Here is an 84,564-nt window from a genome sequence, read left to right on the forward strand (position 1 = left end):
GCTCTGCGTCCTCAGAGTGAGTGCCGGTGTGAAGGAGAGCGTCGGGACCGGGCTGCGCGGTGCCGGCTGTGTCGGCACCCTCGTCGTCTTCTTCATCATCATCGGAGGTCAATGTGACCTCGTCTTCTTCGTCATCCTCTTCGTCATCAAACTCGTTTGAGTTTAGCGACTCGTCGTTCGTCTCATCGTCATGAGCGGCTGCAGCCTGCAGCCTGATCGTCTCATCCAGTTCCATTATTTGTTCCCCTCACTGCCTGGCCGCGAAGCAACTTAGATCTTCGATGCGCTTGCTTGCTTCATGATTGCATGTAAATCATTCGTTCGATGTTGTTATCGGTACGGATTCTAAGCAACAGGATGCATGCAAGAGCCAACGATGGCAAGCACTCTTTTATAAGAGGTGCTCTATCTGCCAGACCTGCGTTTCGTTTTGGCTGATGGAGTGCTCGCACGTGCGTGCGATGTCTTCGAAGAAGAGGCATGCGATGCTGCTTTGGAAGAGTGCGCGGAGGTCGCCCCAGCGCTTCGCGAGGCTCGTGACGAAGATCGTCCGGAACTCTTCGATGTGCGTGAAAGCCTTGATCCACGCGGGTTTCCACGACCACGAGCATTGCCGCGACGACCGGCGTACGATGCGCGTCGAATGGGCTCCGCCACGTTGAGCGTACGTCCAGGCTTTATGGCTCTCGATGAGAGTGTGTTCCAACGACGAAGGTCTTCGGTCGATATGTTGAAGCGATCGGCGATGGTGACGAGAGTATCTCCACGACGCGCGACGTACCTTTGCTGGTTCGTCGAACTTGCTGGACCAGCGATGGGGATGACGAGTTTATCGCCTGCGGCAAGGGAATCGCTGAGGCTGAGTCCGTTGGCTTCGGCTATCTCGCTGGCGTGCGAGTGCAGATCGGTGGCCAAGCTCTCGATGCTCTCACCTGCCTTGACCTCGTGGAAGCGCCAGTTGGCGCGCTTGTCTTCGGGGACGTTCTTGAGGCGTTCTGTGTAGAGATCCTTCGTTCCGGGCGGGATGTGAAGGTCGAAGGAGATGTCGCTTGCGGTGCGAAGACGAAGGAGTGCGGGGTTGAGCGCGACAAGTTCCGCGACGGAGCTGTTAGTGACATCGGCCACGAGGCGGAGGTCGATGGCATAGGAGACGTTGACGGTGTCGTAGATGATGGCGGGGCTTGGAACAAGCTTGTTGAGGCCATACCTCTCGGGGTTCTTGGCCATGATGACGGCTGCGAGGATCTGCGGGACGTAGGCACGCGTCTCCTTGGGCATGACGTTGCGGCGATAGAGCTCCCAGTAGTCGGCATACCCGGTGCGCATGACGGCTTTCTGGATATTGCCTGGACCCCAGTCGTAGGCGGCCATGGCGAGATACCAGTCGCCGAACTGCTTATAGAGGGACTTGATGTAGCGGGCGTAGGCGCGGGAAGATTTCTCGGGATCGAAGCGGTAGTCGAAGTAGCCGTTGCGGGTGAGGCCGTACTCCGGCGCGGTGTAGGTCATGAACTGCCACATGCCTCCGGCTCCGGAGCCTGCGTTCACGACCTGGGGCTGGAAGCCGGACTCGGCCACGGCTAGATAGATGAGGTCCTGTGGGACACCTTCTTCCTTGAGGACATTCTGAATGAGGCCACGATACTTGCCGACACGCTGGAGGGATGCGGCCATGTGGCGGCGGAAGCTCTCGGAGTTGGAGAAGACGTTGATGTAGCCGGCGACCTGATCATTGATGACGAGGGGGAGATCGGATGTGATGTTGAGTTCGGAGTTGAGGCGGGCGACGAGCTCGGGGTTGGGTGCGAAGGTGAGCTCTTCGGCGGTGGCGAGGGGAGCTTCTTCGAGTGGAGGCGAGAAGCCGTTGCCTTGCTTGAGCGCCGCGAGCTCGAGCGCATTGACGGCATTGAGAAGGTGCTCGATCTCGTCGGAGAGGAGAGGTTCGGTCTTGACGTCGATGCCGCTGGTGAGGAGCATGTCGACGGCGAAGTCGAAGTCAGTGCGGGCGGCTTCGAGGCGGCCGTTCTGGTAGTTGGTGACGCCGCTCTTATAGGAGCGTTCGGCGTTGGCGATCAGTTGCTGAACCTTGTAGCTGTTATTGCTCGATTGCGCGGTGTCGGCTGTGGATGGCGTCTGTTGTTGCGGCTTAGCAGGGGTGAGGGTGGGCGCGGTGGCCGTCGAGGCGGTCTTGCCCGGTGCGGCCGATGTCGTGGCGGGATCACCGGGGCATCCGGTAAGGAGGAGCAGCGGGGCGCAGGCCGCTACGAGCGACCAACGCAAGAACAGCTTACTTACCGTCATGCGCGTACCTCTGGAATCCCTGGGGCAACTGTGTCTCCTGATGCGGCGCGAACGAGCTTCGCAGTCCGCACCTGATTGTAAGACGTTCGGCGTGGATGGAGGGCAGAGGCGAGTGAAGGAAGGGTGGTGTCAGGCCCAGAGAAATATTCGTGTGGCGATCGGGAAACCCGCATCCAACGGCTTAGATTAGCCCGGGATCTAATTTCACGATCAAGTTGTACCAAGGAGAAACATATGATGGGACACGGCATCATCATGACGATCATCATCGGCTTCATCGTCGGCATCATTGCGAAGATGATCATGCCCGGTAAAGACCCTGCGGGATTCATCATGACCGCGCTTATCGGGATCGTGGGAAGCTTCCTAGGAACGTTCATTGGCCGGGCCATCGGGCACTATGGGCCAGATCAGGGTGCGGGCTGGCTGATGTCCATCTTTGGCGCGCTGATTCTACTCGGGATCTATCACCTGATGACGCGACGGTCTTCGGTGGTTTAGCTGCGGCCTAGCAGGGCGGGGTCCGTGGGGTGCCGGTGATATCCTTGAAGATCGAGGCATTTCACACCGCATGGACCCGAGTCACATCCGCAATTTCGCGATCATCGCGCATATCGATCATGGCAAGTCCACCCTTTCGGACCGTCTCCTTGAGTTGACGGGCTCGCTGACGACCCGCGAGATGCAGGCGCAGGTTCTCGACGCGATGGACCTCGAGCGCGAGCGCGGGATCACGATCAAGGCTCACACCGTCCGGATGATGTACAAGGCCGACGACGGCGACATGTACCAACTCAACCTGATCGATACGCCTGGACACGTGGACTTTTCCTACGAGGTGTCGCGTTCGTTAGCTTCGTGCGAAGGCGCGCTTCTTGTGGTGGATGCTTCGCAGGGCGTAGAGGCGCAAACGCTGGCCAACGCGTACCTGGCGATCTCGAACGGCCTGGAAATTCTGCCGATCATTAACAAGATCGATCTGCCATCAGCCGATATCGAGCGGACGAAGGCGATGATCGAGAAGTCGGTCGGGCTCCCGGCGGATGATGCGATCGCGGTGTCGGCGAAGACTGGGCTGAACGTGGCCTCGATTCTCGAGGCCGTGGTGACGCTTCTGCCTCCGCCGAAGGGGAATGCGGATGCTCCGCTGCAGGCCCTGATCTTCGACTCGTGGTTCGATGCGTATCGCGGCGTGATCGTGCTGGCGAGGATCATCAATGGGAAGCTGCGCAAGGGGATGAAAATCCGGCTGATGTCGAACGGGAAGACGTTCGAGGTCGAGAGCATGGGCGTCATGACGCCGAAGCCGGTCGTTCTGGAAGAGTTGAGCGCGGGTGAGGTCGGTTTCTTCGTCGCGACGATCAAGAATGTAGCGGATACGAAGGTGGGCGACACTATTACAGAGGACGCTCGACCCTGCGCGGACATGTTGCCGGGGTTCGAAGACATCAAGTCGATGGTGTTCGCTGGACTTTATACCGTCGACTCGCATGAGCATGCGCTACTGCGGGATGCGTTGGAGAAGTTGCGGCTGAACGATGCGAGCTTCTCATTTGAGCCGGAGTCCTCGGCGGCGCTTGGTTTTGGGTTCCGCTGTGGGTTTCTTGGGCTTCTGCATCTGGAGATCATTCAGGAGCGGCTGGAGCGAGAGTACTCGCTCGACCTGATCACGACGGCTCCGGGCGTGCGGTACAAGATCACGATGACGGATGGCAGCGAGTTGGAGGTCGACAACCCTTCGCGGTGGCCTGACCCGACGGAGATTGAGACAGTCGAAGAGCCGGTGATCGTTGCGAAGATCCTGACGAACGAAGAGTATGTCGGGAACATTCTGAAGCTGGTTGAAGATAAGCGCGGGCGGCAGAAGAATATTGAGTACGTTTCCGAGACGCGGGTGATGCTGACCTACGAGCTTCCGCTGAACGAGATCGTGTTGGACTTCTACGACAAGCTGAAGAGCGTCTCGCGTGGGTACGCGTCGCTCGACTACAACCTCGCCGGGACGTGGATCTCGCCGATGGTGAAGATGGATATCCTGATCGGCGGGGAGCCGGTCGATGCGCTCTCGATCATCGTGCATCGCGACTTTGCGTACGACCGGGGCAAGGCCCTCGTGTCGAAGATGCGGGAGCTGATTCCGCGGCAGATGTTTGAAGTGGCGATCCAGGCGGCGATCGGGGCGAAGGTGATTGCGCGCGAGACGGTGACGGCGATTCGGAAGAACGTGATCGCGAAGTGCTACGGCGGGGATATCAGCCGTAAGCGCAAGCTGCTCGATAAGCAGAAGGAAGGCAAGAAGAGGATGAAGCGGATCGGCAAGGTCGACATTCCGCAGGAGGCCTTCCTTGCCGTGTTGAAGGTTGGAGAGGACTGATGACGCTGGAGCTTCCGGAAGGGCCGTTCGCCGCCTACCTGTTCGACTGCGATGGGACGATCGTGGACTCGATGCCTCTGCACTACATTGCGTGGAAGAAGGCTCTTGGCGAGTGGAACTGCGAGTTTGAAGAGCAGACGTTCTACTCGTGGGGCGGGATGCCGGTGGTGGAGATCATCCGGTCGCTGAACGAGATGAATGGGCTAGCGATGCCGGTGGAGGAACTGCATCATCGGAAAGAAGGCCTGTACTACGAGATGCTCGGCGACCTACACGGCGTGCCCGAGGTGATTGAGCATGTACACGCGAGTCATGGGAAGATTCCGTTCGCGGTGGTGTCGGGGAGTACGCGGCAGAGCGTGGTGAAGTCGCTCGAAGTGCTCGGGATTCTCGATAAGTTCGATGTGCTTGTGTGCGCGGGGGAGTACTCGAAGGGCAAGCCGGATCCGGAGCCGTTCTTGCTGGCGGCGGAGAAGCTTGGGGTTTCTGCCAAGGACTGCCTGGTGTTTGAGGATACGGACATGGGAATCCAGTCGGCTACGGCGGCGGGGATGAAGTCGGTGAAGGTGATGCAACCGTGGGAGCGGGGAGCTCGATAGTTACGCTTCTTTATGCCTCCCTGATGGCTCGTGCCGGACGATGAGGCATGAGCGTATTACGGACAGGGCGTAGGACGAGTGGCGAGGAAGAAGCGGTTGCTGGGGCGTCCGGCTTTCTGAAGACGGGGCGAGGCAAGCAGATCTTTCTTATCTTCGTAAAAAAGCGCGCGGACTCAGGTGGCTCGCGGGCATCGGTTGAGGAGTCCTTCCTGAAAGAGGCGGTGCTTCCCTGGATGCTCAGCTTCGGGGCGTTCGTGATCCTTGTGCTGGTCTTTGCGTTCTTCTTCCAACGCGCCTGATAATTTTGCCGGTCTCGTCGATCCGCTGTCTTGACAATCCATTTGGCGAACAGTGTAGTGGGACGCATGAACTTCGCGTTGATGATCGTGCTTGCGCTTCAGATGGTGGCTGGCGGTAGCCCGTCGGCTGCGAACTCTTCCGTGGTCCAGCCACAGGGGTCGCATGGGGTGCGGAATGAGCAGTATGGATTGATGCTGCGGCCCCGCGATGCGAGTAATAAGGATGGGGAGCCGATCGTGCTCTATCCCTATGAGACGTGGAAGTGCATGGCGTGGAAGTTCGAGAGCGCGCAGGATGGGGTGCGTCTGGTGAACTACTTCACGAGCAAGTCGTTTGAGGTGCAGGCTGTGGGCGGTACTTCGGTGGTCGCGCAGAAGCCTGCGACTCCAGAGGCACGGGAGAAGGAGACGATGCACTTCGTCGCGGTCGAGGCTGGGTTGTACAAGATCGAGGTGCAGGGCGGAGCGGGTGTGTTGACGGCGGTGGACAGTGATGGCCGTGGGGATATCCGTGTGGTAGTGCAGCCGTGGAAGCAGACGGCGGCGCAGAAGTGGCAGCTGGTGGATCTTCCGGATCACTTCACGGCTTAGTCAGCGGCGCTTGCCTTTGCCCTTTTTCGCCTTGTTCCGTTCGCGAGTCTTTGACTTGGCGGACTTCTTTGGCTTGCCAGTGCGGGTGGGGCTCAAATGCTTTGTTGGTTCGATGGCTGGGGTCGCGCGTTCCATGCCAATGAGGGCGAACTGGAGGCGGCGCTGCTGGCGGTCGATGCGGTCTAGCAGGACGCGGACTCGCATGCCCATCTTGAAGATGCTGCCGGAGCGGGTGCCGACGATCTGGCGGTCGGTGTCGCGGAAGATGAAGCGGTCTTCTTCGGTGCGGCGGCCTCTTTGGCCTTCTAAATTGCCTAAAGAGGCGAGGGGAACGAGGCCTTCGATGAAAAGGTCGTCCAGCTCGACGAAGAAGCCGTATTTCGTGCAGGAGAGGATGACGGCGGAGAAGTCTTCGCCGACGCGGTCCTGCATGAAGCGCATCTTCTTCCATTCCATGAGTTCGCGTTCGGCGTCGTCAGCGCGGCGTTCGGATTGACTGGACTCGGTGGAGATGGCGGCTAGTTCGGGCTCGGGGATGGGTTCGAACTCGTAGGTCGGGCGTGGGTTGTGTTTGGTCTTCCTGCCGGATGCGGCGGCGGCTTTGGTAGCCCAGGGTTGCGGATCGTCCGAGCGGATGGGGCCGCCGTTGCGGTCGGCTCCCTCGTCCATGAGGGCGCGGAGGAGGCGGTGGACGATAAGGTCTGGGTAGCGGCGGATGGGGGAGGTGAAGTGGGTGTAGCTCGGGCTGGCGAGGGCGAAGTGGCCTACGTTCTGTTCGGAGTAGCGGGCCTGCTTCAATGACCGGAGCATGAGGAAAGCGAGGATGCGCTCTTCGGGGGTTCCTGCGATCCTTGCGGTCAGTCGCTGGTACATCTGCGGAGTGACGGGGATCTCTTCGGTGGTGACCTCGTGGGTGCGGGCCTGCTTGCCGGAGCCTCGTGCGTCGCGGCGGTCGGCCTTCATCTGGACGCGCTGGACGGGGAGGCTGGTAAGGCCGAGCGAGTAGCCGAAGGTTCCGGCAGTCTCCTCGAAGTCGACGATGCGCTTGGGGTCGGGCATCTCGTGGATGCGGTAGATGCTTGGGGCGAGGGCTTCGAGCCAGGTGGCGACGCACTCGTTGGCGGAGAGCATGAACTCTTCGATGAGGCGGTGCGACCAGCCGCGCTCGGAGCGGACGATGGAGGCCATGTTGCCGTTGGGGTCGAAGTGGATGACCGGCTCGGGGAGGTCGAAGTCGATCGAGCCCCGGCGGCGGCGCTTGGCGTTGAGGATCAAGGCGAGGGTGTGCATCTGTTCGAAGACGCCGGCGAGGTCGGGGCGGGTGAGGAGAACCTCTTCGGCCATGGCGCGGGCTTCGGGTGTGGGTTGGGCCTCGGTGTTGGCGCAGTCGAGGATGGCCTGGACCTGGGTGTAGGTCATGCGGCGGGCGGAGCGGATGATGCCTTCGGTGACGCGGTAGGAAAGGATCTCGCCGCGTGCGTCGATGTGCATGATGCAGGAGAGGACAAGGCGGTCTTCGTCCGGGCGGAGCGAACACATGCCGGAGGAGAGCTGTGGGGGGAGCATGGGGACGGCGCGGTCGGGGAAGTAGACGCTCGTGCCGCGGAGGCGGGCTTCGAGGTCGAGGTCGGTGCCGGGGCGGACGTAGTGACTGACGTCGGCGATGTGAACTTGCAACTGCCAAGTTCCGTCGGGGTGGTGGGTGACGTGGACGGCGTCGTCGAAGTCTCGGGCGGTTTCGCCGTCGATGGTGACGATCTTGAGGTCGCGGAAATCTTCCCGTTTTACCAGCTCAGCTTCATCGAGGGTATCGACCGTTTGGGATGAGGAGGCGGTGGCTTCGGCTAAAACGTTCGTCGGGAAGACGTGGGGAATATGGTGCTTACGGATGACGATTTCGACGTCGACACCAAAGGCGTCGGGTGGTCCGAGGACTTCGATGACACGGCCTTTTGCGGGGCGGCCCGGGAGGGGAAAGTCGGTGATCTCTACGTCTACGGCGAGGCCTTCCAACGGCTCACGGAGTTCGGGGTCGTGCCAGTCGAAGGCTGCGGCGCGGGCTTCTTCGCCGAGGACGCGGTGGGGGGTATTGGCTTCGTCGGCCAGGGGGAGTTCGAGGCCTTCGGGGATGAGGATGGGCTGAGAGATGCGCTCGTCGAGGGGGGTGACGTAGTTGCCGTTGATGAGGGGGGCGTTCTCCCATGTGCTGCGGCGGCGGGTGCGGGCGTAGTGGAAGATGCCGACGACCGTCGGGTTGCGGCGGGTGAGCACGCGGGCGATGCGTCCGGAGCGGCGGCCGTCGCGGCCTCGGGGAGCTTCGTCGACGAGGACGATATCGCCCTGCATGGCTCCGTTGATCTCGTTCGGCGGGATGAAGAGGTCGTCGTCGCGGTTGGAGCTGCCTTCGGGGCGGACGAAGCCGAAGCCGTCGCGGTGGAGGTCGAGTCGGCCTGTGAGGAGGTTGTCGCGGGTGGCTCGGTGTTCTTTTGGGAGGTCCGTGGAGGCAGCTTTCGCGGCGCGGGCGGTCTTTTCGGGGGTGGCGGCGGGGAGGGACCACTGCTCGGCGTCTATCTTGACGAGCTCGCCACGGGCGGTGATGCGGGCCAACTGTTCGAGGAGGAGGCGGCGCTCTCGCCCCCCGCCGAGGCCGAGTTCGCGAACGAGTTGCTTGTAGCCGGCGCGGTGGTTCGGGGAGCGCTCGATGCGGCGGATGAGGTCGCGGTCGGTCTGGGGGTAAGGGGTGGACGGCATTTGAGTTCAGGATAGCTGTGACGGGGATGATTCCGTGTATCCCACATCTCAGAATCGCGATGCAGGGCACCCGTGTTTGTTCCGGATCGATGAACAGCTACTTGGCAGAAAGGATTTTGGCGGCTTCGGCGAGGGTGGTGCCGGGTGGGATGGGTTGGAAGTTGGTTTTGACTTCGTCGGTTTCCTCGCCGATGGTCTTGAACAGAAGAGCGCGGCCGTCGATGTGGACATGAGTTTCGATGATTTGCCAGACGCCGGGGGATAGTTCGCGACGTTCGACATTGAAGGTCCCACCCTGCTTGAGTCTGCCAAAAAGTCCGTAGCCGAAGTCGACCTCGTGAGCGAGGGTTCCGCGGATGGTGGCGATGCGGTGCTGCTTCTTGTCGACGATGAGGTCGCCCATCATGGCAGAGAGGACACGCGATTCGTAGTCAGGGGCCTTGAAGTTGGGGTCGGGGTCGAAATGGAGGTCGATAGACTCAGCGTTCTCGTTGACGACCTTCCAGAGGAAGGCCTTGGGGAGAAGGTTGAGGAGTTTCTCAGCGGATTCGTCGTCGTGTACGCTGTCACGTTTTTTCTTGGCCTGGGCGTGGGCGTCGGTGATGTAGTCCTGGATGCGGGCTGTTTCGGCTCGCTGCTCGTCGGCGGTAAGAGGGCGGCCGGAGAGTTGGATCTTGCGCTTGAGGTCGCCCTGGGTGGTGTCGACAACGTCGTAGACGCTGTCGTTGTCCTGCTTCTCGGACATGCGGTAGTGCCAGAGAGAATGGTCGTCGCGATCGGCGGCGATCTCGACTTCGACGGCGCGCTGGACGAGGGATTGCGCTTCGGGGCTTTGCTGGGCTCTGAGGATCGGGAATGCGCAGGCGCAGAGGGCGAGGATCAGGGTGACGCGACGCATCCGCATACGGTTGATGAGACGCGCATGATGGCTGGAGGTTTGCGTGGAGGCGCTCGTTTGGGCCACTAGGCGGTGTGCTCCGCCGGTTTGAAGGAGAGGCGGACCTGGCGTTTGCCGAGGCGGAGGACAGGAGCATCGCCGAGGGCTTCGCGGGTGATGGTGCGGGTCGTGAGCTTCTCGCCATTGAGACTGACGGCGTTTTCGGTGATCTTGCGTGTGGCTTCTCCTGCGGACGTGGCTAGTCCGGAGAGGACGAGAAGCTTGGGGACTCGGACTTCGTTCGTCGTCGGGTCGGAGAGGCCTTCGGTCGTGAGGGCGACGGAGACGGTGGGGATATCTTCAGCGATGCCACGCTGCTGGAACTGCTTGGACCAGTTTTCGGCTGCTGCGTCGGCTTCTTCGAAAGAATGAAAGGTGGTGACGAGGAAGTGGGCCAGGTTTTTCTTGGCCTGCATGGGATGCAGGGCGCCGGTAGCGATCTCCGACTCCATGTTTTCAATCTGGCTCGTCGAGAGGTCGGTGAGAAGGGTGTAGAAGCGCCACATGAGTTCGTCGGAGATGCTCATGACCTTGCCGTACATCTCGGGGGCGGGTTCGTGAATGCCTATGGCGTTGCCATAGGACTTCGACATCTTCTGAACGCCGTCGAGGCCTTCGAGGATGGGGACCATGAGGATGCTCTGCTGCGGCTGGCCGAAGTGCTTCTGGAGGTCACGACCGCGCATGAGGTTGAACTTCTGGTCGGTGCCTCCGAGTTCGACGTCGCACTCGAGGGCGACGGAGTCGTAGCCCTGGGCGATGGGGTAGATGAGCTCGTGGAGTGCGATGGGCTGCTCGGCGTGGAAGCGCTTGGTGAAGTCCTCGCGCTCGAGCATCTGCGAGACGGTGAACTGTGCCATGAGCTTGACCATGTCGTAGTAGCTGAGCTTGTCGAGCCACTCGGAGTTGTAGCGGACCTCGGTCTTTTCGGGGTCAAGGATCTTGAAGACCTGCTGCTTGTAGGTTTCGGCGTTGGCGGCGATCTGCTCGCGGGTGAGGGGCTTGCGGGTGACGTTGCGGCCGGTAGGGTCGCCGATGAGGGCGGTGCCGTCGCCGATGAGGAAGATGACGGTGTGGCCGAGGAGTTGGAAGTGGCGGAGCTTGCGGATGAGGACGGTGTGGCCGAGGTGGAGGTCGGGTGCGGTGGGATCGAAGCCGGCCTTGATGCGGAGGGGCTTGCCAGACGCGAGAGACTGGGCGAGGCGCTCCTTGAGGGCCTCGAGCGGGAGGATCTCGGCGGCGCCCTTGGTGATGAGGTCGAGCTGGTCTTCGATGGGGCGGAAGGCGTGCGTGGCGGGCAGATCGGACATGGTTACCTTTGTTCCGGTTGGCAGCCAGCAGGGGCCGCCGCGTGGGCGTTATTTCAAGTATATGCGGCGATGTGGGGCCGACTTAGGTATCGGAACCAATGCGTGGTGCGGAAACAGGCGTTGAGGGTTGCATAAGCGGCCTATAATAGCCTATGGCAATCGATCGTCCCGGCTCCCCGAAGGCTGGGGGAGAGATGTTCGATGTGACAGGCGGCGCCGGGGTGGCGACCGTGCCGGATGCTGCTGGTGGCAGCTCAACTGTCGTGAGTTCCGAAGCGGGAATTGAGATGGAAGCGGCGCTGCCGGCGGTTGCGCCGATGCAGCCCGTTGGGTCGCCCGAGGCGATTGCGATTCGGGATCTGGATGAGCCGAGTGGAAGCTTCACTGGGGCTGTGCCGCAGGCGGAGATATCTCTGCGGGAGGGTGAGTCCGCAGCGAAGAATCTTTCGGGATTCTCGGAATCCGACGTTCGCGAGGTCGATGAAAACTTTGTAAGGCTTCTGCGCACGGTGCGCGAGAACCGTCCGCACGATGACCTTGAGATTATTCGCAAGGCGTGGTCGTTCTGTCTGCAGCAGCACGAGGGGCAGAAGAGACGGAGCGGCGAAGCGTATGTGATTCATCCGCTGGAAGTGGGGCAGTTGCTGGCGGAGTTGAAGATGGACTCGACAGCGATTGCGGCGGGGCTTCTGCATGACGCGGTCGAGGATACGGATGTGACTTCGCCGGAGATCGCGGTGAAGTTCGGCGAGCAGGTGGCGCACATCGTCGAGGGAGTGACGAAGCTCGACAAGATCAAGTTCGCAAACCGTGAGGATCACCAGGCAGAGAACATCCGCAAGATGCTTCTGGCGATGGTCACGGATGTCCGGGTGGTCATCATCAAGCTGGCGGATCGGCTGCATAACATGCGGACGCTGAAGCATCTACCGGTCGAGAAGCAGCAGAAGATCGCGCGGGAGACGCTGGACATCTATGCTCCGCTGGCGCATCGGCTTGGTATGGGCAAGCTGCGCGGAGAGCTTGAGGATCTTGCGTTCCGGTATACCGACCCGTATGCGTACGAGCAGGTTTCGACGGAGGTCGATGCGCTGCGGGGCGAGGGTGAGACATTCCTGCATAAGGTGGTGAAGGAGCTTGAGGAGAAGCTTCGGGAGCATGGGATCAAGGGGCGGGTCGAGTCGCGGATCAAGAGGCTTTACTCGATCCAGCAGAAGCTCTCGACGCAGAAGATTCCGGTGGACCAGGTGTACGACCTGTTCGCGCTGCGGGTGATTTGTAACTCGGTGCAGGACTGCTACGCGCTGCTTGGGTTGCTGCACTCGATCTGGCGACCAGTTCCGGGGCGGATCAAGGACTTCATCGCGATGCCGCGGTCGAATGGGTACCAATCGCTCCATACGACGCTGATTGCGCCGGGTGGACACCAGTTCGAGGTGCAGATTCGCACGGAGGATATGCACCGTATCGCCGAGGAGGGGATCGCGGCGCACTGGAAGTACAAGGCGAGCGATAACGTCACGGCGAAGGACGAGCAGAGGCTGGTTTGGGTAAGGCAGATGCTCGACTGGCAGAGGGAGATGAGCGATCCGAACGAGTTCATGTCCACGCTGAAGATGGATATGTATCCGGAGGAGGTTTACACGTTTACGCCGAAGGGCAAGGTTGTCGTGCTGCCGAAGGATGCGAGCCCGATCGACTTCGCGTATGCGATTCATACCGAGGTTGGGAATACGACTACAGGTGCGAAGGTGAATGGACGCATCGTTCCGCTGCGGACTCGGCTTCGGAATGGCGACATTGTCGAGATCTCGACGCAGGCTGGACATGCTCCGAGTAGAGATTGGCTGAGCTTTACGAAGAGCTCGCGCGCTCGGAACAAGATCAAGCACTGGCTCAATGAGCACCAGCGGGAACGCGCGATCGAGATCGGCAGGAAGCTGCTGGAGCGCGAGGCGCGGAAGTACAAGATGGTGCTGAGCAAATACCACGAGGCGGACTATGACAAGGTCGCGAGTGAGTATGGGCTTGGGACGCAGGCGGAGCTTCTCGCGGGAATCGGGTTTGGGAAATACTCTTCGCGGCAGGTTTTGAATAAGCTGGAGCCGGGTTCGACGCTGGCCGCGGAGCCTGTGGCGCCGGAGGGTGGGGTTGGGAACGCGATCGGGCAGATGTCCGATGCGGTGAAGCGGGTTTTCTTTGGCAAGGGATCGGACTCGCTGCAGGTGGAGGGGCAGGATGATCTGCTCGTTTATCGGGCTCGATGTTGCAATCCGATTCGGGGAGAAGAGATCGTCGGTTATGTGACGCGAGGCAAGGGTGTCGCGGTGCATGCGCGGTCGTGTCCGAATGTGCAGAACCTGCTATACGAGTCGGATCGGCGGATCCAGGTGGAGTGGTCTTCGCCTCCGGCTGAAGCAGGTGCGGTGAAGGCGCAGACGTATCCAGTGAAGCTGACCGTTCTTTGCGACGATCGGACAGGCATGCTGAAGGAGTTTACCGCCATCATTTCAGATGATGGAACGAATATCCGGAGCGTGGATTCGAAGCCTACGGCCGATGGGAATGCGATCGTCGACTTCGTGGTGGAGACAGTGGATGTGCGGCATTTGAATCGGCTGGTGCTGAACCTGCGTAAGGTGCCCGGGGTGAGGGACGTGCATCGGGTTACGAAGATCTAGGGTACCCCCCCCTCCCCATTGCCTGGGCGCAAGCCCTTTCGTTTGAATGGCTTACCGGGAGTGATCTGGTGTAAACCATTGCAAAGACAGGCACTTAGCCGCAAAAATTAGCAAACAAAGGACTTAGCCCCGCTTCGGCCGGTGTCCGACGAATCATTTTCGTCTTTGATCTCCTTTCGGTCCTTCATTTCTACTATTTATTTTATGGAATCGACCATAACTAAAAGGACATCTCCATCTTATTTAGAATGTGTGAGTTAGGTCGATTCAGGGCTTGACATGCGAATTTGCCTGTAATTTCGCATGCTTTTCTCCAAATTTATTTTGGCGTCATACGAAAATCGCGGAGCTCATTGGGCGCTTTTGGGGGTGCGGGAGGCGTTGCTCCCATGCCCGTCAGGGGTATAGGAGGTGCACGGGCTTTTGAATCAGCTGGTTCTTAAATTGCGGAAGGTGCCTGTTGCCCAAGTTGAAAGACGTGCGCGGGTGATGAGGATCCAGTTGTTGAATTCAATTACGGCTACTGGCGGGCCGCATGGGAATCCCGGCGCTGGACGGTCCAGACTTTTACCTGAAACCACTCATCATAAGAAGTTACCGGCTGCAGGGATAGCGACGGCTCAGACAGGCGATCTTTCAGCCAGATATCGCGGCTCGGATCGGTCAGAAGCGTGAAGTTGTTGTCAGCGGAGAGAATGTCTTCGAAGGATAGAATGTCGTCCTTTGCCAAGCCTGCGTTCTTCCAATTCTCCATCAGATGCTGAAGAGAGTGATCTTCCATGGATGCGCGAGGGGAACGGTCATATGTTCGATCCAGCAGGTAAACATAGTGATGCGTGGGATCATATGCCCTTAGTAGCAGGAACGTCGGCATGAAGGTGACGACAATCGTCTTCTCAGGTGGGAGATGGTTGAGAAGCCTCTCCGGATAGCCAACGCGAGGATATACGAAATCGTAAGGTATTTTTCTTATCGATCGGCTCGAGAAAGCAACGAGGAGAATGGCGGCGACAGCGGCGGAACGCCATGCCGATGACCTCTTCGCGAAGAAAGAATCTCTGAAAAATGGGCTCAACCCCTCTGCGATCAATAAAACCAGTGCCAAGCCGATCGGTAGCAGATACCGGTCGGCAAAGACCGATATGCCAAAACGTGACTTCGCAAACAGCACCACTTCCGCCAGGAAGATCGCCCCGACCACGGTGAAGACTGCGGGATGGTATGACTTGGTAAAACCGGTTCCAGTAGGGTGCCCATCTGCTCTTCCACGCATGAGGTAGCCAACGTTGAAAAGAGCGATGGCGAAGAGGAGTTGGTGGATCATCCACTGATCGAAGAGCGTGGCCCCATAGGTCAGGTCGATGAGCCTTGGTTTGGTTGTCCAGAAGGTCTTCTCTGCGATCGATGTGCTGGCAAGGATCGCGTGCGCTGAGATGGGCAGCATGATCCATCCCCCGAGCGCGGACGCGTAGAGCTTCCAACGGATGCGGCGTCGACTAAGATCGAGCACTGCAAGAGCGACGATCAGCGACGCGCTGTAGACCAAGCCAAGAATATGGCTGCCGATGAGCAAAGCATGAGCGGCGGCTGTGCCTATCAGCTCAACTGTCGTCAGCCTATCTTTTTCCGCTGTCAGGAGCGTCATGGTGACAGCCAGCGCAGCGGCGAACATGAAGAAGCCGTAAAAGCGCCCGTTCACCTCCTGCCACATCACTACGTCCGGGGTCAGATAAACGAAGAAGACCCCAATTGCAACTGGCGCGAATGCGTAGAAGCGCCGTGCGACCCACCAGATCAAGCCAATGGAACCGATAAAGCTGAAGGTGGAGTAGAGCCGCACCGAGAGCGCCGAGGGGTGGAATACCTCCATCCATATGCGCCCGAACAGATAGAAGAAGATCCCGCCACCATCGGCTCCCTGATACCACCCAGCAAGCGTATCCCGGAGGGAGGGTGCAGTTAGAACGCCGTAGCCGAGTAGCTCGTCGGACCACATCAGCCTCGTGCGCGATCGGACCAGGCAAAGAACTACGAGACTGGCAGATGTCAGAAGAAAGAAGAGAAGATCGAGCGGTCCGACGCGACCAACAAGATGCCCACCGCCGATTCCGGACTCGGTAGCTTCCGGCGACGAATGAGATTCTCGGATCTCGCCGGCAAACGATTCTCTTGTATGCATATCCTCACGATCCTACCGTAGGGAGGTGTCCATGCCACTCACTAACCGGCCGTAACATCAGGTACAGCTTCGGTCTTTCGATTCGGCGTGTTCATGCAGATCTTCCTACTGGATTGCGCTGATTCCAATTATCGCAGTCCAGTTTCCAGCTCCAGGATTTAGGAAGATGAAAAGTGGCGTCACTGATCATCGGTTCGGGTGCTGTCACCACCGTGAATCCGTCTTAGACCGTGTAGGATCCAGAGCCTTGTCCTGATGTTGTGCTTGGGCAGCCTCTATCTGGTAAGAGGAGTCAGTAGCACATCTCCAAGGTGCGGGTGAGGAAGGCATACTGGTCGGCGGTTAGCTCTACGCGCTTGCTGAGGGGCATGCCGGCTCCGTGGCCGGCGCGGGTTTCGATGCGGATGAGGAGCGGGTTGGCTTCGGAATGGGGTGGGGCGGCGGCTTGCAGGGCGGCGGCGTACTTGAAGCTGTGGGCGGGGAAGACGCGGTCGTCGTGGTCGGCGGTGGTGATGAGGGTGGCGGGGTACTTTCTGCCGGGGACGATGTTGTGCAGGGGGGAGTAACGGTAGATGGCTCGGAATTCTTCTTCGTTCTCGGAGGGGGAGCCGTAGTCGGCCTTCCAGGCCCAGCCGATGGTGAACTTGTCGAAGCGGAGCATGTCCATGACGGCGACTTGGGCGATGGCGGCTGCGAAGAGGTCGGGACGCTGGAGTTCGCAGGCTCCGACGAGGAGGCCGCCGTTGCTTCCGCCGGAGATGGCCAGTTTGGCGGGGCTGGTGTAGCGCTCGGCGATGAGGTACTCGGCGGCGGCGATGAAGTCGTCGAAGACGTTCTGCTTTTTGAGCTTTGTGCCGGCTTCGTGCCAGGCTTCGCCGTACTCGCCGCCGCCGCGGAGGCCGGCCTGGGCGTAGATGCCGCCCATCTCCATCCAGAGGACGTAGGCGGGCGCGAAAGCGGGTGGCAGGGCTATGTTGAAGCCGCCATAGCCGTAGAGGAGGGTAGGGTTCTGGCCGTCGAGCGTGATGCCCTTGCGGTGGGTGAGGAAGAGGGGGATGCGGGTGCCGTCCTTGCTTGGGTAGAAGACCTGTCTGGTTTCGAAGAGCGACGGGTCGAAGGCTACGTTGGGGCGGCGGTAGGGGGTGGTTTCGAGGGTGGTGAGGTCGAGGCGATAGACGGTGGCCGGAGTGGTGAAGTTAGTGAAGGTGAAGAAGGTCTCGGTGTCGGTGCGCTTGCCGTCGAAGCCGTCGGCGGTGCCGATGGCGGGGAGGGCGAAGGTGTGGAGGAGCTCGCCGGTGGGGGCGTGGAGCTGGATGTGGCTCTGGGCGTCCTTGAGGTACTGGGCGATGAGGGTGTTGTGGACCATGGAGACGGAGTCGAGGGGGTTGGTGGACTCGGGGATGAGGGTCTGCCAGTGGTCGCGGGATGGGTTGGTGAGGTCCTGTTGCGCTAAGTCGATGCCGATGACTTTGGAGTTGGGGGCGTCGAGGGTGGTGCGGAACCAGAAGTAGGAGCCGTCGTTGTCGATGGGGTCGAAGGCGGCTTCTTCGGTGGTGACGAGGAGGATGGGCGAGGAGTCGGGCTGGGTGAGGTCCTTGATGGTCACCTGGTTGTTGGGGCTGGTGCCTCGGGACTGGCTGATGATGAGGTAGCGGCCGTCGTCGGTGATGGCGCAGCCCATGTTGAGCTCGCGGTCGTCGGGACGGTCGAAGATGAGGAGGTCTTCGGACTGTGGAGTGCCGAGCTTGTGGAAGTAGATCTTGTGGAAGTAGTTGGCGGACTTGAGGGCGTCTTCGGGGGTGATGTCGGCGGGGCGCTCGTAGCCCTGGTAGAAGAAGCCGGAGTTGTCCTTGAGCCAGGTGGCACTCGAGAATTTGGACCACTCGACGATGTCGGGGAGGTCCTGCCCGGTGGCGATGTCGCGGACGCGCCACTTGACCCAGTCGGAGCCGGCGTCGGAGATGGCGTAGTCCATGAGGGTGCCGTCGTCGGTGATGCTGATGCCGTTGAGGGCTACGGTGCCGTCGGTGGAGAGGGTGTTCGGGTCGATGAGGACGTGGGGGGTGCCGTCGAGGCCCTCCTGCCAGAAGAGGATGGCCTGATTCTGGAGGCCGGTGTTGTGGCTGTAGAAGTAGCGGGTGCCGTGGCGGGTGGGGGCGGAGTAGCGCTCGTAGTTGGTGAGGGCCATGAGGCGGGTGCGGAGGGATTCGCGCTGGGGGACCTCGTCGAGCCAGGACTGGGTGAGGGCGTTTTCGGCGTCGACCCACTGCTTGAGCTCGGGAGCGTCGACGTCTTCCATCCAGCGGTAGGGGTCGGAGATTTCGGTGCCGAAGTAGGTGTCGGTCTGGTCGACTTTGCGGGCGGGTGGGTAGGTCAGGTCGGGCATGGGAGATTGGATGCGCGGGTACCCCCGGTTTGGGCAAAAAGTGTCAAGGTGGGCAAAGCACTCATAAGATTGCGCTTGATCTCACCGTGGATGCGGGACGAAACGGATGCCGGATTCAAAGCACGATGTTAGGGCGGGATTCTGGCGGTCGCATGCCGGGGCGATGTTAAGCTGTTGCCAATCACCCCGCAGAACTGAGGAATTGGAAACGATGGCGACGATGGTACGACCCAGGGCCAATGTGCGTGCTGACGACATCTTCTTTCCGGCGATGACTCTTGTGATTCTGGCGGTCGTCGTCTATGGCTTTGCCGAGAGCTACTTTCTGGCGGGCATGGTGCGGGCGAAGCTGCCGAATGCGCTGGTTCATATTCATGGCGCGCTCTTTGTCTCATGGATTCTGCTTCTGTTGGTGCAGACGGGGTTGGTCGCGGCGCGGCGGGTGCGATGGCACATGACGCTTGGGATTCTGGGGCTGATTCTGCCGCCGTTGATGATTGTGTTTGGCACGCTGACGGTGTTCGATTCGATCCGGCGCTCCGGGACTCCGGTGCCACCGCAGATCCTGCTGGTGGGGGATCTTGAACCGCTGATCCTGTTCGCGGGGTTGATTACGTGGGGGTTGCTGGACAGGAGGAAACCGGCTTCGCACAAGAGACTGATGGTGATGAGCACGCTGGCGATCATTGCGCCGGCGATCGACCGGTGGCCTATTCTGCATCATGAGGTGCTCGGAACGCTTGCGGTGTACCTTGCGCTTCCCTTGCTGCTTTTTGCTTATGACGTGTGGTCACTGCGGCGGATTCACCGGTCGACGTGGGTTCCGTACGCGATCATGATCGCGCTTGGGTTTACGCTGCTGCCGTTGTCCCAGACGGCGCTTGTGCAACGCTGCGTCGCCTGGGTGCTGCGGGGATAGGGCGTTGCCGGTGGTGGTTGCCTTCGGGGCGGGGTGGGGCGAAAATGCCTGTATGACGACGCAGACGACTACCGATAAGAACGTGATTGCAACGACAGATGCTCCGGCCGCGATTGGCCCCTACTCCCAGGCTATCCGGGTGGGCGATATGTTGTTCAGCTCGGGGCAGGTGGGGCTGGATCCGAAGACCGGGGAGATGGTTGCGGGTGGGATCACGGAACAGACGACGCGGGTGCTCGAGAATTTGAAGGCGGTGCTGGCGAAGGCTGGATTTGGGCTGGAGCACGTGGTGAAGACGACGGTGTTTCTGAAGCAGATGAGCGATTTTGCGGCGATGAATGCGGTGTACGCGACTTATCTTGCGCCTGAGGGCGTGGTGGCTCCGGCGCGGTCGACGGTGCAGGTGGCGGGTCTGCCGAAGGATGCGCTGGTAGAGATCGAGGTCATCGCAAAGGGCTAGCGGGCGGAAACGGAGTGCGGGTTACCGCATCCAACAGGGACGAGGTTTCGAGCTATGGCTGAAGCGGTGAAGAAGGTTGAGAAGACGGATGAGGAGTGGCGGCAGTTGCTGACTCCGGAGCAGTACTACATCATGCGGGAAAAAGGCACGGAGCGGGCGTTTACGGGCGCGCTGGTGAATAACCATGAGGATGGGATTTACCGGTGCGGTGCCTGTGGAGCAGAGCTGTTTACTTCGGATACGAAGTTCGAGTCGGGGAGTGGATGGCCCAGTTTCTGGACGACGGTGACGCCGGATGCGGTGGAGTTGCATGAGGACCGGTCGCATGGGATGCGGCGGGTCGAGGCTACGTGCTCGACCTGTGGGGCGCATCTTGGGCATGTGTTTCCGGATGGACCCCGGCCTACAGGGCAGAGGTTTTGTATCAATAGTGCTTCTTTGAGTTTTGAGAAGAAGAAGTAGAGGCAAAGGCTCGGTGATTGAGCGTTGCGGATCTCCCACCTTAGCCGACGATAAGGCTGTCGGCGAAGATGGGGCACCCGGGGTTCCAGGCAAACGCAACTACAAACGCAGATTCCCTTCGGAAATGACAACCAGAGAGACAAGTGCAAGAGCAACGGCGATGGTGGCTCCGTAACGCGGTCTTTCTTTGTCTCTTTTTGACGACATGGCTCCGAAGACGAGGTAGGATTTTCGGCGAGTCTTGAAATCTCCTTTCGCGGGTGCTGCATGCATAAGATCACGCCGTTTCTCTGGTTCAACACCGATGCCGAGGATGCCGCCGATTTCTATCTTTCGGTGTTTGCTTCGGGGCGCAAGGTAAGCGAGTTGCGGGCTCCAGCAGGTGCGCCTGCGCCAGCGGGGTCGCTGATGGTGATCACGCTTGAGCTTGAGGGGCAGCAGATGACGTTTCTCAACGGTGGGCCTGGCCATCCTTTGACGGAGGCGTTTTCCTTCTCGGTGGTGTGTGAGACGCAGGAGGAGATCGACGGGTACTGGGACAAGCTGGTGGAGGGGGGATCTCCGATGGCCTGCGGGTGGTTGAAGGATAAGTACGGGCTCTGCTGGCAGATTGTGCCAGCACGGCTTCAGAAGCTGGTTTCTACGCCGGGCGGGATGAAGGCGATGATGTCGATGGTGAAGTTCGATATCGCGGCGCTGGAGAAGGCTGCGGCTGGTTGAGGCTGGGCGATTGGAAGGATGTGGGTCCCACATCTCAGAGGCGAGATGTGGGGCACCCGGGTTGTCGGCTGGTTAGCGTGGGACGGGGGCTTGTTCGGCCTGGTGGATGAGCTTTTCGGCGTCGTCGGGTAGAAGTAAGCGCTGCTTTACGAGCGCTTCGGCGGCGGTGCGGACGCGGGTGACGTAGGCGGCGTGGGTGGGGTAGCGTTCTTCAAGTGACGGGCGAGGGTCATGGGTGGCGGAGCGCTCGGCGGCGGTGGCGGGGAAGGGGATGTAACCGCCGGTGAGGGAGCAGAACTGGCCCTTGCGGAAGCCGCCGTTGACCGGGTTCCAGCCGGTGTAGGTGCCGAGGGGGGCGTCCTGGAGGGGGCTGTGGATGCCGCCGATCTCGTTGCCGTCGGGGTCGAGGGTGGGTAGGACGGCGGGAGTGGCTCCGAGGATGGTGAGGGGTTGCGCGGGGGCTATGCCGGAGAGGTCGTTGGCGCGGAATTCGGGGCCGAGGGCGTAGATGAGGTTGGGGTTGAAGACATCGTGGGGGAGAGGCGCGCCGGGGATGCGGGGGAAGGTGGAGAGGACCTGTGCGGCGGGGGCGAGGGTTTTGGCCTGGAGGGTGGGGTAGATGTTGTCGGGCGGGGCGGTGTCGTCGACGACCCACTGCCTGAGGGCGAGGATGAGGGCGCGGCGGGTGGGGGTTTCGGGGTTTGGGTTTGCCGGGAGGGTGCAGTTGGCGAGGGGGTGCGGGGTGATCGAGAAGCCGCCGGGACCTCCGCCGTGGGTGGTACCGGCGAAGTAGAAGCGGCGGACGTTGGCGGGGAGGGGCAGATCGGCTGCGGCGGTGGTTCCTACAAAGCCCATGGAGGCGCGGAGGGAGTAGAACTCGGCTGAGCCGAGAAGTTCGATGATTTTGGGGCAGGTGTGGGTGGCGGTGCAGCGGTCGAGCTCTCCGGCGGTGGGGTTGTGGCGGATGGGGTCGGGTGTGGGGGCGTACCAGTTGGCTCCGTCGGTGCCGATCTCGAAGAGCATGCTGGTTCCGCCGGGGACGCCGAAGCGGACGTTGAGTGGTACCTGGCGGGCCGAGATGATGGGCATAAGGCCGGCGAAGACGATGTGGCCGGATTCGTCTTCATTGAAGCCCAGGTTGAGGAAGCTGCGGAGGAAATTTCCCGATTGCGAGACGCCGGCAGCGATGGCGGCTCGGGCGTGTCCGGCCACAGGGTTTTCGAAGCCTTCTCCGCCTGGGCTTGTCATGAGGAAGGCGTTCAGGTCGCGAACGGCGGCGAAGCCGAGGCCCATCACGAGAGGGTCTTTAGCGGTGTATCGCAGTTCGTAGAGGAGGGCGGGGTCGGCTCCTTGCTTGAGGCAGATCTTTGCGGGATCGGGTGTGCCGGTTTCGCAGTCGGCCCAGGACCAGTCGGTTGGGGGGATTTCAGATTGGCCGGCGACTGCTCCGTCGATGTCTTCGTACTTCCTGGTGATGAGGTGGGCGTGGGTGGTGTCGAGGTCGACTGGGGTGGGCGGGAGGTCGTTCGCACCGTAGGTGATGGAGTGGGCGAGGGCGAGGGTCTCACGGCCGGCGGGTTCGTCCATGAAGCGGGCGAAGACGGAGCCGGTGATAGGGGAGCCATCGGGATTACGCGCGATGGGGACGCGGATGGTTTCGGCGTGGCCTCCGCCACTGGTGCGGCCTTCGAAGGGGATGTCGCCCTGCCAGCCGGAGACCAGGAAGAAGTCTCCGTTGGCGTATTCGCGGGGCAGGGCGGGGCTGCCGCGGTTGACGACATCGTAGAAGAGGACGGCCTTGGGGGATGGGTGGAGCGGGGCGTAGAGGGTGAAAGTTGCGGTGTATTCGACCATGCCCCGGGGGTTCAGGGGGGTGTGGTCGATGTCCTGAATGATGCGGTTGTGGGGGTCGTGCGGGTCGACTTCACCGTAGGCGTAGCCGGAGAGGACGCGGTAGGTGGCGGGGACGTCCCTGGTGACTTCAGCTGGGGCGGGTTTGAGCTCGACGCGGACGATGCGGGCCTGGGCGGCGACGGTCAGGGTGAAGAGGGCGAGGGTTGTGAGGCGTTTGAGCAATGCGGCTCCTCGGAATCGCGATGATGCCTGCATGATATCCGGCGGCGAGTGGGGAGGATTGCAGGCAGCGATCACCTGCTCGTCGGCGGTATGGGCTCCCCACCTTAGCCGACGATGTTGCTGTCGGCGAAGGTGGGGCACCCGGCTAAGGTGGGGTACCCGGCTGTTGTGATTGTCTGGCGGAAGGCGACCGCAGATTCCCTTCGCGAAGGACAGCCAGAAAGGCGGATGCGGCTAGGTAGTGGGGAAGATTCTTGCGAAGGCTTGCTCGAAGTCGGCGATGAGGTCCTGCGGGGCTTCGAGGCCTACGGAGAGGCGGATGAGATGGTCGGAGATGCCGAGGCGCTGGCGGGTTTCGAGAGGGATGTCGCAGTGGGAGGCGGTCGCCGGATTGGTGATGAGGGTTTCGACGCTTCCGAGGCTCTCGGCGCAGGTGCAGAGCTTGAGGGCTTCGATGAAGTGAAGGGAGTCCTCGGTAGAGGCTTTGAGCTCGAAGGAGAGCATGCCGCCGAAGGCCTTCTGCTGCTTTTCGGCGAGGGCCTTCTGGGGGAAGGAGTCAAGGCCGGGATAGTAGACGCGGGCGACGCGGGGATGGTCTTCGAGCCACTTGGCGATCTGGCCGGCGTGGCTGCAGTGCATGGCGAGACGGGCCGGGAGGGTCTTGACGCCCTGGAGAGTGAGCCAGGCGTCGAAAGGGGACGCGATGCTGCCTATGATCTTGCGGACGAAGCGGAGGCGCTCGGTGTGCTCCGCGTTGTTGGTCGCGAGGGAGCCGCCGATGGTGGCGTTGTGGCCGTCGATGTACTTGGTGGTGGAGAGCATGGAGATGTCCGCGCCGAGCGAGAGGCAGTTCTGCAGGAGCGGGGTGAGGAAGGTGTTGTCGACGGCGAGGAGGATGTTCTCGTGGGAGTGGGCGAGGTCGGCGATGGCGCGGACATCGGAGAGCTTGAGGGTGGGGTTGGCGGGGGTTTCGATGAAGATGAGGCGGGTGTTGGGGCGGATGGCCTGCTCGGTGGCCTCGACGCTGGAGGTGTCGGCGTAGGTGTACTCGACGGCGAAGTTTTCGAGGACCTGATGGAAGAGGCGGGCGGTTCCGCCATAGATGACGTCGGAGAGGATGACGTGGTCGCCGGCTTTGAGGAGGGCAAGGCAGAGGGTGGTGATGGCGGACATGCCGGAACGGAAGCAGAGGGCGTACTCGGTGCCTTCGATGGCGGCGATGGCCTGTTCGAGGGCGTTGACGGTGGGGTTCGCACCGCGCGAGTAGCCGTAGCCCTTGGTGACGCCGACGCTCTCATGGATATAGGTGGCGGTCTGGTGGATGGGGAAGAGGATGGAGTTCGACTGCTTCTCGTAGCTGCGATTGGAATGGATGACGAGGGTGGACGGCTGGAAATCGGGACGATCGGACAAGGAACCTCCTGGGTTGCTGAGCGAGAACGGGCCATGGGACGGGATCGGGGGAGTTGGCCCCAGACGGCTGCTCAGAGAGGCGGGGGTCGCTGCGGAAGCGGGGTCCTGCGTCTACGCTGGCTTCGTGCCGCCTGGGGCTGGCATGGCCATGGGCATTCGAACTCCGCTACAGGTGTACAGCATGTTTTGCCTCGGACGCTACTGACTCATTGAATCATAGATGGCTGGGCATGGGCTGCGGACTCAGCCCATCCATTCGTCCATCCAAAGGTGGAGTGGGATTCATCCCGTGGGGGCGTGACCGGAGGGTGAACCGGACCTAATGTTGAGGAAGCAAAGATCTCATCAACACTCCTCCAGCGCCCCGGAAACGGGGTGCTTTTTTTGCGCGCATCGCTATGGCTCGAGAGTGTAGGGGAGGAGGAAGCGGCCGATCTGGATGGTGGGGCGATCGGCGGGGGGCCAGATCTTGAAGGACTCGATGCGGATGGGCTGCTTCGAGGCGTGCGCGGCTACGTTGCCGCGTTCGGCTCCGGTGGCGGCGTCGAAGATGTGGACGAGGAGGCCGTCGGGGCCGCGGCTCCAGCCTAGGACGTAGGCCCCTGCGGGGAGGGTGATCTCGGTGCCGAGGTGCAGGGGGCTTTGGGTGAGGAGATAGTGCGAGTACTTGCCGTCGGCGGCGTATCCGGCGGTGATGAGGACGACGGCGGCGATGGTGTGGCCGTGGTCGTCGGTGATGCCGGTGGCGGTGCGGAGTTCGGTCTCGATGCGTTCTTTTTCGACGGGGGCGCGAGCGGGGAGGAAGGCTTCGAGCTCGGCGGGGGTGGCGGCGCGCCATGTGGGTTTGGGCTGGGCGCTCAGGGCCAGATGAGGCAGGCAGAATGCGAGGAGACAGATAATCCAGAGTCGCAAAGGGGTCACCCGAGATGCACGAAGCCGCGTTGGAGGGCTACGGTTGCGGCCTGGGTGCGGTCGACGACTCCCAGTTTGCCGAGCAGGCTGTTGACGTGGGTCTTCACCGTGGCTTCGGAGATGAAGAGGTCGGCGGCGATCTCCTTGTTGGCACGACCGGCGACGATGCGTTCGAGGACACTGAGCTCGCGGGCGGTGAGCTGCTGGCCGCTGACGCGCTCGGCGAGCTTTTCGGCCACGGGCGAGGTGATGCGGGATTTGCCGGCGTGGACGGCCTGGATGGTCTTGAGGAGCTCGTCGAAGGGCATGCCTTTAAGCATGTAGCCCCTGGCCCCGGCCTGGAGGGCGCGGAAGATGTCTTCGTCGCCATCGTAGGTGGTCAGGACGACGACGCGGGCTTCGGGGAACTCGGCACGGATTTGCTTGATGGCTTCGACGCCGCCCATTTTGGGGAGTTGGAGGTCCATGAGGGTGACGTCGGGTTTGAGGGTGCGGAACATGGCGACTGCTTCGACTCCGTCTCCGACAGATCCGACGACTTCGAGTTCGTCGATGGAGGAGAGCAGGGCGACGAGTCCCTGGCGCACGACCTGGTGGTCTTCGACCAGCATGATGCGGATTGGATCGGACACGGTGTTACTCCTTTGCTCCGGCGATGGGGGTGGAGAGGGTGATCTTCGTTCCCTTGCCGAGGCTGCTTACGATGTCAAGACTGGCTCCGAGAACTTTGGCCCGTTCGTTCATGCCGCTTAGTCCGAAGTGACCCTGAGCCTTTGCGGCTTCGTCCATGGCGAAGCCCTGGCCCTTGTCCTCGACGATGAGGACAAGCATATCGCTTTCGTAGAAGAGGTCGATAGAGGCCTCGGCGGCGCGGGCGTGGCGCTGGATGTTCGAGAGGGATTCCTGGGCGATGCGGAGGACTTCATTCTCGATGCGGTTGTCGAGTTGGCGGTAGGCTCCGCTGATCTTCAGGTGAATCTTGAGGGTGTCGCCGGAGTAGCGTTCTACGACCTTGGCGAGGCGGGTGGGAAGGCTGTCCTGGGACAGGTTGGCGCGGAGCTCCCAGATGCTTTGACGGGCATCGGCGAGGCCGTCGGTGACGAGCTTGCGGGTCTGCTGGACCTGCTTGATGGCGGCTTCGACCTTGGTGAGCTGGAGGAGTTGGGAGACGATGTCGAGCTGGATGGAGACGCCGACGAAGTCCTGGGCGAGGGTGTCGTGGATCTCGCGGGCCATGCGGTTGCGCTCGTTGAGGACGAGATCGAAGCGGGCCTGGAGGCGGCGGAGGCGGAGGCGGTAAAGGGCGATCGAGATGGCCGCGATGGCCAGGATTACGAGGGTGGCGAACCACCATCTGCGATAGAAGGGCGGGATGACGCGGAAGGGGAGGGTGGCTCCGGCTTCGTTCCAGAGGCCGTCGTTGTTCATGGCCTGGACGCGGAAGGTGTAGCCGCCGGGGGGCAGATTGGTGTACGTGGCGGTGCGGCGGGTGCCGGCGTCGGTCCAGGCGCGGTCGAAGCCTTCGAGGAGGAAGCGGTAGCGGATCTCGGAAGGCGCGGTGAAGCTGAGGGCGGCGTAGTCGATCGTGAAGCGGGTGTGGCCGAAGGGGATCTGGATGGGATTGGCGGTGGTGTCGATGGGGAGTTCGTCGACGGAGAACTGCTCGATGGCGACGGGCGGTGGGATGGGATTGATGGGGAGGTGGGCTGGGTCAAGGATGGCTACGCCGCGGCGGGTGGAGAACCAGAGCTCGCCGTTGGCCATGGACCAGAGGACGGGGGAGCCGGCGGCTACCTTCTCTTCGCTGGGCATGCCGTCGGCGAGGCCGTAGTGGTTACTGTTGGGCGTGCAGGGGGTGTTGGTTTCGGCGCACTTGTCGAGGCCGGCGATGAGGATGCGGTCGATGCCCCGGTCGCGGCGGAGCCAGAGGTAGCCCTGGGGGCCGGCGGAGATGCCGTTGATGGGGCTGCTCAGCGCTTCGACGTCGATTGAATGGAAGGTGTTTTGGATGAGGCGGCTTAGGCCGACGCCCTTGGTGGCGACCCAGAGTTCTCCTTCGCGGTCTTCGGTGATGGCCGTGACGATGCCTTCAGGGAGGCCGTTGCGGGTGGTGAAGGTGTCGATCTTGCCGTCGGGAGCGAGGGTGGAGAGACCGGTGGAGGTGCCTATCCACAGCGTACCGTTCTGGGCGCGGAAGAGGGTTCCGATGAGGTCTCCGCCGAGGCCCTGGGCGCGGGTGAGTATCTCCATTTTATCGCCGGTGAGGTGGACGAGGCCGTGGCGGGTTCCGATCCAGACGGAGCCGTCGGGGTCTGCGAGCAGGGATTGAATGTAGTCGTCGGGGAGGCCCTCGGCGGAAGTGATGTGCTGGACATTTCCGTTGGCGGCGACGTGGTTGAGGCCGTCGGGGGTGCCAGCCCAGACGCTTCCTTGAAGGCCGGGGGCGAGCGAAAGGATTACGGGGCTGGTGAGGGTTTCGGGGTGGGGAGTGACTCCAGGGCCCAGGCCACGGAGTCCGTCTTCTCGGGTCCCGATCCAGATGGTGTGGTTGCCGGTCTCCGTGATGGCGGTGACGGCCTGGTTCTCGAGGGAGGGCTCGGTACGGAACTTCTGGGGGCGAAGGATGTGGAGGCCGGAGGATTCGGTGCCGATCCAGTAGTTTCCTTCGGTGTCCTCGAAGACCTGGAGGACGGGGTTGCCGTTGAGGGCGGGGACTGGGGTCGCGGTGGAGGCGTCTTTTGTGAGGATAGAGAGGCCGTCGTTGGTGCCGATCCATGCGGTTCCGGCGCGATCAACGAAGAGGGTTTCGACCCGGGTTCCCGGGAGGGTGGCGCCTACCTTCCACTGCTTCGACGAAGTGCTTGAGTGGCGGCTGACTTCAGTGTTGGTGTAGGTCCAGATGCTGCCGTCCGGAGCATTGATGCCCGGGCTGGAGGGCTGAGTTGGAGCGGTGATGAAGTGGTCTGGTATCCACTGGGCGGAGCCGTTGTCTGTGGTGATGAAGAGGGAGCCGTCACGGGAGGGTTGCAGGGCGCGGACGGTGCGGGACGGGAGGCCGTTCTTTTCGTCGAAGCGTTTGAAGTGCTGGTTGCGGTAGAGGATGAGGCCGTCGGGGGTGCCAATCCAGAGGTCGCCGTTGGTGCTGGAGGCGAGGCAGCAGGCGTCGTCGCTGAGGAAGGCGGGGTCGTTGGTATGGCTGAAGGTCTTGAAGGCGATGCCGTCGAAGCGGGCTATGCCGGCTTCGGTTGAGAGCCAGAGGAAACCGTCTGGGGTTTGGAGGATCTGGTGGACGCTGTTCTGGGGGAGGCCGTCTTCGGTGGACCAGGATTGGTGGTGGAGGTAGCGGAGGTCCTGGGCGTGGGTGGGCTGAGTTAGGAGGGCCAGGGCGATGGCAAGGACCAAATACAGGGGGCCCTCGCGGTGCTCAGGATGACGGCGTAGAACAGGCAGCGGCAAGTGCGAGACGCAGATTCCCTTCGGGAATGACAACCAAGAAGACAAAGGCAAGAGCGAAAGCCATAGCGACGGCGAGAGCAAAAGTGGATTCCCTCCTTCAGCTCTTGCTCAGGACGCGGGCGAGGCAGGTCGTGACGCGGGTGGTGAGTTGGGGGATGGTGAAGGGCTTGGTGAGGTAGTCGGTGGCACCGGCTTCGAAGGCGGCACGGGTGCTTCCTTCGTCGCCGGCGGCGGTGAGGACGAGGACGGGGAGGGCGTCGGTGGCGGTATCGGCGCGGAGGCGCTTGAGGACGGTGAGGCCGTCCATGTTTGGCATGTTGAGGTCGAGGACGAGGAGGTCGGGTGTGCTTTCGAGGATGGCGGCGAGGCACTGTTCGCCGTCGTCGGCGACGGAAAGATCGAAGTCGCGGGCGAGGGCGGATTCGGCGAGGAGGTGGATGTTGGAGTCGTCGTCGGCGACGAGAACCTTGAGTCGGCTCTGGGGGCGGACGCTGGGGGCTTGCTGGGTGGGTTCGGGCTGGTAGGTGGCGGCGGAGGGGATGACAACGATCTCGCCGCCTTCGCAGGCGCAGAAGACGCGCGGGCCGTTGGAATGTTCAGCGGCGAACTGGATGGCCTGCTGCTCAATTTCGGCCATCATCTCGTCGTCGTGGAGGGGATCGTGGTGGATGAGCGCGAGCTGTTTGACCCCGGCTACCGTAGCGAGTTCGACGGCGTACTCGTAGGTGCTGTGGCCCCAGTTCTTCTTGGAGGGGTATTCGCGTGGGGTGTACTGGCTGTCGTGAATGACGAGGTCGGCTCCGGCCATGAACTCGGCGTGGCGGCGGTCGCCGGGGTGGAGGATGGATTCGAGCTTGCCGGGTTCGGCGTCGGCGCGCCAGAGGGTGTCGGAGAAAGGCTCGTGGTCCGTGAGGTAGACGACTGCGACGCCGTCGGCCTCGATGCGATAGCCGAGGCAGATGGCGGGGTGGTTGAGGTACTGGGTGAGGACGCGGACTCCGTTGATGTCGTGGGCACCTTCGCTGAGGTCGCGGTAGGTGATCTTGCCGGGGAGTTCGTCGAGCTTGACGGGGAAGTAGGTGAACTCCATCTGGCCGGCGAGTACGTTGGCGAGCGAGTTTCCGAGGCCCTCGGCGGCGCAGATGGTGAACTCGTTGCCGGGGATGAAGACGGGAGCGAAGAAGGGGAAGCCCTGGATGTGGTCCCAGTGGGTGTGGCCGATGAGGATGGTGGCGCGGTGTGGGCGCGGGGTCTTCATCATGTCCATGCCGAGGAGGCGGACGCCGGTGCCGCAGTCGAGGATGATGCGCTGGCCTGCGTCGGTGACGACTTCAACGCAGAGGGTGTTGCCGCCGAATTTCACCGTGGATGGGCCGGGTGTGGCGATCGATCCTCGGGTTCCCCAGAAACGTACGCGCATGATGTTGCCCTCTAGGTTATGCCTGTCAGCAGTTGCTCGAGATAGCTTCCGAAGTCCGCGATCGCGGTGCGGATTTGTTCGATCGCGTGGTCCCTGGCGGCGAGCTCGATGGTGGTGCCTACTTCGGTGATGTAGGGAAAGCCAAAGCTCTTTCCGGTGCCGTGAAGATTGTGCCCGATCCGTTGGATCGTAGTGTAGTCTTCGGCAGCTTCGGCAAGACGAAGAGCTTTCAGTTCCTTTTCGACATTCCTGAGATAGCGGGGTGCGAGGGCGGAGATGGACTGCTCGACGGGGGCGGTTGCAGAGGCGGGCACGGGCGCGTTTTGAGCCGGTCGCTGGCTACAGGGGAGGGCGTGGCGGCGGATGGCGGCGACGAGGGTTGTCTTGCTGATGGGCTTGGTGAGGTGGGCGTTGCAACCGGCGGACATGCTTTGGGTGAGTGCTTCCTTGAAGGCGTCGGCTGTGAGGGCGATGATGGGGAGGGGTTGGGCTCCCTGTTTGCTCTCCCACTCGCGCATTTTCGTTGTGGCGGTGTAGCCGTCCATGACGGGCATGTGGGCGTCCATGAGGACGAGGTCGTAGTGGCGGAACTTCATCTTGCCGAGAGCGATTTCGCCGTTTTCGGCCAGCTCGAGGATGCAGGGGGAGCGCTTGAGGTACTCCTGGAGGAGGAAGCGGTTGTCTTCGGAGTCGTCGGCGAGGAGGATGTGGGCGGCGGGGAGGTCGAGGGAGTTGGGCGCGGTGGTTTCGGGTGTGCGGGGTGAGAGTTCGGTGCGGCCTGAGACTCCGAGCTTGACGGTGAAGAGGAAGGTGCTGCCCTGGCCGACGATGCTCTCGACCCAGATGCGGCCGCCCATCATCTCAACGAGGCGCCTGGAGATGGCGAGGCCGAGGCCGGTGCCTCCGTATTTGCGGGTGGTGGAGGAGTCGGCCTGGGAGAAGTTCTCGAAGATGGAGCCGAGCTTTTCGGGGGGGATGCCGATGCCGGTATCGCGGACACGGAAGAGGAGCGAGCCGGGGGTGGGGTCGCCGGGATCCTGGCTGACCAGGACTTCGAGTCTGCCGGTGTCGGTGAACTTCATGGCGTTGCCGAGGAGGTTGATGAGGATCTGGCGGAGGCGGAGGGGGTCGCCGATAAGAACGGGTGGGAGATCGGCGGCTAGCGTGGAACCGACTTCGAGGCCCTTGGCGGAGGCCTTGACGCGGGTGAGGTCGAGGACGCGGGCGATGACCTCGGCGGGCTCGAAGTCGACGGACTCGAGCTCGAGGTGGCCGGACTCGACCTTGGAGAGATCGAGGATGTCGTTGATGAGGCCGAGGAGGTTTGCTCCGGCGCGCTGAAAGACGTCGACGTAGCGGCGCTGCTCTGTGTCCAGGTGAGTTTCGGCGAGGAGATCGGCCATGCCGAGGATGGCGTTGAGCGGGGTGCGGATCTCGTGGCTCATGGTGGCGAGGAACTCGCTCTTGGCCTGGGTGGCGCGCTCGACTTCGCGGTTAAGCCGGGTGATGGTCTCGTACTGGATGACCATTTCGTGGGCGTAGAGCTGGAGTTGCTGGTGGTTGATGTAGGTGGCGTCGGCGCGCTCGATGGCGAGGAAGTGGCGTGAGCCGGAGGTCACGGCGATGGCGAGTAGGTGGTACTCGTTGCCCTCGAGGTCGGATTCGGTCCAGAAGTCGGATTGAAGGCGTGGGGTGGATGAGGCTTGCCAGAACTCTTCGGCTACGGGGAGAAAGCCTTCGAGCGCGGGGAAGTGGCTGGTGAGGGACTCGGGGTTTTCCGCGTATCCGCGCGCGATGAGGGTTTCGAACCATTCTGGTGGGGTGATGATGGGTGTGAAGTGGCCGGTGTCGTCTCGCTCGAAGACAGCGAACTGCATGCCGTTGAGCAGAACGGCAGCGGCATTGGATGAGGCGGCGGCGACGGGGTCAGGCATCGGCTTTTTTCTCACGCACCATGCGTTCGGCGAGGGTCTGGAAGAGCTCCTGGACGCCCTCGCCGCTCCTGGCGCTGGTCAGGAGGAAGGTCCAGCCGAGGTCCGCGAGGCGTGTTAACGCTGCTTCGTCGATCTCCCAGGTTTCGCGCAGGTCGAGCTTGTTGACGACACAGGTGAACGGGACGGGGCCGAGTTCTGCCTGGACGCGGGATTGGAGGTCGATCGCGGCCTCGAGGGTGCTGGCTCGGGTGCCGTCGGCGACGAGGATGTAGCCGGAGGAGCCGCGAAGCTGCATGGGCTTGATCTGGGTGAGGGCGTCTTCCCCGGCGAGATCCCAGAGCATCAGGTTGACCTCCTGATCGTCGACGATGAGGGCTTTCTTGTCGATTTTGACGCCGAGCGTGGTGAGGTACTTGTCGGAGAAGATACTTCGGACGTAGCGGGCGACAAGGCTGGTCTTGCCGACGCCGAAGGAGCCGATCATGCAGATCTTTTTCTGGATCATCGCGGGGTGTCCTTCGAGTGTGCGGCAGGCATGATGAGTTTGAAGGTGACGCGCCGGTCGAGTTCCTGCGGATACGTTTCCATGGCGGCGTGCTCGGGGTTGCTATCGGCTACGCCGGAGGGCGAGAGGATGTAGGCAGGGATGCCGCGCTCGAGAAGGGCGTTCGAGACGGTTCTGGCTCTCGCCTGGCTGAGTTCGACGTTGTGATCCTCTTTGCCGGTGCGGTCGGTGTGTCCGTAGATCTCGATCTGGATGGGCAGCCCGTCGGCGAGGGCGATACGGCCGATGATCTTGATCTCCTCTTCGGTCGCTTCGAGTTCCTCGAACTGGTTCATGGGGAGCTGGGCGGAGTTGAGGTCGAAGTGGAGCACCTCGCGTTCGAGGATGGCCTTTTCGGTTTCCATGCGGCGCTTGCCGTCGAACTTTGGATCGAGGGATTGATAGGGCTCCCAGCGCTGCGAGACTTTGTTTTCGGGGATGTTCGAGTCGGCGAGGAAGGAGCGTGGGTCGACTGCGAGGGGATCGCGCAGGCCGGCGATGGAGTAACGGAACCAGAGGCGGCGATCCTGAATGACGACGATGCCGGGCTCGTTGCGGAGACGATCGACGTAATCGGCCCAGCGCTGGTTGTCGCGGACGCGCAGCGCGATGAGAGCCGCGATGGCGAGCAGGATGACTGCGAAGGCGAGCCAGACGGCCTTATAGGACTTCTTGACGCGGGCTTTCTGACCTCCGAGAAGGCAACGTTGCAGGTTGACCTTTGCGCCTTCGACGGTCGAGGAGTCTCCGTCGAAGGTTTGGAGGGCAGAGGAAAACTCGGCATGGATGGCTTCGAGTTCGCGTTCAAAGACCTGGCGGAGCTCTGGCGGGGGTTGGCCACTGACGACAGCGGCAAGGAGGGCGAGAGGGCCGTGGGCTAGCCAGAGCTTGAATTCGCCGACCTGCATGTCTTCGAGCTCGTCGGACTTGGCGCGGCCGAAGGAGTCGCGGACGAAGTCCTGGATGGCGGTGAGCATGCCGGAGATGAGGTCGGCATCCTGCACGACGCCATCGCTGACGGCGACGTGGCCGAGGAGCAGGCCGGTTTCGCGGTGGATGAGGAAGACCTGCTCGACACGGTAGCTGAGGCTATGGGTGAGGGCGACTTCGCCGAAGGAGCGGCCGGTGCGCCACGCCTCGAAGCGCCAGCGCCAGCTCTCGAAGGACAGGCCGCGGTCGAGCATGAGGTTGAGGGAATCGAACATGCCCTGGAGGGCGTGGGCCACGGCCTTGCGAACGGCGTCACCGATGATGGGGAAGAGCGAGGTCGCGAGCATGGCGGGATCGCGCGCGACGGAGATGCGGAGGGCTTCTTCAATGAGGGGCTGGAGGGTGGTCTGGAGTTTGTGATCTTGTTTGGCGCGGAGGGCTATGGCTTCAGCGATGCTTGTGCTGAGCTCTTCGGAGCGAAGGCGCGGGTCGTCGAGACGGCGGCGCAGGGCTGCGATCTGCTCGACCTCGGGGCCGAGCAGGAGAGAGCGAAGCTGACGCAGTCGGTCTTCCGTGTCGTCCGGGTCAGCCGCGCCGTCGCCGCTGTTTGGTTGATTGGTTAGGAGGTCATCGGCCATTGGCTATCGTCCCGGCGGCTTGCTGGCCAGTCGTCTGGCGCTAATGACCTTCGTTGGAGTCCTGTCCGGGCTGACCGTCCTCGCTGATCTGAGTCGCCATTCCGATGAGAAGCTCCGAGAGCAGAGCGCGATCGGTCTTGGTGTGGCGCAGTTCGCCGACGCGACGCTCGAGGAGGGCGCGGAGACTGTCGTGGCGCTCGGCGATCTCGTCGAGGAGCTTGCGCGACTCGGCCATGAGCTCCTTGCGCAGGGTGCTCTGTCCCTCGGCGGTGGAGGCATCGAGATCGTGGATCTTGCGATTCATCTCGTCGTGGATGGACTTGAGATCGCGGTCGAGGGAGTGGAAGTTGTTCGTCCGCTCTTCGCGTTCGGCCTTGATGCGGGCGGCCAGAGCCTCGGTTTCGCTGCGGAAGAAGCCTTCGAGGGAGTCGAAGCGCTTGCGCATCGTCTCCTTCAACTCGACGGTCTCGCGGACGAGGTTTTCTTCGAGCCTGGCGAAGCGTGCTTCATAGTTTTTGATCTGCGATCCGAAGAGAATGTCACGGATCTTATCGACGCTCGCGCCTGCTTCCGGTCCCGCGACTTCTGCTCCCGGCATATCCTTTTGTTCCACTTCGCTCATGGGTTTGCCCTTTTTCGACATTAAGACCGACCTCTTTGGGGAGACGGGGCCATTCTACAGAAGGGATGAGGATTGTGAGGAACAAACGTTCCGGTGTGGCAGATCGGACGAAGTGCCACCCATTATTGCTTCGAGTGCGATTGCAGGAAGTGAAGTATAGGGACCTTGGGAGCTAACCACTCCCAGAGCGGGTAGAGCCAGGTTCCGATCTGGATAAGCGCTATGAGCAGGAACAGAACTCCAATGAAGACTAAGGCCGTTTTCCAGCGGGTGTCTTTCTCCCCGCGGATATAAGCCGCGAGAAGGGCTCGAAGGGTGACCAGGAGGAGGGAGAAGCCGAGGAGAGACCAGCCGAGTCCCAGGACCGCCGGCGCGAAGACGATGCCGCAGCCGATCAGGAAGAGTGCGATGAGCAGGATGAGCTGCTGCCAGTAGTTCGCAAGATCCCAGAAGACTGTCCTGGGGACGGAGATCTCGACGACGCCCCAGAAGGCTCTTCCGAAGTTGGTGATCCAGCCTGCCTGGGTGAAGAAGTTTCTCTCACGAGAGATCGTCTCCATCATTTTGCCGAAGATGGTGGTGGCACGCGCGATCACTTTCAGCTCGGTTTCGCGCTCCATGCCCTTGGGGACGAGATCCTGCCAGACTTTCATGAGTCTGCGGTGTTCTTCGGTGTCGCACGGTACGGGGTCTGGAGCGACGACGTTCAGGAGGTCCGCTACCTTCGCGTCGCTGAGTTGATTGGCCGGGCCTTGCGCGGCAAGCTGCCGGGCGGTCATCTCCTTGAGCTTGGACTGGACCTGGAAGTCGACGAAGATGGCGTTGTGCGCCTCTTCGATGAGCTGATCCCTTACGGGTTGATTTTCGTCGTAGGGGAGCAGGGACGTGATGAGCCGCTCGGCGGCGTCGAGGCGTCCCCAGAGCAGATCGCTTACCCGCCAGTCGCGATCGAGAAACGCTCCAAAATGCGCGACGGCAAGACCCTTGAGCTTTTGCCGCCGCTCGGTGACGTCGGGGATGAGGCCTCCGGCGTCTTCGGGTGCAATTCGGAGGATGTCGATGGTGTCGGAGGAGATAACGTCGGTGCCGAACATCATGGGGAACTGGATGGCGTCGAAGAGATCGAAGTTGGCGAAGAGCCTGCCGGCGATGCGGCCTGCATCGCTTGCGTTGAAGGCAGCGTCCAGTTCGTGGTGCGTGGCCTGAAGGAAGTTGTCCAGACCGGCTGACAAGGTCCCTCCAAGTTGATGGAGGACGGGATAAATCTGCGGTTTTTGTTGCCGCATGTCGTCCGCCAGCAGGTCGTTCGCGCGTGCGTCGCGTAGCTTTTCGATATCCGTGGGGTCGGATGAGCTTCGCTTCGTTTCACGTGTGGCGAACCGGACCGCCCCGGCGGGTTCCGCAGCCTGGTTCGGGCCGCCGATGATTCGGTTGAGAACGTCGATGATGTCCTGCCGGTCGGGGAGGATGGAGCTGACGTACTCGCGGGCATCCATCGGCTTTTTTGCCGCGGCCTTTGCTCTCGCGCTCTCGACCTGCTCCTGGAGGTCCGCCTCACGCATGAGTTCGTCTTCAATCTTCTTGAGCTGCTTATAGAGCGTGCCTACGAGCTGGCGCATGTCCTTGAGGCCGTCCGGCAGGCGGGGTGGAGCGTCGAGGCTGCTCATGCCGAACCTCAGGGTCGCCATGGCCTCCTGTTTCGCGGGACTCTTCTCGTTTGTGGAGCGCACGCTGTAGAGGACGTCGAGTTTTCTGGCGATGAAGCGGAGGCGCCGCAGGCGGTATGGGAGGTCGAATCCCGCGAGGTAGCGGGTGAGTCCATCGAGGGCACGCGCAAGTGCCTCGGGTTCTCCGGAGCGGGGAGTGGTGCCGAAGTCCTGCTCTCGCCATGCGCGGATGAGGGAACGCAGCGCGTAGAAGTAGGCTGAGTCCTCGTCGATGGAGCGGGCCTTCGCAACCACGATCGCAAGCTGGTCGGTGACCTCCGACGATCGCATGCGGTAGTAGGCGCGGAGGCAGACGTCCTTCGAGAACCAGATCTCCCGCCTGCTCTCCTCCGATCCGGGTTCGATCGCCGTTCCATTCTTGATCTGCTGCTCGATCTCGGCTTCGACTTCGGAGAGGGTCTTATTGATCCGGGTTACGGCGCGGTTTCTGTCGAGCACGCGCGTCAGGTCGTTGCGGATCGTCTGGTAGCCAGGGATGGTGATGAGGGCATCGATGCTGTTTTCGATGGCGTTCGGCGGGGGCTTTGGCGGAGCTGTCTCTACGTGGTCCGGACTCGGCTCGACGTAGATCAACTTGCGCGTGATGGGGACGAAAGACTGGCGCTTCAGGAGGGCATCGACGGCATAGCTGAACGGTGCGTTGTTGAGGTAGCCGCCATCTCCGAAGGCACGTTTTGGGAATGGTGTGCTTCCCGGGTTCACTCCGGAGAGATAGTTGGCGTAATACCTCTGCCAACGTGGTGAATCGGAGAAGCAGTCCATCCTGGTGGCGTAGATCTTGTGCCGCTGAAGGATTTCGTCGATGCTGCAAAGCCGCATGGGCTCGAACGCAAAGGGGAAGGAGGAGGTGCTGCGCGAGGCGAAGGCGAGGAACGGATTGTTATCGGGCTGGAAGTCGTTGCGAATGCCCTTGCGGTACTGGAGGTGATACGCGTTGCGATAGCGCCGCTCGTAGACGACGTTATCGAAGAGCTGAATGGGAATGGGGATGCCTTCGATGTCGGTCGTGGTGGCGAAGAGGTCGATTTCATCGCCGAGGGAGGTGGCTGGAGCGTCGGTGTCGGTGGACTTCTCGGGACGGGAGGAGCCGTCCATGCCGTCGAAGGCATCGAGAAGCTTGAGGTACATGCGGCGGCTGTTGAGAAGCGATTCGGTCTCGTCCGGGCGAGCGAGGTTCGTGTTCTCGTCGGACTTCTTATCGTTGAGGAGGCTCTCGATCGCACCCTCGTTGAACCAGAGATCCTGCAGGCTGGTCATGGGCACATTGTTGGCGAGGGATTTGGCGAGGAAGATTCCGTTGATGCCTCCCGCGGAGGTTCCGGAGATGACGTCGACCAGGAATTTGGTTTCGGTCGACGTGATGACGTCGCTCTTGTGAGGTAGAGTTCGCGGAGCCTGTCCGCGCCGCAGGATATAGGCAAGCCGCTGGTAGACGGGAGCGGTTCCCCTGGCTTCGTCGTCGGTGAATGGCTCGCCGGATGTCGCGCGCACCAGGTTTCTCATCTCCTGGGCTACACCATTGATATAGATCGCGAGAGATACCCCGCCGTAGAGGACGACGGCAAAACGGATTTCCTGTTGGTTCTGCGGCTCGTTGAGCATCGAGCGGACCCCGGTTGAAGAATGCAAACGTCCAGGAACTCTGGCCCGAGAAACTGGTTGAGCGTAATCCCGGCTGGGAGAAAGTGTGCAAACTTCAAAACCGCAAGGGACAGGTCGGCGTTCGAGAGGGAAGTGTAAAGCTCCTCGGGAAGAGATGCACCTACTTTTTGAAGCAAGATTTTTGAAGCAAGTTCCTCGCTTGCAGTGACTTAGCGGGAGGCATCCAAAGGTAGTGCCTCAAAAGACTCTATCTTCGCCACGCCTCAACTTGCTGCAGGGCTTGTTTGAGTGTTGCTACCACGGCATCGGGCCTTGCGTTTCCAAAGCGTCCGATGATTTCTTCGCCATCCTCGGGAGAGTTCCAGAGCGCTACCGCAATACGGTTCTTGGGTAGGTGGCTTCTTAGCTTTATGCAAAGAGCACGCGCCTGGGCGAACGCGAATGGGGGAAGAGCGGAGATGAAGACGACGGTCTGCGTCTCCGTCGCGAGCCCTGCGAGGATCTCCTCAGAGAGTGCTTCCGCTGAGAGTTTGAGGGTCTGGTGGCCATCGCGCTCAAGCAACTGGGTGAGCATGCTTGTGGTGAGGTCGTCGGCCTGGTCATTGGCCGAGAGGCAGACGATGGCGAACTCTTTCGAGACACGGACGTGCATCTTCTCGATGAGCAGCGCACGCTCCGACTTTGGCTCGGCCGGTGGCCCCTCCTGAACGTACGACGTCATTTTGGCTACGAGTTCTCCCAGGCTGAGGAGCACGAACTTCGAACGGATGTCGTCGAGAGCGCCTTTGTGCCGATCCTCTTCGGCGAGGCTCAGCACTGGAATCACCACGGAATCGTAGAGTTTCACAAGGGGTCTTCCCTTGAGATAGCGCTCGGCGATCGAGGAGGCTTCGACTTGATCGAGCGCGAGCAGACGCTCGTACATGTGGGCTGCCGGAGAGAGCTTTGCGGTGGTTCCTAGGAGGCTGTTGAGGAACGCGAACTGGGGTACGTGTCTTCCGACGACCACGAGGCAGACCGTGAGCGGAGTGGAGAGAACAAGGCCGGGCCAGCCCCAGAGCATCGACCAGAAGATGGCGCTTGCCAGGAGGGCGAGCGACGAGATGCCAGTTCGCTCGCTGAAGAGCCAGGGCTCGACTACATTGGCTGTCAGCATCTCGAGCGTAAAGAAAAGAGCAGCTACCAACATTGGCGGCCACCAGCTCGATGAGACTGCAATGGACAGGATGAGCGGAAAGGCCATTCCCATGAGGGTTCCGACGAAGGGCACGATGCGCAGGGCGCCAGCGATGACTCCCCATAGGGTGGCCTCGGGGATGTGCAGAAAGAAGAGCCCCGTTCCAAAGAGAACGCCGTAACAGGCGTTGATCTGGAACTGCATGACGAGATACTGGCTGATTCGGTCGGTTGCATCCTGAAGGGCGTGGGTCATGACGTTCAGGTTGCCCATGCCGGCGAGCAGGAGAAGCCTGTGCCGTAGCTCCTCGCGGTGGAGCAGCATGTAGATAGTGAAGATGACGACGACGCCAAGCTCCCCGATCGGCTGGAGTGTTCTCATGAGCAGTTCGGCCGTCGATCGAAGCTGGTCGGACCGCTCGCCGACTACCCGCACGGGAGTTACTTTCTCAGGCGACGACAGTTTTGTGTTCGCCAGGTCGCCGCTCATGTCCTCGATGAGATCTGCCGCTGCTTCGAGTGAGACTTCGGTCTTGGAATGGAGGGACTCGATCTTCTTTTGGATGTTTGCCCGGTAGCTGGGCAGCGTCTCCGCGACGTTCAGAATCTGGTTCGAGAGGACGTATGCGCCCCCAAGCAGAGCGGCGCACAGGAGGCAGCACGCGATGCCCACGGAGATGATTCGCGGGACACCTTTCTTTTCCAGCCGGGAAACTCCGGGAACCAGAACGAAGGAAAGTGTCAGGGCGAAGGCCAATGGAACGAGGAGCACCTTCGCAAAAATGAGGACGAGGACAGCGCCTGCGAGCAGAAGCAGGGAACTAGCTACCCGTGACTCGGGCAGCCTTGCTAAGGGCATGATCACTCCCAGGAGTCCTGCAGAAATGTTTCGGCAAGCATACAGGAGAGGCTTTCGACCCTCTCGAGGAATGAACGACAGAGGGGCCGAACATCTCTAAGCTTTTAACTTGCTGTGGGTTAACCCGGCCGAAGCTTTTTTCGCAAAAAGTACGCAGAGAATACTCTTGACATCCTACATGTTCTCTTTGGGAACCGACCGCGCGAGACTGGCTTGATGCCGTCTCCCCCCGGTCTAAAAAATTACTCCGCTATTGACGAGAACCCTGAACCGAGGGGTCTGACGCTTTGCTGCCTTGCGCGCAAACAACCTCCACGCAGCGTACTTTTCGAGGAGAAATCATGTCAGATAACGTCATCGTCTTCGGTCTTTATGGCAGCATCGTCAATCCACCGCCAGATGCTCCCAATCGAGCACAAACTCTTACCGGATCGATGACAGTGGATGTGACGACGGGAGCGATCATCACACTGGGCTACGATGCAATCGGAAGCGGCACGTTCACTCCAGACACCACGAGTTTCGTGATAGCAGAGAAAACAGGCTATTCGGAAGCTTGCCCGAATAGCCTGCCTTCCCGTCGTGTGCGTTCAATTCAGGGATGATCGTTACTGCTCGATCAGCGCGTTAACCTTCTGCGTTCCCGAGTCATCCCCGATGCTCACCGTGACAGTGACCGGGTTGGTAAGCCCCGTTAGAATCGCACCGCGACCGGTTGCCGCCAGGATGTACTTTCCTTTCGAGCAGCCACCGGTAGCGGCGACAGGAGTAGGTGTCGATCCATTGCTCGGAATGGTGTACGGCCCCGCTCCTGTGATGGCAGTCACGATGCTCACTCCATTGATCGTCCCATGGTAGCTGTAGCCTGCACCATCCTTCACAAAGGAGTTCTTCGGGATTATGACCGAAGAGGGCCCGACGGTGATGGTGACGGATTCGTTGATCGGATCGATGGTGCCGCCGGCGCCCGGCGAGAAGTTCGCCGCGAGGACAAAGCTGTCCTCTGTACTGCGGTTCACCGCGGCTTCCACAACCGGGGCGAAGCTGCAAAACGGTATGCCAAAGGAGAATTTGCTTATGGTCATGGCTCCGAGCTCATAAGCCTCCCCCTCCGGGGTCGGGCGATAAGAATTCGGCCAGGTGGTCTGGTAGGCACCCGGAGTCGTCGGGTAGTTTTTCGGCGTATGATCGACGTCCGCTTGGACCGACCTGCCCTGCATGTAGGCATTTCCTGAGGAATCTAAGGCAACAAAACGATTCATATCGTAACCGTTTCCCCCGATGCGGGTGGAATAGACCAGTCCGGTGCCCGTTGCGTTCAGCCTGGTAAGAAAATCATCCGAAATGTCGGTGTTAAGACTGTGATCGTCTGTGGTGACCTTCTGAAATGCCTCCGCCGTCACGGGAAACTTCGGGTCGCTGGTCTCACCCGAGATGTAGGCCTCCCCTGCTGAGTTCACGACGATCGCCTCGCCAGTACTAAGAAAGCGGCTTCCCCCGGCGAGTAAGGTGCTGTAGACGAGGGCCGTACCCGTGGGATTGAACTTGGTGACGAATGCGGGATAGCAAAGTAGGTTGCAACCTGTTGTTGTCTCGAACGCTCCTGGTGTAGTTGGGACCATGCTGTAAGAGGATGTGCTTCCTGTGACGTAGGCAGACCCTGCGGAATCAGCGGCAATCGCCTGCGGAAGCCCTTGGAAGAAGGTGGAGTACACCACCGCGCTCGCCGTCGGATTGATCTTCATGATGAACGGGACGAGACCGTTATGTGGAGGTACCGTCAGATACGCTCCCGGCGTGACTGGAAAGTCGGGATAGTTCTCAGTGAATCCCGTGAGATAGATGTTGTGCGAGGCATCGATCGCCATGCCCTGGAGGACTACGCCTCCGCCCGCCACCAGCGCCGAATACACCAGGTCCGATCCCTGAGGGTTCAGCTTCGTAATGAAGGCAACATCCTGGTTGTTGTTGATGGGGCCCGTTCGAAAGACTCCCGGGGTCACCGGAAAGCCGTTCGCGTAGGTGGTGCCGGCGACATACGCATTCCCCGCTTCATCGAGCGCGATCACATTGCCTGGTGTCTGAAACTGTTCGCCACTATCCGATAGGAAAGTGGAGTAGACAAGGCCTGTACCCGAGGTATTGAGCTCCGTCACAAACCGAGCCGATGGGTCGCTAAACTTGCGCTGGTAAGCACCCGGTGTTGTGGGGAAGGTGGAACTGTACGCCCCGGCCATGTTGTACGCCTGGCCCGGGATATAAGCATTCCCTGCCTTGCTGACCGCAATGGAGCCCGGCTGCGCGTAGCCCTGGGAGTCTGTGAGGTATGTGCTGTAAACGAGAGCGGAACCATCCTGGTTGAACTTCGTGACAAAGAGACCATAACCGGGAGTCTTCGTCTTCGTCTCGTAGGCCCCAGGCGTCGTCGGCACACCCGACTGGCCGAAATCGCAATAGCCGAGAACGTACGCATTCCCCTGGGCATCGACCCCGATGCCATAAGCGCTCTCATCTCCGGGACCACCAAAGTAGGTCGAGTAGGCGAGCGTTGGATCGATGGTAAGTTGCCTGCTGCGGTCGTACTCCCCAATACGGAACCGGACCTCGTTCGTCCCCGCGAGAACGAAACTGCCATCCACCAGATGCCGCTTCTGCCCGGCGTCCGTCTGGTAGAGGACGGGTTTGTGAAGGAGAATTCCCTTGCCATCCGCAGTAAGATCACCCGCCTCATTAATCCCCAACCGCACGTCCCCGCCCTTCGAGGTCCCATCGACCTTGAACCCGATGGCACTCGTATCGGCACCTGGCTGCACAACAAAATCGAACTCGAGTTGCTTCTGATTCCCGTAGTAGATAAGATCCACCCCCGGGTAAACCTTGCCGTACTCTACTTTCCCGAAGCTTGGCACGCTCGTATGCCACTTCGAGGGATCATTACCGACAAGGTAATTGCTTGTGCCCGGAAGAGGCTCGAGGCCGGAGGCGTTCTTGAGTGTGTTGGCGGCCCCGAGCAGGCTCACATGAAGGATCCTCTCCACCGCAGGTGGCAGGACTCCCTTGGAAGCGTCTCGATCCCCATCGTGGAGCCTCGCGCCAACCAGCGTGAACTCGGCCTTGTCCTGGGAGAAGAAAATCGAATATCCGCCTGCCTTGAGCCATGAAACCGAAGCGCGGATCGGCTTGGCCCTGGTTCGCGGTAAAGCTCAAGGGCAACCTGCCGTAGGCTGCGACTACATTGGGCGAAGCGATGGGTGCCGAGGAATGGTCGGAAGCAAGGGCAGGCGAGAGCATGGACGCAAAGCCGCAGAGAACGGCCAGAAGTTTGGGGGTAAGTTTCATGCGAAGCGCTCCAGCGGGATCATGACGGTTTGCACTCTGGTGAGGGAATGACAGTCATGCGCGGAAACGACTGGCATAGTGGTCGGCTGACGTAGACGATCTTATATGGAGCATAAGGCCGACTGTATGAAGTCCTCGCACACTAAACTCAGCGGCTGAAATGATCGGGCGTCAAGAGCGAACTCTACTTTCAGAGACTCGCCAATTGGGGATATTAGGGATATTGGACATGTTTCGTCGTGAAGGCAACGACACCCCGTGCGTGGAGTGACGAACCGCCTGAAAGTCTGTGATTTCGGCAACGTCGGGGGATTTGGCTGCCCAGGCGGGCGAGGTTCCCGAGTATCAACAGATTGCATGTTGAGTGGGGCCTTCGGATAAACTTCGGGGCATATGGATCTCCAGACCGACATCGACGAAATCAGGGCAAAAATCGCTGCGCTCGAGGTCGATCGAGATCGGTGCACATCCCCCGACGTAAAGGCAAATATCCAGTCGGAAATTGAACGATGGATACGAATTCATGCTCACGTCTTGCTGTCTACGCGATTTGCTAATCCCGACGTAGAAGGAGCGGATCTTGCGCCTGAGGAACCCGTCAGGGAGCCACGCAGCGGCGTTGTGCGTGACCTCGTCACCGCAAGACGGCGGTTCGTCATTGTGTTCGCTCTCGGCTTGATGGTCGGAGCTGCTGTTCTCTGGCTTTTTCTGCGAGCGAGGTAATGGGGGCTTCTGCCAAGCAGCGAACGTCCTTGGAAGTCGCGTTGTCGGCAACTTCGACCCACGCCGAAGCCAATCGGAATCGAAGTTGGTCAAAACGCCGTTTCGCTAGCCGACGATCCCAAGAAAACTCTCTAAAGCGGTTATGGTTACAGGCAAGCGCGCGTTGCTGATGGGGACCCATGCGAGCCACAACCCCTCGACCTGCCCTCGGCCCCCCTTTTGTCCTCCGAGTGACATCGAGACATCGTGCGGCACTAGCCCAGATCAGTCTCGCAGGTGGTGCTCGTTGAAGCCGCGGCTTCGCACCAAATCAGTTGGCACCAAGGCCAGCGAGGACGAGTTCGCGGTTTGCAGACTCGCGCCCGGGCGCGAAAGCTGACGTTCTCGGAGGGGATTCGGGCGTAGCTTTTGGAGCCGAAGAAGTGGGCGATGACGAGGCTGGTCGTGGTAGGTGCGCAAAGTTGGCGCATTCTTGTGTCAGATCAGACACGCAGTCCAGCCGCTTTGAGGATGATGGCACCGAGACGCTTGTGGTCGTCCAACGTTTGGAAGCAATGCGCGCTGAAAAAAGCAGATTTGCCGCAGCCGTAGAGTTGCTGAGTCAGGTGAACAGGAACGGACGCGCAGACACTATGACCATGCTGAGGGCGATTCACGATCTAAGGATCGTTGATCCTGGGACACTCGGTTTGATCTACCAGACTCATGAACTTCTAAACAGGAACTCGACCAGAAATGCTCAGGCAGCAGCCTTTCTTCCCTATGCGCACATCACCTTCTGTGGACTGCTGAATGAGTTTCCGCTGCGCCTCTTTCCCGTCGGTGTGGAGGCTGTCAGTCTGCCTGATGTGCGAAGCGAAGGCATACTGCATGCGATCTATTACCAACTTCGTCTAGACTTTCTGGGACAGCGAGAGATTGAAACGTGTCTCAACTGCGGCGGGCATTTTCCTGTTTATAGACGAGGAACGCGTGGTTGCAAACCTAGATGTCGAACCGCAATAAGCAACCGAAGTTACTGGGCAGACAACGCAGGGAAAATCAACACTACAAGACGCACGATAGCTTTGAGTCAAAAGCAAGAATGCGAGGAGGACGATGGCACTGACAAAGCGCGGTACAACATGGCACACGCAATTCTTCGTGGACGGACACGTTTCGAGGAAGATGCTGGAGCATTACAGCCACGTGAGGCAGGAAGCGAAGTGCGAAGCCGTGAACACACTCTCGGCTAAGCGTCCCAGTAAAGCAACAATCGGAGGTTACGACACGAAGAACGACACAACCAGCCTAGCTGCTGTCGAGGTTCCTTCGGATGTTGTTGATTTGGTGGTAGGCACGAGCGGATTCGAACCGCTGACCTCTACCGTGTCAAGGTAGCGCTCTAACCAACTGAGCTACGCGCCTGCTATGTTTTCAACCAGTTGTCCTAACTCATTGATTCTACTGGTCAACCTGAATTTCCATACTTTCTCCAGATTCCACACTTTCCATTGAATATGACCAATTTCCGGGGGAAACATCCAGTAAACATCCAGTAAGAGACACCAGAGTTGCTGTGGAGGAGACCTGAATCTCGCGGCACTGTCACTGCCTCTTATGATTGTAGCAAAAGTGGTCTCTCTTTTGACGATCTCGATCTCTTCGGCGGAGAAACTTAACAGCCGAACAGCGATTTGCTGCCAACATTCCTTCTCTTGAAGCGTCCCGCACTTGAGTGGTGCTCCCAATCGACCACAGTGTCCGATAAAAAGCTCCTCCTCTAGCCATAAAACAGTCGCCGAGGGCTCTATGCGCCTTTCTCGACTGTTATTGCCCGCTATCCATACTGCCTTTGTCGTCTATCGAGCGCATATCCAGCGGTGATCTAAACTCAGGGACAACGATCTCGTCCGTTCCGTTGTAGGCGTCTCCTACGTCTTTGCCCTACTGGCCTGGGAACCCCGGGGCGCGCCGCATCGTCGACTCTTATCACAGCCGCTTTAAGGCTCTGTTGCATTAACCCTGTTGCGCACAGTTAGCGCTAACGCTGTTCGCGTAGGCAGCGATCGTGAAGACCTCGAACAGCTTGTTTACAAAACGCACCTCGTCTTGGACGTTCGGCTTGCAGGTAAGGCAATGAGCTCTGCGGATCATCCGCATAACTTCGAAGGCTTTGATGGTAGCGGCTGCCGTCTTCATCCTTTGAAAGCCCCGTGTCGGGCGAATGGCTCGCTTGATTGCTGCATGATCCGCCTCAATGATGTTGTTCAATTACTTGCACGTGTGATGCTTGGTCGACCCTGACAACTTGCCCTCTTGCTGCAGCCTGCTGATAGCTTGAGGATACGATCCATGGGCTGTCGTAATCGGGGAGGGTGGCAGTGGCGCATGATCATTAATGCTTTTCCGAGGAAACGATAGGCTGCCCGGGTGTTCCGCCGGTCCGTCAACATGAAGTCGATTAGCAGGCCATGCTTGTCGACAGCCCGGAACAGGTACTTCCACTTGCCGCCAACCTTCACATATGTCTCGTCCACGCGGCGCGAGGTCGCTCGGTAGCTTTGATAGCATCGAACCTCGCTTTTCGAGTTCAGGTGCATAGCGATGGACCCAGCGCTTGATCGTGGACGGATCTACTTCCACGCCGCGCTCCTGCATCATCTCGGCCAGATCGCGATAGGAGATCCCGTAGTTGCAGTACCAGCGAACACACACCAGGATGATCTCAATAGGAAAACGTCGACGCTTGAACATGAGCCATCCCAACGTCTCTACGCCGCCCAAGCTCCTGGCACCGTTCTAAAGCAACAGTGCCCTTTTCCCGGGGCCGCGGACATTCAGTCGCCAACTCCCGGGTCCAAAGCTATCGTTCAGTGTCTCGAGTCTGACGGTACACGCCCATTCTTCGCTAACCATCCCCTTCCGCTGGCGTTTACGGAGTAACTGCCGCGTGCGCTCCGCTATGGCTCCCACAACGCTCACTGATTATGGTCACGAGAATGGTGTTTGCTTCTAGCCGATTGCAGAACATCACCCTCGTGACGCGCATCATAAGGGACAGAAAGATGGGCCCAAACGGTTCTACGCGGCGTAGCTTCCCATGGCATTCAGCTGGGTCAACATCTCGGCTGATAGCTCAAGGTCAACAGCCTCTAAATTCTCTTTTAGATGTAGCAGTGACGAGGTTCCGGGAATGAGCAGAATATTGGGCGACCGTTTCAATAGCCAATGAAGCGCCACCTGCAATGAGGTGGCGTTTACCGAGGCAGCTGCAACGTCCAACTCAGCAGACTGAAGCGGTGTCATTCCGCCAAGCGGGAAATACGGTACGTAGGCGACGCCTTCTTTATCAAGTTGGTCTATGAAGGCATCGTCCCGGCGTTGGGCCACGTTGTAAAAGTTCTGAACGCAGACAATCTGCGCAATCTTCTTTGCTTCCGCATACTGCTGGGGAGACACGTTGCTCACGCCCAAATGGCGAATAAGGCCTTGCCGCTGCAATTCGGCAAGCGCAGTCATTGGCTCCTCAATCGATCCCTCTGTGGGCCACAACTCGCCGCCTACCCGTAGGTTTACAATTTCCAGCGCATCGAGACCAAGGTTACGCAGGTTCTCATGTGCGCCAGCGGTGATATCACTGGCGGAGACCGCAGGGATCCAAGAGCCACTGTCCCCACGGCGCCAACCCAGCTTCGTAACAATAACGAGGTCGTCGCGATAAGGATGAAGCGTCTGTCTAATGATCTGATTGACCGAGTGTGGACCGTAGTAGTCGCTTGTGTCGATATGATTAACGCCCGCCGCAATTACCTCGTTTAGGACCGCGGAACCCCCGTCACGAGCCTTTGATGGTCCGTATGCGTGTGGCCCTGCCAACTGCATCGCGCCAAAACCCATGCGGCGAACCTGCAGCTGTGTACCGGGAAAGGTGAACATGCCACCGAGATCAGCTTGGTTTGTCATTATTTAGAACTCTCCTAATGTTAGATTCGTAAGCCTTCGCTTCATGTATTGAAGCTGAAGCCGGCAGTCGTGGGTCGGCCGGCTTCGCGTTCATGACACATTCAATCGGATGCGATTGGAACGTCATTCACACCATGCAAACGGTTCCCGCCAACTATGCTTGCTACTCATACGGCGGACCGAGCGGCTTTGCGTTCCACAATGTCCGCCTCGCCGAGGCGCGTGCCTGTCCGCTCAAATCGGTCATAGCGATCGCCGGGACGTATGGGATAGCGTTGGTCCATCAAGAATCAACTCACCGGCCTGAGCGAGATATTCCTGCTTAGCGTCGACATTATGCCAGGCCCTTGGACCTGTCGCATCAACAACCCGGGCACAGCTTGTCTGTCTCGACACCTAATCAGGTCGAGACAAACAAGATGTCGAAGGGATTAATCAATCATTCTCACACGCTGCTTACAGGTGAGGCGATGCCCCCGCCAGGTAACGCGTAGTACTTCAAAGTACTCGATCGAAGCGGCCGCGTGCTCATCGCCTGAGCCTCTCAGGGGGGCCAATGACTCGCGTGGGTGCGCCATGGTCGACTTCAATGATGTTGTGCAGGTATTTGCAGGTACGCTATTTGTCGCGGCAGATAGCCCATCCTCCCGTTGCAGGTCGCGGCTCGTTTCGGATACGAACCGAGTTGGTACGAGGTGAGCGGGGGCAGCCAATGGTCATGATCGCCAGTGCTCTTCCCGGATAGCAATGGGTTGCCGGAGTATCGCCGCTGCCGCCTACCTCCTTCACATACGTCTCATCCAAACGCCACAAAGCAGTTCGCTAGCCCTGGTACCAGCGCACCCGCTTGTCCAACTCCGGCGCATTCAACGCGTGATGGTTAAACCGTCTACCCAACGGCGCTCCTGCATCATCTCCATGAGATCCAAGTAGCTAACGTCGTACTGACAGTAACGATAAACCTACAGCAGGATGATTTCTGCAGGGAGCGCCGGCGCTTGAAGATAATTTATTCAATGCCCCCGTCCTGATGTGAACTTCCAGTCGTGACTGATGAAACAGAGCCGAAGATCCCATGATCTGGCACCAACGTGGGGTGCTCCGAGTTAACGTTCTGCTTTCAATGCTGCGTCATAGCACGCGCGCGCAATCGCCGCTATTGTGTGCTCCACAGCAGCTTCGTCAGCATGTGCATCTCTTACTAAGATCGCCAGTGCTAGGCGCCGCCCGTCGGAAGCGTGATCAATGCGACATCGTTTGTTGCTGCTGCCATGTTGTTGTTATATCCTGCCGTGCCCGTCTTATAAGCGACAATCGTTCCAGCGGGTAGCAGCCCGCATATCCTGTTCGGAAAAGATGGGGAGGAACTCATAATGCTGAGCAGGTACTTTGTGTTCCCGTGAGTGAGGAGGGAGTTCTCCGCGAGCATGCAAAGGAGCTTTACAAACGTGGCAGGTTCACCGGTGTTACGGTACTGTCGCCGTTCATCATCATGCATGCTTGCTTCCGAGTCTCGTATCTGAATACCCTGAAGGCCGAGTGAATCGAGATACTGCTGAACCGGTGCCGTTCCGCCCATCTGCCGCAGCAGTATGTCATTGGCGGTATTATCCGGATGCCCAACCCAGAGTTCCGGTAACTGACGCAGAGGCACATCGACGTTCGCAGCGGTGTACATATCCTGCAATGGGCTGAAAGTATCCTTATAGGTGTCTGAAGGTAAAGAGTGCACTGACTGGTCTAAGGAGAGCTTTCCTTGCCCGACTGCGTGTAGAACTGCGACATTAAGTAGAAACTTGAAAGCAGATTGCATCGGCTCTTGACCATGCGGGTTGAGGTCGCAATTCAGGTTCTGCCACGCAGCGAACAAGCCACTGAGACGATGCCATGAGCCTCTTTGGCGAGATCGTGAATCTGTTGCTGAAGAGGTAACTGGGCTTGAGTGAAGGCGGGAAGGAGTGTGAGCAGTGTGGGCAGTGCGACACGAAGCATTGAGTGTGGTTCCGTTGTTCACTTTGTCGACGCTTTAAACTTGATCTAGCCGTTTATCTGCTGCTGACGGCGGTCCTGTTTCGACGAAGAACTGAAGCGGATCCACGTCGGACACGCATGCTTCAAAACTCTCAACGTTTCAAGATCCCCATTGGTGCCGGTCATCTCGACTTGAAGACCGTTCCGGGTAAGCTTCCCGCCTTCGATCTGGAGCTGAAACAGCGCCCGTCGAAGCGACTTTATATATCGTCATGCAACATGTCCAATGCGGCCACGCGGCGCGCGTTTGCGGCAGGCCCGCCGGTACTTGGCCGGTGAGGCGCCCATAATATTCCGAAATACCTTTCCGAAGGCATTCTCTGACTCGTAGCCGAACGAGGAGGCGATCCGCGACACCGGTTCACTGGACGAGGTTAATCTCGCGCCTGCCAAGATCATCCGCCATCGCGTTAGGTATTCCATCGGAGTCACGCCGACAATGTTCTTGAACCTCTTTGCGAACGTGGACCGCGACAGCCCGGCGTGCCGCGCCAACTCTTGCAGGCTCCAACGATGACCTGGAGCCTCATGGATCCGGGTCATCGCGACTGCCATTGCATCATCGGCAAGCGCGAACAACCAACCGACACTGGTTATTGCAAACTCTTCGACGTGACACCGGAGAATTTGCATGAGGATTATGGTCGCGAGACATTGCGTCATCAATGCACTGCCAGGTTGTGGATGCTTTACTTCATTGATTAGACGGCTCAGAGTCATCGTGAGACCATGATGAACTTCTCTACTGCGACGGTGAATGAGAGGCGGAAGTACGGACCGAAACATCGCCTCGGCGTGACTACTCATAAGCAGGAGCTCTCCACTCACAAGGAAGCAGCCAGCATGATCGTTGCTCCCCTCCGGATAGCTGATCACCGACTTGTCGACGCACCTACAGGTTAGGGAGTGCGCTGTCCCGCGAGGCAGCACCACACAGTCGCCTGCCTCAAGTGTGATTACCGATGGCACACCGCCTACGATGAGGCTACCCTGGCCCGAGACTACCACAAGAAACTTGATAGATCCTTTATCAGGGAACCTTAAGCTCGTACTTCCGGCGAGGCTCACGCTACCTACTTGTTGAACGACGAGGTCGAGGGCCGACATGACTTCCGAAAATGGATCGATAATCTGCTTCATCACCTATTGAAGTAGCGACAGTGGTTAGTAAGCTCTCTGCGACGGCAAGCAAGTCCATGAATGAGCGACGATGTGCTGAGCTCGATGCCGCTTGACGTCATCTGCGGTGCGTTATGTCACAACTGACACACGTTCGAGGAGAAGACATCGTGAGGGTCAAACTTATTTTTGACTGCCCTCAGTCGTGTTCGAGAAGGCTCGTAGAAGTCGTAGGTTCGTTTTTGTTCTGCAGGACCGAGCACATTGGGATAGCCACCAGACAGGGAGAGCTGGGATAGCTCCTCCAACACTTGGTCGAACCATTCTCCCGCCGCAACTCCGTCCTCAACGCTGTCCCAACCTGCGATAACTTCAACGAGGTAGTGGTTTTTTCGAAGCGGATAGGCAGAGCTTTCGAGCTGGATCCGACTTGCTTGTCCATGAAAGTCGTGCAGAAGGAGAACACAGCCTGGAGTGGGTGCGCGCTCTGCGCCTCGCGTGAGAACGTCGACTACTGCGCCGTTCAATACTTCGCAAAAGCGTGCGCTGACTCGATAGTTCTCGTTTGCCGACCATGCTTTCTCGGCTTCACGATCAAAGATTTGGTTGTACGGCGACCATCGCCGGGCGACAACCTTCGAATTGGGCAAGTTGCATAGCTTTTCGAATAGCCGCTCGCCGATTTCAGACTTTTCGCTGAGAAGAGGCTGAAGGAAGAGGCCCTTCTGACCACTATGCAGAGTCACCAGTCCCGAAAGCACGCTTAACCCATCGGGAGATGCTTCGGTGATCTCCTGCAGATGCGACAGCGTCGTGGCCGCCGACGACAGCGGGAAGAGGATCGTCGCGGACTGTACTGTCGGTACCGAAAACAATTCTAGTTCCATCGAAGTTACCACGCCGTAGTTGCCGCCTCCTCCGCGGAGCGCCCAAAAGAGATCGGGATTATCCTGTGCACTGGCAGTGACCACATTGCCGTCTGCGAGCACGACTTGTGCACTTCGCATGGTGTCGCACGCAAGTCCGAAGCGACTGTTCAGCGGGCCGTAACCGCCCCCGAGTGTTAGCCCGGTGTATCCGACGCTTGATACCGCCCCCGTCACGGAGGCCAGATCGTCCGGGAGTTCCAGTAAAACATCGTTGATCAGACTGCCGCCTCCCAGGGTCACCGTACGGCTTTCTCGATCGACATGAACCCGCGACATCGGGCGAAGATTGAGAACGACGCCCCCTTGCACGACCGCAAATCCAGCCCAATGCCGCCCCCCCCCAAGCACCGAAATGGGTACCCCGTATTCTGTTGCCAACTTGACGACCTGCTGCACATTGTCGACAGTCAGGCAATCGACGAGAGCGCGAGGTCTATTGCGGCAAGCTTTATTCCAAAGTGCGGTGTGGACCGCTTGGGCAGCCCGCTCTCCGGTTGAAATCTGAGATCCCAGCGCATCGGTCAAAGCGGTCAAAAACGATTCTTGCTCCATCTATATTCTCCTGTTGTGTTGGTTGGACGCTATGCGACATCCATGCACCGGGCGTGATGCGCCCCTGGTAGCCGCGGAAACCTCGCAGCGCAAGGCAGAGTCTCTCGCCGGAGCCATCAGCAAGGACCAAACAAACACAGTCGTCTGTTTGCACGAACTGTCGCCTTGCGGCTCCTTGCATTCTCTCTACTATCGGATGCGACCAAGAACCATCTGCACCATGCAAAGCAGTAGGCCCGCGCATGATTGAAATTCATGGCTAACTTACGGATACTTCTCTTATGACAATGCGCTTAGATCGGCTTCGGAATGCCGACCTCAACCTCTCGATTTGTTTCGTCATTCTAGCGGAGGAGAAGAATGTAACAAGGGCAGCTATGCGCCTTCGGTTAGCGCAATCCGCTCTCAGCCGATTTCTCCAACGCTTGAGAATGCTTTCTAAGGACGAGCTGCTGGTTCGCGCGAATGGCCAACCGTGAAAACTCTTGATGAGACAAATGACTTCGGCGCTCCGGCTTACCAATGTTGGGATGGACCATCAATGAGGAGTGGTCTTCACGGCTGAGCATGGATTGGTATCGCAAACCAGCAACACCTCCGTTTCCTCAATTTGTTCAATCTTCAGGCAATCTACAGGTTATCTCTCTACGCTGTTTTTCAGAACAACTCACGGGCGCATCACTCATGCCCCGGACTTATTGCTGGAGTCTGCGATCAAACTCTCGAAAACTGTCTTTTTATTGCCCCTCTTATGCCCGCTTCAGTTGTTTGCGCAAATTGGCCCTTTCATCACCGGAACTGTGCAGGATTCTTCCGGCGCAGTAATACGAGGCGCCGTCGTTAGGCTGCTCTCGCAAAAGGGCAGGCCAATCGCTCAACAAGTCACTGATGGAGGAGGAGGATTTCGCTTCTCCTCCGCCACGACCGGCTCGTATGTACTCGACGTGACGGAATCCGGTTTTCGTGAGGCGAGGGTGCTGACCTCGGTGTCGGCTGGGGAGTCTGCCCCAACCCTAATTGTGATGGCCGTCAAGGGGGAAGACGATTCGATATCCGTCGATGGGTCCGCTTTACCCGCTCAGGTGGACACAGCGATCGAAGCTAATCAGAACGCGAATAGCGTGGACCGAAGCGCGCTGGATCGGTTGCCAGTCTTCGATAACGACTATGTCACCACGCTGTCTCGGTTCCTGGATCCAGATTCGATCGGAACCAACGGTGTGACGCTAGTCGTAAACGGGGTAGAGGCAAACGGGCCAGGTGTTACACCATCCGCGGTTGCCAGTGTCAAGATCAACCATGACCCCTATTCCGTTCTATTCTCTAGACCGGGTCGTGCGCGCCTTGAGCTTGAGACGGAGGGCGGAACTCCTCAGTTCCACGGGTCTGCCACGTTTCTCTACCGCGACTCCCTCTTTGATGCGCAGCCCGCGTTCGCTGCTGTGAAACCGGCTGAACAACGGACCTATTATGAAGGTTCGCTCACTGGTCCACTTTCTCGGGACAAGAAGACCACCTTCCTCGTGTCGTTTGAACGCGATAACGACAATCTGCAGTCGATCGTGGATGCAGCGCTACCGACAGGTGAGATCCATGAGAATGTACCCAGTCCGATCCACCACTACATTCTATCGGAGCGTGTTTTCCACGACTACGGGCAAGCCAACCACTTCTGGATTGGCTACTCATATGAGCACGGGACGGATGCCAACGTGGGCGTAGGCGGCACCGTATTGCCGGAAGCTGGCACGGATACAGTCGGGTTCGAGCATGAGATCAACGTCCAGGACACGTATGTCGCGTCCCCAAAGCTCGTAAACTTAGTGCACTTTCTCGTCGGTCACAACGATAGCCGAATCCGGAGCACAACCGACGCTGCGCAAATCGCAGTGTCGGGATCTTTCACTGGTGGTGGGGCGCAGGCCGACACATTCAGGACGGAATCGCACTTCGACGGTGTTGACATCGTGACCTACAGCAGCGGGAAGCAGGTCATCAAGTTCGGGATCGATGTCCCAGACATTAGCCGGCGGGGGAACGACGACTTTACGAACCAGCTTGGCACATATTCTTTCGATAGCTTACAGAGCTACCAGGCCAGTCAGCCATTTCAATACATCGTGCAGACTGGTTCAGGGCACGTAGCATTTGTCGAAAAAGTGGTCTCTGGCCTATTCGCAGATGACGTACGTGTTTCGCCGAAACTCTCGATTTCGGCAGGCGTGCGCTACTACTTTCAGAACTACTTCCATGATGTCCCGCACAACGTGGCCCCGCGCTTGAGCTTAGCCTATGCACCCTTCCGCAAGGGTTCCACCGTGGTGCGGGGGGGAGCAGGCTTTTTCTTTGACCGCACGGGTCCTTCTCCGATCGCCGACCTGGTGCACTACAACGGCGCGAACCTACTACGATTGATTCTCATCGATCCTACTTATCCCGCCACTCCCATAGAGGTCTCCGCTGTACCGACGAGTCTTGTCACGCTGGACCCTCGAGCGCGAATTCCTTACACACTTCAATATGGTCTTGGTGTCGAGCAGCAGGTCACGGCTAAGAGCACAGCCGCAATCAACTACATAGGCGCAAGAGGCATTGACCTTTTTCGATCGATCAACACGAACGCCCCGCAAACACCCGGCTTTTCAGCAAATCCCAATCGCTCTCTAGGACAAGTTCGAGAGATCCAGTCGAAAGGGTACCTGAAAAGCAACTCTCTGGAATTCACTTTCCGAGGTTCCCCGACTCCATACTTCACGGGCCAGGTCCAGTATGTGCTAGCAAAGACATACAACAATACCGGCGGAATCCGATACTTTCCTGCCGACAGCTACGATCCAAACGCAGACTGGTCTCGGTCAGATAACGACAGGCGCCATAAACTTAATCTTCTCGGAACTGTTCACGCGAGAAGATGGTTTGATCTAGGCACAGCATTATCGGTAAACTCGGGCATGCCAACCAATGTGACCACCGGCGACGATAACAATAGCGACGGTGTCATAAATGACAGACCTGCTGGAATACCCCGCAACTCTTTGCATGGCCCGGATTATCTTGACCTGGATCTCGACCTATCACGTGAATTCGCAGTGACGAAGGATACGAAGGGGCCGACATTTACGTTATCGTTGAATTCGTTCAACACGCTTAATCATCAAAACGATGTCACGTATGTTGGCATCGTCAGCTCGCCCTTCTTTGATAAAGCGGTAGCAGCCCAACCTTCGCGGCGCTTGCAACTCAACCTACAGATTAAGTTTTAGGAGCATACAGAGAGAAGAGTCTCGTATGCGAACGGACTGTCGATCTGCCAACTATCACGAGGAGAATGCTCTCTCTGATTATCGTGAACCAACACGTAGGCCTCTTGGGATTGGATAAATGCGGACTATGGCAATTTACACCGTCGCTGCAGACCGTTCCCTGCAAAAGGAGAGCCGTTTTGGTTTGGATGGACCAACTCATACGAAAACTGAGAAGTCCTCAGTGATAGATAGCTTTCCAGAAGCAGTCGCGGCTAAAGAGCGCAACGCACCTCCTTTCCTGAGTACTGGATCGTTCATTTTGCACATTCGGGGGAATCATCTTGCACGCAGGCTCGAGCACGCTTTGAAGTCACCCGTTGCCGCGAGCGCCGGGTATTCGCGGAGCCGGCACCCTTTTCATCGCCCGGTCCTTCTGCCGACCAGACGCCATACAAAGGTAAAGTCGAAGCTCGAGATAGTCCGATCAAGCCGATCCCCCGCAACTTGTCCCCAGTGTGTCTTCTTCCGAATCCCCAGCCACACAAAGTAGGCGACGTGGAAAGCGCATAGCCATTCCAGCGCAGCTGTGACGAATACATGTGAATTGATCGCACCGTTGAGAGAAGAGCGATCAGTCAATCCTCTTGTGTGAGGGATGACCCGGGCCCCCGGACGCAGGTACGCGATGAGGAGTCCGGATATGACAGAGGCTGCCACGCCGAGGTATATCCCCAAGTTCATCAGCAGTCTGAGGTTCGAAGACAATGTCGGAGCGAATGCAATTGTCCAGCGGCCGCCGGCGGAATGCCGACGGCTCGCCCACATAAATCGTACGAAAAAAATCAGCCCCACAACAACGCCTACCTTCACTTCTCCTTTCATCGCAACCGAACTATTCATAGCTCGGTTCGATTCACCATTGCTGATAAAGGCGTAGAGCAGCACGACAGCACTGATCCAGTGAATACTTCCGTTGAACAGCCTCAAAGAACGAGAAGAGGCTTGTTGCGGAACAGCGGTTTCAGGTTGCCGCGGTGGTCTAAGAAAACTGGATTTTTCCATGTCACAAACCTCTGTTCGAAGCAAGACGCAATGACCTTTCAGGGCACCCGATGGAGTCGGCAGTGACGTCACTCTCTGCCCGAACTCAGCAATCGAGTAAAGATGGACACTGTAGAGTTTTCTAAATAGACCGGTGACAAGGCCGGACTCTCGCGTATTTGATTCCGAGAACCGTTTGGGTCGCTCTCTTTCCAGTCTGAGTTACTCAACGATTGATGATCACGGCGTATGAATACGAGAATATTGACCGGACAAATGGTGACGCTCAGACGCCTCGGGACGTCACTTCGAGGGGGACGCAATGCGCGAGCCCGTATCTTCCGCTCTCCAGGACTCACTTTTCCAGAAGAGCAGAACTGACAAGAAGGCAACTCCTGTGATGAGGGTGCTGATCGATAACCCGAAATACAATGTGTGGTTCTCAGCGAGCCAGTCTCCCATCGACGTTCCGGCCGTACGGGCAATCGCTACGGTGACCCAGTACACGACAGGCATCTTCGCTGTGCTTTGTCGCCCGAAGAACAGCACAATCAGGAGAATTGCGCCAAGACCAAGCGATGAGGAGCCTTCCCCCAAAATGTCCGAGCATAGATCACCTCCCAATGTTCCGAACACACCTGCGGCCAGCATCGCGATCCAGTAAGCAATGTTTGTGTTAGGCAGGGTATTCGATGAACTGACAGTGCCGCGTTTGGTGAAGGAGCTGATCCAAGCAAAGAAGCAAAGGATCACGGTGACGCCGAGACCGAGCAACACCGGCGGAACTTTGGCGATGTAGGCGAGGTAATCTGCAATGTTGGTCGCGCCTGTGCGAATGATTATGATGATCAGCCAGTAGTAGACTTGATGGCGTCGGTTCTCGAAGCGCTCAGTCGCGAACACGAGAGCAGCAAGAAGGGACAGTACGCCGACCCCTTGAATAAGACCAAGACCGCTCTTGTGCGCATAGAGGTCTCCAAGATTTGTGCCGAATATGCTGGAAAGTGTGATTGCTGTCCAATATCTGATGTCGATCGGCGGCATGTGTAAACGCTTCATTTCAACCTCCTAAGCTTTAGAGAATACGGCACCTTAGATCATCGGGCGTCGATGTTGACGGTCCTCATGTCTGCGGATGTGGGCTTCTCTGGCCTCCGCAGACATGGAGGCGAGCAATTGCGCCACGAACACCGCACTCAAGAAGAGGCTATGACCCCTTGCTGAAGATCTCCTGAAGATCATTCACTTGGCCCGCGTTCAGAATGTTCCGGCCGTAATAATCTGAACGTAGAGGTAGAGCTGTGCATGTGCTCATTGTCGAAGACAAGAAACAAGTAGCTCGAATGCTTAAGAAGACTTTAGAGGAGAAGGGTCATTCTGCCGTCATCTGCTTCGATGGACCGAGCGGTCTTGCTCACGCGGGGAGCGGGTACTTCGATGTCGTTGTCCTTGACATGATGCTACCTCACATGGATGGTAGTGAGGTCGTCCGACGTCTAAGGGCCTCAAACAATCGCATACCGGTGCTCGTCCTCACCGCACGAGACACAATCTCCGATATGGTCTCGACTCTTGACCTGGGCGTTGATGACTACCTGACTAAGCCGTTTGCCGTTGCTGAGTTCATGGCGCGCCTGCGGGCAGTTGCCAGGCGCGGTCCCGCTATCCTCGGCGTGCGTCTTGAAGTTGCGGATCTCGTCCTCGACCCTACAGCTGGCGATGTCACTAGAGGAGGAAGGCTCGTCGCGCTAACACGCAAGGAGTATCTACTGCTTGAGTTTTTGATGCGCCGTCCAAACCAAGTACTAAGCCGCGCGTCGATAATAGAGCGCGTATGGGGTCTCGCCGATGACACAGCAGAAAACACTTTAGAAGTGTTCATTCGCAACCTAAGAGGAAAGATTGACATTAATCGCGAATCGAAGTTGATACAAACTGTGCGGGGAGTGGGCTATCGGCTCATGTCTGGAGCTCCCGATTGAAACCACTCCCCATTCGTGTCCGCCTCACCGTTTGGTACCTTGGCGTTGTTTGCCTTACGTACCTGCTCTTGTCCGTCGGTATGTACTTTGGAATGCGAAGCGCAATCCAGCGCTCCGTCGATCACGATCTCCGGGCGCGCATGGAAGAAATGCAGCAGTTTCTCCTCCTTCATGAGGCGTCCAGCGAATCAAGCATGCCCAACGAATTTCGCAAAGCTTCAGGCGTTCAACCTGGCGAAGATTTCTATCAGCTCACAAACGCTAGCGGATCATGGCTCTACCAGACACCGTCGATGGTTGCGCTTCGCGTCCCTGCTGAAGCTCCGGACCTGAGTTGCGCGCCTCATTTCTACACCATTCAGCGCCCCCGGCGAACCAGCATCCGGGTTTTGGCAGCAACGATCCGACAAAGCGATCGACTTTACCTCGTCCAAGTAGCCGAAGTCGTAAGTTCTCTGAATAAAGTTCTGTTATGGTTCCGCTTTATCGCATTCTGGACACTTCCTGCGGTACTCATTCTGGCAGGTGCGGGGGGGTATTGGCTTAGTGGGCGTGCGATGAAGCCCGTCCGCGCCATCACGCAGGCAGCCCAGGTGATTTCCGGACAAAGTCTTTCAAAGCGACTTGTCTTGCCAGTTGCTCAAGATGAGCTATACCACCTTACGAGTACCTTGAACGGAATGCTCCTCCGACTTGAAAAAGCGTTTACGAGAGTCGCGCAATTTACGGCGGATGCTTCCCACGAACTTCGAACACCGATCGCAGCGATACGGACTACGTCCGAGGTCATATTGGAACGACCCAGGTCCGTCGCCGAATATGAAGAGATGGTTGGACAGATACTCACGGAAGCGGAGTACACAAGCGATTTGGTTGAAAACCTTTTGACGCTGGCAAGGGCTGATGCCAATCCAGCGTCGTTGGATATGTCTGTTCTTGACGTCGGCCAGATCGTTGAAGAAGTGGTTACAACGAGCCGGGCACTCGCTGCGCGTAAAGAGCTTACGTTGAGTGCCGAGATTCCCGCAACACCCGTGGCTGTCTTGGCAGAACGGCAAGCTTTGAAAAGGGTCCTGCTGATCTTCTTAGATAATGCAATTCGATACACACCTGTCGGTGGACGGGTTGGTGTTCTGCTAGTTATTCGCCAAGAGAGAGTCGTCATCGAGGTGTCCGACAATGGAATCGGCATCGCTGAGGCCGAACTGCCCCGCGTTTTTGAGCGTTTCTATCGTGCCACCAGTGCTCGCGACGCAGACATTGAAGGTTCAGGCCTGGGTCTATCTATAGCAAAGTGGATTGTGGATGCTCATCATGGCGCCATTGAGGTCCAAAGCGAGATAGACAACGGAACAGTCTTTCGACTGCAGTTGACAACGCTAGAGACTGCGTACGCACGAGGCAAATAAGACTTAACCGTATTGAGTTGTCCGCCACAGATCAGCAGAGACGTCGCTCTCGTGCCCGAACTCTGCAATCAGAGTGAAGGATCGCCAGCTCGAAGGCGTGAAGGTAGACCGCCGTTTCGTGGATCACGTATCAGAAAAGGACGTGAAGCGGCGGCAGCTCACGGCCCTGCTGTCGTTCGTTCGCGAGGGAGACGCTGGGTGTGTCACTCGATGGACCGGCTCGGCCGCAACCTGGACGACCTCCGCAAGTTGGTACTTGGTCTGACAGAGCGCGGCGTGCGCGTGGAGTTTCGCAAGGAAAACCTCATCTTCGCCGGCAAGGATCCACCGATGGCGAATCTGCTTCTGAGCGTGATGGGTGCCATCGAGGAGTTTGAGAGGCAGTTGATTCGGGAGCGCCAGCGAGAGGGAATTGCAATAGCGAAAAACGGGGCCTGTATAACGGCAGGCCAGCAACCGCAATGCGGATGCTGTTGTCTCGCTCGTGCAGAGGCTGGAGGCCGGGGAGGAACCCTCGGTGCTTGCGCGAGCGTTTGGGATCTCGCGGATGACGCTGACCGCTATCGAACGAAAGCGGTGGGCGCGGACGGGTGAATCATGCAGCGCATCGTGGCAGAGTTGTACGCGGAGACTCTTGAGGGGCGTGGTGGACGATGGAATTCCTAGTGCGCCTACCTGCTGACTGGCTTGAGATTGCCATGGTCCGAGCTGGTTTCGAAGCAAAAGGGGGTAAGCTGGAAGGCTGGTTCGTCTCACAGGGCAAAAACCACATGCGCCATAGCAAACTCTCGCGTTGCGGAAACGTTCTGTTTGCGCAATCCGGAAAGACTGCCTTTTCGGTCCCCTCGGCCCCAACATCCGAGAATGCGACTTGCACTAAGACTTGCCGGTAGCAAACTGAGGCGTGCGCCGACGATGCTTGGGAGATCTCCCGGTTCCCGAACAAGGGGCGTCTCTGCACGCCAGGGTCTAAGACCACGCAGGGGCAGTGCAGGCACTCGCAAGATCGTGCACATCCGTATTGCCATCCACCACCCTAACGGCGTCGGCAAACTCGGCGTCTCTGTCCCTAAACTCTACCGGTGGATCCCGGACTCCTCACACCTTGGCGTGCTCGATCGTCCGTTTCCTGACGGGACCCCAGGCTTAGCTGTAGGACTCCACACTTGAGATTACTGCGGCAGGTTGGATGCGGGTTGCTTTCCTAGAACCTGTCTCAGCGCATCTGCAAGGTTGCTCGAGTGATGCGAGCTGTTCGCTTTCTGTCGCCAAGCGATATAGCCGTCTGGGCGTACGAGCAATCATCCATCATCGTCAATCTCGCGTCGAGATTGCCACTCAAACAGCAGGTCGGTCACCACACAACCTGGTCCGATCGCAACCGCCGTGATCTCGACGCCAGATTCTGCACCGACTTCTTCCGCTGCCGTGACCCACGCATCCCCTCCCACACCCGTCAAGAGTGTAAAACGCCCTGCTCCGACTAAATCTAGGGTCGAGACCTGCACACCATTTCGCTGAACCCAGGCGTGAGGAAGGTGTGCTCCAGGAGGAGTTGTAACGAACGGTATCAGGTCGCGTTGTGATGGTTTGTCCTTCGGCTCTTCATCTGCAATAGTCGCGGACGACCGGTAAAATTAGTTCAATTCCAGACCCCGAGTTTGGAATTCGTACACCATGTTTTCAACTGCTGAACGAATCTGTGCGCGGCGCGTTTTCCCGGCTTCCGATGGCGCGTTAATCTCCGCCCACATTGATGCCAATTCATTGCTTGATGACGCCGCTGGAATGCCGATTGCCTCTAAAAGAGCAGGATAAAGCGCTAAGGCACCCGTTGCGTGTTCGACAACTTCTTTGCCGACGGGCATCCGTTCCTCGGTGTAGGTGTCGAGCAGGTGAGGTTCCGCCAATCCTTTCAGCACAAACGCCAACTTCCACGAAAGATTGTAGGCATCTTGAACGGCGGTGTTCGAGCCGAGACCGTTCAGCGGAACGTGTCTGTGCACCGCATCTCCGATGCAAAACACCCGCCTATTTTGACACTTTGTCGCATAGAGCGAGTTCATCGTCCAAGGGTCGACCCCAGTCACCTCAGGTTGAAGGTCTGGAAGACCGAGATAGTCGCGGATCGTGGCGATCGCCCTTTCTATAGGCAGGTCGGGCACTTCCTTACCGGCCGCGAAACCCTTGATGAGCAACCATCTCGTCCATGGCTTGATGCATCGCAAAACGCCAATGCCGATGCCATCATCATCTTCAGCCGTTCTCACAAGGTAAAACAACGGCCCCGGCCGTTCAGCCACATACTCTGTCAGATCGCAATCGAAGAGAATGTTGAGACTCCGACCAATCTCACCCGCTCCCTCAAGGGGGAGATTCAACAGCTTAGCTACTCGGCTATTCCCACCATCTGCACCGACCATGTAGCTCGCAGCGATGGTGTACGTGTCTCCGGAAAGCCGGTCCACGATCTTCGCTGTAACCTGCTGATCGTCCTGTTCAAAGGATGTCAGCTCAGTGCTGAAACGTACATTTGCTCCAAAGCGCAATGCTGCTTGAAGCAAAACAGGCTCAAGCAGGTTTTGAGGCAGGTCGGCAAGCGAGCACGGGCTGACCGGCTTGGCAGCAGCCTCTTGGCCAAGACCCCAGATACGTCCTATTCAACCCCGACGAGAGTCCGCATAAATATTGCCTGCGGCATACGGTCGTATCCGGTTGCAAATTTTCGCGCCTCATCTTCTATGCCGAGATCACGAAAAATCTCAAAAGTCCTTTGATTCGTTACATGCGCCCGAGGAGTCGGTGCGAGTTTTGGATGCTTGGTAATTGCAAGAACCCGAATTCCTTGTTTAGCTAATGCAATTGCAGCCGTTAGTCCAGCAGGCCCGCACCCAACCACAAGCACATCTGTTTTTGATCAACTGTAAACCTTTCTCTTGGCCGTCCTTCGCTTCGGATCGGAACTGTATTTTCCCATATTGCAACGCCTGGAACCTTGGATGTACGTATGAAGACCGCAGCAGGGCTCAGCATAAAAGAGCTGAGGCCGGAGCTGAGCCAAGGCAAGGAAGCGCGTCAGTTGGATCGAGATAACGAGATTCATATTGCGAAGGGATGAAGATGCTCAGGTGTTCACGAAGCAGCCGTCATCACCCTGCCGGCTCGCAAGGAATAGAACTGTTCGCCAAGCGCTTGTCTGGTCTCCAGCCATATGAGTTGCGGGATCGCAAAATCGACGGACCCATAACAGCTGTACTTACACGGCCTCCATAGAGAGAGCAGGTGCGGACTTGGCGATCCTCTGTTTACCGTTTGACGATGTCGTCTGTTTGCAGCAGCTCTCGTTTCAAGAAGAGATGCCACAGTATTGTTTCGTCGCAAGAAGCTCGTCCACCTCCGCAAAACGCTTTTCGACGCCAGGGAAAGTTAGTGGCTCCCAATGCCGCATAGTTTTTCCCTGAGAGTCGGTGACTTCGATGCTGAGGTTTCCGCCATGTTTGCTCATAAGCTCGCGCCAAGAGACGAGTTCCGCGAGGTCCTCATACTGAGACGCTGTCGCATAAAGACTAACGAACGGGCTTTGAGCCAGTGAATCGTATACGGCTACCGCCTCCCCGAACCCGATCGGGTGTCCCTGATGGAAGTGGGTCCTCGCTGCAGCGGACGTAGCGAGGTGAGACACCATGGTGTCTGGATCGGTCCAGATGCCCTCCGTGAATCGGCTATGCGGATCCGTTGTGGTGTTGCAGCTGAAATCCAGCACGTGAGTAGATTCGTGCAAGAGCAAGTACGTCAGAGCATCCGTTCCTGTCCCTTCAACAGAGACTGCTATGTCGGAGCCGTCGGCGGCGAATACGCTTTGCTCTTTGGTGGTTAGGAACGTAGAAAGCGACTCGTTTAAAACACTGGCACGAAACGTGATGTCGTAAAAGCCCTTTCTGGTAGCTGGCGACGTAAGGGCGGTACCCTCGCCCGGAATGCCGTCGAGAAACGCGAGGTAATGCAGCCTCTTCTCGAGGATGTGCCTATTCAGAGTGGGCAGAGATGCGAATGCGGCCGCCACCTTCACTCTCTCAGAGTCCGTCAGTGTGTGTAGTTTGACATCTTTCATCCCGACCTTTTTTGCGTCTCTGATCGCTACTTTGGAGGGTGGCCCGACACGTTCCATCAACTCTTGTACCTCTGCTGCGACGCTCTGAGAGGGCACCTGGGATGTTGCATACGCCGATTGTGTTAAAAGAACTCCGAACGAGAGACTAAGTCCAGCAATTAACTTCTTCAACGGCGTCTGCCGGTATAGCATGAACTCAATTCTCCGTTGTGACTGTTGGCTAAAACGCGTTTGCAAATCATATTTGTGGCTGCGTCTTAGATGATTTCCTAAAGATGAGTGAATTGTGTTTGATTTGCTTGCACCTTGGTTACCCGAAGCTGCCGAGAGGCGGGCTTGGTGCACATCTTGTTTCCATCGGACATTCCCGAAAGGTAATTGATAGATGCCGTATCTAGCTGTAGTCAAAATATCTGGCTGAGCACGCTCAGACTTTGGTGCGAAGTCGATGTGTCTTTCACTATAGTTACGTCTGATTTCATTTTTGCCCATGAAGAGGCGCTTTATACGGTCAAACCTGAAGCAAATCCAGCCAAAAGTGTTGCGCAAACATCCGTACTCGATTGTCATTGACCAAGACGTTCCCAGCAAGAGTCTCGTTTCTTGGAATGCCCGCTATGCTGATCCTTGAGAAGCTTGGCTACCGCAGGAACGCAATGCCGAACGCCAGTGTAAATCTCGTTCGCCCGCATGAACACGACGCGCGTCTCGAGCTTCAGCGCAGCCTTGAGAAGCTCTCCGGCTGATCTCGGCACATATCAGATCAACGGGTTTGGCGGCCCTGCGACTCACATCATGGATGCGACTGAAACCCGCTAATCTCACCGGCTTGCCTTCGTTGTCTTGGAATGCCGATGTCGGTAATGACAACATCTGGAGTGAATTTGTCCGCGAGGCGAAGCACCCGAGTCTTATAAAAGTTGACAGAAATAGTCGTGAAAATGGCATAAGAACACCCTTATAACTCCCTGATTAGCGCGTCATATAGAGAACGAATGAAGAAGAGGTATCCATGACGGAGAACAAGACAGTTCGACAGTTTTTCCATAACTGTCACACCATTCCAGAAACAGATGTCGATAAGTATCGGGAGGAGCAGTGTAAGGTCCTCTCTAAAGAAGTAGTCACGATCGTCACTGATACCAAGAGAACTCATACTTTCGTAGGCATCGATGGCTTTTTTGAAGCCCTCGCATCCTGGGCTGGGAAATTCTCCTGCGAAGGGCAAGCCATCTACAACTACGTAGAGGAGACGCCGGAGCACGTGATGATCCGGATGGATAGTGTTTTACGAGTACAAGATCCCAGCCGTGGCGAATTCATAAGCGAGGCGGATCAACACCAATGGAGTCAAGAATTTTTTCTTGAGAATGGGATCATCACGAAATATATATCGACAGTCTCATATCAAAGTTGAGGCTTCCTGTTGGCGTTCCGGGTGAGCTCCAGCCGCTGCTTGTACGCAAGCTCGCGCGGGAGCGCAATTTGCAGACAGGTGTATTTCTTTCTTTGCGCAACGTAGCAACTAGTTCCCTTTTTCACATCGAAGTGGCGATCTCGATCTCCGGGTGTGAGCTTCTTACGCTTGATCGTCTTAACAAGGTTAGTTGAGTCTTGGACGATTACACTTCGGGCGCGACCTCCCTCTCTGCACGACGGGCTAGCCGCTCTATGTCCTTGCTTCCTCTGCCAGGTATTTTATGACAGCTTTATTGTCGGTACTTCGCTGATCCAGTTCGCGATCTGTTCACGCCGGGCCCGATCTTGTCTTAGCGTTCAAATCCTCAGAGGCCAGCTTTCCTCACGTTGACCGAGTCCGCTGCATGCTGAGGCGATCATGCGGCCGATCATCGTCTCATGGTTCACCCCAATGTCAGCGCTAGCTGTCCGTCTAATCTCGTCCCTAGCCCTTTCGTCGCAGTACAGTCACAACCAACTTGCTCTTCATAAGTCACGTGAGTAGGCAAGCGGTTGACCGCCGGATAGTAGCTTGCGCTATGGGAATAAGACCTTCATATTAATCGCCGGTTATCGGACTCTCGTTGGACCATCTTTGCCCAGCGACTTCACGGTCAAACGCTCCTTCTTCCAAAACACAGCAACGCAGATGTTTCTGGCTTGATGCAAAAGAGTGTTTTCGGCATGCGGGTGAGTGCAGTAAGGCACTGGCAGAAAGTATTTGTCTCTTGGCTCGTTTCGCCCTTCTCTCCAACCTGATCTTTGCGTCAAATTATCTGGTATGAGCGATCGTCTTTCAGAAATCTATCGTGGGGCAAAACAGGCCTCTGCTCGCCTGGGCTCTACACGCGGAGGCATTAGCAATCAGCTCAGCCCCAATGTCATATCTAGACCTTGCGACCGATTTCTTGTTAAGGACCAGCATCCAAGTGCGACGCTCTCTCTTGCCCGCATGGCCAGGTCGCGTAACCACGTGGGAGAAACCTGCAATATCGCTCAGACACTCTGTATTACCAAAATGATGGGGTTAGGTCCCACATGTTGAGTTAGCGGTTCTCTCGGTCAATCCAAGCTGGCAAATGAACTGACGGCTCCGATAACCATTCAAATAGCACCGACCATAATGAAACGCTTATGTGGCGGAGCGAACAACCAAAGGACTAAGAAAGTTTATGAAATTAAAGATAGCTTTTGCTGCGTCTCTGATCGCATTCTCACTTGATCTGTCATATGTTCCACTCTCCCAGGCCCAAAGCATTGTAGTTCCGGTCCATGCGTTCTTTAGTAAGACGCCGCGAAAGGTTAAATTCGGCCTGATCAACCGATCTGGAGAACTCTTTGAACTAAAGATGGGGGGCCAAATAATAACGCTGAATGTAGGTCAGTCCGTGCAAGTAAATCTCCCTGTCGGAACACAGATACTTTTCAATAACTCCACGGAACATCACAAGGTCGGTGACCTTATCATTCAGGTAGTTGATACGTATCGCGACGCAAACGTGGTTCTTCACAATTGAAAGATCATGGCCTGTAGAACGCCGATAAATCATGGCACGGCGACTTGAGACGTGCCGTTCGCGCCTCTTAGCGGAGGGCGAGTGGACGCATCAAGTGTGGTGGGCGCAGCGATCGGACAACAGCGCTTCCGAAGAGTGAAAGATCTTTGCGGTCGAGACGGTTCGATTGTGAGGTATGCGTACGACAATTGCGAACTGTCTCCGTTAGCGGAGCAACCACGAAAGTGAGATTCACCTACAGATGGCTACACCTGATGATGTGTTGATGGAACCGCGCCGCATGCGGTTGACCTCTCTAGATACCTGGCGCGGTCTCGTCATCTTTCTTATGGTTCTCGACCACGTTCGGGATTTCTTTAATCGCGGGGCGCTCACCTCTACACCCACCGAGGCCGGCCACACCACTCTCTTGCTGTACCTCACGCGCTGGGTTACTCACCTCTGCGCCCCGACCTTCTTATTTCTAGCCGGTGTCGGTATCCGGCTTCAATATGAAAAGCATGGGCCCACCCGGAACCTGTCCCGGTTTCTGGCGATGCGCGGTCTATGGCTGGTCTTTCTCGATTTAGTTGTGATCAGCACCCTTCTGAGCTTCGGCCGCGTGTTTTTCTTCGTTCAGGTTCTCTATGCGACAGGCATGAGCATGCTTGTGCTGTCCGCGCTGGTGTGGTTACGGCCGCGTTTCGTTCTCGTCCTGGGCGGCGCAATCGTCCTGCTTGCACCCTTAGCAATCCGTCCCCTCTTGCATGCGACCGGCGCGCCCCTCCTCTTTCGAACCTTTACTGTCTTCCCTGGACCCTTACCAGCTGGAAGTGGCATCGTCTTGTACCCCTTTGTTCCGTGGCTCGGCATTATGTGTCTTGGCTTCGGCTATGGACATATCTTTCGGCTACCGCCGCCAATCCGCGACCGGATCCTTGCCTGGACCGCCGCCAGTCTATTGGCGCTCTTCGCACTGCTGCGTGGGATCAACGGTTATGGCGATCTCTCACCGTGGAAGGCTGGGCATACGCCACTCTTGAACTCCGAGTCGTTCATGGACGTGACTAAATATCCTGCATCTCCTGATTACGTCCTGGCCACTCTCGGAATTTCATTGCTTCTTTTCCTCGGCCTGGAGCGACTGCGCGGCCCATTTATCGGGATTCTCACCACGTTCGGCCGCACACCGCTCTTCACCTACATCACTCATTTCTTTGTCATGCATTGTCTGCAGATCGCGGTCGGTCTCGCGCTCGGGTATCCCCTACGAATCTTCCAAAGCTACATTGCGAACGCAAGCGCCGCGATGTTCTCCGGCACCGTTCCTGAAGTGGAGCGCCTCGGATGGGGTTTTCCCTTGTGGGGAACCTATATCGTCTGGTTACTCGTCGTGGCCCTCGTTTACCCGCTTTCACGATGGTTCGAGGGCGTCAAGCAAAATCGTCAGGACTGGTGGCTCCGTTACCTCTAAGGTATGCAGTCCTGCGAAGAACGTCCCGCCATGGGTGGGAATTCCTGATAAACGTTCGTACCCAGGGCTGCCCCGCGCGTCAGACCGGGAGCTGCGAGGCTGTCTTTCGGGGCAGTTTTATAGGGTCGTTTGAAAGAAGCCGCTGGCATAGCGGATGAGGTGAGCTGGCTATGGAATTTGAATGGGCGATCCCGGCTGTGATGTTGTGTGTTTCTATGCTGGGCACAGCCTCGAAGGCACAAGAGGTAGCTATCACGTTCGAGTCGAGAAGGTGTTGGCGAGACTACGCCCAGGCGCTTCTGCATAGCTGCGACCAACCGTAAACCTCACCGTCCTATTGTTCTCATTCAAGGTGTCCGACTCCAAATCGATCCCGTCTTCGACGCTCCGACGGGAACTGTTTCATTCATGCAAGCGCGGTGAAGAGGCCGGTACAGAATTCGTCAGCCCGCACTGCTCTGTCAGTAGACCGTCACGAGGTGGTTTTAGTGAACTATCAAAGAGACTTTGCTGAAGCGGCAAAGAGCTGTTGTAAATGGCTGGTGAGGGGTATTGCAGAAGGATATGCGCATGCAGGATGCATATTGCTGACCGGCCGCCATCTTTGTGAGATGGACGATGCTGAAACATCGAAGATAATCCATGGGAGTGTTCGACAAGATCTTCGGACACCCTGCCAGGCCGACGAAGGCGATAGCTCCTGAAGGTTTGTGGTTCGGCAGCATCATGGAGGAGTTGTCTATGGATTTTCGCAAGCGCTCTGCCTAAGACGAAGTTGTCTAACGACTGGAGTCGCCTGTGATGTACGACGTCTTTGCCCACGGTTTCCATCCCCATACCATCGGATGGCATCTATGCCGCTGCTGACCAGGCGTTCTGTTGCCGGCGCAAATAACGTGTTTTCTCAGTGTCCCCACGATGCGGGCAACGGGGTTGGAACGTGGACTTCCGTTCCCTTCTTTTTGCAAAACACTGGCGAACTCTTTACAAGCGACAAAACCATTCGTGAAATTATCCACGTCTCTCAGGGTGGGGAGTCAGTTCGCATCGTCCTTACCAATGAATTGGGGAGTGAAGTACAACGATCGCGAATCGGTGGCGCTACTGTTGCGGTAACGGACGGGTACGGGAACCTCAATCCTTCGGAGACAACAAATCCGACGTTTGCGGGCACCTCAGAGATAGCGATCACTCCGCAGTCACAAGTCGTCTCGGATCCAATTCAGCTTAGGATCGAACCGAATTCCAATTTAGCCGTCTCTATCTTTGTCCCCGGTCAGGGGATCGATACGCTTACCTACCAAAAGTTTGCCATGCAGAATAATTTTCTAGCGGCCGGAAACCACTTAACCGCGACAACACTTCCTAACCCGGCGACTGTCTCGGAATGGTGCTTCCTCAAAGGGGTTGAGATTCAGAAGGAGAACGATGCAGCATCGATCGTTTGTCTTGGAGATAGCATTACAGACGGGTTCCGTTCCACGATGGGCGCAGCTACCGAACCACAGATCCGTTGTCCTATCCTCCCACCGCTAAGGAGCAGATCGCTAGTTACTAGCAGATCATTACGCGCGCTCATCAGCACAAAATCATTCTGTATGGCGCCACGCTCCTGCCGTGTAAGGGCGCCGCGTTCCATTCCGAAGCCGGCGAAAAGGTTCGGCAAGATGTGAACGCTGGATTCGGTCGTCTGCGCGTTCGACGGAGTGATCGACTTCGATGCGGTGATGCACGCCCTCCAAAGCCCACTATCCTTCAACCCCGAGTACAGCTCTATTGACCATCTCCATCCAAACGACGAAGGGTACAAAGTGATGGCTGACAGCATCCGACTAAATCTTTTCGACGAACGATGGGAATGACGACTGCTGCTATCCTTTTCTCGAGTTTTCTCGTTCACCCACTGGCGGACGTTGCAGGAAATGGCGGCGCAAGCATGTGCCGCGCTGACAATCTGTAGGCCTCCTTAAAATGACGGCCACGAACGAGGTTTGCTTCATTCTTGGATCGCCTCGCGCTGGCAAATGCTAGCATCTCTCGGATTGTTCAGAACGCTGGCAGCAGATGTCAGACCTGGGACATATACTGCCAAAGAACCCTCCGGACGAAGCTTTCCTTCGCTTATATGCGTCTGCCTAGGTAGCAGCTGTCCTTCCCGCAGTGTGAGGCGTTAGCGGCAACACCATAGAGGTCTAAGCTACTGGTGCCTCCCACAAAGGAATAGAGCGAGTTGAACGAATCTCAAGAATCAAAACGTTTGTTGCCACCGCATTTGAAACCTATCGATACGAACGGTCCTCCACAAAGGATCACGGTCTGCACTCGTCCGTTTCGCGCGAGCGGGCCACGCATAGAAGCCGAAAGGTTGGGAGACCAGTTGCTGATTCACAACTACGGTCACGGCGGTAGCGGATGGTCCTTGTCCTGGGGATCTGCTACCCGTGTCTTAAACTTGTTGCGAGATGCGCACCCTAGGACTCTTGATGTTGCCGTGATAGGAGCTGGCGCTATCGGCATCACAACAGCTCTGACCTTGCAGCGCGCAGGATTTATAGTGAGCATCTACGCCCAAGATCCACCGCTACAAACACGGTCAGCGCGTGCAACCGGTTCTTGGACTCCAGACAGCAGAATCGCACTCGGCGAGGCAGTAAGTGTACGCTTTGAAGATGCATGGCGGCGGCTAGCCAGCGAAACCTTCGCAGCATTTCAGGCGTACACCTCGATGACCTCACGGCCAGTCGAGTGGGTTGACCGATTCGTCCTGTCCGACACTCAGCCCGATCCACAACGCGCAGAGTTCGATCGACGAGATTCCCATGGATTTTTCAAATGCTCTTTACACCTCGCCAATTCTTCACCGTTGATGAGCTTTATTCCGCGCGATCAGTCACCATTCCCTACTCCGTATGCATGGCGCTCGCGATCCCTCACGTTCAATTTAGGCGTACTTATACCCTTGCTGCTTGAGGAGTTTCAGCGTGCCGGTGGCCGTCTGGAAGCATGTACCTTTCGCACCCCGGCTGATCTTTCTAAGATCCGGGAACGCCTGATAGCGAACTGCACTGGATGGGGGGCCAGACATCTTTTTGGCGACAAGAGTCTGACTCCAATTCGTGGTCAGATCGCGTGGTTACCGGCACAAACCAATTTGAGATACGGATTGTTGTATGGTGACCTCAGAATTGTCTGTCGGCAGGACGGCATCGTTGTGCAACATAGTCGGGAAGGTGACGATACAGGGTGGAACGATGCAAGCGAAACGCCAGATGCGGAGGAAGCGACCGCAGGCTTAAAAGCGCTTGCAACTCTGCAAGCGAGCATGAAAGAACGCACGAGAAAAGTCCCTATGCTGAGACGAGCCTTAAATGCTGATATTTTCTAAGCGCAAGGTGTTCCTGAAGTTTTTTACATCGCCAGGAAGACACTCGGTGATGCAGCCCGATATCTCGGATCGCTGTCCCACTAGCAATAGGGTTGACGCACATGCACAACGCCAACAGGCATGCGCCACAGACGGCCAACGTCCGCGGCTGGAGATTTCGGCAAGGATAAAGGAAGAGAAGCGCTATGAGTCCGTAAAAATATAGGATGTCGCCATGGTAAAGAAAATAGCCGTGCATGACGCCGAACAGGACCAGCCACATGTTGCGTCGAAGATAAATATCGGCTGCCCTCCCTTGTCCTTGGCGTTGCTCTATGCGCCCGGTAAGCAGGATGACACCTGCGCCGAATAGCAAGGAGAACAGCGCGCGCATTTTGCCTTCCATGATCAGCCAGCGCGCGAACCACATAGCCGTGTTCGCGGCGGCGTGCGGACCAGTGAAGACAGGCTTGGACGCACTAAGCGGCACGAGATAGTCCCAGCCCGGCAGACCAAAGTCGGAGACATTGGCGATGAGGATGCCCAGCAGAGCGATGCCGCGCAGTACGTCCATACTTGCGAACCGCTGTTGACGTTAAGTGGGGGCAAGCGCCGGTCCGGTCGCCGGCGATTCTTCTTGGACTAAGGTAGTGCTGTCACATTGCATCCAAAGGGATTTCATCATCTGAGACGGGCCGGATGACTCCTGTCTTCTGAGCTTAGCGGAGCTGAGACGACCTTACTTGACGAAAAATGACATGACAGACGACGCCGGAAGATGCTGGGCGGCACTCCGAGGCGTTGACGAAAAGCCCGCGTAAAGTGTGCGTCGCTCTTAAAGCCGCACTCCATAGCGATATGCATCAGGCTTAAGTTGGGTTTCAGCATAAGTCGTCTTGCTTTCTCAATGCGCAGGTCCAAAACGTACTGATGCGGAGAACGTCCAGTGCTGACGCGGAAAGTGCGAAAAAAGTGCCGCTTGCTACATCCCCTCTCGGCTGCGAGGGTTTCAACGTCGAAAGTCGCGTCCGGCGTGGCTTCAAGCCGGTCGGTGATGCGGCGCCACGTGCACATATCCAGGTTATTGGTAAGCCACGCTGTTTGGCGCGTGCGAGTCAGGATTAGGAGACGGTCTGCGAGCGATTGAATGAGCTTCTCCGCGTACCGCCGCCCATTTTGGCCCCTGGTGCGTGCTTCTTCGCCTAGGCATTTCAGGATGCTTTGCAGGGGTGCCTCTAGAAAGCAACGCTTATCCTGCGAGATCATCCCGTCCGCCACGCTATGTATGTTGCTGTCATGGCGGAATCTCTCCTCAACTTCACAGAGGAAACCTTCCTTAAAGCTCAGGAAAATTCCAGACCAAGGTTCGAATGTCCGTACCTCGGCGAGTGCTCCCCTGGTGTAGAGGGAGAGAGTTCCCGGATGCACCAGCTTCGGGACGAAGTAGCCGTTAGCGTCGGGATGATCGCAGCGCATTGTTTCATTGTTGTTCCAGAAGCAAAGAACCAAGCGGCTTAGCTCTGCAGCAGGGCGTGACTTCGGGGAGATCTCATGTTCCTCAAGCATGATGCCCGGCCAGCCCGGGCCCGCGCTCGAGAAGAGGCATCGAGACTCGCCGCGCACGAAGTTCCGAATGACCCGACTCTGCTCAGACTCCCAAGCGCTAACAAGATCGTTGTGATCAACTGTGCTCATTCCATCCATTGCCGAGTGCCAGAACCTGCCTTTTGGTGAGCAAGTTCTTCTGGCAATCGAGCCGGTGCGAATCGTTCCGTCTATTGGTTCCAGGCTGCTCAGCGTTCATGACCAAGTGTTTCTAAGGCGGGCGTCGGGGTTGGGCAGTATGTGATTTTGGCGCTTAACTTTTCATGACCTGCGATCCACGTTCCACGGCCCACAGCTCGTCTTCATTCAGTGGGTTTTTCCGTTCATGTCTGATGGTTGGATGTTGCATCAATACTTCGCGCCCTATTGAATTCCTAGGCAGGGAGAAGTCACATCCTACAGCCTGGACATCAGGGCCGATTATCGACGCGCATAAATGCGTTGTATACCTCGCGTCCCATTAACTCGTAGCCAGAATCGTTTGGGTGCAGACCATCTCCGCTGTCATAGCGCGATTTCAACATTGGTCTTGAGTCATTCTGTCGAGCGTCCAGTAGCTGGTCAAAGTCTACGATGCTATCGTAGATGTGCTCGTTCAGAGCGCTAGTCCGAATCCATTGATTAACCTCTTGCCTTACGGCTTCGCCCGCTTCCGAAAAATAAGCTGCTCTCCCGAATGGCGTAAGGGTTGCGCCAATCACCTTGATGCCTTGAAGATGAGCGCGCTGGGACAGGTCTCTGTACGCCGCTTCTATTTGCCGTGCAGTCGGTCTGGTTGCTGACGGCTGCGCGGCTGGACCATAGCCGAGTCCTATGTCATTAATACCCACTGCCAGGACCAGGAACTTGACGTTCGACTGGTGCAGCACGTCGCGATCGAAGCGCGACAACGCCGCCGGCCCACCACCATTCTGAAAGATACGATTTCCCCCAATCCCCTCATTCAAGACCCCGATTCGTTTCATGTCAGTTCTGGATTGCAGCGTTCTTGCGAGGACATCCGGCCACGCCTCGTTCCTGTTCGGCGTGCTATGGACACCCTGAGTAATGCTATCGCCGAGGCAGACGATCGCTCCGGCATCGGAATACGACTCAGCCTCCGATTGCACATCGACAGCGACAAGAAACGGATACGCGTCAGAAGAACTCTGTTCTCGCATCCGTAAGGAAAGCAACTGATTTCCGGGCGCGGTATAGTTGGTCGTGTTTGCCTTTGGGTGTACAGTCATCACGTGAATCGTTTCGGGTGGTACGAGAATGCTGACCGCGAGATCAGATAACGGGGCTAATGCAAGCGAAACAGAATCACTGGTGAGGCTTTTTCCGGCAGCTATATTTGCCTGCGGCATACCATTAAAGGTCAGCAGCTCAGGTGTAGACTTCAGTGTGCCGGCCTGTGCGGCCACGGCTATGCTGACACCATCAATTCTGAGAGTGTCTGTACCGAATACGTTACTAAGCCGAATTCGTACAGCACGGCCTCCGGTCGACACATGCACGATCTCCCGGATCGTTTCCGGAGCTGTCCCAATTCCATCGGTGGTGAATTCAATACGCGGTGCAGCTGACCAAGTTCCCGTCCAGCCGCTCGAGCCACCGGATTGACCATGGCAAACAGATGCGGCGGAAACCAGCAGCCAAGCAAATGAAGGTAGGAGGTGTCTCATAGGTAGTCCATCTCTCTCAATGGCAAGTAGTAGGGTAGGGACGAATCACCGGTTTTAACGCTCCGCACAGAGCGTTAGGCGGAATTATCTTGCAGGGACACCCGCCCGCTTCTCGGAACGGAGGCCGTTCGCTCATAGACCTCGCAGCTTGGAGCGTCAACAGCATGTCTCAGCTAGTGCGGATTTCCAGCGGGCACGCCTGTTTTGTACCGGGTCTCGATTACCTGCCTGATCCAAAAACGTTTGACCGCATGCGAGCCCTGCATAATTGTCTATCTTGGTGTTATGTTCGTAAGACGCCCCCTCGGCCTTGTAACATCAACGCGAGGAATCGATGCTCTTGGTTCCCATTATCGAGCGAGCAAACGGGATTCGAAACGTAATCAAATTTCCATGAACCTCATTTAGGGACTCCTACGCTTCCGGGAATCCGAGTGCTTTGCATAAATTCAAGTTGCCATTTGCCTGACTTCCTTTCCAGGAAACCAGACTCTAGCCAGCTTTGATCTGACTTGATCTGTCCCGTAGTAATTGTGCCCTTGTTCAGGTACGCGATCCACGCAACATCCCCGACAACATGTACGTCTGGCTCCGTGATATTCCACTCAATCTGTTTTCCTGAGGCGTGTAAACGCTTCATGAAGGCCATAACCGAGTCTTTGTCAAACCGTGACCCGTTGTCAAAGATATAAAAGTCTTGTGTGACTACAGAGTTGAGTTCCGTCTGGTCTTCGTTCCTCAAGGCGACGAGTAACGTTCTGACGACATCCGTGATGGACCGCTCATCGACCGCTGTCGCTTTTTGTGCCTTCAGGCGAAGAGTACTTGTGAGGACGAACATAACCAGAAGAGCCGAGATCGATGCGGTAGTATGGCGACGTGTCAAGAATCCTCCATTTCATGGTTCATTTGAAAAGAGGAGCAAGGTTCTGTCCCCTTTGCGCGAATTGTTAAAAGCTGCCCGTGGCCCAACGCGAGTGCGGATCGGAGCCCGTTGAGGAACAACGCAGACACCTGAGTTTCCGGATGGCGTCATGTGTATCAACCGGTCGTTTTGTGTCACAGTACCTTGGATGGAAGAACGTTAGTGGCATACCAGGAATTTATGGTTAGTCCGGGACCGCGCTGTGCCGTTCCGCACGTCAACAGCGATCCGTTGTCGTAGTACATCGAAACAACAGGGTTGGGGTAGTTATAGCGAGTTCCTCCGAATGCCGTCGGACCGCCCCAATCCCAGAAACTCATCTCCAAACCAATTCCTTTACTCTGAATGTAGTTAAGAAAGAAGAGAAGGAAGGCTGGGTTGGTTGGACCGCAATAATAGCCCTGACCCCATTCCGTGATGATCACAGGATTGCTTGCGGCAAAGTTCCCAAAACTGTTGTCCAGGAATGCTTGTTCGTTCCGCTCTTCTTCGCTGGATTCTTGGAAAGTATACGGATGGGCCGCATAGGCAGTCTGATTCAGACTATCGGTCAGAGTTGGGGCTCCCGTCAGAATTCCGGCATGCGCGAGGCCGTCAGCGATAACGACGTTCTTCGCACCTTCAGCACGTACGCTGGCGATCGTCGAGTTCATCGCCGTGACCCAATCTTGCCAATCAGATGGTTGCACAGCCTGGTCCGGGCCAGTGCCCGGCTCGTTGAACAACTCGAGCAGAATACCTTTATCGTTCTTGAATGCAGGCACGAGTTGTGCCCATACGCGCTGCGTTGCTGAGTTCGGCAAGTCTGTTGGATTCGGATCTTGCGTAATCGACTCATCCTGAACACCCACAATGACTGTGAGACCCGCTTTCCTGGCTTCTTGAACCGCGCCAATGAATCCATTCACAAAAGATTCCGAATAGAGCTTGGTGTTTTGAGGATCGCCGACTGTTTGGCCAAGCATAACGCGGACCGAGTCGGCGCCGGCGTTTGCCATGTCTGTATATTCCTGCGGCGAGTAGTAAGCTTGCGCTTGTGTCTCGAAGTTGGGCACATTCTGTTCGTTTGGGGACGCTTGAAATGCAACTTGGAAAAATCCATGTGGTACCCACGGCTTTCCATCGCGCAAGAGTTGCTTGTTCACAATTGAAACCTGTCCCGGTAGATTAGAGCCGTTCGCAGGAGGATTGGGTGCTGTGGAGTTGGCCCCGCACCCGGTTGTCATGAGAGTCAGCGCCTGCACAAGGAGCCCCGTGACCACGAGTTGATTCTGGCGAGAAAAGTGCATGTTTCTTTTACCTCGGAGATTGATAGTCCGCTGGCGGCAAACTGTTGCGGGCCGCTGTCAACCGAACATCTTTTAGATTTTCGATGCGATCCCGAAGAGCTCAAAAAGGTATCTTTCGGACAAGAAGCCGGCAATTGAAGTCAAACCGCCTCGAATTGAGCCACATGCTTACGGAATGGTTGCTGACGATTGTAAGCGAGGGATCGCCAGACCCTTTCCAGAGGTCCCATCTTGAAGAAGTTAAGCCACAGTGTCGCAAGCAACAACTGAGCAATCATTACGGCGAGAGCAATCGAGGCGAGTCCAAACCAACCGAAGCGCCCGAAAAGCCCGGATGCAAAACCGGGATATAAGATTCGCATCCCAAGAAAATTCTGAATAAGGTAGAGGGAGAAGCGGTGCGGCCTGCCGCCTTGAAAGGAATGAGTAGGCGCAGACCAGGAGGGGTCCTAACGATGAGGTTGATGAGTGCAACATGGCCGCGCTACACCAACCATTAGCCACTCAGGACGCGCAGGCTATCGCCCAGCGGGCTGCGAGATTAGCCTCCCTTCGCCCCCACCCGCATCGGCTTCCTTCGGCTGCCAGCCAAGCAGGCGTGCGTCACCGAATTGCTCATAGACGCTATGGCCCATATTGCTAATGTTGACGAGGAAATGAGTAGAATGGCAATGCCGCGTTGGATGTCGAGAACAGCGATGCGCTCGCTGGCATCTTTGGAGCTAGCGTTGGTGGTTTCATTGCGCATCCGCCCGCTTTTGCAGAAGAAACACCATCCAAGGAGCGTTAGAGAGCTCACTGATCCAGTCACACTGGTACCTGTCGTCGACCGAGGCAAGCGGACTTCGCTTTTCCAAAAGCATTAGCGTTGTTTTCTGGAAGATCGCCTCATAGTTTGCTTCCGTACAGAGGATGTCTTCTACGAGACGTCGACTACCTGCGTCCTTAATCAACACCCTAACCTTATCTCCATCCCTCGCTATCTTGTTTTCCGGGAACTCGGACGTACTGAAGGAAACCCATTCACGCATGTAAAGTTCGGGAGATGATGCGACGAGGATGCTCCGACCATCCGGCTTCAATACTCGGCTGATCTCGTTTAGTGTTTCGATCTTCTCTCCTGCAGTCGCAATTGTGTCGAACGGCCACATGGAGAGAACCAAATCGAACTGCCCATCCCTGAAAGCTTGAAGGTTCCCCGGCTCGATTAGTCGGTAGTCCGCCTCTGCGTCCTGCTCGCGGGCCTCCGCTATCATGGCCTCCGATATGTCAACGCCTATGGCAGAGAAACCATGACTGCGCAAAAATCTGGTTGATCGGCCTGCGCCACACCCGTAGTCCAGAGCGTTCCCGGACATGTCATATGTCTCGAACAAGTGAGCGACGTCTCGATAGGCGATATTATATGTATTCTCGGTGCCCAGCTTAGCGTACGAGGCAGCAAGAACGTTGTCATTGTAGGGATTGGGGAAGGACAATTAGGTCTCCGATTGAGTGTTGACGATCGTTTATGCAGCGGCTGCTGCAATGGGTTAGGGTGGGAGTAGCTCCCCTTTGAATCTAAGGCAATTTGGAAGAACAGTCCGAGGTTCAATAACTGGCTTGTGCTCGCAAAAGACAAGGCCTCCCTCACTTGAAGTGCAGTTGTCCGATTTCCGCTCAGGGTGAAATACAATCCTGACCGGCAGTAGATCAATACGTCTGAAAGTCCCTATGCTCCGCCTCGCACAAGTCGAGATCGGCGCACGCCGTACAGGCCGTAGATCGTAAGGCCGATAGCAGACCACAAGGGTAGAACCAGCTTGGCCTCTCGCGACAAAAAGAGAAACAGGACGAAGCACCCTAGACACGAGACCGAGGCCACGAACCACACAGCTGGAGTGCGGAAGGGACGGTTGCGACTGGGTTCTGTGTATCTCAGTCGCAGAACTGCAAGCGATACAAGGAAGAACGCGAAGAGCGTTCCAGAATTTGCGATAGCCGCTAGACGGCCTACCGGTAACAAGGCGGAAGCGAACGCCACGGCTATTCCTGTGCATAGGGTCACGACGTAGGGTGTCTTCCATCGCGGATGTGTACGAGCTAGGCGGTCGGGAATAAGGCCATCGCGAGCCATCACAAAAAAGATACGTGTCTGACCGTAAATAAGCATCATCACGACCGACGGCAACGCAATGAAAGCAGCCAGGCCAAGCCAACCGGCAGCAGCAGGGTGACCGAGCTGGCGGAGAATAGAGGCGAGTCCTTCGTGAGAGCAGGCGAGCGACTGGTGCGAGCCCGATGCAAGCTGATCGCAACGTTCAGCCAATGTCTTTGAGCCCGCAAGTAATGGTACCCCGTCGATATTCTTCATGGGTTGAGCGCCGAACGTACCCGCAGCACCGATTGCAACAAGCAAATAGGTGAGTGTCACCACCAAGAGCGCTCCAAAGAGACCGATGGGCAGGTTTCTTTGAGGGTTTCTCGTTTCCTCCGCAGCTGTGGCCACTGCATCAAAACCGATGAATGTGAAGAAAATAGAAGCGGCAGCGTTCGTGATGCCCGCAACCCCAAGCGGGGCGAACGGATGGAAATTGGTATCCTTGATCGCAGGTAATGACATTACCACGAACGATCCTAGTGCTAAGACTTTTACCGTGACAAAGAACGCGTTCACACGTGCGCTCTCCTGAGTACCAACCACGAGGAGTAAAGTCACAACAAGACACAATAAGACTGCGGGAAGGTTAATTATACCGCCGCCGTATGGGCCGTTTGTAAACTTAACCGGAAGGACGACATGCAACGCTGAGTGCTCAAGTAGTCCCACCAGATATCCCGACCACCCCACAGCCACTGCGCTTGCCGAAATAGCATACTCGAGAACTAATGCCCAGCCGACGATCCATGCCCAGAATTCCCCAAAGCTGGCATATACGTATACGTATGCCGCTCCCGAGATAGGAGCCATAGCTGCTAGTTCTGCGTAGCATAGTGTAGCTATCCCACAGACAATGGCGGCAAGAATGAAAGACACAATCATTCCCGGGCCTGCTTCCTGGGCAGCCTGAGATGTCAAAACGAAGATTCCGGTGCCAATCGTCGATCCAACTCCAAAAAGTGTGAGCTGCACTGGTCCTAAAGAACGTAAGAGCGGGTTACGCTCAGACTGTTCAAGGCTGGTATCAAGCGACTTTACTCTCCACATATCGCGCCACCTCGTCAAAACACTCTAAAAATAAGAACTTTTGGTTTGGGGGAAACAAAGCAAATTTGCGCTCTACCTCATACTTGCAAATCTGCTATGCCGCTCCAAAATCCTGCGGTACTCGGATGAGAAGCTTGTCTGAGAGATTTCGTAGAATTCAAAACTGCGAAACTTACGACATGTCTGCCATGAACAGGCTTCACTGAATCGCATTTGTGACGGTGGCGGTGTTACGTGTCGAGTCGTCCGTCAATACAAGAAAAACCTCTCTGTGTCTCAGCCACTCTTGGCGCCGATTTGTAGTGTTCCATGTCGCTGCCGGCGTAGCGCAGATTCACGCGCACTATCGTGCTTCTCAGGCGACTGCTCCTCTGGCACCATTCATTGTCCGTGCATAACCGTCAGCAAAAATGCGATGATCTCAATCCTCGTTAGCGCTGAGTTCAGTGAGAAACGAAAAGTCCGTAATCCAACTCAGGACATAACATAGGGAGTGATTGCCCCAGTCGACATCAAAGGCATACTCGGCCTCTTGTAATACGACTGCAGCAGACCTGGTCCGTTCGATAGTTAGACTGGTTAATCCCTACGCACGATTGCGTGATTTGCTGACATAACCCACGTTCAAACGGACACCTTGTCCAAAGCGTTACGGCCGGTCTGACGGATTTTGAGAGCGTCGGCGGAAGAATAAGCGAGGCAATCTTGCACGCCTTAAAATCAATGGCGAACCTGTCAGCAAATCCGCCGCAATCGCTGTGACCCCGATGCATACCGACCGAGAGCGCTATTCATCAATCGAATAGTCCGGCTCAAGCGTCTTATTTAGGCCGACCAAGTATCAATATTTGACAAGCAGGTTTCTCGTCTTTGTATGCATCGTCTCAACGTTCGTGGGCATCTTGACCATCCTGTTAGTTGGTCTACCGGTATAACGTCACTACTTCTCAAGTTCGGACGGCAAACGTAGGATGAATGCAGCTGCAATTCCCAGTGGGAGAATGTTTAGAACACATTGCATATGAATCGTATGGGGAAGCATGCAGCGATCTACGACCTCGGCATGACGCCGGGCTGCAGTAGGTCGATGTTGCGCATTCTGGGCCCTCTACCTACGACATAAGGGACGAAGTCTTTTCGGCGCGCCTAGCGCGGCTTTTTCGAAGCCCTCTTTCCTTCAGCAAGGCCTGTGTCACCGCATCAACAAGCCACCGCTCAGCATCATCATAGGACCATCCGTTTTCCTCGCGATGGGTAAACCAGCTCCAGTAACCGAAGTAAAACCAAAGCACATCGCGAGCCTGATTTACGGACAGGCCGGGACGGAGGGCGTCCAGGCTTTTCAGCTTTTCCGCAACCATAAGGCATGATCCTCGGTAGCGTTGAGTCGCAACCTCGAGGTATTTGGCAACGGCGGCATCGAACGGGGCCGCGTCGTGCAGAGCGTAAATGATGTCAGCAAACTCCTCACGCATGCTCCGCATCGTTCGCCCGACAATCTCCAGAATTTGCTTTGGGTTTTCTGAAGCTTCGATGCTCAACGCCGCAGCATTGCGAATCGGCGAAAGCGTCCAAATCTCAATTAGGGCCTGTAAAATCCCACTCTTGCCTCCAATGGAGGTATATACGGTTACCGCAGCAACGCCTGCGAGTGACGCGATGTCTTCAACCCGAGTCTTAAGGTATCCGCGCTCGGAAAAAAGTTTCCTGGCAGCTTTGATAATGGACCTACGCGTTTCCTCTGCGTATTGCTTCCGCAAGTTCATTCATTCCCTCGACAAAGAGCCCTATATTCGATATAGTCGACCTATAACGAAAGCGCGCTGTTGTTTCAACTGCCGCTACAAGGATGGTAAACGGTCAGCGGCGACGGGATACGGCCCATTCTGTTATGCAATGGACAAATTCAACATTCAAACGTCCGTGATTCGACTCGTCACGCATGCAGTTGAATCTCCTCGCCAGTAAGGGGGCGCATTGGAGAGGGCTACGTCGATAGTCTTCCAGTCGAAACCTTGCTGAACCGCTAGACGCAACCCAGGAGGTATGATGCCGATCAACGTGACTTTGCTTGCGCTACCGTCAGCCAGTCTTATGAACATTTTTGGCCCAGCGGAAGTGTTTGACCAAGTCAATGACCATCTGGGTAAGACCGTGTACCAAGTACAAATCCTTCCCGCCGGGCTTCGAAGACGAGCTTGCGAAGGGATGGAAACTGAGCTGGATGTCGCAGATTTAAGCCATTGCACGCATTCGACCGACACTTTGTTGTTGGCCGGAGGACTCGAATGGCCGGTCCAATTGCCGCGGAAGCAGATGAGTGGATTGGCGGGCTGGATTCGACTCTGCTCCACCCGGATCCGTCGCATCGGCGGGCTCTCCTCTGGAGGTCTGGTTTTGGCGGAGGCTGGCATTCTTAATGGGAAGCGGGCTACAACACACTGGTCTTACGCAGAGCGGATGGCCAAGAGCTTTTCGCAGATCAGAGTGCTTTCTGACCGCATATTTGTAAGAGACGGAGGTTGCTATACCGCAGCTGGGGGGACGTCAGCAATAGACCTCGCGCTGTCGCTTGTCGAAGAAGACATAGGTGAGGAAGCGGCAATCAATGTGGCGAAGCACATGGTGCTCTTCCTCCGCCGGTCGGGTGCTCAACCGCAATTGAGTACCACGCTTTTAGCGCAAACATCAGCTTCTCGGTCGATTAGTAATCTTCTGTTTTGGATTGCGGACAATCTCGACCACGACCTCTCCGTTAGTGAACTCGCAAAACGGGTGGCCATGAGCCCGAGGAATTTCGTGCGACACTTTACCCGCACCGTCGGCAAGACTCCTGGACGCCACGTGACTGAGCTGCGACTCGAGGCTGCGTGTCAACATCTTGCGAGCCCGAGCCTGAGCCTGTTTGAAGTTGCAAAAGCTAGCGGCTTTGGCAGCGTCGAAGCTTTCCGACGCCCATTCACAAAGTCCTTTGGCATTCCTCCAGGGGAGTACAGAATTCAATCGAAGGAAAGGGGCTGTACTGAAGCTCCTCCTGCTACCAGCAATGGATATCGACTCGGATGGACTTGATGATCACAGGCAGAAGGGGTTCCTATGACGGGCCAAGGACACGAGCAAAGCCGCCGCAAAGTCCGGATCCCGCTGGGCTCAAACGAAAACCTATACGCGTGATTCTTCTGGCGCTACCATCAAGCAGCCCAATCAATGTGTTCGGTCCTGCTGAGGTCTTCGGGTAGCCTGCTCCCAGCGGAAGCAGGACTGCTTAGACAGAAGCAAGCGACAACTCATTGGACGTACCTGGAGCACATGGCGACAAGGTATCCTGAGGTTCAAGTCCTTTCTGATCGCATCTATGTAAAGGATGGCTTCTGCTATACGGCAGCCGGTGGCAC

General features: G+C 57.6%; 60 protein-coding genes, 1 tRNA gene and 3 pseudogenes (1 of these 64 cut by a window edge). 23 read left to right on the forward strand and 41 right to left on the reverse strand.

What is annotated here, in order from left to right:
- Together GRAN_RS25885 and GRAN_RS10555 are read right to left on the reverse strand one after the other, a co-directional pair.
- Positions 1-235: the 5' end (the start) of a hypothetical protein gene (locus GRAN_RS25885; RefSeq protein ID WP_161570925.1), read on the reverse strand. 809 nt of this gene lie to the left of the window's left edge; 235 of the gene's 1,044 nt are visible here — the first part of the coding sequence; the start codon lies at positions 233-235; its stop codon lies off the left edge, out of view.
- A 170-nt stretch (positions 236-405) separates the two neighbouring features.
- On the reverse strand, positions 406-2,301 hold the full coding sequence (locus tag GRAN_RS10555; protein ID WP_128912824.1) for a lytic transglycosylase domain-containing protein: 1,896 nt from the start codon (positions 2,299-2,301) through the stop codon (positions 406-408).
- Positions 2,302-2,535: 234 nt separating this feature from the next.
- Between GRAN_RS10555 and GRAN_RS10560 the strand changes: the two genes are divergently transcribed.
- From GRAN_RS10560 to GRAN_RS10580, 5 genes are all read left to right on the forward strand, one after another.
- Positions 2,536-2,802 (forward strand): GlsB/YeaQ/YmgE family stress response membrane protein, encoded by a 267-nt coding sequence (locus tag GRAN_RS10560; protein ID WP_241654455.1) that lies wholly within the window; start codon positions 2,536-2,538, stop codon positions 2,800-2,802.
- A 70-nt stretch (positions 2,803-2,872) separates the two neighbouring features.
- Positions 2,873-4,675 (forward strand): translation elongation factor 4, encoded by a 1,803-nt coding sequence (gene lepA, locus GRAN_RS10565; protein ID WP_128912825.1) that lies wholly within the window; start codon positions 2,873-2,875, stop codon positions 4,673-4,675.
- Positions 4,675-5,274, forward strand: a complete 600-nt coding sequence (locus GRAN_RS10570) for an HAD family hydrolase (protein ID WP_128912826.1) — start codon at positions 4,675-4,677, stop codon at positions 5,272-5,274. Before lepA ends, GRAN_RS10570 begins: the two co-directional genes overlap by 1 nt.
- Before the next feature lie 47 nt (positions 5,275-5,321).
- Positions 5,322-5,573 (forward strand): hypothetical protein, encoded by a 252-nt coding sequence (locus GRAN_RS10575; RefSeq protein WP_128912827.1) that lies wholly within the window; start codon positions 5,322-5,324, stop codon positions 5,571-5,573.
- A 66-nt stretch (positions 5,574-5,639) separates the two neighbouring features.
- Positions 5,640-6,164, forward strand: coding sequence for an RICIN domain-containing protein (locus GRAN_RS10580; RefSeq protein ID WP_128912828.1), 525 nt, complete (start codon positions 5,640-5,642; stop codon positions 6,162-6,164).
- On the opposite strand, the gene GRAN_RS10585 is transcribed toward GRAN_RS10580, so the two are convergent.
- The 3 genes from GRAN_RS10585 to tyrS form a co-directional block, all read right to left on the reverse strand.
- Positions 6,165-8,915, reverse strand: coding sequence for a ribonuclease R family protein (locus tag GRAN_RS10585; protein WP_128912829.1), 2,751 nt, complete (start codon positions 8,913-8,915; stop codon positions 6,165-6,167).
- A 97-nt stretch (positions 8,916-9,012) separates the two neighbouring features.
- A complete protein-coding gene (locus GRAN_RS10590; RefSeq protein ID WP_128912830.1) occupies positions 9,013-9,879 on the reverse strand; it encodes a hypothetical protein in 867 nt (288 codons plus the stop codon).
- Positions 9,879-11,162, reverse strand: coding sequence for a tyrosine--tRNA ligase (tyrS, locus tag GRAN_RS10595; RefSeq protein WP_128912831.1), 1,284 nt, complete (start codon positions 11,160-11,162; stop codon positions 9,879-9,881). Before tyrS ends, GRAN_RS10590 begins: the two co-directional genes overlap by 1 nt.
- 152 nt (positions 11,163-11,314) lie before the next feature.
- On the opposite strand from tyrS, the gene GRAN_RS10600 reads away from it, so the two are divergent.
- The gene (locus GRAN_RS10600; protein WP_241654456.1) at positions 11,315-13,843 is read left to right on the forward strand and encodes a RelA/SpoT family protein; all 2,529 of its coding nucleotides are present in this window, start codon (positions 11,315-11,317) and stop codon (positions 13,841-13,843) included.
- A gap of 520 nt (positions 13,844-14,363) precedes the next feature.
- Here GRAN_RS10600 and GRAN_RS10605 read toward each other — a convergent pair.
- On the reverse strand, positions 14,364-16,022 hold the full coding sequence (locus GRAN_RS10605; RefSeq protein WP_128912832.1) for a glycosyltransferase family protein: 1,659 nt from the start codon (positions 16,020-16,022) through the stop codon (positions 14,364-14,366).
- 292 nt (positions 16,023-16,314) lie between these two features.
- The gene (locus GRAN_RS10610) at positions 16,315-18,408 is read right to left on the reverse strand and encodes a prolyl oligopeptidase family serine peptidase (RefSeq protein WP_128912833.1); all 2,094 of its coding nucleotides are present in this window, start codon (positions 18,406-18,408) and stop codon (positions 16,315-16,317) included.
- A 220-nt stretch (positions 18,409-18,628) separates the two neighbouring features.
- On the opposite strand from GRAN_RS10610, the gene GRAN_RS10615 reads away from it, so the two are divergent.
- From GRAN_RS10615 to GRAN_RS10630, 4 genes are all read left to right on the forward strand, one after another.
- Positions 18,629-19,327, forward strand: a complete 699-nt coding sequence (locus GRAN_RS10615; protein WP_241654457.1) for a hypothetical protein — start codon at positions 18,629-18,631, stop codon at positions 19,325-19,327.
- Positions 19,328-19,379: 52 nt separating this feature from the next.
- Positions 19,380-19,787 (forward strand): RidA family protein, encoded by a 408-nt coding sequence (locus tag GRAN_RS10620; RefSeq protein WP_128913092.1) that lies wholly within the window; start codon positions 19,380-19,382, stop codon positions 19,785-19,787.
- Positions 19,788-19,841: 54 nt separating this feature from the next.
- A complete protein-coding gene (gene msrB / locus GRAN_RS10625; RefSeq protein ID WP_128912835.1) occupies positions 19,842-20,249 on the forward strand; it encodes a peptide-methionine (R)-S-oxide reductase MsrB in 408 nt (135 codons plus the stop codon).
- Between the two features lie 267 nt (positions 20,250-20,516).
- Positions 20,517-20,969 (forward strand): VOC family protein, encoded by a 453-nt coding sequence (locus GRAN_RS10630; RefSeq protein WP_128912836.1) that lies wholly within the window; start codon positions 20,517-20,519, stop codon positions 20,967-20,969.
- A gap of 72 nt (positions 20,970-21,041) precedes the next feature.
- Here GRAN_RS10630 and GRAN_RS10635 read toward each other — a convergent pair whose 3' ends face one another.
- From GRAN_RS10635 to GRAN_RS10690, 12 genes are all read right to left on the reverse strand, one after another.
- On the reverse strand, positions 21,042-23,045 hold the full coding sequence (locus tag GRAN_RS10635; protein WP_128912837.1) for an alpha/beta hydrolase domain-containing protein: 2,004 nt from the start codon (positions 23,043-23,045) through the stop codon (positions 21,042-21,044).
- A 234-nt stretch (positions 23,046-23,279) separates the two neighbouring features.
- Entirely contained in the window at positions 23,280-24,458 is a 1,179-nt protein-coding gene (locus GRAN_RS10640; protein ID WP_128912838.1) for a trans-sulfuration enzyme family protein, read from the reverse strand.
- 396 nt (positions 24,459-24,854) lie between these two features.
- The gene (locus GRAN_RS10645) at positions 24,855-25,370 is read right to left on the reverse strand and encodes a hypothetical protein (RefSeq protein ID WP_241654458.1); all 516 of its coding nucleotides are present in this window, start codon (positions 25,368-25,370) and stop codon (positions 24,855-24,857) included.
- A gap of 5 nt (positions 25,371-25,375) precedes the next feature.
- Complete coding sequence (locus GRAN_RS10650; RefSeq protein ID WP_128912840.1) at positions 25,376-26,002, reverse strand: response regulator; 627 nt, start codon at positions 26,000-26,002, stop codon at positions 25,376-25,378.
- 4 nt (positions 26,003-26,006) lie between these two features.
- Positions 26,007-28,772, reverse strand: coding sequence for a sensor histidine kinase (locus GRAN_RS10655; RefSeq protein WP_161570926.1), 2,766 nt, complete (start codon positions 28,770-28,772; stop codon positions 26,007-26,009).
- Positions 28,773-28,923: 151 nt separating this feature from the next.
- Complete coding sequence (locus GRAN_RS26640; protein WP_128912842.1) at positions 28,924-30,246, reverse strand: response regulator; 1,323 nt, start codon at positions 30,244-30,246, stop codon at positions 28,924-28,926.
- Between the two features lie 11 nt (positions 30,247-30,257).
- The gene (locus GRAN_RS10665; protein WP_128912843.1) at positions 30,258-32,180 is read right to left on the reverse strand and encodes an ATP-binding protein; all 1,923 of its coding nucleotides are present in this window, start codon (positions 32,178-32,180) and stop codon (positions 30,258-30,260) included.
- Positions 32,173-32,685: a Rab family GTPase gene (locus GRAN_RS10670; protein ID WP_128912844.1), complete on the reverse strand. Its 513-nt coding sequence runs from the start codon at positions 32,683-32,685 to the stop codon at positions 32,173-32,175. The genes GRAN_RS10665 and GRAN_RS10670 overlap by 8 nt, the downstream gene beginning before the upstream one ends.
- A complete protein-coding gene (locus tag GRAN_RS10675) occupies positions 32,682-34,292 on the reverse strand; it encodes an OmpA family protein (protein WP_128912845.1) in 1,611 nt (536 codons plus the stop codon). Before GRAN_RS10675 ends, GRAN_RS10670 begins: the two co-directional genes overlap by 4 nt.
- Before the next feature lie 40 nt (positions 34,293-34,332).
- Entirely contained in the window at positions 34,333-34,914 is a 582-nt protein-coding gene (locus tag GRAN_RS10680; RefSeq protein ID WP_128912846.1) for a hypothetical protein, read from the reverse strand.
- A gap of 122 nt (positions 34,915-35,036) precedes the next feature.
- Positions 35,037-38,270, reverse strand: coding sequence for a patatin-like protein (locus tag GRAN_RS10685; RefSeq protein WP_128912847.1), 3,234 nt, complete (start codon positions 38,268-38,270; stop codon positions 35,037-35,039).
- 220 nt (positions 38,271-38,490) lie between these two features.
- A complete protein-coding gene (locus GRAN_RS10690; RefSeq protein WP_128912848.1) occupies positions 38,491-40,278 on the reverse strand; it encodes an AI-2E family transporter in 1,788 nt (595 codons plus the stop codon).
- A 341-nt stretch (positions 40,279-40,619) separates the two neighbouring features.
- Here GRAN_RS10690 and GRAN_RS10695 point away from each other — a divergent pair, with 341 nt between their 5' ends.
- Positions 40,620-40,883, forward strand: coding sequence for a hypothetical protein (locus tag GRAN_RS10695; RefSeq protein ID WP_128912849.1), 264 nt, complete (start codon positions 40,620-40,622; stop codon positions 40,881-40,883).
- 3 nt (positions 40,884-40,886) lie between these two features.
- On the opposite strand, the gene GRAN_RS10700 is transcribed toward GRAN_RS10695, so the two are convergent.
- The 7 genes and pseudogenes from GRAN_RS10700 to GRAN_RS10730 form a co-directional block, all read right to left on the reverse strand.
- Positions 40,887-43,454, reverse strand: coding sequence for a DUF7948 domain-containing protein (locus GRAN_RS10700; protein WP_479680602.1), 2,568 nt, complete (start codon positions 43,452-43,454; stop codon positions 40,887-40,889).
- A gap of 2,216 nt (positions 43,455-45,670) precedes the next feature.
- Positions 45,671-45,747, reverse strand: a tRNA-Val gene (locus tag GRAN_RS10705).
- Positions 45,748-46,338: 591 nt separating this feature from the next.
- Positions 46,339-47,076 (reverse strand): annotated as a pseudogene (locus GRAN_RS10710) (IS6 family transposase).
- A gap of 327 nt (positions 47,077-47,403) precedes the next feature.
- Positions 47,404-48,285, reverse strand: coding sequence for an oxidoreductase (locus GRAN_RS10715; protein WP_128912851.1), 882 nt, complete (start codon positions 48,283-48,285; stop codon positions 47,404-47,406).
- A gap of 1,216 nt (positions 48,286-49,501) precedes the next feature.
- Complete coding sequence (locus GRAN_RS10720; RefSeq protein WP_128912852.1) at positions 49,502-50,098, reverse strand: serine hydrolase; 597 nt, start codon at positions 50,096-50,098, stop codon at positions 49,502-49,504.
- A gap of 428 nt (positions 50,099-50,526) precedes the next feature.
- Positions 50,527-51,456, reverse strand: coding sequence for an AraC family transcriptional regulator (locus GRAN_RS26995; protein WP_128912853.1), 930 nt, complete (start codon positions 51,454-51,456; stop codon positions 50,527-50,529).
- 116 nt (positions 51,457-51,572) lie between these two features.
- Positions 51,573-52,916, reverse strand: coding sequence for an FAD-binding oxidoreductase (locus GRAN_RS10730; RefSeq protein WP_128912854.1), 1,344 nt, complete (start codon positions 52,914-52,916; stop codon positions 51,573-51,575).
- 287 nt (positions 52,917-53,203) lie between these two features.
- On the opposite strand from GRAN_RS10730, the gene GRAN_RS26645 reads away from it, so the two are divergent.
- Both GRAN_RS26645 and GRAN_RS10740 read left to right on the forward strand, forming a co-directional pair.
- Positions 53,204-53,395, forward strand: coding sequence for a LysR family transcriptional regulator (locus tag GRAN_RS26645; protein WP_128913093.1), 192 nt, complete (start codon positions 53,204-53,206; stop codon positions 53,393-53,395).
- Between the two features lie 69 nt (positions 53,396-53,464).
- Complete coding sequence (locus tag GRAN_RS10740) at positions 53,465-56,179, forward strand: TonB-dependent receptor (protein ID WP_128912855.1); 2,715 nt, start codon at positions 53,465-53,467, stop codon at positions 56,177-56,179.
- A gap of 399 nt (positions 56,180-56,578) precedes the next feature.
- Here the strand turns inward: GRAN_RS10740 and GRAN_RS10745 are convergent, their stop codons facing one another.
- Entirely contained in the window at positions 56,579-57,223 is a 645-nt protein-coding gene (locus tag GRAN_RS10745; RefSeq protein WP_128912856.1) for a hypothetical protein, read from the reverse strand.
- Positions 57,224-57,505: 282 nt separating this feature from the next.
- The gene (locus tag GRAN_RS10750; RefSeq protein WP_128912857.1) at positions 57,506-58,261 is read right to left on the reverse strand and encodes a COG4705 family protein; all 756 of its coding nucleotides are present in this window, start codon (positions 58,259-58,261) and stop codon (positions 57,506-57,508) included.
- A gap of 248 nt (positions 58,262-58,509) precedes the next feature.
- On the opposite strand from GRAN_RS10750, the gene GRAN_RS10755 reads away from it, so the two are divergent.
- The 3 genes from GRAN_RS10755 (at position 58,510) to GRAN_RS26160 (ending at position 61,187) form a co-directional block, all read left to right on the forward strand.
- Positions 58,510-59,184: a response regulator transcription factor gene (locus GRAN_RS10755; protein WP_277751202.1), complete on the forward strand. Its 675-nt coding sequence runs from the start codon at positions 58,510-58,512 to the stop codon at positions 59,182-59,184.
- Positions 59,181-60,593, forward strand: coding sequence for a sensor histidine kinase (locus GRAN_RS10760; protein WP_128912859.1), 1,413 nt, complete (start codon positions 59,181-59,183; stop codon positions 60,591-60,593). The genes GRAN_RS10755 and GRAN_RS10760 overlap by 4 nt, the downstream gene beginning before the upstream one ends.
- A 198-nt stretch (positions 60,594-60,791) precedes the next feature.
- Positions 60,792-61,187, forward strand: a complete 396-nt coding sequence (locus tag GRAN_RS26160; protein WP_241654460.1) for a recombinase family protein — start codon at positions 60,792-60,794, stop codon at positions 61,185-61,187.
- A 578-nt stretch (positions 61,188-61,765) separates the two neighbouring features.
- Here GRAN_RS26160 and GRAN_RS27000 read toward each other — a convergent pair.
- The 4 genes and pseudogenes from GRAN_RS27000 to GRAN_RS10780 all read right to left on the reverse strand — a co-directional run bounded on the left by GRAN_RS27000 (position 61,766) and on the right by GRAN_RS10780 (position 64,896).
- Positions 61,766-62,209 (reverse strand): annotated as a pseudogene (locus GRAN_RS27000) (aromatic-ring hydroxylase C-terminal domain-containing protein).
- Between the two features lie 21 nt (positions 62,210-62,230).
- Positions 62,231-63,253, reverse strand: coding sequence for an FAD-dependent monooxygenase (locus GRAN_RS10770; protein WP_128912860.1), 1,023 nt, complete (start codon positions 63,251-63,253; stop codon positions 62,231-62,233).
- Positions 63,250-63,498, reverse strand: a complete 249-nt coding sequence (locus GRAN_RS27005) for an FAD-dependent monooxygenase (protein WP_128912861.1) — start codon at positions 63,496-63,498, stop codon at positions 63,250-63,252. Before GRAN_RS27005 ends, GRAN_RS10770 begins: the two co-directional genes overlap by 4 nt.
- A gap of 441 nt (positions 63,499-63,939) precedes the next feature.
- Positions 63,940-64,896, reverse strand: a complete 957-nt coding sequence (locus GRAN_RS10780; RefSeq protein WP_128912862.1) for a hypothetical protein — start codon at positions 64,894-64,896, stop codon at positions 63,940-63,942.
- 416 nt (positions 64,897-65,312) lie between these two features.
- Here GRAN_RS10780 and GRAN_RS25485 point away from each other — a divergent pair, with 416 nt between their 5' ends.
- The 6 genes from GRAN_RS25485 to GRAN_RS10805 all read left to right on the forward strand — a co-directional run bounded on the left by GRAN_RS25485 (position 65,313) and on the right by GRAN_RS10805 (position 72,517).
- Positions 65,313-65,450 (forward strand): hypothetical protein, encoded by a 138-nt coding sequence (locus GRAN_RS25485; RefSeq protein WP_161570927.1) that lies wholly within the window; start codon positions 65,313-65,315, stop codon positions 65,448-65,450.
- Between the two features lie 266 nt (positions 65,451-65,716).
- Complete coding sequence (locus tag GRAN_RS10790; RefSeq protein WP_128912864.1) at positions 65,717-66,121, forward strand: hypothetical protein; 405 nt, start codon at positions 65,717-65,719, stop codon at positions 66,119-66,121.
- A 1,799-nt stretch (positions 66,122-67,920) separates the two neighbouring features.
- Entirely contained in the window at positions 67,921-69,132 is a 1,212-nt protein-coding gene (locus GRAN_RS10795) for an acetyltransferase domain-containing protein (RefSeq protein WP_128912865.1), read from the forward strand.
- Positions 69,133-69,986: 854 nt separating this feature from the next.
- On the forward strand, positions 69,987-70,805 hold the full coding sequence (locus GRAN_RS10800; protein ID WP_128912866.1) for a hypothetical protein: 819 nt from the start codon (positions 69,987-69,989) through the stop codon (positions 70,803-70,805).
- 33 nt (positions 70,806-70,838) lie between these two features.
- Entirely contained in the window at positions 70,839-70,994 is a 156-nt protein-coding gene (locus GRAN_RS27010) for an SGNH/GDSL hydrolase family protein (RefSeq protein ID WP_421800793.1), read from the forward strand.
- Between the two features lie 629 nt (positions 70,995-71,623).
- Positions 71,624-72,517 (forward strand): FAD-dependent oxidoreductase, encoded by an 894-nt coding sequence (locus tag GRAN_RS10805; protein WP_241654498.1) that lies wholly within the window; start codon positions 71,624-71,626, stop codon positions 72,515-72,517.
- On the opposite strand, the gene GRAN_RS10810 is transcribed toward GRAN_RS10805, so the two are convergent.
- From GRAN_RS10810 to GRAN_RS10850, 9 genes and pseudogenes are all read right to left on the reverse strand, one after another.
- On the reverse strand, positions 72,480-73,070 hold the full coding sequence (locus GRAN_RS10810) for a DUF418 domain-containing protein (RefSeq protein ID WP_128912868.1): 591 nt from the start codon (positions 73,068-73,070) through the stop codon (positions 72,480-72,482). The two genes, GRAN_RS10805 and GRAN_RS10810, sit on opposite strands and share 38 nt — an antisense overlap.
- A 107-nt stretch (positions 73,071-73,177) precedes the next feature.
- Positions 73,178-74,191, reverse strand: coding sequence for a helix-turn-helix domain-containing protein (locus GRAN_RS10815; protein ID WP_161570929.1), 1,014 nt, complete (start codon positions 74,189-74,191; stop codon positions 73,178-73,180).
- A gap of 320 nt (positions 74,192-74,511) precedes the next feature.
- Positions 74,512-75,768 (reverse strand): SGNH/GDSL hydrolase family protein, encoded by a 1,257-nt coding sequence (locus tag GRAN_RS10820; protein ID WP_128912870.1) that lies wholly within the window; start codon positions 75,766-75,768, stop codon positions 74,512-74,514.
- Between the two features lie 400 nt (positions 75,769-76,168).
- Positions 76,169-76,654: a nuclear transport factor 2 family protein gene (locus tag GRAN_RS10825; RefSeq protein ID WP_128912871.1), complete on the reverse strand. Its 486-nt coding sequence runs from the start codon at positions 76,652-76,654 to the stop codon at positions 76,169-76,171.
- A 173-nt stretch (positions 76,655-76,827) separates the two neighbouring features.
- Positions 76,828-77,838, reverse strand: a complete 1,011-nt coding sequence (locus tag GRAN_RS10830; protein ID WP_161570930.1) for a glycoside hydrolase family 5 protein — start codon at positions 77,836-77,838, stop codon at positions 76,828-76,830.
- Positions 77,839-78,122: 284 nt separating this feature from the next.
- A pseudogene (locus tag GRAN_RS27015) lies at positions 78,123-78,365 on the reverse strand (DUF418 domain-containing protein); the annotation flags it as partial.
- A gap of 354 nt (positions 78,366-78,719) precedes the next feature.
- Positions 78,720-79,460 (reverse strand): class I SAM-dependent methyltransferase, encoded by a 741-nt coding sequence (locus tag GRAN_RS10840; protein ID WP_128912874.1) that lies wholly within the window; start codon positions 79,458-79,460, stop codon positions 78,720-78,722.
- 233 nt (positions 79,461-79,693) lie between these two features.
- Positions 79,694-81,169, reverse strand: coding sequence for an amino acid permease (locus GRAN_RS10845; RefSeq protein WP_128912875.1), 1,476 nt, complete (start codon positions 81,167-81,169; stop codon positions 79,694-79,696).
- A 1,112-nt stretch (positions 81,170-82,281) separates the two neighbouring features.
- On the reverse strand, positions 82,282-82,935 hold the full coding sequence (locus tag GRAN_RS10850; RefSeq protein ID WP_128912876.1) for a TetR/AcrR family transcriptional regulator: 654 nt from the start codon (positions 82,933-82,935) through the stop codon (positions 82,282-82,284).
- Positions 82,936-83,215: 280 nt separating this feature from the next.
- Here GRAN_RS10850 and GRAN_RS10855 point away from each other — a divergent pair, with 280 nt between their 5' ends.
- A complete protein-coding gene (locus GRAN_RS10855) occupies positions 83,216-84,241 on the forward strand; it encodes a GlxA family transcriptional regulator (protein ID WP_128912877.1) in 1,026 nt (341 codons plus the stop codon).
- Positions 84,242-84,564: the final 323 nt, after the last annotated feature.

The organism is Granulicella sibirica (genome assembly GCF_004115155.1).
GTDB classification, from domain to species: Bacteria; Acidobacteriota; Terriglobia; order Terriglobales; family Acidobacteriaceae; genus Edaphobacter; species Edaphobacter sibiricus.

Bases quoted from the DNA above. Each gene is read 5' to 3' on its own strand.
- GRAN_RS10555 (WP_128912824.1), bottom strand. From the start codon at position 2,301: ATGACGGTAAGTAAGCTGTTCTTGCGTTGGTCGCTCGTAGCGGCCTGC.
- GRAN_RS10560 (WP_241654455.1), top strand. From the start codon at position 2,536: ATGATGGGACACGGCATCATCATGACGATCATCATCGGCTTCATCGTC.
- lepA (WP_128912825.1), top strand. From the start codon at position 2,873: ATGGACCCGAGTCACATCCGCAATTTCGCGATCATCGCGCATATCGAT.
- GRAN_RS10570 (WP_128912826.1), top strand. From the start codon at position 4,675: ATGACGCTGGAGCTTCCGGAAGGGCCGTTCGCCGCCTACCTGTTCGAC.
- GRAN_RS10575 (WP_128912827.1), top strand. From the start codon at position 5,322: ATGAGCGTATTACGGACAGGGCGTAGGACGAGTGGCGAGGAAGAAGCG.
- GRAN_RS10580 (WP_128912828.1), top strand. From the start codon at position 5,640: ATGAACTTCGCGTTGATGATCGTGCTTGCGCTTCAGATGGTGGCTGGC.
- GRAN_RS10585 (WP_128912829.1), bottom strand. From the start codon at position 8,915: ATGCCGTCCACCCCTTACCCCCAGACCGACCGCGACCTCATCCGCCGC.
- tyrS (WP_128912831.1), bottom strand. From the start codon at position 11,162: ATGTCCGATCTGCCCGCCACGCACGCCTTCCGCCCCATCGAAGACCAG.
- GRAN_RS10600 (WP_241654456.1), top strand. From the start codon at position 11,315: ATGGCAATCGATCGTCCCGGCTCCCCGAAGGCTGGGGGAGAGATGTTC.
- GRAN_RS10605 (WP_128912832.1), bottom strand. From the start codon at position 16,022: ATGCATACAAGAGAATCGTTTGCCGGCGAGATCCGAGAATCTCATTCG.
- GRAN_RS10610 (WP_128912833.1), bottom strand. From the start codon at position 18,408: ATGCCCGACCTGACCTACCCACCCGCCCGCAAAGTCGACCAGACCGAC.
- GRAN_RS10615 (WP_241654457.1), top strand. From the start codon at position 18,629: ATGGTACGACCCAGGGCCAATGTGCGTGCTGACGACATCTTCTTTCCG.
- GRAN_RS10620 (WP_128913092.1), top strand. From the start codon at position 19,380: ATGACGACGCAGACGACTACCGATAAGAACGTGATTGCAACGACAGAT.
- msrB (WP_128912835.1), top strand. From the start codon at position 19,842: ATGGCTGAAGCGGTGAAGAAGGTTGAGAAGACGGATGAGGAGTGGCGG.
- GRAN_RS10630 (WP_128912836.1), top strand. From the start codon at position 20,517: ATGCATAAGATCACGCCGTTTCTCTGGTTCAACACCGATGCCGAGGAT.
- GRAN_RS26640 (WP_128912842.1), bottom strand. From the start codon at position 30,246: ATGCGCGTACGTTTCTGGGGAACCCGAGGATCGATCGCCACACCCGGC.
- GRAN_RS10665 (WP_128912843.1), bottom strand. From the start codon at position 32,180: ATGCCTGACCCCGTCGCCGCCGCCTCATCCAATGCCGCTGCCGTTCTG.
- GRAN_RS10670 (WP_128912844.1), bottom strand. From the start codon at position 32,685: ATGATCCAGAAAAAGATCTGCATGATCGGCTCCTTCGGCGTCGGCAAG.
- GRAN_RS10675 (WP_128912845.1), bottom strand. From the start codon at position 34,292: ATGGCCGATGACCTCCTAACCAATCAACCAAACAGCGGCGACGGCGCG.
- GRAN_RS10680 (WP_128912846.1), bottom strand. From the start codon at position 34,914: ATGAGCGAAGTGGAACAAAAGGATATGCCGGGAGCAGAAGTCGCGGGA.
- GRAN_RS10690 (WP_128912848.1), bottom strand. From the start codon at position 40,278: ATGCCCTTAGCAAGGCTGCCCGAGTCACGGGTAGCTAGTTCCCTGCTT.
- GRAN_RS10695 (WP_128912849.1), top strand. From the start codon at position 40,620: ATGTCAGATAACGTCATCGTCTTCGGTCTTTATGGCAGCATCGTCAAT.
- GRAN_RS10715 (WP_128912851.1), bottom strand. From the start codon at position 48,285: ATGACAAACCAAGCTGATCTCGGTGGCATGTTCACCTTTCCCGGTACA.
- GRAN_RS10720 (WP_128912852.1), bottom strand. From the start codon at position 50,098: ATGCAATCTGCTTTCAAGTTTCTACTTAATGTCGCAGTTCTACACGCA.
- GRAN_RS26995 (WP_128912853.1), bottom strand. From the start codon at position 51,456: ATGAAGCAGATTATCGATCCATTTTCGGAAGTCATGTCGGCCCTCGAC.
- GRAN_RS10730 (WP_128912854.1), bottom strand. From the start codon at position 52,916: ATGGAGCAAGAATCGTTTTTGACCGCTTTGACCGATGCGCTGGGATCT.
- GRAN_RS26645 (WP_128913093.1), top strand. From the start codon at position 53,204: ATGCGCTTAGATCGGCTTCGGAATGCCGACCTCAACCTCTCGATTTGT.
- GRAN_RS10745 (WP_128912856.1), bottom strand. From the start codon at position 57,223: ATGGAAAAATCCAGTTTTCTTAGACCACCGCGGCAACCTGAAACCGCT.
- GRAN_RS10750 (WP_128912857.1), bottom strand. From the start codon at position 58,261: ATGAAGCGTTTACACATGCCGCCGATCGACATCAGATATTGGACAGCA.
- GRAN_RS10780 (WP_128912862.1), bottom strand. From the start codon at position 64,896: ATGCTATACCGGCAGACGCCGTTGAAGAAGTTAATTGCTGGACTTAGT.
- GRAN_RS25485 (WP_161570927.1), top strand. From the start codon at position 65,313: ATGCCCGCTATGCTGATCCTTGAGAAGCTTGGCTACCGCAGGAACGCA.
- GRAN_RS10790 (WP_128912864.1), top strand. From the start codon at position 65,717: ATGACGGAGAACAAGACAGTTCGACAGTTTTTCCATAACTGTCACACC.
- GRAN_RS10795 (WP_128912865.1), top strand. From the start codon at position 67,921: ATGGCTACACCTGATGATGTGTTGATGGAACCGCGCCGCATGCGGTTG.
- GRAN_RS10800 (WP_128912866.1), top strand. From the start codon at position 69,987: ATGCCGCTGCTGACCAGGCGTTCTGTTGCCGGCGCAAATAACGTGTTT.
- GRAN_RS10810 (WP_128912868.1), bottom strand. From the start codon at position 73,070: ATGGACGTACTGCGCGGCATCGCTCTGCTGGGCATCCTCATCGCCAAT.
- GRAN_RS10815 (WP_161570929.1), bottom strand. From the start codon at position 74,191: ATGAGCACAGTTGATCACAACGATCTTGTTAGCGCTTGGGAGTCTGAG.
- GRAN_RS10820 (WP_128912870.1), bottom strand. From the start codon at position 75,768: ATGAGACACCTCCTACCTTCATTTGCTTGGCTGCTGGTTTCCGCCGCA.
- GRAN_RS10845 (WP_128912875.1), bottom strand. From the start codon at position 81,169: ATGTGGAGAGTAAAGTCGCTTGATACCAGCCTTGAACAGTCTGAGCGT.
- GRAN_RS10850 (WP_128912876.1), bottom strand. From the start codon at position 82,935: ATGAACTTGCGGAAGCAATACGCAGAGGAAACGCGTAGGTCCATTATC.
- GRAN_RS10855 (WP_128912877.1), top strand. From the start codon at position 83,216: ATGATGCCGATCAACGTGACTTTGCTTGCGCTACCGTCAGCCAGTCTT.